The sequence below is a fragment of the Olleya sp. UBA1516 genome (genome assembly GCF_002323495.1).
Classification (GTDB): Bacteria; Bacteroidota; Bacteroidia; order Flavobacteriales; family Flavobacteriaceae; genus Olleya.
The window spans coordinates 115,343-220,947 of record NZ_DCQO01000012.1 but is presented as its reverse complement, the minus strand read 5'-3'; the positions used below and the strand labels follow the sequence as shown (position 1 = coordinate 220,947).

99 protein-coding genes and 1 riboswitch (1 of these 100 cut by a window edge) are annotated in these 105,605 nt (G+C 32.1%); of the genes, 33 read left to right on the top strand and 66 right to left on the bottom strand.

Annotated features, from left to right (window positions below; genetic code table 11):
* The 7 genes from B2989_RS08460 to B2989_RS08430 form a co-directional block, all read left to right on the top strand.
* Window positions 1-677: collagen-like triple helix repeat-containing protein (locus tag B2989_RS08460; protein WP_292947221.1), on the top strand; the 677-nt coding region annotated here is incomplete at its 5' end.
* Window positions 670-1,818 carry a gliding motility-associated C-terminal domain-containing protein gene (locus B2989_RS08455; RefSeq protein WP_292947218.1) on the top strand — a complete coding sequence of 383 codons (1,149 nt, stop codon included), beginning with the start codon at window positions 670-672 and terminating at the stop codon, window positions 1,816-1,818. The genes B2989_RS08460 and B2989_RS08455, both read left to right, overlap by 8 nt.
* A 203-nt stretch (window positions 1,819-2,021) precedes the next feature.
* A complete protein-coding gene (locus tag B2989_RS08450; protein ID WP_292947215.1) occupies window positions 2,022-2,495 on the top strand; it encodes a GNAT family N-acetyltransferase in 474 nt (157 codons plus the stop codon).
* Window positions 2,492-3,220 (top strand): M15 family metallopeptidase, encoded by a 729-nt coding sequence (locus B2989_RS08445; RefSeq protein ID WP_292947212.1) that lies wholly within the window; start codon window positions 2,492-2,494, stop codon window positions 3,218-3,220. The genes B2989_RS08450 and B2989_RS08445 overlap by 4 nt, the downstream gene beginning before the upstream one ends.
* A gap of 22 nt (window positions 3,221-3,242) precedes the next feature.
* On the top strand, window positions 3,243-4,010 hold the full coding sequence (locus tag B2989_RS08440; protein ID WP_145006400.1) for a M48 family metalloprotease: 768 nt from the start codon (window positions 3,243-3,245) through the stop codon (window positions 4,008-4,010).
* A gap of 80 nt (window positions 4,011-4,090) precedes the next feature.
* Window positions 4,091-5,608, top strand: a complete 1,518-nt coding sequence (gene gpmI, locus B2989_RS08435) for a 2,3-bisphosphoglycerate-independent phosphoglycerate mutase (RefSeq protein ID WP_292947209.1) — start codon at window positions 4,091-4,093, stop codon at window positions 5,606-5,608.
* A gap of 1,083 nt (window positions 5,609-6,691) precedes the next feature.
* Window positions 6,692-7,093 (top strand): BT0820 family HAD-type phosphatase, encoded by a 402-nt coding sequence (locus B2989_RS08430; protein ID WP_292947206.1) that lies wholly within the window; start codon window positions 6,692-6,694, stop codon window positions 7,091-7,093.
* On the opposite strand, the gene B2989_RS08425 is transcribed toward B2989_RS08430, so the two are convergent.
* Window positions 7,090-8,361, bottom strand: coding sequence for an acetyl-CoA hydrolase/transferase family protein (locus B2989_RS08425; protein ID WP_145006391.1), 1,272 nt, complete (start codon window positions 8,359-8,361; stop codon window positions 7,090-7,092). The two genes, B2989_RS08430 and B2989_RS08425, sit on opposite strands and share 4 nt — an antisense overlap.
* Window positions 8,362-8,483: 122 nt before the next feature.
* Between B2989_RS08425 and map the strand changes: the two genes are divergently transcribed.
* Genes map through B2989_RS08405 form a run of 4 tightly spaced genes read left to right on the top strand, consistent with a single transcriptional unit; the run spans window position 8,484 to window position 11,252 of the window.
* Window positions 8,484-9,302, top strand: a complete 819-nt coding sequence (map, locus tag B2989_RS08420) for a type I methionyl aminopeptidase (RefSeq protein WP_145006388.1) — start codon at window positions 8,484-8,486, stop codon at window positions 9,300-9,302.
* Window positions 9,303-9,308: 6 nt separating this feature from the next.
* Window positions 9,309-10,091, top strand: a complete 783-nt coding sequence (locus B2989_RS08415) for a DUF3050 domain-containing protein (RefSeq protein ID WP_292947198.1) — start codon at window positions 9,309-9,311, stop codon at window positions 10,089-10,091.
* 5 nt (window positions 10,092-10,096) lie between these two features.
* The gene (locus tag B2989_RS08410) at window positions 10,097-10,867 is read left to right on the top strand and encodes a class I SAM-dependent methyltransferase (protein WP_145006382.1); all 771 of its coding nucleotides are present in this window, start codon (window positions 10,097-10,099) and stop codon (window positions 10,865-10,867) included.
* 16 nt (window positions 10,868-10,883) lie between these two features.
* Window positions 10,884-11,252: a DUF423 domain-containing protein gene (locus tag B2989_RS08405; RefSeq protein ID WP_145006379.1), complete on the top strand. Its 369-nt coding sequence runs from the start codon at window positions 10,884-10,886 to the stop codon at window positions 11,250-11,252.
* A gap of 50 nt (window positions 11,253-11,302) precedes the next feature.
* On the opposite strand, the gene B2989_RS08400 is transcribed toward B2989_RS08405, so the two are convergent.
* From B2989_RS08400 to B2989_RS08330, 15 genes are all read right to left on the bottom strand, one after another.
* Window positions 11,303-11,659: a hypothetical protein gene (locus B2989_RS08400; RefSeq protein ID WP_292947193.1), complete on the bottom strand. Its 357-nt coding sequence runs from the start codon at window positions 11,657-11,659 to the stop codon at window positions 11,303-11,305.
* Between the two features lie 37 nt (window positions 11,660-11,696).
* Window positions 11,697-12,557 (bottom strand): hypothetical protein, encoded by an 861-nt coding sequence (locus B2989_RS08395; RefSeq protein ID WP_292947190.1) that lies wholly within the window; start codon window positions 12,555-12,557, stop codon window positions 11,697-11,699.
* 152 nt (window positions 12,558-12,709) lie between these two features.
* A complete protein-coding gene (locus B2989_RS08390) occupies window positions 12,710-14,788 on the bottom strand; it encodes a T9SS type A sorting domain-containing protein (protein ID WP_292947187.1) in 2,079 nt (692 codons plus the stop codon).
* 102 nt (window positions 14,789-14,890) lie between these two features.
* Entirely contained in the window at window positions 14,891-15,643 is a 753-nt protein-coding gene (locus tag B2989_RS08385) for a LytR/AlgR family response regulator transcription factor (RefSeq protein WP_292947184.1), read from the bottom strand.
* 10 nt (window positions 15,644-15,653) lie between these two features.
* Window positions 15,654-18,566, bottom strand: a complete 2,913-nt coding sequence (locus tag B2989_RS08380) for a sensor histidine kinase (protein ID WP_292947181.1) — start codon at window positions 18,564-18,566, stop codon at window positions 15,654-15,656.
* Between the two features lie 94 nt (window positions 18,567-18,660).
* Complete coding sequence (locus B2989_RS08375; protein ID WP_292947178.1) at window positions 18,661-19,644, bottom strand: FAD:protein FMN transferase; 984 nt, start codon at window positions 19,642-19,644, stop codon at window positions 18,661-18,663.
* Window positions 19,645-19,686: 42 nt separating this feature from the next.
* Complete coding sequence (locus B2989_RS08370) at window positions 19,687-20,061, bottom strand: Na(+)-translocating NADH-quinone reductase subunit F (protein ID WP_186439233.1); 375 nt, start codon at window positions 20,059-20,061, stop codon at window positions 19,687-19,689.
* A 53-nt stretch (window positions 20,062-20,114) separates the two neighbouring features.
* A complete protein-coding gene (locus B2989_RS08365) occupies window positions 20,115-20,987 on the bottom strand; it encodes a DUF4846 domain-containing protein (protein WP_292947170.1) in 873 nt (290 codons plus the stop codon).
* A gap of 64 nt (window positions 20,988-21,051) precedes the next feature.
* The gene (locus B2989_RS08360; protein ID WP_292947167.1) at window positions 21,052-23,922 is read right to left on the bottom strand and encodes a T9SS type A sorting domain-containing protein; all 2,871 of its coding nucleotides are present in this window, start codon (window positions 23,920-23,922) and stop codon (window positions 21,052-21,054) included.
* A 158-nt stretch (window positions 23,923-24,080) separates the two neighbouring features.
* Window positions 24,081-25,394 carry an NADH:ubiquinone reductase (Na(+)-transporting) subunit F gene (gene nqrF, locus B2989_RS08355; RefSeq protein WP_292947164.1) on the bottom strand — a complete coding sequence of 438 codons (1,314 nt, stop codon included), beginning with the start codon at window positions 25,392-25,394 and terminating at the stop codon, window positions 24,081-24,083.
* 1 nt (window position 25,395) lies between these two features.
* Entirely contained in the window at window positions 25,396-26,109 is a 714-nt protein-coding gene (gene nqrE, locus B2989_RS08350; RefSeq protein ID WP_292947161.1) for an NADH:ubiquinone reductase (Na(+)-transporting) subunit E, read from the bottom strand.
* A 7-nt stretch (window positions 26,110-26,116) separates the two neighbouring features.
* Entirely contained in the window at window positions 26,117-26,761 is a 645-nt protein-coding gene (locus B2989_RS08345) for an NADH:ubiquinone reductase (Na(+)-transporting) subunit D (RefSeq protein ID WP_292947158.1), read from the bottom strand.
* A gap of 2 nt (window positions 26,762-26,763) precedes the next feature.
* Window positions 26,764-27,558 carry a Na(+)-translocating NADH-quinone reductase subunit C gene (locus B2989_RS08340; protein ID WP_145006340.1) on the bottom strand — a complete coding sequence of 265 codons (795 nt, stop codon included), beginning with the start codon at window positions 27,556-27,558 and terminating at the stop codon, window positions 26,764-26,766.
* Window positions 27,559-27,560: 2 nt separating this feature from the next.
* A complete protein-coding gene (locus B2989_RS08335) occupies window positions 27,561-28,775 on the bottom strand; it encodes an NADH:ubiquinone reductase (Na(+)-transporting) subunit B (protein ID WP_292947154.1) in 1,215 nt (404 codons plus the stop codon).
* Window positions 28,775-30,130: a Na(+)-translocating NADH-quinone reductase subunit A gene (locus B2989_RS08330; protein WP_292947151.1), complete on the bottom strand. Its 1,356-nt coding sequence runs from the start codon at window positions 30,128-30,130 to the stop codon at window positions 28,775-28,777. The genes B2989_RS08335 and B2989_RS08330 overlap by 1 nt, the downstream gene beginning before the upstream one ends.
* 157 nt (window positions 30,131-30,287) lie before the next feature.
* Here B2989_RS08330 and B2989_RS08325 point away from each other — a divergent pair, with 157 nt between their 5' ends.
* From B2989_RS08325 to pruA, 3 genes are all read left to right on the top strand, one after another.
* A complete protein-coding gene (locus tag B2989_RS08325) occupies window positions 30,288-31,538 on the top strand; it encodes a type IX secretion system plug protein domain-containing protein (protein WP_292947148.1) in 1,251 nt (416 codons plus the stop codon).
* Window positions 31,539-31,626: 88 nt separating this feature from the next.
* Entirely contained in the window at window positions 31,627-32,013 is a 387-nt protein-coding gene (gene apaG / locus B2989_RS08320; RefSeq protein WP_145006328.1) for a Co2+/Mg2+ efflux protein ApaG, read from the top strand.
* Between the two features lie 143 nt (window positions 32,014-32,156).
* Complete coding sequence (gene pruA / locus B2989_RS08315) at window positions 32,157-33,785, top strand: L-glutamate gamma-semialdehyde dehydrogenase (protein WP_292947142.1); 1,629 nt, start codon at window positions 32,157-32,159, stop codon at window positions 33,783-33,785.
* 83 nt (window positions 33,786-33,868) lie between these two features.
* Here pruA and gldC read toward each other — a convergent pair whose 3' ends face one another.
* Together gldC and gldB are read right to left on the bottom strand one after the other, a co-directional pair.
* Entirely contained in the window at window positions 33,869-34,201 is a 333-nt protein-coding gene (gene gldC / locus B2989_RS08310) for a gliding motility protein GldC (RefSeq protein WP_090841916.1), read from the bottom strand.
* Complete coding sequence (gldB, locus tag B2989_RS08305) at window positions 34,201-35,163, bottom strand: gliding motility lipoprotein GldB (protein ID WP_292947133.1); 963 nt, start codon at window positions 35,161-35,163, stop codon at window positions 34,201-34,203. The genes gldC and gldB overlap by 1 nt, the downstream gene beginning before the upstream one ends.
* 91 nt (window positions 35,164-35,254) lie before the next feature.
* Between gldB and nadE the strand changes: the two genes are divergently transcribed.
* Window positions 35,255-36,043, top strand: coding sequence for an NAD(+) synthase (gene nadE / locus B2989_RS08300; RefSeq protein ID WP_292947130.1), 789 nt, complete (start codon window positions 35,255-35,257; stop codon window positions 36,041-36,043).
* Between the two features lie 102 nt (window positions 36,044-36,145).
* The gene (locus B2989_RS08295) at window positions 36,146-36,769 is read left to right on the top strand and encodes a response regulator (RefSeq protein ID WP_145006316.1); all 624 of its coding nucleotides are present in this window, start codon (window positions 36,146-36,148) and stop codon (window positions 36,767-36,769) included.
* On the opposite strand, the gene dnaG is transcribed toward B2989_RS08295, so the two are convergent.
* The 10 genes from dnaG to B2989_RS08245 form a co-directional block, all read right to left on the bottom strand.
* Complete coding sequence (gene dnaG, locus B2989_RS08290; RefSeq protein WP_292947125.1) at window positions 36,764-38,719, bottom strand: DNA primase; 1,956 nt, start codon at window positions 38,717-38,719, stop codon at window positions 36,764-36,766. The genes B2989_RS08295 and dnaG overlap by 6 nt on opposite strands.
* Window positions 38,720-38,959: 240 nt before the next feature.
* Window positions 38,960-39,295, bottom strand: a complete 336-nt coding sequence (locus B2989_RS08285) for a hypothetical protein (protein ID WP_145006310.1) — start codon at window positions 39,293-39,295, stop codon at window positions 38,960-38,962.
* 182 nt (window positions 39,296-39,477) lie between these two features.
* Window positions 39,478-39,801 (bottom strand): hypothetical protein, encoded by a 324-nt coding sequence (locus B2989_RS08280; RefSeq protein ID WP_145006307.1) that lies wholly within the window; start codon window positions 39,799-39,801, stop codon window positions 39,478-39,480.
* A gap of 13 nt (window positions 39,802-39,814) precedes the next feature.
* Window positions 39,815-40,789, bottom strand: coding sequence for a deoxyhypusine synthase family protein (locus tag B2989_RS08275; protein ID WP_099567961.1), 975 nt, complete (start codon window positions 40,787-40,789; stop codon window positions 39,815-39,817).
* A complete protein-coding gene (gene speB / locus B2989_RS08270; RefSeq protein WP_028284351.1) occupies window positions 40,779-41,717 on the bottom strand; it encodes an agmatinase in 939 nt (312 codons plus the stop codon). Before speB ends, B2989_RS08275 begins: the two co-directional genes overlap by 11 nt.
* Window positions 41,707-43,104: an arginine decarboxylase gene (locus B2989_RS08265; protein ID WP_292947118.1), complete on the bottom strand. Its 1,398-nt coding sequence runs from the start codon at window positions 43,102-43,104 to the stop codon at window positions 41,707-41,709. The genes speB and B2989_RS08265 overlap by 11 nt, the downstream gene beginning before the upstream one ends.
* A gap of 420 nt (window positions 43,105-43,524) precedes the next feature.
* Window positions 43,525-44,574, bottom strand: a complete 1,050-nt coding sequence (locus B2989_RS08260) for a hypothetical protein (protein ID WP_292947115.1) — start codon at window positions 44,572-44,574, stop codon at window positions 43,525-43,527.
* 31 nt (window positions 44,575-44,605) lie between these two features.
* Window positions 44,606-45,328, bottom strand: a complete 723-nt coding sequence (locus B2989_RS08255) for a hypothetical protein (RefSeq protein ID WP_292947112.1) — start codon at window positions 45,326-45,328, stop codon at window positions 44,606-44,608.
* The gene (locus B2989_RS08250) at window positions 45,315-45,875 is read right to left on the bottom strand and encodes an RNA polymerase sigma factor (RefSeq protein ID WP_292947109.1); all 561 of its coding nucleotides are present in this window, start codon (window positions 45,873-45,875) and stop codon (window positions 45,315-45,317) included. Before B2989_RS08250 ends, B2989_RS08255 begins: the two co-directional genes overlap by 14 nt.
* 80 nt (window positions 45,876-45,955) lie before the next feature.
* Window positions 45,956-46,933, bottom strand: coding sequence for a polyprenyl synthetase family protein (locus B2989_RS08245; protein WP_292947106.1), 978 nt, complete (start codon window positions 46,931-46,933; stop codon window positions 45,956-45,958).
* Window positions 46,934-47,079: 146 nt separating this feature from the next.
* Between B2989_RS08245 and B2989_RS08240 the strand changes: the two genes are divergently transcribed.
* Complete coding sequence (locus B2989_RS08240) at window positions 47,080-48,240, top strand: T9SS type A sorting domain-containing protein (protein WP_292947103.1); 1,161 nt, start codon at window positions 47,080-47,082, stop codon at window positions 48,238-48,240.
* Window positions 48,241-48,317: 77 nt separating this feature from the next.
* Here the strand turns inward: B2989_RS08240 and rlmN are convergent, their stop codons facing one another.
* The 8 genes from rlmN to rsgA form a co-directional block, all read right to left on the bottom strand.
* The gene (gene rlmN, locus B2989_RS08235; RefSeq protein ID WP_292947100.1) at window positions 48,318-49,358 is read right to left on the bottom strand and encodes a 23S rRNA (adenine(2503)-C(2))-methyltransferase RlmN; all 1,041 of its coding nucleotides are present in this window, start codon (window positions 49,356-49,358) and stop codon (window positions 48,318-48,320) included.
* Window positions 49,359-49,603: 245 nt separating this feature from the next.
* Entirely contained in the window at window positions 49,604-50,653 is a 1,050-nt protein-coding gene (gene queA / locus B2989_RS08230; RefSeq protein WP_292947097.1) for a tRNA preQ1(34) S-adenosylmethionine ribosyltransferase-isomerase QueA, read from the bottom strand.
* An 85-nt stretch (window positions 50,654-50,738) separates the two neighbouring features.
* Window positions 50,739-51,971 carry a 3-phosphoshikimate 1-carboxyvinyltransferase gene (locus tag B2989_RS08225; protein ID WP_292947095.1) on the bottom strand — a complete coding sequence of 411 codons (1,233 nt, stop codon included), beginning with the start codon at window positions 51,969-51,971 and terminating at the stop codon, window positions 50,739-50,741.
* A 36-nt stretch (window positions 51,972-52,007) separates the two neighbouring features.
* Window positions 52,008-52,334 (bottom strand): nucleotide pyrophosphohydrolase, encoded by a 327-nt coding sequence (locus tag B2989_RS08220; protein ID WP_028284341.1) that lies wholly within the window; start codon window positions 52,332-52,334, stop codon window positions 52,008-52,010.
* A gap of 124 nt (window positions 52,335-52,458) precedes the next feature.
* On the bottom strand, window positions 52,459-54,360 hold the full coding sequence (locus B2989_RS08215; protein WP_292947088.1) for a DUF3857 domain-containing protein: 1,902 nt from the start codon (window positions 54,358-54,360) through the stop codon (window positions 52,459-52,461).
* 85 nt (window positions 54,361-54,445) lie between these two features.
* Window positions 54,446-54,637, bottom strand: coding sequence for a hypothetical protein (locus B2989_RS08210; protein WP_292947085.1), 192 nt, complete (start codon window positions 54,635-54,637; stop codon window positions 54,446-54,448).
* Between the two features lies 1 nt (window position 54,638).
* On the bottom strand, window positions 54,639-55,091 hold the full coding sequence (gene dtd, locus B2989_RS08205; RefSeq protein ID WP_292947082.1) for a D-aminoacyl-tRNA deacylase: 453 nt from the start codon (window positions 55,089-55,091) through the stop codon (window positions 54,639-54,641).
* The gene (gene rsgA, locus B2989_RS08200) at window positions 55,092-56,042 is read right to left on the bottom strand and encodes a ribosome small subunit-dependent GTPase A (protein WP_292947079.1); all 951 of its coding nucleotides are present in this window, start codon (window positions 56,040-56,042) and stop codon (window positions 55,092-55,094) included.
* 112 nt (window positions 56,043-56,154) lie between these two features.
* Here rsgA and B2989_RS08195 point away from each other — a divergent pair, with 112 nt between their 5' ends.
* A complete protein-coding gene (locus B2989_RS08195) occupies window positions 56,155-56,634 on the top strand; it encodes a hypothetical protein (RefSeq protein WP_292947076.1) in 480 nt (159 codons plus the stop codon).
* A 54-nt stretch (window positions 56,635-56,688) separates the two neighbouring features.
* Here B2989_RS08195 and B2989_RS08190 read toward each other — a convergent pair whose 3' ends face one another.
* From B2989_RS08190 to B2989_RS08175, 4 genes are read right to left on the bottom strand one after another with little or no spacing between them, the layout of a single operon-like run.
* Complete coding sequence (locus tag B2989_RS08190) at window positions 56,689-57,771, bottom strand: bifunctional 3-deoxy-7-phosphoheptulonate synthase/chorismate mutase type II (protein WP_292947071.1); 1,083 nt, start codon at window positions 57,769-57,771, stop codon at window positions 56,689-56,691.
* 53 nt (window positions 57,772-57,824) lie between these two features.
* Entirely contained in the window at window positions 57,825-58,676 is an 852-nt protein-coding gene (locus B2989_RS08185) for a prephenate dehydrogenase (RefSeq protein ID WP_292947245.1), read from the bottom strand.
* Complete coding sequence (locus B2989_RS08180; protein ID WP_292947242.1) at window positions 58,676-59,818, bottom strand: pyridoxal phosphate-dependent aminotransferase; 1,143 nt, start codon at window positions 59,816-59,818, stop codon at window positions 58,676-58,678. The genes B2989_RS08185 and B2989_RS08180 overlap by 1 nt, the downstream gene beginning before the upstream one ends.
* Window positions 59,815-60,642, bottom strand: coding sequence for a prephenate dehydratase (locus B2989_RS08175; protein ID WP_292947068.1), 828 nt, complete (start codon window positions 60,640-60,642; stop codon window positions 59,815-59,817). Before B2989_RS08175 ends, B2989_RS08180 begins: the two co-directional genes overlap by 4 nt.
* Window positions 60,643-60,984: 342 nt before the next feature.
* Here B2989_RS08175 and gldA point away from each other — a divergent pair, with 342 nt between their 5' ends.
* A complete protein-coding gene (gene gldA / locus B2989_RS08170) occupies window positions 60,985-61,878 on the top strand; it encodes a gliding motility-associated ABC transporter ATP-binding subunit GldA (RefSeq protein WP_292947065.1) in 894 nt (297 codons plus the stop codon).
* On the opposite strand, the gene B2989_RS08165 is transcribed toward gldA, so the two are convergent.
* The 16 genes from B2989_RS08165 to B2989_RS08090 all read right to left on the bottom strand — a co-directional run bounded on the left by B2989_RS08165 (window position 61,879) and on the right by B2989_RS08090 (window position 79,880).
* Complete coding sequence (locus B2989_RS08165; RefSeq protein WP_292947062.1) at window positions 61,879-62,622, bottom strand: head GIN domain-containing protein; 744 nt, start codon at window positions 62,620-62,622, stop codon at window positions 61,879-61,881.
* Between the two features lies 1 nt (window position 62,623).
* Entirely contained in the window at window positions 62,624-63,715 is a 1,092-nt protein-coding gene (locus B2989_RS08160; protein WP_292947059.1) for an acyloxyacyl hydrolase, read from the bottom strand.
* Window positions 63,716-63,773: 58 nt separating this feature from the next.
* Window positions 63,774-64,652 carry a cysteine synthase CysM gene (cysM, locus tag B2989_RS08155; protein ID WP_292947056.1) on the bottom strand — a complete coding sequence of 293 codons (879 nt, stop codon included), beginning with the start codon at window positions 64,650-64,652 and terminating at the stop codon, window positions 63,774-63,776.
* A complete protein-coding gene (epsC, locus tag B2989_RS08150) occupies window positions 64,649-65,395 on the bottom strand; it encodes a serine O-acetyltransferase EpsC (protein WP_292947053.1) in 747 nt (248 codons plus the stop codon). The genes cysM and epsC overlap by 4 nt, the downstream gene beginning before the upstream one ends.
* A gap of 130 nt (window positions 65,396-65,525) precedes the next feature.
* Window positions 65,526-66,773, bottom strand: coding sequence for a sulfate adenylyltransferase subunit 1 (locus tag B2989_RS08145; RefSeq protein WP_292947050.1), 1,248 nt, complete (start codon window positions 66,771-66,773; stop codon window positions 65,526-65,528).
* A gap of 77 nt (window positions 66,774-66,850) precedes the next feature.
* Window positions 66,851-67,753 carry a sulfate adenylyltransferase subunit CysD gene (gene cysD, locus B2989_RS08140; RefSeq protein WP_292947047.1) on the bottom strand — a complete coding sequence of 301 codons (903 nt, stop codon included), beginning with the start codon at window positions 67,751-67,753 and terminating at the stop codon, window positions 66,851-66,853.
* 15 nt (window positions 67,754-67,768) lie between these two features.
* The gene (locus tag B2989_RS08135) at window positions 67,769-68,386 is read right to left on the bottom strand and encodes a phosphoadenosine phosphosulfate reductase family protein (RefSeq protein WP_292947044.1); all 618 of its coding nucleotides are present in this window, start codon (window positions 68,384-68,386) and stop codon (window positions 67,769-67,771) included.
* Window positions 68,383-68,637 (bottom strand): DUF2061 domain-containing protein, encoded by a 255-nt coding sequence (locus tag B2989_RS08130; protein WP_292947239.1) that lies wholly within the window; start codon window positions 68,635-68,637, stop codon window positions 68,383-68,385. Before B2989_RS08130 ends, B2989_RS08135 begins: the two co-directional genes overlap by 4 nt.
* A gap of 85 nt (window positions 68,638-68,722) precedes the next feature.
* Complete coding sequence (locus tag B2989_RS08125) at window positions 68,723-69,130, bottom strand: RrF2 family transcriptional regulator (RefSeq protein ID WP_292947041.1); 408 nt, start codon at window positions 69,128-69,130, stop codon at window positions 68,723-68,725.
* A gap of 26 nt (window positions 69,131-69,156) precedes the next feature.
* On the bottom strand, window positions 69,157-70,113 hold the full coding sequence (gene metF / locus B2989_RS08120) for a methylenetetrahydrofolate reductase [NAD(P)H] (RefSeq protein WP_292947038.1): 957 nt from the start codon (window positions 70,111-70,113) through the stop codon (window positions 69,157-69,159).
* Between the two features lie 153 nt (window positions 70,114-70,266).
* Complete coding sequence (metH, locus tag B2989_RS08115) at window positions 70,267-72,972, bottom strand: methionine synthase (RefSeq protein ID WP_292947035.1); 2,706 nt, start codon at window positions 72,970-72,972, stop codon at window positions 70,267-70,269.
* Window positions 72,972-73,973 (bottom strand): homocysteine S-methyltransferase family protein, encoded by a 1,002-nt coding sequence (locus tag B2989_RS08110; RefSeq protein ID WP_292947032.1) that lies wholly within the window; start codon window positions 73,971-73,973, stop codon window positions 72,972-72,974. Before B2989_RS08110 ends, metH begins: the two co-directional genes overlap by 1 nt.
* A complete protein-coding gene (locus B2989_RS08105; RefSeq protein WP_292947029.1) occupies window positions 73,970-74,986 on the bottom strand; it encodes an alpha/beta fold hydrolase in 1,017 nt (338 codons plus the stop codon). The genes B2989_RS08110 and B2989_RS08105 overlap by 4 nt, the downstream gene beginning before the upstream one ends.
* Window position 74,987: 1 nt before the next feature.
* A complete protein-coding gene (locus tag B2989_RS08100) occupies window positions 74,988-75,440 on the bottom strand; it encodes an OsmC family protein (RefSeq protein ID WP_292947027.1) in 453 nt (150 codons plus the stop codon).
* Window positions 75,441-75,533: 93 nt separating this feature from the next.
* A complete protein-coding gene (locus B2989_RS08095; RefSeq protein WP_292947024.1) occupies window positions 75,534-76,826 on the bottom strand; it encodes an O-acetylhomoserine aminocarboxypropyltransferase/cysteine synthase family protein in 1,293 nt (430 codons plus the stop codon).
* A 121-nt stretch (window positions 76,827-76,947) separates the two neighbouring features.
* A riboswitch (SAM riboswitch) is annotated at window positions 76,948-77,071 on the bottom strand.
* A 229-nt stretch (window positions 77,072-77,300) separates the two neighbouring features.
* Window positions 77,301-79,880, bottom strand: a complete 2,580-nt coding sequence (locus tag B2989_RS08090; protein ID WP_292947021.1) for a phosphoenolpyruvate carboxylase — start codon at window positions 79,878-79,880, stop codon at window positions 77,301-77,303.
* Between the two features lie 347 nt (window positions 79,881-80,227).
* Here B2989_RS08090 and metK point away from each other — a divergent pair, with 347 nt between their 5' ends.
* Entirely contained in the window at window positions 80,228-81,484 is a 1,257-nt protein-coding gene (gene metK, locus B2989_RS08085) for a methionine adenosyltransferase (RefSeq protein WP_292947018.1), read from the top strand.
* Between the two features lie 60 nt (window positions 81,485-81,544).
* On the opposite strand, the gene rsmG is transcribed toward metK, so the two are convergent.
* A complete protein-coding gene (gene rsmG, locus B2989_RS08080; RefSeq protein ID WP_145006193.1) occupies window positions 81,545-82,177 on the bottom strand; it encodes a 16S rRNA (guanine(527)-N(7))-methyltransferase RsmG in 633 nt (210 codons plus the stop codon).
* Window positions 82,178-82,311: 134 nt separating this feature from the next.
* On the opposite strand from rsmG, the gene B2989_RS08075 reads away from it, so the two are divergent.
* Together B2989_RS08075 and B2989_RS08070 are read left to right on the top strand one after the other, a co-directional pair.
* Complete coding sequence (locus B2989_RS08075) at window positions 82,312-83,406, top strand: fatty acid desaturase family protein (RefSeq protein WP_145006190.1); 1,095 nt, start codon at window positions 82,312-82,314, stop codon at window positions 83,404-83,406.
* A gap of 30 nt (window positions 83,407-83,436) precedes the next feature.
* Window positions 83,437-84,627: a pyridoxal phosphate-dependent aminotransferase gene (locus B2989_RS08070; RefSeq protein ID WP_292947012.1), complete on the top strand. Its 1,191-nt coding sequence runs from the start codon at window positions 83,437-83,439 to the stop codon at window positions 84,625-84,627.
* A gap of 56 nt (window positions 84,628-84,683) precedes the next feature.
* Here B2989_RS08070 and B2989_RS08065 read toward each other — a convergent pair whose 3' ends face one another.
* The 5 genes from B2989_RS08065 to trkA all read right to left on the bottom strand — a co-directional run bounded on the left by B2989_RS08065 (window position 84,684) and on the right by trkA (window position 88,611).
* A complete protein-coding gene (locus tag B2989_RS08065; RefSeq protein WP_292947009.1) occupies window positions 84,684-84,878 on the bottom strand; it encodes a hypothetical protein in 195 nt (64 codons plus the stop codon).
* Between the two features lie 88 nt (window positions 84,879-84,966).
* Window positions 84,967-85,233 (bottom strand): hypothetical protein, encoded by a 267-nt coding sequence (locus B2989_RS08060; protein WP_292947007.1) that lies wholly within the window; start codon window positions 85,231-85,233, stop codon window positions 84,967-84,969.
* A 182-nt stretch (window positions 85,234-85,415) separates the two neighbouring features.
* Window positions 85,416-85,664, bottom strand: coding sequence for a hypothetical protein (locus B2989_RS08055; protein ID WP_145006180.1), 249 nt, complete (start codon window positions 85,662-85,664; stop codon window positions 85,416-85,418).
* A gap of 92 nt (window positions 85,665-85,756) precedes the next feature.
* Window positions 85,757-87,262 carry a TrkH family potassium uptake protein gene (locus B2989_RS08050; RefSeq protein WP_145006177.1) on the bottom strand — a complete coding sequence of 502 codons (1,506 nt, stop codon included), beginning with the start codon at window positions 87,260-87,262 and terminating at the stop codon, window positions 85,757-85,759.
* Window positions 87,262-88,611, bottom strand: coding sequence for a Trk system potassium transporter TrkA (gene trkA, locus B2989_RS08045; RefSeq protein WP_145006175.1), 1,350 nt, complete (start codon window positions 88,609-88,611; stop codon window positions 87,262-87,264). The genes B2989_RS08050 and trkA overlap by 1 nt, the downstream gene beginning before the upstream one ends.
* A 119-nt stretch (window positions 88,612-88,730) precedes the next feature.
* Between trkA and ubiE the strand changes: the two genes are divergently transcribed.
* Together ubiE and B2989_RS08035 are read left to right on the top strand one after the other, a co-directional pair.
* Complete coding sequence (gene ubiE, locus B2989_RS08040; protein WP_145006172.1) at window positions 88,731-89,459, top strand: bifunctional demethylmenaquinone methyltransferase/2-methoxy-6-polyprenyl-1,4-benzoquinol methylase UbiE; 729 nt, start codon at window positions 88,731-88,733, stop codon at window positions 89,457-89,459.
* Window positions 89,459-90,184 carry a porin family protein gene (locus B2989_RS08035; protein WP_145006170.1) on the top strand — a complete coding sequence of 242 codons (726 nt, stop codon included), beginning with the start codon at window positions 89,459-89,461 and terminating at the stop codon, window positions 90,182-90,184. Before ubiE ends, B2989_RS08035 begins: the two co-directional genes overlap by 1 nt.
* A gap of 27 nt (window positions 90,185-90,211) precedes the next feature.
* On the opposite strand, the gene B2989_RS08030 is transcribed toward B2989_RS08035, so the two are convergent.
* Complete coding sequence (locus B2989_RS08030) at window positions 90,212-90,922, bottom strand: TrmH family RNA methyltransferase (protein ID WP_292946997.1); 711 nt, start codon at window positions 90,920-90,922, stop codon at window positions 90,212-90,214.
* 163 nt (window positions 90,923-91,085) lie between these two features.
* Between B2989_RS08030 and B2989_RS08025 the strand changes: the two genes are divergently transcribed.
* From B2989_RS08025 to accD, 3 genes are all read left to right on the top strand, one after another.
* Entirely contained in the window at window positions 91,086-93,623 is a 2,538-nt protein-coding gene (locus B2989_RS08025; RefSeq protein ID WP_348661232.1) for a BamA/TamA family outer membrane protein, read from the top strand.
* Window positions 93,624-93,737: 114 nt separating this feature from the next.
* The gene (gene fbaA / locus B2989_RS08020; RefSeq protein WP_292946994.1) at window positions 93,738-94,805 is read left to right on the top strand and encodes a class II fructose-bisphosphate aldolase; all 1,068 of its coding nucleotides are present in this window, start codon (window positions 93,738-93,740) and stop codon (window positions 94,803-94,805) included.
* A 320-nt stretch (window positions 94,806-95,125) separates the two neighbouring features.
* Complete coding sequence (gene accD / locus B2989_RS08015; RefSeq protein WP_145006161.1) at window positions 95,126-95,983, top strand: acetyl-CoA carboxylase, carboxyltransferase subunit beta; 858 nt, start codon at window positions 95,126-95,128, stop codon at window positions 95,981-95,983.
* A 47-nt stretch (window positions 95,984-96,030) separates the two neighbouring features.
* Here accD and def read toward each other — a convergent pair whose 3' ends face one another.
* Window positions 96,031-96,654, bottom strand: coding sequence for a peptide deformylase (gene def / locus B2989_RS08010; protein ID WP_292946989.1), 624 nt, complete (start codon window positions 96,652-96,654; stop codon window positions 96,031-96,033).
* 45 nt (window positions 96,655-96,699) lie between these two features.
* The gene (locus tag B2989_RS08005; protein ID WP_292946986.1) at window positions 96,700-97,800 is read right to left on the bottom strand and encodes a sensor histidine kinase; all 1,101 of its coding nucleotides are present in this window, start codon (window positions 97,798-97,800) and stop codon (window positions 96,700-96,702) included.
* Between the two features lie 158 nt (window positions 97,801-97,958).
* On the opposite strand from B2989_RS08005, the gene rpsO reads away from it, so the two are divergent.
* From rpsO to B2989_RS07975, 6 genes are all read left to right on the top strand, one after another.
* Entirely contained in the window at window positions 97,959-98,228 is a 270-nt protein-coding gene (gene rpsO, locus B2989_RS08000; RefSeq protein ID WP_145006839.1) for a 30S ribosomal protein S15, read from the top strand.
* A 170-nt stretch (window positions 98,229-98,398) separates the two neighbouring features.
* Window positions 98,399-100,651, top strand: a complete 2,253-nt coding sequence (locus B2989_RS07995) for a polyribonucleotide nucleotidyltransferase (protein ID WP_292946983.1) — start codon at window positions 98,399-98,401, stop codon at window positions 100,649-100,651.
* A gap of 194 nt (window positions 100,652-100,845) precedes the next feature.
* Window positions 100,846-102,270: a glycosyltransferase gene (locus tag B2989_RS07990; RefSeq protein ID WP_292946980.1), complete on the top strand. Its 1,425-nt coding sequence runs from the start codon at window positions 100,846-100,848 to the stop codon at window positions 102,268-102,270.
* A 282-nt stretch (window positions 102,271-102,552) separates the two neighbouring features.
* Window positions 102,553-103,359 (top strand): pyrroline-5-carboxylate reductase, encoded by an 807-nt coding sequence (proC, locus tag B2989_RS07985; RefSeq protein ID WP_292946977.1) that lies wholly within the window; start codon window positions 102,553-102,555, stop codon window positions 103,357-103,359.
* A gap of 2 nt (window positions 103,360-103,361) precedes the next feature.
* Window positions 103,362-104,141 carry a glutamate 5-kinase gene (gene proB, locus B2989_RS07980; protein WP_292946974.1) on the top strand — a complete coding sequence of 260 codons (780 nt, stop codon included), beginning with the start codon at window positions 103,362-103,364 and terminating at the stop codon, window positions 104,139-104,141.
* A gap of 16 nt (window positions 104,142-104,157) precedes the next feature.
* Entirely contained in the window at window positions 104,158-105,357 is a 1,200-nt protein-coding gene (locus B2989_RS07975) for a glutamate-5-semialdehyde dehydrogenase (protein WP_292946972.1), read from the top strand.
* A gap of 56 nt (window positions 105,358-105,413) precedes the next feature.
* Here B2989_RS07975 and B2989_RS07970 read toward each other — a convergent pair whose 3' ends face one another.
* A protein-coding gene (locus tag B2989_RS07970; protein WP_292946969.1) for a hypothetical protein crosses the window boundary here: on the bottom strand, window positions 105,414-105,605 show its final stretch. 471 nt of this gene lie beyond the right edge of the window; 192 of the gene's 663 nt are visible here — the last part of the coding sequence; the start codon falls outside the window, past its right edge — the gene reads right to left on this strand; the stop codon is at window positions 105,414-105,416.

Here is a 105,605-nt window from a genome sequence, read left to right as displayed (position 1 = left end):
ATCATATTACTGCTGATGAAGACACTGATGCAACTAATGAAATTCAAACGTTATCTATTAGTGGACAGGATGTCACTCTTAGTAATGGTGGAGGAACAATCAATATACCTGTAACATCAGGACCTCAAGGACCTCAAGGTGCTCCAGGAGTTGATGGTGCAGATGGTGCAACTGGTCCACAAGGTCCTCAGGGTATTCCAGGAACTGATGGTGCTGATGGAGCAACTGGTCCGCAAGGTCCTGTTGGTCCTTCAGGTACATATATTGGACATTTTATAATCTCTGCAACAGGAAATCAAACAATCACTGGTCTTCCTTTTCAACCTTCTCAAATTAGCTTTCAAGCATATCCTAATGTAGAAAGTGAAAATATAAATGCTGATAATGGCTTAGGAAATAACAATAATGGATTTAATAATTCTTTTGGATCTATGACAGGATATGTTAGAGGTACGACGCAACAAGTTATATATGTTGGAGGTAGCGGTTCTTCAATTAACGATATCTCTCGTTACGCTTCAAGTTCTCATTGTATTGGAATAAGGTACTCTAATAATAATGGAGATAATTTAGGACTAACTTCAGCTAGTTTTGTTTCTTTTAATCCTACTGGGTTTACTGTAAACGTAGATAATAGAACTGAAAACATACTTGTAATCTTCACAGCATATGAATAAGTTACATCACATTATAATAGTGTTAGCGATTTTATTTTCTCAAAATGGAAATGCACAAACTGCATTTCATAATTTTGGAAACGTTCAAATACACAACCAAGGACAAATTGGATTTCATACTAACCTAGAAAATGATGGCGCATTTAATGAAAACTTAGGAGTTGCTGGATTTTACAACGAAGACAATCCGTTAACCATTTCAGGAACTAGCATTCCAAGGTTTTTTGATATGGAAGTTGCGGTTGACAATCATTTATTTTTAGACATAAGTACGCAAGTAACAAATGGCTTAGACTATTTAATTGGAGACATCATTACACCACGTGAAACTCCAGAAGTTTCGCTTGAATACTTTGACAATGCCATTTACACACTGGAAGATGACCTAAGACATGTCGACGGTTATGCTACAGTAATTAGCACTGAAGCCTTCAACTTTCCTATAGGACAAGATGATAAACTTAGACCGTTAATTACTCCGTCTCAATTAGCACTAGAAAAATTTACTGCAGCTTATTTTAATGAAGACCCTAACTTCCCTTCTACTTTCAGCAACACCTTTGACACAAACAATTCTGAGGGAATTATAAATGCTGTTAGCACTGAAGAATTTTGGGACTTTAATGGACGTAAAGCAACTTTTATCACATTAACTTGGGACCAAGAAAGCCAAATAAACAACTTAGTTACGGATCTTATAAATTTAAGAGTTGTTGGTTGGAGTAAGGCTGAAAACAGATGGTTAGACCTTGGTAATTCCGCAACAAATGGAACCCTTAATAATGGTACTATAAATTCATTTGTTTTTACTCCTGAAGATTATGAAATTATAACTTTTGGAGCCTTAATTGGTAGCGATGGACTAACAGTCTACAATGGTATAAGTCCAAATAACGATGGATTAAATGAAAACTTTATAATAGAAGGTGTCGAGTTGTTTAAAAATAATCTACAAATTTTTAACCGTTGGGGAAGAATTGTGTACGAAACCGAAAATTACGACAATACCTTTAATGGCGTATCTAATAAAACTGTAGTTGGTAATCAAGGTGAAAAATTACCTGTCGGCACTTATTTTTACGTATTAAAACTTACCGATGACAACAAGAGTTATTCAGGATATATTTATATAACTTATTAAAATCTAGAAGTTTTTTATAATAAAACTAATACCCTTTGCCATAATGAATGTATGCAAAGGGTGTTTTTTTCCTAGTATTAGTTTATTTTTTTTATAATGCTTGAGATTTTAATTAATATAAAGCAAAAAACCATAGCAATAATTTAAGTCAAAATTAGTTAATTTTGACATGTGACTTTCACAAGACTAATAGACTTAAACAAATGCAACCTAATTTAAATCAGATTATAAATACCGATATAATTATAAAACAAATTTCTGGTAAAGCAACCATACCTATTAGACATGCTGTACTAAGACAAGGCAAACCTATTGAAGCCTGTTATATTCAGCAAGATGATTTAGAAAACACATATCATTTTGGATTGTATTACAAAAACAATTTAGTTGCTGTATGCACATTTGTTGCGGATCGCTCTACTCTATTTAATGATAAAACACAATATAGACTGCGCGCTATGGGTGTTTTAGAAAACTATCAAGGTATGCATTTTGGCAAAAAGCTACTAAATTATGGCGTTCAGTTTTTACAAACTAAGAAAATTGATAGACTATGGTTTAATGCCAGAATTAAAGCTTTAAACTTTTATAAAAACAATGGTTTTGAAACTATTGGAGAAATTTTTGACATCCCAGAAGTTGGACCACATTATGTCATGCACAAATCTATAAAATGAAAAAAAACACACTATTAAACTTTATAGTATTTATTGCAATTTCAATAGCTACACTACCACAACTTGCATTTAATCAATCTAGTATTTCTGAACAAGAATTAATAGGAAAAGGTAACCCTCAATTATTTGGAAATGGATATAATCTAAGAGAAGAAGCTCATGTAGCCTTTAAAAAAATGCAAGCTGCAGCTTTAAAAGATGGAATTAGTATGGGTACCGTTTCAAGTTACAGAAGTTTTGCGCATCAAAAACGCATCTGGGAACGAAAATTTAAAAGTAATAAAGCAAAAGGATTATCTAGTCATGATAATATCAAAAAAATAATAGAATACTCTACAATTCCTGGGACATCACGTCATCATTGGGGAACAGATATTGATATTTACCAAACCAATGTTAAGCAGCCAAACAATGTTTTATTGCCTAAAAACTATCATAACAATGGTCCATATTGTAAGCTAAAAGAATGGATGGATACTAACGCTTCAACTTATGGTTTTTATGTAGTATATACTGACAATGCTAATCGTAAAGGCTTCAAATACGAACCTTGGCACTTTAGCTACAAAGCACTTTCAACTCCATATTTAAAAGCTTACAAAAACTTAAATATCACTGAAATATTAAAAACTGAAGGATTATCCGGAATCGATTCATTTACAGCAGATTTCATCAATAAATACATCTCTCAAAATATTTTAGATATTAACCCAAAACTTTTGTAAATTGTAACGTTAACACATTGATATAATGAGAGGAAACTTAAAAGGACGACTATTAATTGGCTTATGTATTGCTGCTTTTTTCGGCTTTAAATATTGCAGTCAACAAGAAATAAATCCTTACACAGGAAAAAAACAAGCCATATCCATGACACCAGACCAAGAAATCCAAATGGGATTGCAAAGTCGTGACCAAATGGCTGCTCAACATGGTGGTTTATATGCCAATGAAAATTATCAAGCTTTAGTAGACAATGTTGGAAACAAACTAGTCAACAACAGTATTGCTAAGGACACACCTTATAAATATGAATTTCACTTACTAGCAGATCCAAATACTATTAATGCATTCGCATTACCAGGAGGACAAATATTTATCACATACGCCTTATTTTCTCAATTAGAAAACGAGGACCAATTAGCTGGCGTTTTAGGTCACGAAATTGGTCACGTATTAGGAAAACATAGCGCAGAACGTATTGCTAATTCTGAGCTTTGGCAAGGTCTATCAACTGCTGGATCTGTAGGTGCTGATGCTGGAGGATTTATACAACAGTACGGAATGACAAAATTACTAACCAATGGTCGTGATGATGAGTTAGAAAGCGATGATTTAGGTGTTCGTTTTATGTTGCGTGCAGGCTATAATCCAGAAGAAATGATAGATGTAATGGAAATTTTAAAACGTGCTGCAGGACCTAACAGACAACCAGAGATGCAAAGCACACATCCTGACCCAGACAACCGCATTGAACATATTAGAGCGTCTATTAAAAAGTATAGTCTTAACTAAAACGATATAGTAAATAAGACTTAAAGTCCTGCAATTGCAGGACTTTTGTTTTTATATTTGTATAAACAAAATCTAATAAAATGAACAAAAAAGTAATCTTAATGATTTTAGATGGTTGGGGTAAATCTCCTGACCCAAAAGTCTCTGCAATAGATAATGCTAACACACCTTTTATAGATAGTTTATATCACAATTACCCAAATGCACAATTACGCACAGACGGATTACATGTTGGCTTACCAGAAGGTCAAATGGGTAACAGCGAAGTTGGTCATATGAATTTAGGTGCAGGACGAATTGTATACCAAGATTTAGCAAAAATTAACTTAGCAATTGACAATAATACATTAGCACAAGAACACGTCTTAATTAACGCTTTTAATTACGCTAAAGCGGAAAATAAAAATGTTCATTTATTAGGATTATTAAGTGATGGCGGAGTTCACTCTCACATTAATCATTTAAAAGGACTTATTACTGCAGCAGAAGCTTCCGGTGTAAAAAACACTTATATTCATGCCTTTACAGATGGTCGTGATGTAGATCCAAAATCAGGAAAAGGGTTTGTTCAAGACATCGAAGATTTCACTCTAAACACTAATACAAAACTTGCTAGTTTAACAGGTCGTTACTATGCAATGGATCGTGATAATCGTTGGGAACGCATTAAATTAGCATACGATGCTTTAGTTAATGGTACAGGAGAAATATCAAATAACTTACCACAAAGTGTGCAGAACAATTATGATGCAGATATTACAGACGAATTTATAAAACCAATCATAAAATCAAATGCTGAAGGGCTTCCGTTAACTACCATTAAAGAAGACGATGTTGTTATCTTTTTTAATTTCAGAACAGATCGTGGACGCGAACTAACAGATGCGTTATATCAAAATGACCATCATGAGCAAAACATGCATAAATTGAAATTGTACTACGTGACAATGACAAATTATGGTGATGCTTTTACAGGAATTAATGTGGTGTTTGATAAAGATAATATTACTGAAACCTTAGGTGAAGTATTAGAAAAACACAATAAAACACAAATAAGAATTGCCGAAACAGAAAAATATCCTCACGTAACATTTTTCTTTTCTGGAGGACAAGAAACGCCTTTTAAAGGTGAAAGTCGCATCTTAAAAAATTCGCCTAAAGTTGCAACTTATGACTTAAAACCAGAAATGTCTGCGTTTGAGTTAACAGATGCTTTAGTCCCAGAATTAGAAAAAGAAACTACGGATTTTGTTTGCTTAAATTTTGCAAATGGTGATATGGTAGGTCATACAGGCTCTATGTCTGCTGCAATACAAGCTTGTGAGGTTGTGGACAAATGTGTAGAAAAAGTAGTGACTACTGCGTTAGCACATGGCTACACAACGTTACTAATAGCAGATCATGGTAATTGCGAAACAATGATTAATCCTGATGGATCACCAAATACAGCTCATACCACTAATCCAGTGCCACTTATTTTAATTGATAAAGATTTAAAAACAATTAAAGATGGTGTTTTAGGTGATATGGCTCCAACCATTTTAAAATTAATGGGTGTAGAACAACCAAAAGCAATGACTTGTCATAGTTTAGTATAGCACTAATTCAATATTAAATATCAATAAACGTTCTATTATAATCGATAGGACGTTTTTTTTGTTTCAAAAATTAAAACTAAATCAAACATTTATAATGTTTTAGTATTACTTAACTCCTCTTTCTTTTTATTTCTTTTAAAGAGAAATAAAAATTCATTCTCCTCTTAAAATAAGAGGAGAGCTAAAAAACAACCTTATTATAAAACAACTTTATTATACTCATACCTAAGTTAGAGTGCTTTTTGAAGCACGAAAAAAGTGTATCGAGAACTCCGTTTTAAACTCATTATTTATTTAAGACAGCTTAATTAACAACTAAATTTCTAAATCCAAAATTCACAAAACAATCCAATCCTATTTATTTTCATTTGTTTTAAAGTGAAATAATAACATTCTGCTATCAAAACAAGAGGAGAGCTAAAAAACAACCCAATTTATAACACACCTTATTCTACTCATACCTCAGTTAGAGTGCTTTTTGAAGCACGAAAAAAGTGTATCGAGAACTACGTTTTAAACTCATTATTTATTTAAGACAGCTTAATTAACAAATAAATTTCTAAATCCAAAATTCACAAAACAATCCAATCTTATTTATTTTCATTTGTTTTAAAGTGAAATAATAACATTCTCCTATCAAAACAAGAGGAGATCTAAAAACAACCCAATTTATAATACACCTTATTTTGCTCATACGTCAGTTCGAGTGCTTTTTGAGGTACGAAAAAAGTATATCGATAACTCCGTTTTAAACTCATTATTTATTTAAGACAGCTTACTTAACAACTAATTTTCTAAATCTAAAATTGATAAAACAACCCAATCCTATTTATCTTCATTTGTTTAAAGTGAAATAATAACATTCTCCTTTCAAAACAAGAGGAGAGCTAAAAACAACCCAATTTATAACACACCTTATTTTACTCATACGTCAGTTCGAGTGCTTTTTGAGGCACGAAAAAAGTATATCGAGAACTCCGTTTTAATTAATTTTGAGTTTCATTCTAATTGAAGTACCACTATTAAGATTACCCTTTACATTATCAATAATTATTGTATTTTTGGATTCAATTTTTATATTAAATGAAGCTTTCCAAAGGACTTATAATTGCAGTAGATTTTGACGGAACCATAGTAGAAGACGCATATCCAGGTATTGGACAAGAACGTCTTTTTGCTTTTGAAACCTTAAAACGTCTGCAAGCTGATGGCCATCGCTTAATTTTATGGACTTACAGACACGGAAAAAAACTTGACGAAGCTGTTGCTTATTGCGAAGAAAATGAAATCACGTTTTATGCTGTTAACCAAAGTTTTCCTGAAGAAACCTTTAACAATGAAGTAAGTAGAAAAATCCACGCAGACCTATTTATAGACGACCGTAATATTGGTGGTATATTAGGTTGGGGAGAAATCTATCAGATGTTAACTAACGACACTCCCCAAATACCTAAACCAAAGAAAAAAAGTTGGTTTAAATTTTAATACTTTATTAAATCAAAATATTGCCTATCAATCAGTTCTCTATGATCTGGATGTGCAATATTAACTAATGCTTTGACACGTTCTTTTATGGTTTTTCCATATAAATTAGCAACACCATATTCTGTAACTACATAATGCACATGCGATCGTGTTGTAACTACGCCTGCTCCAGGTTTTAATGTAGGGACAATTCTGCTAATTCCATTTTTAGTAACCGATGGTAGTGCTATAATTGCTTTTCCGCCATCACTTAAAGATGCACCTCTAATAAAGTCCATTTGCCCTCCTACTCCAGAATACATATGTGCACCAATACTATCTGCACAAACTTGACCTGTAACATCAACTTCAATTGCACTATTAATAGCTACCATTTTAGGATTTTGTTTAATAATGGACACATCATTAGTATAGTTTGATGCTCTCATTTCTACAAAAGGATTATCGTCAACATAATCATACAAACGTTGTGATCCAACTAAAAAGGTAGATAAAGCACGACCTCTATTAATAGCTTTGTAGTTTCCGTTTATTACATTTTTTAAAATTAAGTCAATTACACCATCCGAAAACATTTCGGTATGCAACCCTAAATCTTTATGGTTTGTTAATCTAGTCAACACAGCATTTGGTATAGATCCTATTCCCATTTGTAAAGTGCTTCTGTCTTCGATTAAATTAGCCACATAATCACCTATAGTATTTTCTATAGCATTTGGTAACACCATGTCATGTCCAGGTAAAGGTTGATGACTTTCAACAAACGTATCAATTTCTGACACATGTATAATTCCTGCTCCATGTGTTCTTGGCATAAATTTATTTACTTGAGCAATAACTGTTGTTGCATTATCAATTGCTGCTAAAGTAGCTTCAACAGAAACACCTAAAGAGCAATACCCATGTTTGTCTGGTACAGATACGTGTATAAAAGCCACATCCAAATTAATAATGTTTCTTTTAAACAAAACAGGTAATTCACTTAAAAAAACAGGCGTATAAGATCCATTTCCTGCTCTTAAGGTATGTCTCACATTTTTTCCTATAAAAAAAGAATTAACATGAAAACTGTCTTTTAATTCTGGGTTAGCGTAAGGTGCTTCTCCTTCGGTATGTAAGTGACAAACCTCTACATGCCTTAACTCTTCATGCCTTTTAGTCATCGCCTGAATTAACGACTGAGGTGCAGCAGCTGCAGCCTGAATATAAACACGATCATTAGATTTTATAACTTTTACAGCGTCTTCTGCTGTGACTGATGTAAACATAATTTTAAAATTTAGAGTACAAAAATAATACATCAAAATACTTTAAAACCTGCTAAATGTCATGTCTTCAAAATAAAATAAGCAGTTTATTTTAAGTATATTTGCACATATTTTTTTTAACCATGATTATAGTAAAAACAAAAGAAGAAATAGAATTAATGCGCGCAGCTGCATTAGTTGTTTCTAAAACATTAGGTGAAGTTGCTAAAGCAGTAAAACCAGGTGTTACCACTTTACAATTAGATAAAATTGCTGAAGAGCACATCAGAGATTTAGGTGCTGTTCCAGGATTTTTAGGATTATATGATTTTCCTAACACCTTATGTATGAGTCCAAACTCTCAAGTGGTGCATGGTATTCCTAATAATACGCCTTTAGAAAATGGAGACATTATATCTATAGATTGTGGTTCAATTTTAAATGGTTACTATGGTGATCACGCCTATACTTTTGCTGTAGGTGACATTGATCCTGAAACCGAAAAATTACTACAAGTGACTAAAGAGTCTTTATACGTTGGTATTAAAGAATTAAAAGTTGGCAATCGCGTTGGAGATGTTGGTTATGCCATTCAAAAATATTGCGAAGATCATGGCTATGGCGTTGTACGTGAATTGGTAGGTCATGGTTTAGGAACTAAAATGCATGAAGATCCAGAAATGCCAAACTACGGTAAACGTGGTCGTGGTAAAAAATTTATAGAAGGTATGGTTGTGGCTATTGAGCCTATGATTAACCTTGGCACGCAACGTATTAAACAACATAGAGATGGTTGGACAATTACCACATTAGATGGTAAACCAAGTGCACATTTTGAGCATGATGTTGCTATCGTAGATGGTAAACCTGAGTTGTTATCAACCTTTGCCTATATTTATGATGCTTTAGGTATTGTTAGTAACGAAGAAGATGAATTTAGACAAAACCCTTTAGTTCTATAATTTAAAATGATGTCCATTAGTTATTTAGAAGATCAGCTTCAGCCTTTAAGACAAGCATTAAATACCCACAAATTATATTCTGTTTTATCAAACATTGAGGATATTAAGGTGTTTATGGAACAACATGTGTTTGCTGTTTGGGATTTTATGTCGTTATTAAAAGCGCTTCAAAATCAATTAACTACAACAACTTTACCTTGGATTCCTGTTGCAAATCCATCCATTGCTAGATTTATAAATGAAATAGTTTTAGGTGAAGAAAGTGATATAAATGAGTTAGGCCAAGCAAAAAGCCACTTTGAAATGTATCTAGAAGCGATGCAACAAGTTGGAGCAAACACTACTCAAATTGATTATTTAATGGCGCAATTACAAAGTGGGTTTTCAATTGACGAAGCTTTAAAAACAGTGCAGTTCAATCCTGAAACTTTAGCGTTTGTAAAGTTTACATTTGAAATAATTAAAACAAATCAAGCACATAAAATAGCTGCAGCGTTTACTTTTGGTCGTGAAGATGTTATACCTGACATGTTTTTTCAGATTATAAATCAATCTAAAGCCGATCAAAATAGCTTTAACAAACTAACCTATTATTTAAATCGTCATATCGAGTTAGATGGTGATGAGCATGGTCCTTTATCTTTAAAAATGATTGAAGAACTTTGTGCTAATGATGCCAATAAATGGGACGATGTTTTAGACGTTTCTAAACAAGCATTAAACTATCGTATTAAGTTATGGGATGGTATTTACAACTTAATAACAGCACACGTAGCAGTTGAAGCTTAAGTCCTTTGAAAAAACTATTTAAACTTATATTAAATCTAATACCTAGACCTTTACTAATAAGGCTTAGCTACGTAGTACGTCCTATTCTAGCTTTTTTTTTAAAAGGAGATACGTTTACAGACCCAATTGATGGCAAAAGCTTTAAAAGCTTTTTACCATATGGTTATGGTACACAACGCAATAATGTCTTGTCTCCTTCTACTCTAAGTTTAGAGCGTCATAGGTTATTATGGTTATACTTACAAAACGAAACCGATTTTTTTACAAATCAAAAAAAGGTACTACATTTTGCACCAGAGCAATGTTTTTTAAAACGTTTTAGAGCCTTAGACAATATTGATTATACAACAACAGATTTATTATCTCCAATTGCAGATGTTAAAGCAGACATTTGTAATCTTCCGTTTGAGGATAACAGTTATGACATTATTTTATGCAACCATGTGCTAGAACATATTCCGGATGACACTAAGGCTATGCAAGAGTTATATCGTGTTATGAAACCTGGTGGTTATGGCATATTTCAAATTCCGCAGGATTTGACTAGACAAACTACTTTTGAAGACAACACCATTACTGATAAAAAAGAACGTGCTGAAATTTTTGGCCAATACGACCATGTACGTGTCTATGGGTACGACTACTTTAATAAACTTAGAGACATTGGTTTTATGGTGAATGAAGTAGATTATACTGGCAAACTTTCCGCGAAAGCGATAGAAAAATACTGCTTAGCAAAAGGCGAAATTATTCCTGTCGTTTATAAAAAACAATAATCTAACATTATAAATTATGACTTCACAAATATTAATTGCAACAGGTGCTGTATTTGGTATGCTATCTGTTATTTTTGGAGCATTTGGAGCACATGCTTTAAAAAAGATTTTAACCACTGATCAATTACATAGTTTTGAAGTTGGCGTTAAATACCAAATGTATCACGCTATTGTTTTATTAGCTATTGGCTATGGTCAAGGACCAATGACTGCTGCTATTTATTGGTGTTTTGTTATTGGAATACTACTGTTTTCGTTTAGTATTTACGGTTTAATTTTATCTGATGCTAAAGGTAAAAAATTAAAATTTTTAGGTCCTATTACACCTATTGGTGGTTTACTTTTAGTGACAGGTTGGTTGTTATTGATAGTTAATATATTTTAAAACAAAAAAGGCTACTTAGATGTAGCCTTTTTTGTTTTAGTCTTCTTTAATTACGATATCAAATTAACAACAATCTGCTGCTCAGTAACACCTCCAAAACCGTCGGAAGCCACAACTACAATAGTATCCTCTCCTCCTACAAATAAATTATAGTCTATAACATAAGTCAACGCAGTTAAGTTATCGGATAACAAATCTCCATTTAAAAAAATTGCATAAACGACGTCCTGATTATCGGGATCTACAGATGCAGTCCAATTAAAAGTTATACCATCTGCTGTAGCGACACCTTCTGTTAAGGTAAAAGCACTTGGATTATTATTTACTTGTGCTTGATCGTCGTCTGCATTACAATTAAATAGCAATACAGTCAAACATAATAACATTAGGGTTTTAAAGTTTTTCATAATTAGTTAAATTTTTAGATTATTAGTGACGTCTTTATTAATGATAAGAACTGTCACACGATTCTGCTGTTTTAGGACAACTTGCTTTATGCTGATCTCTTAATTTCCAAACTCTGAGTGTTTTTTGACCTTCAGGACTTTGCCAGTAGGCATCGTTTTTAGTCTTAATGTACTCCGCATATTTTTTACCTTCAGCTTTTACAATCTCTAAATCTGCTTCTTCTTTAGCAGTTGTTGTGTGAGCTGCTTGTTTTGCTTTCATTGCCACTAAATAATCGGTAATCATTTTTTTATTATCCTGAGACATCAATGCTTTATACTCTGGTGCTTTGGTATAATCTACTTCGGACTTTGTGTTTAAAGCAACGTCTTTTACTTTACTTAAAAATTTGCCAAACTTTTTCTTCTTTTTCTTTTTTGCTGGTTCTTCTCCTTCTGGTGTTGTACCTTTTAATACATAAACACGACTAATTTCTCCAAATTCTGTTTTACTTTTAAAATCTTTAATAAAAAACACGTAGTTGCCTATTGCCACATAACCTTCATAATACCCATTATGAAAAGCAATAGAGGTAAATGGGTAGTTAATTAAATCTATATAGGTTTGTTTAGTCATGTCCTGCCAATACTTGACAGATTGCTCTCCATCTTCTGAAACAGATAAGATTTCTATACCACAAGGGATATTTTCGTGTCTTCTTATTTTTATCTGTACTTCTTCTGGTTGTCTTCCTGGATTAAGATGTGCGTAAAGCTTGCCTTTATTATCTTTTCTAATAGCTCCATATTCTAAATAGGTAATACTATCTCCATGTTGTTCTAAATTTTCGAAAATTGTGTTTTGAGCAAATGTACTTGTGGTTACTAATGCAATAAAAAATAAAATAATGTACTTCATAATATATTTGTTTCTGGTTTGATACAAATATGGAGCGATTATAGTAATCCATTTTCTGCTTTTTTGTGAATGGTAAGGTTTTATTAATGAATAGCAACAAAAAAAAGGAAAGCCAAATTGACTTTCCTTTTTTTAAAAATTAATAGATAGCTTTATTCTTTAATAAATCGCTTTACATGTTTATTTCCGTTAACATCCATAATCTTAATTAGATAGACACCGTTTGAAAGATTAGAAACATCTACAGTTTTAGAGTTGGTTTTAATAACTTGTTTTCCTAATAATGAATAGACAGATATATTAGCAATAGCTGATGCTGTTTTTATATTTAAGGTAGATTTTGTTGGGTTTGGGTATAGTGATATTGAGCTAGATTGAATTTGAAAATCCTCTATGTTTAATGTAAAATTAGTACACTCTGAATCTAACTGATAAAATTCGGTAATTGAATTTTTAAAAGAATTACTTTGACTAAATGAAGGATCATCAACAAAAACACAAGTCAGATTAGGCGATCCAATAGTTTCTATATATAAATTATTGGCCACATTGGTTCCTGTTCTTAAATCAATATTTGCTAGAGAATTACCACTAACGTAAATATAATTTACATCCAAATTTGAAGAAAAATCTAGATTACCTAAGTTATGTACATATTGGGCTTCAAAATATTGCAAGTTAGTAATAGTTGATACATCAATATTTGTTAACCCTGTAAAACTTACTACAATGGAAGTCGCTAATTTTAATCCATCGATATTTAAAGTCAGTAATGGATTATTACTAATGTATATATTGGTTAAGTATTTATGCGCTCTCAGGTCCATGTTAGAGATATTATTATTATCTAAATCTAAACTAGTTATATATGCAAAAGCTTGTAAACCTTCTATGCTTTGGATCCCGTTAACCCCTAAGTAAGCACCTCCTGTAAAACTTTTAGCTTCAGACACTTGTATTTCGGAATCACCATTACTATTTACAGCTATATTATTTAATAAACTGGTCTTAAGTGACGTATCTGGAATATTAACAATTGCTGTATCACAATCAAGAGAAAAAATTGTGTATGTATTAACATTGGTCCAATTTGCCTGACTGTAACTGACATTATCAACTTCTACACAGTATAATGCGTAGTTGTTTGACACATTAAAATTAGCATTACTAATAGCATTATTATTTGTGTTTTTAATATTTAAACTTACTAAATTATTGTTTTGAGCCTGTAAACTTGTTAATGCAATATTGGATGATAAGTCTAAAGATTCTAAATTATTATTACTAATATCTAAACTAGTAATATTTACAAATGCCTCGATACCTTGACTGTTACTTATATCTAAATTAGATACATTAATAGCTCCTGTATAATTTATGGCTTCAGCAGTTTGTATATCATTATCTCCATTAGTGTTGATGGCTGGATTAGATACCAAATTTGATTTTAAATTAGCATCTGGAATATCTACTACCAATCCATTATTATACAACGCATTTACTTCGGCAGCTGTAATTTTACGTTCAAAGTAATAAATATCATCCATTACTCCGTCGTATCTATTATTACCAGTTGTACCACCTGTTAAAGCATTATATAAATCGCCACTATTTAACATTCCAACTTCCTGAACACCATTAAAAGGCACAGTCGTTAAAACAAAGTCAAGTTGTAGGACATTATCAATGTACAATTGCTTGATATATTGTTGATCAACACCATCATTTTCCTTTCCGACAATAGCTACAATATGGTGCCAATTATTATCTAAAACGTTACTAGCTATATATTGGTTGTCTGGAAAACTACCACAAGAAAATCCATAGGAACAAAAATACCCAGTCCTATAAAATATAGAATTACCTGTTAGTCCTAAAATCCAACCATTTTCTTGAATATTATCGTATTGATGAAATAAAATACCATCTGTAGTCGATTTGATCCAAAAACTTAAAGATAGTTGATTACCAGAATATCCAGAACGATTGGGCATTACACCCATGTTATAATGTCCATTATTTAAGTCGACAGCGGAATTTGAATTACCAAAACGGTCATCTACAAATGTTGGAGTCCCATAACCTGTATTAACAACTAAGTCATAATTACTACCTGCTTGATTTGTTATATCACCATTTGTAAAGGAATAGTGCTTAGTTGCATCTGACGGGAATTGCGCAAAAGCATAACCACTAACTAGAAGCAATACATAAAGTAATTTTATTCTCATAATATATTTAATTTTAAAATTATGGAACAAAAATGCTAAACTATAGACTTTAATTTTTCAACTTTTTAGTGAATGGTAAGTATTTGTAAATGAATGGTTATTTTAAAATACACGATTAATAATATCCATAAATTCATCTTTACGGTCTCGTGCAATTGGAATGCTTTTATTATTACTCATTATAACTTGAAGGCCATCTTTTTTAGTAATTTCCGTCATGTACTTAAGATTAATTAAATACGATCTATGCGGTTTATAAAACAACGGTTTATTACTTAATTGCTCTGTGAAATGTTTTAGCGTTTTACAAATTAATTCTGTTTTACCATTTTGCAAAAACACTTTAGTGTAGACTCCATCTGCTTCAAAAAACAAGATATCTTCATGCGAAACAAACCTTATACCTTTAGGGACTTCTAATGCTATTTTATTTAATGCTAGTTGTTGAAAATTACGTTCTAGATTAAGTAATTTTTCTTTTATAAAATTTTCTTCTAAACTATCAGACGCTTTATTTATAGCTGTTTTTAATTCGTCTATATCAATTGGTTTTAGCAAATAATCTACAGCAGACAATTTAAATGCATCAATCGCATAATGTCCATAAGCGGTTGTGAAAATAATTTGAAAATTTATCGTATCATTTTTAAAAAATTCTAAAATTTGAAGCCCAGAATGGTTAGGCATTTCTATATCTAAAAACACAACGTCTGGTTGTTCTGCTTTAATTATTGCTACACCTTCCAATAAATTTTCTGCATCAAAAACGGTTAGAATTTTTGGACACTCCTCTTCTATCAAGGTTTTTAAAATACGTCTAGCTCTTTTTTCGTCGTCTATAATTATCGCTTTCATTGTCTAATTTTTAATCTATTACTTGTATTTTAATTACCACTTTTGTACCGCAAACGTCTTGTTTTTCATTAATAACATCTTTAATAGTTAATGTAATTGCTTTATTATGACTGCGATTTAGTAGCTCTATCCTTTTTTGATTAGCAGAGGTTGCAAAAGACTTGTAATTATCCTGACGTTGATTTTTTATAATTGCGGATGCTTTACGTCCAATACCATTGTCTATAATTTCGCATATTAGACTTTGATTAATAGTATCCTGCTTAAAATTAAGCACCAATTTTTTATTGTTTTTTTTATGAAGCAAACCATGTTTTAAAGCATTTTCAACATAAGGCTGAATAAATAATGTTGGGACAAAAGTGTTTTCTAAATCTAGATCTGGATGGAAATTAATTTCAAATTTAAAATCGTCATCAAAGCGATCTTTTTCAAGTTCTAGATAAAGTTTTAGCGTTTTAATTTCTTCATTTAATGAAATTTCATTGGCTTGACTATGTTCCAAATAGGTCCTAATAAGTCTAGAAAACTTAACTAAATATTGACGCGCTAATTTACTTTCGTTTAAAATAATATAATCTTGGATAGAGTTTAATGCATTAAATATAAAATGAGGATTCATTTGTGATCTCAAATTTTCTAATTGCGAAAACACCAATTGTTGATTGATCTTTGCTTTTTCTAAGGCTTGAAGTTGTACACTGTTTAATCGTTTTGTTTTTTGGGAATAGTACCACCAAACCAATCCAACAGAAGTTAGTAAAAACAACAGATAAAACCACCAAGTTTTATAAAAAGGTAAGCGGACTGTTAAGGCAATGCTTATTGGGTTTGTGTAATTACTTTGGGATGTGTTTTTTGCTTTTACATTAAATTTATATTGTCCTGCTGGTAAAGTATTAAATTTAACAAAGTTTAATCCGTTTTCTAAAGCTATCCAATTATTATCATAACCTTCTAACTGATATTCAAAATCCACAAATTGATTGGTTTGAAATCCATTGACATTAAATCCAAATCTAATTTCGCTTTCTGTTTGCTTTAAGGTATATGACGTCTTAATTATGGTATCTTTTTCTTGAATGGATACATTAGTAAAATAAGGTTGAGAAGTACTTCTAACAGTATTTATTTTATTACTATTAAATTTATACAAACCTGTATTTGAACTAAAAAAGACTTGATCTCCTACGACTTCAATAGCATTAATATTGTACGAGTCTATACCATCTTGCTTATTAATAGTACTTAACGTTTGTGTTTTATAATTATAGCTTTGCAAGCCTTTATCTGTAGCTATCCAAATTACATTTTTATCTGCTACTAGAACATTAATTAAGTTTGATGCTAGTCCGTTTTTTATATTTATTGTTTTTATTAAACTATCATTTTTAAACCCTAATAATCCTTTTCCATCTGCAGCAACCCAAACCGTATCGTCATGGCTTATCGCGATTTTTAAGGCATAAACAGGACTGTTATTATGGGTTATTTTTTTAAACGTTTTGGTCTGTAAATCTACCCAACCTAAGCCATCTACAAAACTACAATACGCTTTGTTTTTTGCTTTATTTAATACAGACCCATAGCTTCTTAATGTTCTAAGATTATAAATGGTGTCTTTATTTTTATTATAAATAGAAAGTGAATGTGGAAGACTAACTAAATATTGATTATGATCCAACACATCAATTGATTTTGTTACTATCAGGTTGCTACTTTGACTTTGTTTGTTGTCTAAATTATAAATTTTTGAATCCGTAGTCGCCACCATTAATAAGTCCTTTGCAAAAGGATTATAGCAAATATTATATATTTTGTTATTAAAGCTTTCTGGTAATTTTTTAAGTTTATTATTTTTTAGATTGTAACTAAATACCTCATTTGAGTTAGTGGCTATATACAGTAAATTGTCATTAACTTCCTCAATAGCTTGTACACCTATATTATTGGGTAAATTTATTTTATTTAGTTGTTTATTTGGCAAAACAAATACACCATTATTAAGTGTAGATAACCAATAATTATTGTCCTTATCGATAACAAGATCTGTGATATATTCATTTTTAAAAAGCTGTTTTTTTACTACTAAACCTCCACTATCCAATTGACATATAAAAACGCCTTTATTTGTTAAAACCCATAAGTTATTATTGTTGTTATAAGAATGAATTACAATTACATTTTGAAGTTGTTTTGGGATGTCAACTTCGTTTATACCACCATCTAATAATTGATACAAACTAGTTTTACTAGTTGTTTGTAATTGGTTGAAATAATATATTTGGTCATTCCATTTAAAAAATTTACTTATAACTCGTTTATTAAATGCTGCAATTGGTGAATTATTTAAAGTTTTAGCATCTTGAAAATCCACTGTTGAAGAAAAACATATAATACTGTTTTTATTATAATAAAACCCTTTTGGATTATGGTTGAGATCTCCCATATAAGACCTTGTGGCACTATCTAATATAGCAGTGATACTTTTTGTGTTAATATCTACAGTTACTATTCTGGATGGCTCATAAATTATTAAATGATTATCGTAGATATTAAAATCTACTAACGTTTTAATATGGCTATAATCCTCAAAAAGCTTTAACTGATCATCCTGGACATAAAAAAATTGACCTGATAAGTTATTACACCAAAGTCGTCCTTTATTGTCTAATTTTAAACCAAAAAGCGAACGTCCTCTTTTATCGGGATTAGTAAATAATTTATAGTTTCTGCCATCATACCTATACAAACCTTTATCTGCTGCTAACCAAATAAAGCCTTTATTATCCTCTAATAAATCATAAAATTCTATATCAGGTAAACCATCTTTTTCAGTAAGATGTATGGACACAGGTTGTTGTGCTAAACTTATTTGATAAGCGAGTAAGACTAAAAATAATATAAAATAGCGATGGATCAATTAGTTATGCTTTTCTCAAAGCTACAAAATTGACTGCTATTAAATTATAAATTATTAGCGAATGGTATAAAAACCTATTTAAATGGTAATAAGATTAATTAACTGGAAAATTATTAAATGCTTTAGACTCCAATTCTCCTTTATCGTTTTCAAAAATTAAGAACGCTTTTAACTCAGGATGTTTTGCCATAAAGTAATCTACTTTTTCCATTCCCATTGCCTGAAAAGCAGTAGCATAACCATCTGCCATCATACAGGTTTTAGCTATAACAGAGACACTTAAAATATTGGTTTTAGATGGATAACCTGTTTTAGTATTAATAATGTGTGCGTATTTGTTTCCGTTTTCGTCAATTTTAAATTTACGATATGTCCCAGAAGTTGCCATAGCTTGGTCTTTTAAAACTAATGTTTTATTGTAGCTTTGAGAGCCATCATAATTTGGGTTTTCAATGCCAACAGTCCAACCTTTAGCTTTGCTAACATTAATACCTTTTGCTCTTAACTCTCCACCAATATCTACGATATAGTTTTTAATATTTTTAGATTCTAAAAAATCTGCAATTACATCTACTCCATACCCTTTAGCTATCGCGTTAAAATCTATAAAAGAGGCTTCTGGTTTTTTTATTTTACGATCAACTAATCCAACTCTGTTTAAGCCCACAAAACGCATTAAACTATCAATTTTAACACTATCTAAAGTCATTATGTTTTTTTCTGAACCAAAATTCCAAGCATTAACAATCCTTCCAATGGTTGGATCTAAAACACCTTCGGTTTCGCGATAAATTTGCTTTGATGCTTTAAAAACGGTTGTAAAATGATTATCTACTTCAACTTCTTCATTTCGGTTTAACCGTGAAATATCAGAGTTATCTTGATAATTAGACATGGATTTATTAATAATTGCAAACAGACTATCAAACTGTTTATTATAACTTGTACCATCTAAATCAAAATACTGTATACTATAACTTGTCCCAAAAACAGGACCAGATACTTTAAGTAATTGTGGTTCTTTTTTACAAGAAAAAACAATAAATAGGACAGAAAATAAAAGCGTGTATTTTTTCATATAGGCTATGCTGTAAGTTTAAAAGACTACTAATTTTAGGTCTTAATTTAAGTTGGTTTCAATTAATTGAATCCCATTATACTCGATTAAATATTCTTGATTTAAATAAACAGGCAAGTCTTCTCCTTTTGGGTTACCCAATCCAACGCCAGCATATAATATTTTAGAATTATTATCTGTAGCGTGCTTTTTAAATGACTCCATCCAAATAACGTCGTAATTATTAGCATTATCAGGTAATAGCACAGCGCGAACAACTACAAAAAAGTATTGTTTATTTTTATCCATAACTACAAATTGCGGATTACTTTTAAGTTGACTATTAATTGCTATAAACTCAAAACCACGTTTCTCTAGGTCTTTACCTACATGATTCATGGCTAGATTATGTAATTCTTGTTTTGATAGTGCTTTCATATTACAAAAATAAAGTTTATTTCGCTTTCGCGGAAAAAAAGCCGACTAACAAATTACTTAAATCTTGCAAATTTAGAGTTATAGAAAGTAAAGTTAGACACTGGAATTATGGCATCCAATTTTAAGTCATACCAAGGAGACATTGAAGCATCCTCAAGATTTTTTACTAAATGAACACTTTGTGCAGGCGTGTTACCTTGAAATAATAAAAACAAGCTTTCACCTTTATCGTTAACAACTTGATCTGCTAACATTACAATATGACCTGGACTACCACCTAAAATAAGCATGTCGCCTATTTTTAAATCTTCTACTTTGATTACTGGCTCTAACTCGTTAAAAAGTGATAAGGTGCCAGAATACGTATATATTAAATTTAAATAGTTATAAAAATTAGCTTTGCTAGTGTTTGCTGTTGCTGTCTTACTAAAAGTGACTTTATTACCATTTATTTTAGGTCTAAATCCTTTAGCATAATCTGACCAAGAACAGTAATGACCTGAGGTGAAATTAAACCCTATTTGGTCTTTTTTATTGGTTTCCCAAAGGTATTCACTTCTTATCCTAATTAAAGCATCTGCACATTGTTGTAATCCATTTTTAGGTACACTAATATCTAATATGCCTTCATGTCCTTTTTGCCAATAATAAACAGAATTATCATAATTAATAATTTTACTGTCATAAGGTTTTAAAGCATAATTCCTGAGATAATCCTGAAAGCTTCCAATCGGATAATCAACTCTTTTATATCCTTTTGGAGGATTTACCCTAGACGCAATAGTTAAACTATCCTTGTTAATACTTGATTGTATTACACTTTTAGATAACTTATTTACAAATAGCTTAACAGGTTTTGGGTTAAGCCTGTAGACTAAAAGTAACAAGGTTATAAATATAAAAAGAGTAAGAATTATTTTTTTCATACTATGTATAAACGAAAAAGCCCAATACTTTCGTATTGGGCTTTTATCTAAAATTATCTTAAAATTACTTTACAATAATCTTTTTAAATACAGATTTATTACCTGCTTCAACTTTAAGAATATAAATTCCTGTTGCTTTAGCATTTAAATTTATTGTCTTATTAAATAAAGACCCTGTATTAGTATACTTGTCCTTTAATATTTGACGTCCTCTAATGTCATATACTGTAAGTGTTACATCCTCACCTGTACTTATTGATAATGTAACCTCTCCCGAAGTTGGGTTTGGATATACGCTAAATTGATCAAAAGCAAACTCTGCAGTAGATAAACTAGCTTGAGGTACACCAAAATAGAATGTTCCATCAATTCCTGTTGTAAATGTACCAGATACAATAAATTCTGATCCAAAAACTGTTACTGCTGCTGGTACAACTTCTACTTCTGTACCATGCTCTCTAATAATACTTAAAGATGATGCTGTTTGTCCTGTAGCAGCTTCCCATCCAGCTATTTCTGCACTAGTAAAGTAAAACTCGATTACTGCATCAGTACTTGTTACAGCATTTGTTGGTGTAATAGTAAACGTTTTATCTGCAAAAAAGTTTGGTGTAGTATTACCATTATAACTTTGTGCACTATTACCAGCTCTAGATACAAATACATCTAAACAACCAAAATCTTCAATTCCATTATTAGTAATATCTAACATTAAATCAGAACTTACAGCATCACTAGATGTTACTGTTCCTGAAGTTGATAAGCTTAACTGATCTAAAGTTGCAGAATTCTCTACTGTTTGGATAGAAGTCCCTGTGGTAGCATCTACACTTAATGTATCAAATAATAATAAACCATCACCAGGAGTGTTATGGTGTCTGATTACAATTTGTCCTGTTGTACCTGCATAAGGTGTTAAATCATGTGTTCTAATCTCTGTTCCTGTAGCTGGAACTATTCTGTCATTTTCTAATACAAACTCCTCTAAATCAGCATATGCTGTTGGAGTACTTATAGTAGTATAATACACAGAATAATGTTCTTGATAGACACCACTTGTATTGTAAGATCCAACAACATACGATACAGCAACATCAGTTGCACTAGCTGGAATAGTAAATGCTGCAGACACTAAATATTGGTCTGGAGTATATCCACCAGTTCCTGTATTTAAAAGTGTTCCATTAGACTCAGAAAGAGCAGTATCTCCAACAATATCTCCAAAACCATCTAAGCCACCAACACCTGCATACCATGCGTTACCATCTCCATCTCTATCATATACTGATAAACCAGTACCATCATCAAAATTATTAGTATACACATTAACAGTAGTTGTTAATGCTGCTGCTGCATCATCATTTAAAATTGTTAATTGATGATTCGCTGCAGAAGCCAATGTACTTCCTGTAGTAGTAACGTTTAAATTAAGTATAACTGTTTCATCAGCTTCTACAAAACTATCATTATAAACTCTTAAAGTAATTACATTACTTCCTGTTGCAGTAGTTGCTCCTGTTGCAAAAACAACCGAGTTGTTTACTAATTCAAAATCTTCGCCTTCAACTGCTGTACCTGTTGCAACTAGTGTAGCAGTAGCTGTAGCATCACCACCTTCAGATATATTTAAATCAAAATTATAATCTACAAAATCACAATCGCTACCTTCTAATGCTGACGTTGGTGCTGTTGTAGTAAAACTAATAGTTGGTTGAGAAGGATTACATACGTTAGATGCATTTAACTCCATACGTCTAGGACTAGACTGCATGACAGCAACAATTCTATCTTTTTGATTTTGTGTAAAAGTATCCATACACGCATCTGGCGTATAATCCATATAGTTTTGTACTTGGTCATTTCCTAAACCATCACTAACACAATTATCCACTGTTACGCAAGAGTAATTTGGTTGATTAGAATCTGGTGTATCTGCACAAAAATCTCCTGCTGAACTACCACCAACACAGTTGGAATTATCTCCCCAAATATGACGTAAACCTAACCAGTGTCCAACTTCATGTGTCATTGTTCTACCTAAATTATACGTTGGGTTAAGCATAAATGTACCATCATCTTCAGCTAATGTACCCATTGAGTCAAAAGCTGCAACTACACCATCTGTATTAGCTGCTCCTCCACTTGTATTCAATCCGATTAAACCAGAATTACTAGGAAACTGTGCGTATCCTAACAAACCTCCTAAACCAGGATTAACATTATCATCCAAAGCATTTCCACCTGGACGTATAGTCCACATATTTAAATACATTGTTGGATCCCACTGTGTATTTGTTTTCATAGTTTCCACATCAGATCTAATTTCCCAATCTCCAGTATTAGATGGCGTTTGGTTATTACTATATGGTGTTATTACGTGTCTAACAACTCCTGTTGTTGGATTACCACTTTCATCTTGTTGCGCAATACAAAAATTTATCTCAACATCAACAGCTGCTCCAGTACTATTTACACCTCCTGGTGTACCTGCTAATCTTCTATAATCCTCATTCATTACCTGAATTTGAGATAACGCTTGTGCATCTGTAATATTTTCTCCTGTACCCAAAGCATCACCATCGTGAACAACGTGGATAATTACAGGTATATTATATACTACTTGCTGACTTCTACCACTTGCTCTGTCTGCTTGAATTTGAGACAACTTTGGCGCTAACCATTCTTCAAATTGAGCATCATTTGCTCTATTTGGATATTTTTGTTGAAGTAAAAGTTCGTTTTCATCAGTTAAACATTTAGCATAACCAGTGACTTCGATAGACTGTTTAGTAGCTTCTGTTAATTCAAAAGGACCTCCATTAATTTGAAGGTTTGAATTTAAACTAGAATTACTACTTTGAATTTGCGCTACTGCGGAAACACTAGCACTCAAAAATAAAAAGGAAAATAAACCTTTAAGTGTAATTTTATTCATATTGATGTTTTAATAAACGTTAAAATGTTACTTTTTGCCGAATTTACGGAACATAATAAAAAAAATACGAAACTTTAACACACTATTTTGGTATACCAAAAAAAAGCCAGAACTGTTAAGTTCTGGCTTTAAAATATAATAATTAGAAGTTGAGCATTTTAGCCTCCAAAATCATCAAATCTGATGTTTTCATCATCGATACCAAAATCTTCTCCCATTTTTTGTACTGCTTGATTCATTAATGGTGGTCCACAGAAATATAACTCTATATCTTCCGGAGCATCATGCTTAGATAAATATTGATCAATCACAACTTGGTGAATAAATCCAACAAACCCATCACCTGACTCATCATTAATATCTGATTTCAATTTCCAATTATCAGCTTCCGTTGGGTCTGATAATGCAATAAAGAACTTAAAGTTCGGGAAATCTTTTTCTAAAGCTCTAAAATAGTGAATGTAGAATAATTCTGCTTTAGAACGTCCACCATACCAATACGTTACTTTACGACCAGTTTTGATAGTTCTAAATAACTCATATAAATGAGAACGCATTGGAGCCATACCTGCACCTCCACCAACATAAAGCATTTCTGCTTCAGACTCGTTGATAAAGAATTCACCGTAAGGTCCCGAAATTGTTACTTTATCTCCAACTTTTTGGTTAAAGATATAAGACGATGCTACTCCTGGATTTACATCCATCCAGCCACCTTTAGCACGATCAAAAGGAGGTGTTGCAACACGTACATTAAGCATAATTTTTCTTCCTTCGGCAGGGTAAGAAGCCATAGAGTAAGCTCTTTCAACTAACTCGTCATTTTTCATCACTAATGGTCTTAAACCAAATTTATCCCAATCTGCTTCAAACTTATCTGGCTCTCCTGGGTGATCCTCTGGATGTGCAGTAATATCCATTTCTGAATAATTAACTGTACAATTTGGAATTTCAATTTGAATATATCCACCTGCTTTGTAGTTCATATCCTCAGGGATCTCCACTACAAACTCTTTAATAAAAGTCGCTACGTTGTAGTTAGATACAACAGTTGCTTCCCATTTTTTAATCCCGAATACTTCTTCTGGAATGGTAATTTCCATGTCTTGTTTAACCTTTACTTGACAAGATAAACGTGCACCATGTGCAAGTTCTTTTCTTGAGAAGTGAGGTGTTTCTGTAGGCAAAGCTTCACCTCCACCAGATAATACGTGACATTCACATTGGATACAAGTTCCACCACCACCACAAGCTGATGGCAAGAAAATTTTATTGTTTCCTAATGTTGATAGTAAAGTACCTCCTGAAGATACTTCTATTTCGCGTTCGCCATTTATTAAAATCTTTACTGGACCAGATGGCGATAATTTTTGTTTAACAAACAACAGTAAGCTTACTAATACTAATGTAATTAATAAAAATGCTGCTACGGTTGCTAATACTGTCCCTAATGTTCCTGCTGCTAAAATCATGTTACTCTACTATTTTAGTATTGTTAGCTAATTCTTTTGACTCAACAGTTTTAGTCTCTACTTTAACTGTCTTTTCTTTTTTAGGTGCTTCTTCATCTCCTCCAGTCAACATACCTCCAAAACTCAAGAAACCAATTCCCATTAATCCTGTAATGATAAATGTGATTCCTAATCCTCTTAATGGTGCAGGTACATTACTGTATCTGATCTTTTCTCTAATTGCTGCAATTGCAAGAATAGCTAAAAACCATCCAATACCTGAAGATATACCATAATTAAATGCTAATCCTAAAGTTTCAATTTCTCTTGACTGCATAAATAATGATCCTCCTAATATCGCACAGTTTACTGCAATAAGTGGTAAGAAAATACCTAAAGAGTTATATAATGATGGCGAAAACTTTTCTACCACTATCTCTACTAATTGTACCATTGTTGCAATGGTAGCGATAAACATAATAAATGATAAGAAACTTAAATCATAATCAGCATATTCTGATCCTAACCAAGATAAAGCTCCTGGTTGCAAAATATATTGATCCAGTAACCAGTTTAATGGTACTGTAATAGCTAATACAAATATTACTGCTGCACCTAAACCTACAGCTGTTGCTACTTTTTTAGATACTGCTAGGTAAGAGCACATTCCTAAGAATACAGCAAATACCATGTTGTCTATAAAAATCGACTTGAAAAATAATTCTAAATGTTCCATAATATTTTTAGTCTTCGATTAATGCTTTATTTCTACTACGTTGTACCCAAATGATAAGTCCAACAATTATTAATGCCATAGGAGGCATTAACATAAATCCGTTGTTTTCGTATCCTATAGAATATACTCCTGTTTTTTCGATTGGATCTCCTAAGACTGGTATTCCGAAAAGTGTACCAGACCCTAAAAGTTCTCTAAAAAAACCAACAATCATTAAGATTACTGCATAACCTAAAGAGTTTCCAATTCCGTCAAGGAAAGACCTCCAAGGTTTGTTAGCTAAAGCAAAAGCTTCAAAACGTCCCATAATAATACAGTTAGTAATAATTAACCCAATAAATACTGAAAGAGTCTTACTTAGCTCGTAAGCAAACGCTTTTAACACTTGATCTACAATAATTACTAATGAAGCAACTACAATAAGTTGTACAATAATTCGGATTTTAGAAGGTATGATGTTTCTCATTAAAGAGATAACGACGTTACCTATTCCTAATACAAACATTACAGCAATACCCATTACCAACGACGCTTTTAACTCTGCGGTAATAGCTAAAGCAGAACAAATACCTAATACTTGAATAGTAATAGGGTTATTATCCGCTAAAGGATCTGTTATTAACTTTGCGTCTTTTTTTGAAAGTAGTCCCATAATTAATTGCTAGCTAGTTTTTTTAAGTTCTCGAAATACGGTTGGTATAACTTTAAATCTTTTTTAATCATTGCTGTTACACCATCTCCTGTGATAGTTGCTCCTGCTAATGCATCAACTTCGTAATCGTCTTTAATTTCGTTTTTAGGATCATTATTACCTTTTGCAACTGTAATACCTTTAAAGACACCTGCGTCAGTTAGTAATTTTTCGCCATAAAAATCATCCATAAAGTAACGTTGCTTAATATTAGCTCCTAAACCTGGTGTTTCTCCTTTGTGATCAAAAAATGTACCTTGAACAACCATGTTTTCATCTAAAGCAACATAACCCCAAATAGCATCCCAAAGTCCTTTACCTCTTATTGGTGCGATGTAAAATGTTTTACCATCTTTTTCCCCTATAAATAAAGGTAAACGTCTTGTTCCTCCGTTTTTAGCTTTTGCTTGTTCCTTTTTAACATCAATTAAATAGGCTTGTTTATCTTCTTTAGCAACTCCGTTTTCTATAACTAGTTGCTTTGTGATATATTTTGCGAATTCTACTGATACTTTTGGTGATTTTTTACCAGAACCATTATCTACTAATTCTTTTGAAACAAAAGTTATATCTCCTGTCCCTTCATTACCATTTACACCCATTGCATACAGAATATTCTGTTGCTTTTCCATACGTTCTTGCTCTACAATTGTTGGTTTTAAAGTAGATGCTGTAAACGCTAATAATGATCCTACAACTAGTACCATTACAATTGCAAATATTAAGGTGTATGAATTTTTATCTGTGTTCATTGCCATGATTATGCTGTTTTAACTTTTAAACGTTTCATTCTGCGTTTTACGTTTCCTTGTATTACGTAATGGTCAATAGTTGGTGCAAAGACATTCATTAATAGAATGGCTAAAAACACACCTTCTGGATACGCTGGATTAAATACACGAATCATTATTGAAATGAAACCAATTAAAAATCCATAAATCCATTTACCTTTATTTGTTTGAGATGCTGTTACTGGATCCGTTGCCATGTAAACAGCACCAAATAAAATACTACCAATAATTAAATGTTGCCAAAATGGTACATTCATTAATCCGTAAAATTTGCTAGATTCTCCAATCCACTCAGCAGAAACAACTCCGTTAAATATTAATCCCATTGTTAAAGCTCCTATTAAAGTAGAGACAATAATTCTCCAACTTCCAACCTTAGTAAAGATTAAAAATAGAGCTCCAATGATGATTAATAACTTAGAGGTTTCTCCAACTGATCCTGGAATAAATCCAAAAAACATATCCATATAATCAATACCTGCTAAACTACTATTTTGTGCATAAGCACCAAGTAATGTTTCTCCTGATATTGCATCTGCAGTACCTGCACGCTCAACCGCTTCATGTACCCAAACTTTATCTCCTGACATCCATGTTGGATATGCAAAAAACAAGAAAGCACGAATGGTTAATGCTGGGTTTAGGATGTTCATCCCTGTTCCTCCAAAAACTTCTTTACCTATTACTACACCAAAAATTACTGCTACAGATAACATCCATAATGGAATATCAACTGGCACTATTAATGGCACTAACATACCTGTTACTAAGTAACCTTCTTCTACTTCATGACCTTTAATTACTGCAAAAATAAATTCTACAATAAGACCAACTCCATAAGATACAATTACCAATGGTAATACTGTCCAAGCTCCAACTACAAAGTTATCCCAAGTGATAAAATTTGCAAATAGCGACGCTTCTCTAGTTATACCTGCTGCTGCATCAATAGCTGCATAATGTTGGTAACCTGCATTAAAAATACCAAATATTAAACATGGTATTAATGCCATGATTACAATATTCATTGTACGTTTTAAATCATCTGCTGCCTTAATGTGCGTTCCACCATGAGTGGTTTCATTTGGCAAGTATAAAAAAGTATGAATTGCGTTAAACGCAGGAGCCATCTTGGTCCCTTTATACTTTTCTTTTAAATTATGTAAATTACTTTTTAAGCCCATTATCCTATTTCTTTAAGCATTAAGTCTAAACCTTCTCTAATTATCTTTTGGTGTGGTTGTTTTGACACACATACAAATTCTGTTAAAGCAAAATCTTCTGGTGCTACTTCATACATACCTAAAGCTTCCATTTCGTCCAAATCTTTGTACATACAAGCTTTTAAAATTTGCATTGGAAAGATGTCTAAAGGAAATACTTCTTCGTAATTACCTGTAATAACAAAAGCTCTATGCTCTCCGTTAGTATTAGTATTTAAGTCAAACTTTTTATTTGGTGTTAACCATGAAAAAGTTAAAGCTCTAGAAGTAGAAACTTTATTAAAAACTGGCTTGTTCCATCCAAAAAACTCATAATCATCACCTTCAGGGATTACAGAAATTGTATTACTATAATAATCTAAATTCCCATCTGGTTTAACTTGTTTTCCAGTTAATACATTTCCAGAAATGATACGATCGTTACCGTTTTTATCCACACCATTGTCATAAACCATAGTTGCGATTTCGCTTCCTAATTTAGTTTTGAAATAACGTGGTTTTTTAACTGAAGAACCTACTAAAGCAACAATACGCTCTGCATTAAAGCGTCCTGTTAACAATAATTCTCCAATAATAACAAGGTCCTGAGCATTAACTGTCCAAACAACCTCACCTTTATTAACTGGATCTATTTTGTTAATCTGGGTTCCAACATTTCCTGATGGATGCGGACCAGACACCTTGTGCAAAGTTATATCTGAAAGTCCTGCTAATGGCGAATTACCATTTTTTGCAACACTTACATGTACTTTACCATTAGTTAATTTGCTTAAAGCAGTAACAGCAGCTTGCAGCTCAGCCTCCTTCCCTTGTAGGACGTAATCTAAATCTGCGACTAAAGGTGCACTTGCATAAGCTGATATAAATATAGCTTTAGGCATGTTTGCAGGATTTGCAATAACATCATATGGACGTTGTTTTACAAAAGCCCAACATCCTGACTCTAATAAACGTGATTTAATAGCTTCAGCATTAGCTGAATTTAAATCTAGCTTACCATAATCCTGAAACGCTTGCTCCTTGTCTGCTTGAATTTTTACTGAAAGTATTTTTCTTTTTTCACCACGAGCTACCTCAATAATCTGTCCTGAAACAGGAGATACAAATTTTACAGCTTCATTAGACTTATCGTAAAAAACAGGTTGTCCTGCCTTTACTTTATCGCCTTCTTTAGCCATTAATTTTGGTGTAACTTGATGAAAATCTTCAGGTCTAATTGAATAATAATTGCTAACAATAGCGTTTTCGGTAACCTTTTCGGCTGCTCCGACTAATTTAATATCCAGACCTTTTTTAATCTTAATGTCGTTTGACATATTATAAATCTATTGGTTAATAGTTATACTGATTGTGATTTTTATAGGCTTAAAAATCCGTGCAAATTTAATAATAAATAGATAATTAATTGACTATTTAAAAAAAAACTTTTAGGCATAGATTTTGTTTATCTTTGTTATATAAAACTGCTCACAAATGCTTAACAACATTAAACATATTTTTTTAACTTTTTTAATCACTACTATTAGCTTTGCTCAAGTTAAAGAAATAATACCGCCTGATTATGTAAAGTCAATCTATTTTAATGGAGGAACATCAGAAAGTCAATTACCAATCATTCAACTTGGTCAACCTTTACTTTTAGAATTTGACGTATTAAATGGTAATGAAGATGATTATTATTACGAGATTAAGCACTATAATTTTGATTGGACGCCTTCCATATTAGTTGAGTCAGAATATTTAGATGGTTTTGATGAACAACGTATTAGAGAATACGAAAACTCTTTTAACACTTTACAAACTTTTTCTCATTATAAAGTTAGCATTCCAAACCAATTTACAAAAAGCATTAAACTTACCGGAAACTATATTATCACTATTTATGATGATTATGATGATATTATTTTTAGCCGAAAATTTATGGTATACCAACAACAAGCTAATGTTGGCCTACAAATTAGACGCTCTCGTGACGTTTCAACAATCGAACAAAAACAATCTGTAGACATCACAATAAGCTCGGGTCAATTACAATTTGTAAATCCTACCGAGACTGTAAAAACAGTAATAATTCAAAATAACAATTTAAAAACCGCTATTACGGATTTAAAACCTCAATACATTTTAGGTAACGAGTTAAGCTACAGATACAATGAATCCTCTAGCTTTTTTGGAGGCAATGAGTTTTTAAGTTTTGAAAACAAAGAAATACGAGCAGCAAATAATGGTGTACAATATATTAGCTTAGAAGATCTATATCAAACCTATTTATACACCAACACCTCTCGCGCTGACCTAGAATACACCTACAATCCAGATATAAATGGAAACTTTTTTATAACAGCCTTAAACTCGGACAAACCAGAAACTGAAGCAGATTATGCTTGGGTACATTTTGCTTTACAATATCCAACTATTGAAGAAGGTCAATCCATTCATGTTTATGGAAATTTTAATAATTATGATATTGAACCACAAACTAAACTTAAACATTTTGAAGAAGAAGGTGTTTACAGTATTGCTATAAAATTAAAGCAAGGTTTTTATAATTATAAATATGCAATTGTCGACAAAAATGGCAACATAGACGAACATACTATTGGAGGTAGCTTTTGGCAAACAGAGAACAACTATAAAGTTTTAGTGTATTACAAAGAATTAGGAGCTAGATATGACAAAATAATTGGTTTAGGCGAAGCTAATTCGGTTGGGATTACCAATTAACACTCATTAAAAGTAAGTTTTATCCCATTATATCGACCAAATAAATATATAATTTTCTTATTTTTACAATAAGCAACTACATACTAACATGGTACAACAAGTTACAAAAGGGATAAAAATATCCGTAGACACTAAATTTGAAGGCACGTTTTATAAAAACTATAAAATTAACTTTGCTTTTGGATATGACGTAACCATTGAAAACCAAAGTAAGGATGTTGTCCAGCTTAATGCTAGACATTGGACTATTTTGGATGCACTTAATAATATTGAGATTGTAGCAGGAGAAGGCGTAATTGGACAAAAACCAGTTTTACAACCTGGTGAGAGTCACACCTACTCTTCTGGTTGTTTACTTACCTCTCCATTTGGAGCCATGAAAGGTTTTTACAGTATGATAAATTACTCAACAGCTAAAAACTTTGAAGTTATTATTCCTACTTTTAAATTAAGCGCTCCATTTGCACTTAACTAAAACTACATACTCTGATTCTTTCTATATAAAAGAACCATTCTTCCTTTAACTACAAATATTTTACGGTTTTACTAACCGTAATAACCCAACAAAAAATTGTAACTTTGTAGTATTATTTTTAAACTAAAAACACAACACTTATCATGGGAAAAGGATTTTTCAATGTACCAATTGCGGTGAATGAACCTGTAAAAAGTTACGCTCCTGGCTCTCCAGAAAGAGCAGCAGTTTTAGACGCTTATAAAACAATGTTTAACAGCAAAATTGATGTACCTATGTACATTAATGGACAAGATGTTACAACAGAAAAAACACATACAATGTCTCCTCCACATGACCATAAACATGTTGTTGGAACACACGCCATTGCGGAAAAAAAACATATTGACCAAGCAATATCAACTGCTTTAGAAGCTAGAACAGCTTGGGCAGACACACCTTGGGAACATAGAGCTGGTATCTTTTTAAAAGCAGCCGAATTAATCGCAGGCCCTTACAGAGCAAAGATTAATGCTGCTACAATGATAGCACAATCAAAAACTGTACACCAAGCAGAAATCGATGCAGCTTGTGAGCTGATTGACTTTTTACGTTTTAACGTACAGTACATGACAGAGATTTATCATGACCAACCAGAAAGCACAAGTGATGCCTGGAACCGTCTAGAATACAGACCTCTTGAAGGCTTTGTATATGCTGTCACACCTTTTAACTTTACTGCAATTGCTGGAAACTTACCTGCTTGTATGGCATTAATGGGTAACGTTGTTGTATGGAAGCCAAGTGATTCTCAAATATATTCTGCTAAAGTAATCATGGATGTATTTAAAGAAGCAGGTGTACCTGCAGGTGTAATTAACGTTGTATTTGGTGACCCAGTCATGATTACAGATACCGTTTTAGCTAGTCCAGATTTCTCTGGTTTACACTTTACAGGTTCTACTTATGTATTTAAAGAGTTATGGAAACAAATAGGTAACAACATACACAACTATAAAACGTATCCTAAAATTGTTGGAGAAACAGGAGGAAAAGATTTTATAGTTGCACACAAAACTGCACATCCTAAACAAGTAGCTACTGCAATTGTAAGAGGTGCTTTTGAGTTTCAAGGACAAAAATGTAGTGCAGCCTCTAGAGCTTATGTTTCGAAAAGTATTTGGAACGAGGTTAAAGGTTATGTAATTGAAGATGTTAACTCATTTAAAATGGGATCTCCAGAAGATTTAAGCAACTTTGTTACTGCTGTAATCCATGAAGGATCTTTTGATAAGTTAGCTAAATATATAGATCAAGCTAAAGCAGATAGTAATGTAGAAATTATTGTTGGAGGAAACCACGACAAAACTAAAGGTTACTTTATCGAGCCTACAGTTATTGTTACTGAAGACCCTAACTATACTACAATGCGTGAAGAGTTATTTGGTCCAGTAATGACAATTTATGTTTATGATGATGATAAATTTACTGAAACATTAACATTAGTTGATCAAACAAGCGAGTATGCTTTAACTGGAGCAATTTTAGCACAAGACAGATACGCAGTTGTACAAGCAACTAAAGCATTACAAAACTGTGCTGGAAATTTCTATATTAATGACAAACCAACAGGTGCTGTTGTTGGACAACAACCATTTGGAGGTGCAAGAGCATCTGGAACAAATGATAAAGCTGGTAGCGCTTTAAACTTATTACGTTGGGTATCTCCAAGAATGATTAAAGAAACTTTTGTAACTCCTGTAGATTACAGATATCCTTTTTTAGGAGAATAGTACTTTAAGTATACTATCACACATAAAAAAACGCGAACCAAATGGTTCGCGTTTTTTGTTCTATTCACTTTAGTAAAATAAATTTACTTTTTAAGCTCTAATTTTTCTGCAAAGTAATCACAAAAATCTTTCATTGTAGCAGTCATTTTTTCGTCCTGAGTTGCTCTATTAAAAGTATCACTCATAGCTACTAATGTTTGATGAAAAAACACTTTCATTTCATCCACTGGCATATCCTTTGTCCATAAGTCAATTCTTAAAGATTCCTGCGCTACATTATCCCAAACGGATAGCATCATTGCTTTAGCTTCAGCATTTTTAATACCTCCATCTTGTGCTGTCCAATTTAATTTTTCAGGCACTCTGTTTTCGTCTAACTCAACTTTTAAAGTTATTTCTGATGTTATTTTAGCCATTACTGTCTTGGTTTATATTTAGATTTATTAAATACGATTTGTGCTGGAGTATTAAGCAACTCTGTTAATGTAACAGAGTTATTATCCATGTAGGCTTTTACAATTTGCCAGCCAACAAATTGCCCTACTTTACCTGGAGACTCATTATCTATTTCTGCTAAATAAAATTTTGAGAAAGGTGCTGGATTGATAAAACGATTAGGTAATTTAGAGTCTGTGCTGTACAACAACTCTTTGTCAATAAAGTATTGCCAAATTTGCTCTTGATTGGCATATACCCAATCTAATTGCAATTGTGTGTATCCTATTTTTTGAGCATCAGTTTTAAATGGTATAATCTTATCTTTTATATACAAAAGCTTCCCTGAATAGATCATCTCTTCTAACAAGTTTGTACGTTTAGAGTTTAACACCATCTTCTCTGCATAAGCATTTGCCAAGTCTACGACTATCTGATCCGCAGTCATGTTAGCAGAAATATAAGTTTGTAAGCCTTGATAGAAAAAATGATCTGATCCTAAAAAAGTATCTAACTCTAAAATAGCAATAGTATCTGTTACAATTACCTTGTTGCGGTAATCAACATCAGAGGTCGATGTGATAACTCTAGGTGTCTTAAAATTTGGGAAATAATACTTTAAGTGTTTAAACAATTGCTTAATTTCCTGCGTTTCTGTTTTTAAGTCTGGAAATATTTTAATAGTCTCTTCGCTTAATTGATTTTGCAAAGTATCATTCATTTTTTGTATCCAAAATTGGTCGTCAAACTGTTTAGGAAACATAAATGGATAAGCCATTTTTAATTGCGGTAAATCTTCTGGCTTAGCTTCCGCGAAAGCGATATCAAAACGCTCTACAGCAAGATTTATATCAATCATAGCTATTTTGACTGCTTCTTTATTATCATCTTGACAAGAAAACAATGTAAAAAACAATGATATTATTAAAATGAATACTCTCATAAAACTTAAGGTCTCTTAATTTTTATTACTAAAGGGATTACTTTATTTTTGTTAGGCAAAGGTACTATACTTTGCTTTAAATTCTTTGATTATGCAAACAGAAAAAGTTGTAAAACATATTGTAGATTGGTTAAAAACATATGCTAATAACGCAAAAGTAAATGGTTTTGTTGTTGGTATTTCTGGCGGAATTGACAGTGCTGTAACCTCTACCCTTTGTGCAGAAACTGGTTTAAAGGTACTTTGTGTAGAAATGCCTATCCATCAGGCTGCCAGTCACGTCTCTAGAGGTCAAGAACATATTGAGCAATTAAAAAAACGTTATCCCAATGTGGAAGGGATTATATCTGACCTAACACCTGTTTTTGAAGAATTTAAAACAGAAGTGACCCTAGAAGGTAAAAAAGAAGTGGTGGATATGGCTCTTGCCAATACACGTGCAAGATTACGTATGACGACATTATATTATCATGCTGGTTTACTAGGTTTATTAGTTGCTGGTACTGGTAATAAAGTAGAAGATTTTGGTGTTGGGTTTTACACAAAGTATGGTGATGGTGGAGTAGATTTAAGTCCTATTGCAGATTTAATGAAAAGTGAAGTGTATAAGTTAGGTGAATTTTTAAATGTTCCAGAATCCATAATTAAAGCTGCACCTAGTGATGGTTTATTTGGAGATGCACGAAGTGACGAAGACCAAATTGGTGCATCTTACCCAGAATTAGAATGGGCTATGAAAATGAAAGATGAAGGGAAAACTATATCTGACTTTGAAGGAAGAGAATTAGAAGTCTTTAAAATATTTAAACGATACAATACCAACAACTTACACAAAATGGTTGCAATTCCTGTCTGTAATATCCCTAAAGATTTAATCTAATAGTCCTTAATCCTATAATTTTATATACCTTTACGACGCTATTATTATTTCTATAACTCAAGTCTTTTTTTAATTAAAAAGGCCCTAAAAAACTAATTGACCATGGTTAAACTAATGGTTGCGGATAATCATCCTATAGTAACTAAAGGATTAGAATTGGTATTTGCTAACTCTAGAGACATAAAATTTGTCGCATCGGTTGCAGATGGCGAAGCTATTTTTGACGCACTAAAACAGTACACAACAGACATCTTAATTTGCGAAATTGACTTACCTAAACTAAATGGTATAAGTGTATTACGTCGCATTAAAAAAGAAAACCCAGAAGTAAAAGTTATTATTTACAGCGCACAGCAAGAAGAAGTTTATGCTGTAAGTGCTATTAAGGCTGGAGCAGATGGCTATGTTAACAAATCCACTGACTTACTAACTTTAAAAGATGCTATAATGAAAGTGTATTTGGGCGGACTTTACATAAGCCCAAATTTATCTAGAAAAATTGCATTGGATAAAAACAGTGGAAAAAGTAATTACTACAAAAAACTATCTACAAGAGAGGTTGAAGTTTTAAAGCTTTTATCTAACGGTAGACGTAACAAAGAAATTGCTGAGGAATTACAGATTAATGAAAAAACGGTTAGTACCTATCGTGCTAGGCTAATGAAAAAGCTTAATGTAACTAACTTAATTGATTTAGTAAACCAAGCAAAAAGTTTAGATCTATAAAGCTCTATTTAGCTTTCTTGACAACAACATTTTTAAACCTGAGTAATCCTTGACTTCTTCAAGGATTTCTCGGTTTATAGTGTTTTTATCTTCTAATGTTTCTTTTTGAAACTGTAATACTTTTTGATCAATTAAAAAGCAACGTAAAGTCAAAATTGTCTCGCTAACTAATTGCGCAACAGAGTCTATTTTTGTTTTTGGAAAAATATTATTACGATGCCAGTCGGATAACGCATAACGCTCATCCTCCATTAAAATAGATGTGATTTCTGAGGCTAAAACAGGATCTATTGTGTTAATAATGCTTTCTATTTTAAATTCTGGATTTTGATTTAAAGCTTCAATTATTGCAAAATAAATATCTTTAAACTGTGGGTTTAAAAATTCCATTTCGTCTTCTTGTAAGTCTAAGTATATTTTTTCAAACACTTTAGCTTCTTGAACAACTGGTTCTAACTCCAACTGACCATTGTCTGCTTCTTTTAAAACTAAGTCCTCAAAATCTTCTTTTCTGTTTCCGTAAAGTAGTAGTATCTCAATAATTTTTCGCTCTAAGGTATATTGCACATCAACCTTTTTAACTGCTGGTTGACTTTTAATAACTTCAAAAGCTTGCGGATTTTGAGGTTGTTTTGCTGCTTCATTTTGCTCTTTATTAGTCATTTGAGCTAGAGTAGAAAACAAAACTTCTTCACTTATATCCATTATCCTTGCACACTCTTGGATGTAAATTTCTGTTTTAATTCTATCCGGAATTTTAGCAATACTATTTACAATATCTCTAATGGTTTCGGCCTTTTTAATTGGATCGTTTTTAGCACTTTCATATAAAACCGAAGCTTTAAACTGGATAAAATCCTTAGCATTTTGATCTAAATAGGCTGTTAGCTCCTCTAATGTATTTGATTTTGCAAAGCTATCTGGATCCTCTCCTTCTGGAAACGTACAAACCTTAACATTCATCCCTTGCTCTAGGATTAAATCTATACCTCTTAAAGAGGCTCTCATACCTGCAGCATCACCATCAAATAAAACAGTAATGTTTTTTGTTAAACGGTTAATTAATCTAATTTGGTCACTAGTTAAGGCTGTACCAGAACTAGAAACTACATTTTTAATTCCTGTTTGATGAAATTGGATTACATCTGTATAACCTTCTACTAAATAACAATTATCCTCCTTTGCAATGGATTGTTTAGCATGATAAATACCATATAAGACTTTACTTTTATGATACAAGTCGCTTTCTGGACTGTTTAAATATTTAGCAGCTTTTTTATCATTTGTTAAAATACGACCACCAAATCCTAAAACACGACCACTCATACTTTGTATAGGAAACAAAACACGTCCTTTAAAACGGTCAAACTGCTTAGTCTCCTTAACTATAGTTAGTCCTGTAGCTTCTAAAAACTCTAAATTATATCCTTTTTTTAAGGCTGCATCTGTAAAGGCACTCCATTGATCTAAACTGTAACCAAGTTCAAACTTTTTAATAGTTTCTGTTGTAAAGCCTCGCTCCTTAAAATAACTTAATCCTATTGCTTTACCTTGATCTGTATTATGTAGTGTGTTTTGAAAATAACTGCTAGCAAACTCACTAACTAAATATAAGCTTTCACGTTTATCTTGCGCTTGTTTTTGCTCGTTAGATTGCTCAGTTTCTTCTATTTCAATATTATACTTTTTAGCTAAATATTTAATAGCTTCTGGATAAGTAAAATGTTCATGCTCCATTAAAAAAGCAACGACGTTTCCTCCTTTTCCACTTGAAAAATCTTTCCAGATTTGCTTAACTGGCGACACCACAAAACTTGGAGAACGTTCTTCTGAAAAAGGACTTAATCCTTTAAAATTACTTCCTGCTTTTTTCAGCTGAACAAAATCACCAATAACCTCTTCCAGTCTGGCTGTTTCATATACTTGGTCTATGGTAGATTTTGTAATCAAGATTAAATTTTATTGAATTTTTAGAATGTAAAAGTAATACAAAATAAGACGTTTTTCAATTCAGAAACTTTTAAGTTTTGACGTTTTTAGAATTAAATAAGTTTGAAACTGCGTTAATAATACTAATTTTTTAAACCTTTAAACCTAAATAGCATTGGGAAGCATATAATTAGTTTTAAGGCAAAAAAAAACCGGAATATGTTCCGGTTTTTCATTTTATTTTAAGTAAAACAACTATTTCTAGTCATTAACGCTTAACTTAGTTATAGTTAAATACTCAACTTCTTCGTCATCACCTTCATCATTTACAATCATTTCTTTTTCTTTCTCGTAAGTGATAGTAAAGCTTGTTCCAATTAACTCATCAGAATCAAGATCAAAGTTTTCAAAAACATCTTCTGAAAGATAGTTAAATTCCATTTTTTCTGTCTTATCACCTTTAGTGATTGTAAATACGTAATTAGTATCCTCTACACCATCATAAACTCCAGATACTACTTGATTTTTTGAAATTGTAAAAGAACTTAAAGTTAGGCTTAAAAAAGCAATTGTTAAAACTAAAATTTTTGTTTTCATTTTAATACTATATTAAAGTTGATATTGTGTTAATGGGTTTCGGATTTTAGCCACCTCAAGTCCGAATCTGCTTTTAGTATTGTTTTCCTTAAAAACAATAACACGTGGTTTTACTTTAAATACGTTTAGTACTATCTGTTTAGATTATGAAACTATTTTTTTAGTTTAAATTTTATTTTTTTTTAAAAATCGTGATCTTGCTCTTCACTTTCTTCTAATTGAGGGTCTTGTACTGCTTCTGGATCATCATCTTCAAAATCCTCGTAGTCATCCTCATCGTAGTTTTCCATTGTTTTTACCAATTTAGTACTAACCTTAACTAGATATTTAGTATCTTCTGTAGTTACTTCTACAGCTTCAATTAACTCGTTTTTAGCGTTTCTAAATTCGATAATATGATCTTCATCGTATCCTTCTGGATATTTATCCACTAACAGCTTTAAAATTTCTGGTGTTAGCTTTTTAAAATCAACAATGACGCGTTTTAAATTGTCTGGCTTTTTCATTTTTTTATAGCAATTATAATCCTAATATATATGCAAAGATAAGTGGTGCAACAATTGTTGCGTCACTTTCAACAATAAATTTTGGTGTATCAATATCTAATTTACCCCAAGTAATTTTCTCGTTTGGAACTGCTCCAGAATACGATCCATAACTTGTAGTTGAGTCGCTAATTTGACAAAAATAACTCCAAAAAGGTGTCTCTGTACGCTCCATATCTTGGTATAACATTGGCACCACGCATATTGGAAAATCTCCTGCAATACCTCCACCTATTTGGAAAAATCCGATTCCTTTTTGAGAGTTGTCTGTGTACCAGTCTGCAAGAAAGGTCATGTACTCAATCCCAGATTTCATTGTGCTTGCTTTAAGTTCTCCTTTTAATACATAACTAGCAAAAATATTACCCATTGTACTGTCTTCCCAACCTGGACATACTATTGGTAAGTTTTTTTCTGCTGCAGCATACATCCAAGAGTCTTTTAAATCAATCTCATAATACTCCTCTAAAACGCCTGATAATAGCATTTTGTACATATATTCATGCGGTAAATAACGCTCGCCTTTTGCTTCTGCATCTTTCCATATTTTTTCTATATGGTGTTGTAAGCGTCTAAATGCTTCGTGTTCTGGAATACAAGTATCTGTAACACGGTTAAGTCCTTTTTCTAACAAGTCCCATTCTTCTTGAGGTGTTAAATCACGATAATTAGGTACACGCTTGTAATGTGAATGTGCAACTAAATTCATTATATCTTCTTCAAGATTTGCTCCTGTACAAGAAATAATATGCACTTTATCTTGTCTAATCATTTCTGCAAAACTTTTACCAAGTTCAGCAGTACTCATAGCTCCTGCTAATGACACTAACATTTTAGCTCCATTATCCAATTGCGTTTCATACCCTTTTGCTGCATCAACTAAAGCTGCTGCATTAAAGTGTAAATAATGGTGTTGAATAAATTGTGATATTGGTCCTTTAGTACTCATCGTCTTCGTTAAATTTTGAACTATTATTTTTTTGTTTGTTACTGTCGTAAGTATTGTCATACTCGTCCTCTACACCTTGATCCATAAACTTATAGCTTAGCATTTTATAGTATAATTTTGCTGCTAAAAAGTCTGATGATTTGTCAACTGTGTTTGGACATAACTCTACTATATCAAAACCTACCACATTTTTTTCTTCAAATACTTGTTTTAAAAACTCTAAGGTCTCATACCATAATAAACCACCTGGTTCTGGAGTACCTGTACTTGGCATAATTGATGGGTCAAACGCGTCTAAATCTATGGTAATAAACACATTGTCAGTCATTTGATCAATTGCACTATCCATCCATGTATCATCAACAGCCATCTCGTGTGCGAAGTATGTTTTTTCTTCGTCCATAACTGTTTTTTCAATAGCATCCATAGATCTAATTCCAACTTGAATTAAATTAGTGGTTTGACTAGCTTCATAAACAGCACAAGCGTGATTACATTTAGAGCCTTCATACTCTTTACGTAAATCTGCGTGTGCATCTAATTGTAACACAGTTAAACTAGGAAACATCTCGTTAAAGGCACGAATAGTACCTATAGATACTGAGTGTTCTCCTCCAAAAATGGTTACAAATTTATTTTTTTTAATATACTTTTTTGTTGCTTGATGTACTGCCTCAACCATAGCTTCTGGGGAGCTATTTTCTGAAACAGGATCTGCTAAAAAGACACCTTGTTGATAAACTTCGGTATCGGTTTCGATATCATAAAGTTCCATATTCTCTGAAGCATTTAAAAAAGCTTCTGGGCCTTTATCTGCTCCTTTTTGCCATGTACTTGTCCCATCATAAGGAACAGGAATTAAGACAATTTTTGCTTGTTCTAATTTTGCTAATTCTTCTGGAATACCAGCATAAGTTTTACTTTGCATAGCCTAAAATTTTAAGTAAGTCTTCACTTTTTTGTTGTTCTGAAAATAATGTTTTGGTGATGTTACCATCTTCGTCTTTGTCTATTAAAATATGTTTTGGTGACGGAATCAAACAATGTTGTAATCCTCCAAAACCACCTATAGTTTCTTGATAGGCTCCTGTATTAAAAAAGCCTATATATAATGGTTTGTCTTTATTGTATTTTGGTAAATAGATGGCATTCATGTGCTGCTCACTATTGTAATAATCGTCACTATCACATGTTAAACCACCTAATAAAACACGCTCATAAGAGTCATTCCAGCGGTTTATGGCTAACATTATAAAACGTTTATTTATAGCCCAAGTATCTGGTAATGTTGTAATAAAAGAAGAGTTAATCATGTTCCACTTTTCACGATCGTTTTGTTGCTTTTGGTATAATATCTCGTAAATTGCGCCTCCACTTTCTCCTACTGTAAAACTTCCAAACTCTGTAAATATGTTTGGTACATCTACTTCTTCGTCTTCACAAGTTTGTTGAATTTGATTAATAATTTCATCAATCATATACTCGTAATCAAAATCAAACGCTAACGAGTTTTTAATTGGAAAACCTCCTCCAATATTTAAACTATCTAAACTTGGACAAATCTTTTTTAAGCTTGTGTACACTTTTAAACACTTTAATAATTCATTCCAATAATAGGCATTATCTCTAATCCCTGTATTGATAAAAAAGTGAAGCATTTTAAGCTCAATCTTAGGATTGTCTTTTATTTGATTTTTGAAAAAAGGTACAATGTTTTTATATCCAATACCTAATCTAGAAGTGTAAAACTCAAATTTAGGTTCTTCTTCAGATGCTATTCTAATACCAACTTTAAAGTTACCTTCGATTTGTTCTGACAACAATTCTATCTCTTCATAATTATCAATAATCGGAATACAGTTTTCCTGACCACCATTAATTAATCTAGCAATATTTGTAACGTATTGGTCACGTTTAAAACCGTTACTTATTACAAATGTTTTATTAGTTATTTTACCTTCTTTTTTTAAATTTTCAACAATGTCAATATCAAAAGCCGAAGAGGTCTCTATATGTATATCATTTTTTAAAGCTTCATTTAAAACATGTTTAAAGTGGGAGCTTTTTGTACAATAACAATAGTTATAATTCCCTTTATAATCATGCTTTTTAATAGCATCACTAAACCATGATTTAGCGCGCTGTATGTTATTAGAGATTTGTGGTAGGTACGTAAATTTTAATGGTGCACCATACTCTTCTACTAACTCCATTAAATTGATGTCGTGAAATTGTAGGGTTTTTTCCTCTAGTTTAAATTCTGGTTGAGGAAAATCAAAGGTTTGACTTATTAAGTCTATGTATTTTGTATTCATTATTTTGTTTAGAAATTACTTTAAAGATAAAACATAATATTTTTATTATGCTGTTATGTCAAAATAATTCTATCAAATCTGAATTTTTAGCTCACAAGTAGGCATGAAGCCAAACTGATGCTGGCTAGCAAATATTGTAGTGAAAGCGGAAGTTAGCTTTAAAATTCGGTCACTTAATCTGTAAGCTGCTTTTGAATATGACTTCCTAATTTCCAAAAGCCCGAACATAGAAACAGAGTTCAAGGTGTTCAGCTAATATGATGCAAATGAAATACTTTTTTTTTAATTAAAAACTTTTTTTTGAAAAAAATAATATTTTTTTAAAGATTTGATAACATCAGTATTTACAACCCTTTTAACGCTAAAAAGCGTCTTTTTTAACAATAAAAAAAGACGCTTTTTAAAATAAATACTGTTTGTTTAATCTAAATCTACTCTAATACCTAAAGATAAGTTGTTTTGATCCACTATTTGGTTTTTAAATATTGGTGCCAAATCATATTTAGCATACAAACTTAAATCCCCAAAACCTACATAGGCACTTACACCATAGGTAAATGTATTTGTATTATAGCCTCTTCTAATGGTTTCTTCTACACGCTCTCCATCGGATTTGTAATTTAGCTTTTGCACTGCTTTTCCATTAACACCAACGTATCCACCTAAACCTATTTTAAATTTATCGTAATTATTATAACGGACTCTGCCATCTTCGTACACTTTTTTATCCCAAGGTCCAAATTCAAAATGCACAGGAACAACAAGACTGGTTGTTCTAAACTTAGCACGTTTTAAATCGCCATCAAAACGTTGTAATGTGGTTTGATTACCTTCTTGCACAAAGTACATATCGTTTTTTATATCTAGTTTATTCCATTGTACTGAAAGCCCATATTTTAATCTTAAAAAGTTAGACTCTTTAAAGACTCGCGTATTCCATAGCCAACCTAATTCTACAAAGCCAGAACCACCTAATTTATATGGCGAGTCACTTAAGCTAACACCATCAATAATTGCGTTATTAAAACCCATTGCAAATAGTAATTGATTACCTGTGCGTATGTCTTGTTTTGGAGGTGTACGATTTGCTGTAACTCCGATTAACTCTTTATCTGATGCTCCAATTTTAATAGAAAAAACATTAACGTTTTCATCATCATCTTGCAGCTGCTTGTTGCGATCTAAAAACTCTAATCTATTAACAGCAATTGCGACTCTGTTTTCAATATTTAAAGCTCTTTTTTCTGCGACTTCTTTTTTCAAGCTTTCTGCTTCATCAAAAGTAATCTCATCCGCTTCCAATCTATCGTTAATTGCGTCAATTTCAACTTTTAAAGCATCACGCTCTCCTGCAATAATCGCTTTTTTTAAGGTTTCAATTTTAGGAATTGTGTCATTTACTTGTGCGCTAATTTGGCTGACAGTAAATAAAATAATTAGATAAACTAAATGTTTAGTAATGGTTTGCATAATTGTTCGTTTTTTTTAATGATTAATTGATTTAAAAATCACGCTCTGCCACTGTTGTTTTTAATGTTTCGTAGCCTGATTTTACAGCATGAAACAGACGATTTTTTAGAGATTTTTCAGATTTCATCTCTACATCTTCCAACAATGAGTTAGCGTCAATTTTTTCTGGTTTATAAGTAGTGTAGTTGTTTTGCACATCTGAGTATGCTTCTTTTAATAATAGGTCAGCTTCAGATGTTATTGCTGTCGTTTGACTGGTATTATCAATAGGTTTTTGTGAATTATTAGCAGATGCTATAGTTAATTTATCTTGCAATTTAGTATTGTCATTTACAACCAAAACAGTATTAGATTTATCTGCTTCTACACTTTGTACTGTTGTTTTGTTTTTATTTGTTACCGCTTTATGTTTTGGTTTAACATTTACCTTATCAACGACTACTTCTGGACTTGTTATTGTTTTAGTCACTTTATTTTGCTTGTTAATTTGATTGATTTTACTTGGTAACAGTATTTCATTTTTAACCTCCTCAACAACTACATTAATTGGATCAGGATTGTCATTAAAAATAAAAATTGCCATAAATACACCTAGAAAAGTAGCTGCAATACTAAACCACCAAAACGGGAATTTTCGTTTATTTTTTTGATTATCTAATTGCGTATCTAGTTGGCTCCAAGCTATTTTGCTTGGTGCAATTGTGCGACGCTCTAGCGTGTCTTTTAATTGCTTTTCAAATTTATTTGGTGCCATATTCTTTAATATTTAATATCTTAATATTGTCCTGCAGCATTTTTCTTGCTTTAAATAATTGAGATTTTGACGTCCCAACGCTTATGTTTAAAAGTGTTGCAATCTCAGCATGTTTATAACCTTCAATTGCGTACATTATAAAAACCATTTTATAACCCTCTGGCAAATTGTCTATTAATTCTTGAAGTTGTGCCACATCATATTGTTGCGATGCTTCATCTTGAATCTCGATGTGTTGATAATCTTCATCTACAAACTGAACCGTCTTTTTTTGTCTTAAAAAAGAGATAGCCTCTCTAACCATTATACGTCTAATCCAACCTTCAAAACTGCCTTCATGTTTAAAGGTTTTTAAATTAGTAAACACTTTTAAAAAACCATTTAACATGACCTCTTCTGCATGTTGCATATCCTTTATATAGTAACGACATACACTTAACATTTTAGGTGCATGCAACTCAAACAATACGTGTTGGGCTTCACGATTATTCTGAGCAGCTTTTTTAATTAGCTTAACTTCGTTATTAAATAAGGTAACGACTTTCACAAATAGTGTTGTTTAGTTTGGTCTTCTATTTATAAAGACGCAAAAGCTTTTAAGAAGGTTGCCTGAAGTATGAAAAAAAATTATTTTTTTCTTTCTATGACATAATTCACCATTAACTCAAGCGAGTCTTTATATTCTGATTTAGGAAAACTACTTAGCAGTAATAATGCCTCTTCCTGAAATGCTTTCATTTTTGAAACAGCATAGTCCAATCCTCCATTGTCTTTTACAAATCGGATGACTTGATTAACCCGTTTTCTATCAGTGTTGTGATTTTTAACCGAATTGATTAACCACTTTTTGTCCTTTTTAGAACAATTGTTTAATACGTAAATTAAAGGTAAGGTCATTTTTTGTTCTTTGATATCAATACCAGTTGGTTTACCGATGCTTTGGGTACCATAATCAAACAAGTCATCTTTAATCTGAAATGCCATACCTATCAACTCTCCAAACTTACGCATACTTTCTACCTCAACAGAATTAGGTTTTACTGAAGCTGCTCCAAGACTACAACAAGCAGCAATAAGTGTTGCTGTTTTTTGTCTAATAATTTCATAATAAACAGCTTCTGTTATATCTAGTTTTCTAGCTTTTTCTATTTGAAGTAATTCACCTTCACTCATCTCTCTTACAGCAATAGAAATGATTTTTAAAAGATCAAAATCATTATTATCTATTGATAGTAATAATCCTTTTGATAATAAAAAGTCACCAATTAAAACTGCTATTTTATTTTTCCATAGTGCATTTATAGAGAAAAAACCACGACGCTTATTACTATCATCCACGACATCATCATGCACTAATGTTGCTGTATGAATCAACTCTATCACAGATGCACCTCTATATGTCCTTTCACTAACCTCACCATTAGACACCATTTTTGCAACTAGAAACACAAACATTGGACGCATTTGTTTTCCTTTACGATTGACGATGTAATAGGTAATCCTATTTAACAGAGCAACTTTAGAAGACATGGCAAGCCTAAATTTTTGCTCAAAAAGATCCATCTCAAAAGCAATAGGCTGTTTTATTTGTTCTGTTATTTTCAAAATAATGGTGTAACTTTTAGTAATATCAAAAATACGAATAATCTAATGGATTGAAATGTTAATAATTCGCAATTTTTATATTGGCACTCAAGTCAACAATTATTTTTTACTATATTTAAAGTCGTTAATATTTATATCCTAAAAACATGAAAAAAATTACATTTTTATTTTTATTTCTTACTGCTTCAATTGCATTCGGTCAAGTTTTGATTGATGAAGATTTTAATGCAGGTTTAAGCACACCTGCTGGATGGTCTAACACTGACCTTGCTAATGGTGGTGTTTGGTCTTTTAATAATACCGGAGAAGCTCCTGGATTTGGACCAGGCAACGTTGTTTTATATGAGGAAGGTTTCTCTGGAAGTTATCCAATTTTTGACAGTGATGCTCTGGGTAATGATGGTGAGGCTGAAGACACTTATTTAGAAAGCCCAACTTTTGATGCTTCTGCATTAACAGATGTACAATTAACATTTAATCATGTTATTCGTGCAGAATTTGGTGGTAACGGTTTTGTTGAAGTATTTGATGGTACAGCTTGGGTACAAGTGGTATTATTTAACAGTACAAACAATACTAGTGGAGCCAACGAACTTGATTTTGGTTTTAAATCTTATGATGTATCTACAATATTAGCTGGTGTCAGCAATGCAAAAGTTAGATTTAGATGGGTTGGAGATTATTCTTATTTTTGGGCTTTTGATAACGTAAAGGTTTTTGCTTGTACAGAAACTGCTGCACCAATTGCTGCAACAACACCTACTCCTACCAATGGTGCTACAAATATCCCTGTAGACATTACAGGAGCAACACCTTTAATTACTCCGTTTAATTGGACTGCTGGACCATCTGCAACCGTTTTTAACTTGTCTTTGGGTACAGATCCTGCAGGAACAAATATTGGTACTATACCAGGAGCTACTAATGGAAACGGAATAACTTTCAACTGGGCTTATGACACTACATACTATTGGTCTGTAGAGTCTTTTAATTGCTTTGGGTCTACTGCTAGTGCTGTTTGGTCATTTACAACTGAGACTGATCCTGCTTTATCTACTGATGAGTTTACATTAGATAATAATTTTAGCGTTTATCCTAATCCTGCTAGTGATGTTATAACTATTAAAACAAACTTAGCTATTGAATCTGTTGAAGTATACAACCAATTAGGACAACTGGTAATTAACAGAAAAGGTACAGATATTCTAGAAAACTCAATTAATATAGCCTCTTTAAATAATGGTATTTACTTAATAACAATTAATACTCAAGACAAAAAGCAAACGCTTAAATTTGTTAAAGAATAACCTTGTTATAGTTATAAAAAAAAGCGACTTTCAATTGATTTGAAAGTCGCTTTTTTATGTTTAAACTATTTTTTAAACTATTCTTTGTTTGCTAATTGCCCACATGCTGCGTCAATATCCTTACCTCTACTACGTCTAATAGTTACGGTTATGTTATTTTCTTCTAAAACGCTTTGATACATATCTATTGCTTGTGATCTTGCTTGCTGGAATTGACCATCATCAATAGGATTGTATTCTATAATATTGACTTTGCTTGGTGCAAATTTGCAAAACTGCACTAATGCATCAACATCTTTGCGTTTGTCGTTAATCCCTTCCCAAACCACATACTCATAGGTGATGCGATTTTTTGTTTTCTCATACCAATAGACTAATGCTTCTCTTAAATCTGCTAACGGAAATGTTGCATTAAAAGGCATTATGGATGTTCTGACCTCATCAATTGCTGAGTGTAGTGATACTGCTAATTTAAACTTAACCTCATCGTCTGCCATTTTTTTAATCATTTTTGGCACTCCTGATGTGGACACCACAATACGCTTTGGCGACATGCCTAATCCTTCTGGTGATGTTATTTTATCTATTGCTTTAAGTACGTTATTGTAGTTCATTAATGGTTCTCCCATTCCCATAAATACAATGTTACTTAATGGCCTGTCAAAGTATAATCTACTTTCTCTGTCAATTGCTACTACTTGATCGTAAATCTCGTCTGGATTTAGATTACGCATACGTTTTAATCGTGCTGTTGCACAAAATTTACAGTCCAAACTACAGCCTACTTGACTTGATACACAGGCTGTGGTCCTGGTTTTTGTAGGTATTAAAACCGACTCGACTATTAAGTCATCGTGTAATCGTACTGCATTTTTTACTGTACCATCACTACTACGCTGCATAACGTCTACTTTGATATGGTTTATAACAAAGTTATCTTCTAGCATTTGACGCGTGTCTTTGGACAGGTTGGTCATATCCTCAAAGGTGTGTGCACCTTTGCTCCATAGCCACTCGTATACTTGATTTCCTCTAAAGGCTTTATCGCCTTCTTTTTGGAAAAAGTCCCTAAGTTGGTCTTTGCTTAATGCGCGTATGTCTTTTTTCTTGATTTCCATTGGATTGCAAAAATAGTGAATCGTTTATTGATTTACGAATTACGATTGACGATTTACTGTAGATTATTTTAAAACTGGTCTTTGGGTTGTGCATTAGCGATGGAGACATTTGTTGAAGCTCTTGCTTTTGCCTTAAAGCAAATGCAAAGCGACTGTCGAGAGCGCGACCCTTGGGTAATGCCATAAAAAAAACCTCTTTTACTAATTAAAGCGAAAAGAGGTTTTAGTAATTTATATTGATAGGATTAGATGATTAACATCGCGTCTCCATAACTGTAAAATTTGTACTTTTCTTTTACTGCTTCTTCGTATGCTTTTTTCATGAAGTCGTGTCCTGCAAATGCTGACACCATCATTAAAAGTGTTGATTTTGGCGTGTGAAAGTTAGTAATCATTGCGTTTGCGATGCTAAAGTCGTATGGTGGAAAGATAAATTTATTGGTCCATCCTTCTACTTCGTTTAGTGTTCCGCTTGATGATACTGAGCTTTCTATTGCACGCATTGCTGTTGTACCTACTGCGCAAATGCGACGTTTTTCTTTTTTAGCGTTATTAATAACCTCTACTGCTTTAGCTTCAATTTTAAGCTCTTCGCTATCCATTTTGTGTTTAGATAAATCTTCTACTTCTACTGGATTAAAAGTCCCTAAACCAACGTGTAAAGTTACTTCTGCAAAGTCTACACCTTTGATTTCTAAACGCTTTAATAAGTGCTTAGAAAAGTGAAGTCCTGCTGTTGGAGCTGCTACTGCACCTTCTTCTTTTGCGTAGATGGTTTGGTAACGGTCTTCGTCTTCTGGCTCTACTTCTCTTTTAATATATTTTGGTAAAGGTGTTTCTCCTAACTCTTGTAGTTTGATTCTAAACTCTTGGTATGATCCATCGTATAAAAAACGTAATGTACGTCCTCTAGATGTTGTGTTGTCAATAACCTCTGCTACTAACGTCTCGTCATCACCAAAATAAAGTTTGTTACCAATACGTATTTTACGTGCTGGATCTACTAATACGTCCCAAAGACGTTGTTCTTGGTTAAGCTCGCGTAATAAAAACACTTCGATTCTTGCTCCTGTTTTTTCTTTGTTACCAAATAAACGTGCAGGAAATACTTTGGTGTTGTTAAGAATCATCACATCTTTCTCGTCAAAATACTCGATTAAGTCTTTAAACATTTTGTGTTCGATGGTTTGCTCTTTTCGGTTTAATACCATCAAACGAGACTCGTCTCTGTTTTCTGCAGGATATTCTGCTAATAGCTCTTCAGGTAATTCAAAATTGAAGTGTGATAATTTCATTTATTAATTAGTTGTTAAGTTAACAAGATTGCAAATATACAATCTGGAGATAGGCGTTGTCAAGTAAATGACCAATTATTATTTATTAAACACTAAAAATGAAGCCTAAAGCAGCCAAATCGTCCCAAAACGTTGGGTAAGATTTAGAGACTACTTTTGAGTCTTCTATAATTATTGGCACTTTTAAGGCTAATGGTGCAAATGCCATAGCCATCCTGTGATCGTTATAGGTTGCTATTGTAACATTTTGATGTCTATTAGTCGCTTTTTTTAATGTTAAGCTATTGTCTGTAATAGTTACTTGGCCTCCTAGTTTTTCAATTTCGGTTTTTAAGGCGACTAAGCGGTCAGTTTCTTTAATTTTTAGTGTATGTAATCCTGTTAAATGACAGTCTAACCCTAGTCCAAAAGCTGTAACCGAAATAGTTTGTGCTATGTCTGGTGCATTTTTTAAATCGAAATTAATTATCGTATCTGATGATGTAGCTTCGGTTTTTTGAAGGACAACTGTATTATTTTTAAAGGTTGTGGTCACACCAAATGCGTTATAAATTGTCGCTAAAGCGGAATCTCCTTGCAGGCTATTTTGCTTATATGATGATAACGAAATTGTTGTACCTATTGCAGACATTGCTACTATACTATAAAAATAGGATGCTGATGACCAATCACTTTCTACGGTTAATTGTTGCGTTTTATTAGCTAGTTGCTGTTGTGGGTAAATGGTAATTACATTATCCTGAAACTTTGTTTTTGTACCGATTTCTTCCAATAAGCTTAACGTCATTTTAATATATGGTACAGATGTGATATCGCCTTCAAGGGTTAATTCTAATCCGTTTTCTAATTTTGAAGCCACTAATAAAAGTGCTGATATATACTGACTACTTACATTAGCTTTAAGCGTAACTTTATTTTTAGTTAACTTTTTACCTGTAATTAATAATGGTGGAAACCCTTGGTTTTCTTTATAAGTAATCTGAGCTCCTAATTGATTTAAGGCATCAACCAAAATAGCAATAGGACGTTCTTTCATACGCTTAGATCCTGTAAGCTCTATTGTTCTGCCTTCTTGTGTTGAAAAATATGCTGTTAAAAATCGCATCGCTGTTCCAGCGTGATGTATGTCTATAACAGTGTCTTTTGACGCTAAAGCTTTAGCCATTAATACCGAATCGTCACTGTTTGAAATATTATTTATTTTAATTTCGGGATATAAAGCTTGCAACAATAACAGTCTATTAGATTCGCTTTTTGACCCAGTAATTTGGATAGCGTTTGTTTTATGTATTGTTGATTGGTGTAAATGTAAATTCATATGTAAAGGATTTCTGTAATAACAGAAATTAGTACTTTATTTTAATTTTTGATTGTTGTGATGTCTGTCGTGATCACGCTTAGTTTTAAGGTCTAACTTTTTATCAAAAGCTTCCTGAAGATCTATTCCTGTTTGGTTTGCCAAACACAATACTACAAACATAACATCTGCCAGCTCTTCTCCTAAATCTTTATTTTTATCAGATTCTTTTTCGCTTTGTTCACCATAGCGTCTAGCTATAATACGTGCAACTTCACCAACCTCTTCTGTTAATTGAGCCATATTGGTAAGCTCGTTAAAATAACGAACACCATGATTTTTAATCCAATTATCTACCTCTAGCTGTGCATTTTTAATGTCCATTTTTAAACTGTTTTAGGTACTGTTTTTTCAATTTATAAATTTACTACTATTTGAATAGTGTAACTAGTTTGTTTTACTAAATATGTATAACGAAATACGTTTTTATAATTACTGGTTTTGTGCTTTAAATAGTTTGTAATACTATTTTTGAAGCATCGTGCTTAGCTACTTCAGCTCTAAACAATCTATAGGCTTTATAGTCTTCTTTACTGAAATCTCCTTTATTTATTATTAACGTTCTGTTGTACACTAAGGTGTTTTTATTAGTTTTTGTAATAGAAAATTGATATGATCCAAACTTGTTTTTTATAGTAACATCCTCTTGTAGCGCTTCTATTTTTAAATTTTCAGGCAATATTATTGTGTATTGATCAGTATCTATAAACCCTCTATTAATTTTAAACGGTAATTTACGATTAGCATATTTTGGAGGTATATTTTTTGATTTATTAAATAAATTGGGTTCAAACAATAATCTGTTACCTACTTTTTTAGCATAGTTTTTGGCATTTAAAGCAATTTGCTCTTCAAACTCAATATTATCTTTGTTGTTATTAAATAACAAATTAGTTATTTGAATATTATTAATACCATCAAAATAATCTTTATAATCTAGTATATTTTCTTTTTCGGTTTGTGCTTCTAACCTTCTATATTTAGAATATTGCGTGCCTTTAGATTTAATGTTTATTTCAGCAATAATACTTCCGCTATTATCTAAATTAACCGTCGCATGAGTCACTTGAGAATTGTCATTGGTTTCATAGGCTTTGGTATGTACTATTTGACCTCCTGTTGGTGTAACTATAAGCACATCTCTGTCATCCGTAAAATTAGCATTATAACCAAACGGAACGGTTTGATCTGTACACTCTAAAGTAATATAACTATTATTATCTGGAATGGATAAAATAGCATGATTACCTTGTAAGGATGAGAAAGAAGTATCTATATCTCTTATATCTGAGTCACCATAAACAATGGTGTAATAGGACTGCACACCAACAACATCTAACAATGCCTTAGTGTAATTGGACAATCCTTTGCAATCTCCATAACCCAACCTATCTACGTCACTTGCCAACATAGGCTTCCAGCCTCCAATACCTATTTGAACACTAATATAGCGTGTTTTGTTTTGCATATAATTGTATACAATTTTGGCTTTTTCTAAAGGCGTTTTTGCGTCTGCGGTAAGATTTAAAATTTCTAATTTTACTGTTTCTGGTAACTCTTGGGTTCCTGCAATTAACTTATCATTAATCCATTTTCCAAACTCACTCCAATCTGTATTTTCGCCTTCTACACTTTCCATACTAAACTGTTTTAGTGCAAATTTAACATAGGGAACTGTTTCTGTAAACGATGGACTATAAGCCTCATAGTTTATAGCTGGAATGTTTTTAGCTTCATAGTAGAATTCAGACTTTTTTTCAATTTTAAAACTATCCAAGTTTGTTTCTTTGTAGCTTAATTGTATCTCAGAATTATTAATGATTTTTACCGATGATTGTTCTGTACTTAAGTGATAGCCTTCTATTGGATACCATTGTGGTAAAAATGCAGTATTTGTTGATACTGTTTCTAAGTTAAAAACAATAGTATATGGATAAGCGCTTGGTGTATAATCTATACGTTTGGCTCTATTATCATTAAAAATTGAAATACCATCTGCTACACTTACATCCAAAAAATCTCTTTTTTTGTACTTTTTAACCTCTTTTCCAAAAGCATCATATATTACAGCCTCTAGTGTTTTTATGGATTTAGAATCGTCATAATACACATAAGCACCTTCGTGTTTTTGACCATATTTATTAAGGACAGTAACAGCACGTTTCTGGTTTGTAATTAGCTTATCCTTAGCGTCAATAGTTATTTCGGTATGACTAGATCTAATAATTGCATTGGCATTTTTTTTTAAATCCGAATCAATTAGAAGTGCTTGATATGTATCCTGAGCAAAAGTATTTATGGAGACAAAAAGTATCAAAAAAACACTTTTAAATAGTGTAGTTGTAGACATTTAAAATAATTAAACTCTAATATATAAAATTTGTAGAAAATGTAAAACAATGACTTGAATAAATCCTGTAATTACGCTTACTTTATTACTTAGTTTTTGTTTTAAAAATTAGTGGTCTAACTAAAGTTTCAAATAAACCCATAGCCACTCCAAAAAAGATAGACATATTAATTAATTGATTATTTGTATAATCAGATGTTACAAAATAATTAATTAGATATCCTAAAACACCATAAAACAATGCTGCTACAAAAAATGTGATTACCTTTTTTTTCATGCTACTCTTTATTTTTAGAATCTATAATGATAGTTACTGGACCATCATTTAGCAACTCCACTTTCATGTCTGCGCCAAACTGACCTGTTTGTACAGGTTTATCTAAAACAGATTGTAATTGCTTTACAAAAGCTTCATACAAAGGGATTGCAATATCAGGTTTTGCTGCCTTGATATAACTTGGTCTATTTCCTTTTTTGGTACTTGCATGTAGTGTAAATTGGCTTACAACCAACGCCTCGCCATTTATGTCTATTAATGATTTATTCATGACTTGATTGTCATCATTAAATATGCGACAATTAGCAATTTTGTTGACTAACCAATCAATATCATCTTGCGTATCTTGCTCTACAATCCCAAGTAAAATTAGTAGTCCACTGTTAATATTAGCTACCAAATCACCTTCAATAGTTACGCTTGCTTTACTAACTCTTTGAATGACTACTTTCATTTATTCTTGATTCCAGATATCGGTTCTGTAATGTTCCTCGTCTCCTTCTACAATTTGCACATAACTTTTATATCGTGATGCTGCGATTTCATCTTTTTCTAAAGCTTCTTTAACAGCACATTTAGGTTCTTCGATATGTAAACAGTTATTAAACTTACAATCTTGTTTTAAGGCAAAAAATTCTGGAAAATAATCTCCAATTTCTTCTTTTTCCATATCTACTACACCAAACCCTTTAATTCCTGGTGTATCTATAATTTTAGCATCAAAACTTAAGTCAAACATCTCTGCAAAAGTTGTAGTATGTTGACCTTGCATGTGTTGCATGGATATGGCTTTAGTTTTTAGGTCTAAAGCTGGCTCTATGGCATTGACCAATGTTGATTTTCCAACACCAGAATGACCAGTAAACATACTTACCTTCCCTTCCATTAAGCCTTTAACTTGCTCTAGATTTTTTCCGGTCGTAGCCGAAATACCTATACATTCATAACCAATTTGACGATAAACATGAGCTAAGTACCTTACCTCATCTAAAGTCTCTTGATCGTAAGTATCAATTTTATTAAATAATAAAACTGCTTTAATATCATAAGCCTCTGCTGTTACTAAAAACCGATCTATAAAACTCGTAAATGTTGGTGGATTATCAATAGTAACTAATAAAAACACTTGGTCAATATTTGACGCAATAATGTGTGTTTGTTTGGATAGATTTACGGATTTACGGACAATATAGTTTTGCCTGTCATGAATGGTGTTAATTACACCTGTTTCTTGATCAGATTTTGTATCTAATTCAAAGTCCACAAAGTCTCCAACAGCAATTGGATTTGTGCTTTTAATTCCTTTAAGTCTAAACTTACCCTTAATTCTACACTCGTAAGTTTGACCTAATTGGGTCTTTACTGTGTACCAGCTACCTGTGGATTTGTATACGCGTCCTGTCATTATTACAAATATGAAAATTATTATGGTCTATTCCAACAAAAATCAGTACCAAATAGCATCCTTTGTCGGTTTAAAATTTTTATTAACTTCGTGTCTTAACATAAATTATATCATGAAAAAAAACTATTTATTTATCGCATTAGCCATTGTTGGCTTTATTTCTTTCTCATTTATTACTAAATCTGACAAAAGTGGTCAGGTAGAGTATAAGGTTGTGACTGTTGTAGAATCTATTGTACCTAATGGTTTAGGTCGTTCTAGAATGATATCTGCAAATGAAACTAAAGATTACAAAGAATTTACAACTGTGCGCTCTGATGATAAAGATTCTGATGAAAAAAACAAATCTAAAAGAAATGAAATCAGAGTTAAAAATTATGACGAAACTAAGTTATTAAACTTTTATAATTTAGGTGGAATTAGATTTCAAAATATAGCTGCTAACGATGCTGTTATGACATCAAAAGTTAATGACATGGTAGCACAAGGATGGGAATTAGCCTTCATAAACACTGGTGTTGAAAGTGAAGGTGGAAAAGGAGATGGTAAAGGTATATTTATTACACGATACACTTTTAAAAGAAATCTTTAAAAACAAATATTAAAAAAGCCTCTTAAATTTAAGAGGCTTTTTTTATTTTAAAAATTATCCTTTTATAATTTTTTCTTGATGATTAATAGACTCTTGGTGAATAGCTTTAAACATTTTTAAAATAAACTCTTCACTTAAACCTTTAGACTCACCTTCTAAAACCATTTTTCCTAAAATCTCATTCCAACGTTTGCTTTGTAAAACCGCAACGTTTTTCTGTTTTTTAAGACCTCCAATTCCGTCAGCAATTTTCATACGCTTACCTAAAGCTTCGATAATTTGATTATCTACAACGTCTATTTGTGCTCTTAGGTTAGTTAACTCTTGATTGTATTCTGCTTCAGGATCAGACTCTTTTCTAATCTTTAAATCTACCATCATTTGAATTAATGATGTAGGTGTAACTTGCTGTGCAGCATCACTCCATGCGTTATCAGGATCTGTATGCGTTTCAATCATTAATCCATCAAAATTTAAATCTAATGCAGTTTGAGAGACATCAAAAACCATATCACGTTTTCCAGTAATATGCGACGGATCGTTTATTAATGGTAAATCAGGAAATCTGTTTTGAAACTCAATAGCAATTTGCCATTCTGGAATGTTTCTATATTTAGTTTTCTCGTAAGTAGAAAATCCTCTATGGATTGCGCCTAAGTTTTTAATACCTGCAGTATATAATCTTTCAATACCACCTAACCATAACGCTAAATCTGGATTTACTGGATTTTTAACCAACACAATTTTATCTGTTCCGGCTAATGCATCTGCTAATTCTTGCATGATAAATGGACTAACTGTAGATCGTGCACCAATCCAAAGTAAATCAACATCATTTTCGATAGCCAATTTTACGTGTGCAGCATTAGCAACTTCAGTACAGGTTTTCATGCCTGTTTCTTCTTTTACTTTTTTAAGCCAATTTAAACCTAAAGCACCAACACCTTCAAACATTCCTGGTCTTGTACGCGGTTTCCATATACCTGCTCTAAAATAGCTAACATCAGTATCTTTTAGCTCGTGTGCTATTTTTAATACTTGCTCTTCTGTCTCTGCACTACATGGTCCAGCGATTACTAATGGATGATCTAACTTCATGTCATCCAACCAGTTTCTCATTTCTTTTTTATTTTCCATAATCTTCTAATCTAAAGCCTCAAAATTATTTAGAATTTTAGAGGTATTACTATTTATTGTATTCCGTTTAATATTTGTTTTATGTAATTAGTGTCTTTCATTTCGTTAAAAATACCTTCAAAGTCATCATTTTCTATCAGTTTTTTAAACTGTGTTAAATTAGCAATGTAATCTTCTAATGTTTCGACTACATTAGTTTTATTCTGTTTAAAAATTGGTGTCCACATGGCTGGACTACTTTTGGCTAATCTTACAGTACTTTCAAATCCTGAACCTGCCATATCAAAAATATCACGCTCATTCTTTTCTTTTTCAATAACCGTTTTACCTAGCATAAACGCACTAATGTGTGATAAATGTGATACGTAGGCAATGTGTTTATCATGTGATTCGGGATTCATGTAACGCATGCGCATCCCAATGTCTGTAAATAAACTAACCGCTTTTTCTTGTAATTTAAAAGCTGTTTTTTCTACTTCGCAAATGATATTTGTTTTTTGATTAAACAGATTTCTGATTGCTGCTTTTGGTCCAGAAAACTCCGTTCCTGCAATAGGATGCATTGCTAAAAAATTGCGTCGTCTTTTATGATTTTCTACAACTTTACATATATCTGACTTAGTCGAACCAACATCTGCAACTAACGTAAAATCTGATATTTTATCTAGTACTTGAGGCAAAACAATTACTGAAGCATCCACAGGAATAGCTAACACGACTAAATCTGCCTTATCTAAATCCTCCAAAACTGCTTTATGGTCTATAACACCAAGCTCTAAAGCTTGATTTAAGTGGTCTTCAGAATTATCTATACCGTAAACTGTAACTTCTGGACGTTTATTTTTTATATCCAAAGCCAAGCTACCACCAATTAATCCTACACCAATTATGTATATATTTTGTATCATACTCTTGCTATTGCTTCTTCTATTTGGTCAGTCGTTGCACATAACGAAAATCTTACATATCCTTCGCCTTGTGTTCCAAAAACCGTTCCTGGCGTTATAAATAGGCTTTTATCGTGTAACAATGTATCTATAAATGTTTCTGATTTATAACCTTCTGGTGATTTTGCCCAAACAAATAAACCTGAGGCATTTTTATCATACGTACAGTTTAATTTATCGGCCAATTGCCATACTAATTTACGACGTGTTGTATACACTTTGTTTAAATTATCAAACCAATCCTGCGGACTATTTAATGCTGTTATTGCGCCTTTTTGAATGCCATAAAACATACCAGAATCCATATTGCTTTTTACTTTTAAAATTGCATTAATATGGTCTTGACTTCCTAACACCATACCTACTCTCCAACCAGCCATATTAAATGTTTTGCTAAGTGAGTTTAACTCTAAACACACCTCTTTTGCGCCTTTAATGTTTAAAATACTTAACGGATTATCGTTTAAAATAAAGCTATAAGGGTTGTCGTTTATTAGCAATATATCATGCTTTTTAGCAAAATCTACTAACTTTTTTAAATCTGCTTTTTTAGCCTTTGCTCCTGTTGGCATATGTGGATAACTGATCCACATTAGTTTAACTTTAGTTAAATCTAAAGCTTCAATCTCGTCTAAATTAGGTAGCCAATTATTGCTTTCATCTAAATTATAAGCGATAGGATTAGCTTGCACTAATTTAGTCACAGCTGCATATGTAGGATAGCCTGGATTAGGGATCAAGACACTATCACCTTCATTTAAAAAAGCCATAGAGATATGCATAATCCCTTCTTTACTTCCCATTAATGGTAATACTTCTGTTTCTGGATTAATCTGTGTTTGATATTGTTTTTTATAAAATTCTGAAATAGCTTGTCTAAACTCAGGTAAGCCTTGATAGCTTTGATATTTATGTGCATTAACATCTAATAAACCTGCTGTTAACGCTGCAACAACTTGGCTTGATGGTTGTAAATCTGGACTTCCAATTCCTAAATTAATTATAGGTTTTCCTGCTGCTTTTAAAGCATTGACTTCCTTTAATTTTTTAGAAAAGTAGTATTCCTCTACACTATGTAATCTGTTAGCTACTTTCATTATTTTTTTGCATTTTTATATTGACCAATAACTTTAAAATGGGTGGCCATAATATCCATTATAGATTTTGCTTTTTTGAAATCTTGATAATCTTGAAAGGTTACATCCACAAAAAAGGCATATTTCCAAGGAGTTTCAATAATTGGCAAAGACTGTATTTTTGTTAAGTTTAATTTGCAATCACTCATGACATTTAAAATGGTTGCTAAACTTCCTCTTTTATGGTCTAATTCAAATTTGATAGACGCTTTATTAATTTCCGCTTCAGCGATCTCAGAATTATCTTGTTTTACAATAACAAAACGGGTTTCGTTATGCTTAATAGTCTGGATGCTTTTTGCTAAAATATCTAGCTCAAATATCTGCGCAGCTAAAGTACTTGCAATAGCTCCTGTATTTTTTAATTGTTTATTATGAATACGTTCCGCAACCTCTGCAGTGTCCTTATCTTCTATAAGTTTGATATGTGGATATTGCTTAAAAAAGGCTTTACATTGCAACAAAGCCATAGGATGAGAATATACTTCTGTAATATCCTCAATCTTTTGATTTGGCAAAGCCATTAAGTTGTGTTGAATATCTAAATAATACTCTCCTACTACGTGTAAATTATTAGTATCTATTAGCGCATAATTAGGTATAATGGAGCCTGCAATTGAGTTTTCAATAGCCATTATTGCTGCATCTGTCTGTTTATTAAGGACACTTTCCACTGTTTGGTCAAAAGACATAAACGGAACAATACTAACATTAGTCTGAAAATAATTTTGAGACACAATGTGATGAAATGATCCTTTAATACCTTGTATAGCTACTGATTTTATCAATTTAGTATTCTTTTTAATTGAGTTATCCTATTTGTTTTGTGTAATCCTGACTTATTAAAACAAAAAAAGTCTCGATATATATCGAGACTTTTTTAAAAAATATATGTTGCTAAATTACATATACAGCGTCTCGTTCCTTTTGTTAAAAAAGAAATAATACCAGCTAAAATATGTATTGTTTATTGTGCTCATGTTTGTAATAATATTGCTAAAGTAACTAATAAAATGATATAACAAAACACTAAGCACCTATTTTTGTGGTTTTTAGTAAAGATTTAAAGATTTACTAATAATCTATGGTTTAAATTACAGAATGTCTATTTTTGAGTAAAGATTATAACCATGTCAATTAAAGTAGAAAACATAACTAAGGTTTATGGCTCGCAGAAGGCTTTAAACAATATTTCTTTTGAAATTAATCGTCCCGAAATTGTCGGTTTTTTAGGTCCTAATGGCGCAGGAAAATCTACAATGATGAAAATCTTAACAACCTACATCAATCCTACATCAGGCGATGCAGAAGTTAATGGACATCATATTTTAACTGACACAAAAAATGTACAAAAAAGTGTTGGCTATTTACCTGAACACAACCCTTTGTATTTAGAACAATATGTAAGAGAATATTTAAGCTTTAACGCTAATGTTTATAATGTTGACAAATCGCGTATTGAAGAAGTTATTACGCTTACTGGATTAACACCTGAGGCACATAAAACTATTGGACAACTATCCAAAGGTTACAGGCAACGTGTTGGTTTAGCAAACGCCTTGTTACATAATCCTGAGGTTTTAATCTTAGACGAACCTACGACAGGCTTAGATCCTAATCAATTAATTGACATTAGAAATCTAATTAAAAATTTAGGAAAAGATAAAACTGTATTTTTATCTACACACATTATGCAGGAAGTTGAAGCCATGTGCGATCGTGTTATTATTATTAATAAAGGTGAAATTGTTGCCAACAAAAAGCTAAAAGAATTGCGCGATGGACAGCAACAAATTGTTATTGTGGAATTTGATTATAGAATTGAAGAGGCTTTTTTATTAAAATTACCTAATGCAAAACATGTTAAAAACATCCACGATTTTACTTACGAAATCACGTTTGGAACGTCAGAAGATATGCGTAGTCATGTCTTTGATTTTGCCCATGATAACGAATTAAAGATTTTACAACTTAATCAAAAAAATGCAAGTTTAGAAAGTCTATTTAGAGAACTAACAAGTTAGTTACTCAAAAATTACTTGTCCATCAAATTGTTGCGAAATTGTAACTGTTGGTGGTGTATTAACAGCGATAACATCTCCTGTACTAACCAAACTAGCTATTAAGCTAATTTGCGGATTTACTATGATATCATTTGTACCACGATGATAAATGGTTACATTTTGAGCTATTAAATAGCGTCCTTCAAAACGACCATTACCAGACGCATGATTAACTCTTAAATTCTCTGTTGTACCAGAGATTATATTTGTAGTTATATTATTAATTACCACTACTAAATCTGTACAATTAACTTCCATATTAAAAACACCTACATTGTAATAATCTCCAGAATCATCTTCAGAATACAACTTTAAGTCTGGAAAATTTAAAACACCTATACTATGCACGTCTAAATTACTACTATTTCTAACTTCTGTCACGTTAGGTGTGGTAACATATATTTTAGTAATCCCATAATCCCTTGTTAAATTACAACCGTTATTGTCCTTTAAAATCAATCGTCCATTTTCTACATAGATATCAACATCGTTTGCTAAGTTTTCTCCAGTTTCTAAAACTACTTTTTGCGTCAGACCTTGTTCTATAAATAATTCGATATTTTCATATACCGTAATCTTGGTAAACCCATCTACAGCAATTTCTTGTTGTACGATATCTCCCGAATTTTGAAAACAATCTGGTGCGTTTTCAGAATCACAACTAAATAGAACTATTACTGAAAGTATGTATATTATTTTTTTCATCTTATAATCTTATTCCTATTCCTAATTCTACTGCTTCTGCTTTGGCACCATGAGATTTAAGAGTTAAAGCTCCATAAATTTTATCTCCAAAATAGCGTTTTAAACCTACTCTATTATAAACACGACCTTCAAAATCAAATGGGTAATACACATAGTAACCTAGTTGTGTAATTAATGATGTTTTACTAATAAATAACTCATGACCTACAAAAACACCAACACGTTTATAATCTTCGTCTCCAGAGACATTATCTAAAGGAAAGGCAACTGATTTATATCTAATATGTGTTTTTAAAAAATTAGAGAAAAAGACATCTGTACCTAATTGTATGGCACTTTTTTTATTTAAACGCTTATCTGCATATGCAGAAACAATGTAAAAAACGTATTGTCCAGAATCTATAATATCACTTTCGTTAACACCTGTTCTGAAAGCAAAATTATACTTTACTTTTTCTGTAAATGCCTCGTCAATATGCTTGATATATTCTGGTGAATTATTTAAATCCAAAAGATAATTAACTCCTAAATTTAATGTAATACTATTTATAGAGCTGTTTGGTGCTTTAATGTTAGCGTTTGAATAATGGATTAAAGATAAACCCGTTTGTAATCCAAATCCTTGAAAAATATTTTCTTTTTTATAATTAAGCATCACATAAGTACTGCTTAGCAAGCGCGTACCAAATGCATTATTACGGTAATTATCAACCTTATCATACGGATTTGAATTGTATGCTAAGCCTTGACCTATTCTGAATACTAAGTTTCGTTTTAAAAAGTAAAAATTATAATGCGCATAGACACCAAGGTTGTTACCTAACGTTTCATTTTTAAAATCCTGATAAATAATTGACGCTCCATAATCTGGATAATTATATCTGCTTTCCCAAGCATTTTGACCAAATGTCTTTTTATTGTAACTTAAAATAAAACCAGTTGGGTGTCCTTTTATTAAATGTGAAATATCACTGTTATGCTCTGTTATATTTCCATAGAAAAAATTAGCATCTAAGGTAAACGGATTTTTTTCTTGTTGTGCTGTAGCTAAAAAGACACAACATAAAAATAAACAACTAAAATAAGACTTCATTAACAGTGTAATTAGGTCGCAAAAGTAATTAAATTATAAACAGCGTTAACGCATATTACTAATCAAATAAGGCAGAAGACAAATAACGGTCACCTCTGTCGCAAATAATTGCAACGACAACGCCTTGATCTAAAGTTTCGATTAATTTTAAAGCGGTTGCTACAGATCCACCACTACTCATACCTGCTAAGATACCTTCTTCCTTTGCTAATCTTTTAGTCATTGCTGTTGCTTCTTCTTGACTAACTTCGATAACTTGATCAACTTTAGATGGATTAAAAATACTTGGTACGTAGTCTGTAGACCATTTACGGATGCCTGGTATACTAGATCCATCGGCTGGTTGCGCACCTATTATTTGAATGTCTTTATTTTGTTCTTTTAAAAATGTTGAAGTTCCCATAATGGTTCCTGTAGTACCCATTGCAGATACAAAGTGCGTCACTTCTCCTTTTGTATCTTTCCAAATTTCTGGACCTGTGGTTTTATAATGCGCTTTCCAATTGTCGTTATTTTCAAATTGATTTAGCAATAAATAACCTTTTTCATCTCTCATTTTAAAAGCAACATCTCTTGAGCCTTCAATACCACGTTGGGCATCTGTTAAAACAACCTCTGCTCCATAAGCACGCATTGTTTTGACACGCTCGATAGTGGAGTTTTCTGGCATTACTAAAGAAATATTAATCCCAAATAAACTGGCTACATAAGCCAAAGCTATACCAGTGTTACCACTTGTAGCTTCTACTATATGTCCTCCTTTTTTTATGTCGCCACGTTTTACAGCTTCAGCAATCATATTATAAGCAGGTCTATCTTTTACACTTCCGCCTGGATTATCACCTTCTAGTTTTAAAAGCAACTTAACGTTAGGTTTTGATACTAAATTAGTGGCTTCTACTAATGGTGTGTTACCTATTTGTTTTAAAATACTCATTTGCTGTACTTATTGGTGATTTTAATATCTGATTTGTAAGTGACTAAAGATTGTTCTGGAATAGATTTAGTAATCCATACATTAGCTCCAATTACAGAACCTTCTCCAATAATAACGTCACCTCCTAATATAGTGGCATTGGCATAAATGGTAACATTATCCTTAATTGTTGGATGTCTTTTGGTGTTTTCTAAAGCTTTTTCGACTTTAATACCACCAAGAGTTACTCCTTGATAAATAATGACATTGTTATGTATAATTGCTGTTTCTCCAATAACAACTCCTGTAGCGTGATCTATAAAAAATGAGTCTCCAATAGTAGCACCAGGATGTATATCTGCACCTGTTATACCATGCGCATATTCCGATATCATACGTGGTAAAACAGGCACATCTAATTGCCATAAAATATGACTTAATCTATACATTGCTATAGCGTAAAATCCAGGGTAAGCTAAATAAACTTCTTTAACACTTTTTGCTGCAGGATCATTATTATAAGCCGCTTCTGCATCCAATTGTAATTTTGGCTTTAAAGCTTTAACTCCTGTTTTAAACTGATCCCATTTTGTATTACAAACTCCGCAATCTAATGCCTGAGAAACATAAAAAAAGGCATCTTTAATATTTTTAAAAAGCTGTTCCTGTTGGTCAGAAGTCTCTAACGCACAATAAAACAACTCTTTTGCTAAGTCTTCTACCTTCTCTTTAAACCTAAATGGAATTTGTAACGTCTCCTGCATAACCTATTTATATTTGAGGCTATAAAGTTACTTCTAATTTTAGACTATTTAGCGTATTTGTAATAGGAGTTTAATTATTTAAAATAATAGCAATTACTTAGATAATACCATTGCATTTGTTTAATAATTACTATTGTATAAATCCTGCACCTACCGTATTATTAGATTTACTATCTATAATAATAAAAGAACCATTTGTCCTATGGTCTTTAAATGCATCATAAAATATAGGCTTATTTAATTTAAAAGTCACTGATGCAATATCATTCATGTTTAACACCTGTGCAGACTGATCAATCCCAGAATAATCAGGATTTATTTTATGATGAATGGTATCCACTTTTGCTAATACTTTGTTAACACCATGTTGTATAACATACTTATTACCTGAGGCTAAATTTTGAGAATCCATCCAAGAAATGGTGGCTGTAAATTGTTTATCAATAACAGGTAAATCGTTAGCTTTAACAATCATGTCTCCTCTACTAATATTTACATCATCATCTAAAGTAATTAATACCGACGAGCGTCTTGATGCAGTTTGTACTTTTTGATTATAAAAATGAATCTCTTTAATTTTGGATTTAGTCTGAGAAGGAAGAATAACAACCTCATCTCCAACACTTAATTCACCTCCATAAACCTTACCAGCATAACCTCTAAAATCGTGAAATTCTTCGGTTTTAGGACGAATAACATATTGCACAGGAAACCTAGGTGTTCCTGAATTTAATACATCTTTTTGATTAATATTTTCCAAATGTTCCAATAATGTTTCACCAGTATACCAAGGTGTATTTTCTGATTTATTAACAACATTATCACCTTTTAAAGCACTTACTGGAATAAATTTAATGTTTTGGTCTTGATAGTCTCGTTTGCTCATCAAAACTTCAAATTCAGATTTTATCTCATTATATCTCTCTTCAGAAAAATCAACTAGATCCATCTTATTTATAGCTACAATTACGGTCTTAATTCGTAATAAATTATTAATAAAAAAATGACGATTAGTTTGCTCAATCACTCCTTTTCTTGCATCGATCAAGACAATAGCTGCTTGAGACGTTGACGCACCAGTTACCATATTTCTAGTATACTCAACATGACCTGGAGTATCTGCAATGATGTAACTTTTGTTAACTGTAGAAAAATAAATATGTGCAACATCAATAGTGATTCCCTGTTCTCTCTCGGCAACTAAACCATCTGTAGCCAAAGAAAAATCTAAATAATCATAACCTAGTTGTTGACTTTTATTTTTTATAGCTTCTAATTTGTCTGAAGTAAGTGATTTTGTATCGTACAATAATCTTCCAATTAATGTGCTTTTTCCATCATCAACGCTACCTGCTGTTGCTATTTTTAATACGTCCATATTATATGTTTGACTTCAAAATGAAGTTTTTATTATTAAATTAAATATTACTTTTTAAAGGAAAGAAAAGGGTATCTCTAAAAGTACCCTTGTTGTTTTCGTTTCTCCATTGCAGCTTCAGAACGCTTATCATCTATTCTGGCACCTCGCTCTGATATTGAAGAATCACGAATCTCTTGTACTACACTAGATATATCTGAAGCTTCGGATAAGACAGCTGCTGTGCAACTCATATCTCCAACGGTTCTAAAACGAACAATTCTTTCAATCACTTCTTCATCTTCATCTCTATACACAACATCATCGTCAGCAGACCATATTAATCCATCTCTTAAAAAAGTAGCTCTTGTATGTGCAAAATAAATAGAAGGAATTTCAATTTTTTCTTTCTCTATATAAGACCAAACATCTAATTCCGTCCAATTAGAAATAGGAAATACACGTACATTTTGTCCCAATTCAATTTGTCCATTTAGCATGTCAAATAATTCTGGACGTTGATTTTTTTCATCCCATTGCCCAAAATCATCTCTTACTGAAAAGATACGTTCTTTTGCTCTTGCTTTTTCCTCATCACGTCTGGCTCCTCCAATACACGCATCAAATTTAAACTCTTCAATAGCGTCTAAAAGTGTTGTTGTCTGTAATTGGTTTCGGCTTGCGTATCGTCCAGATTCTTCTTTAACTTTTCCTTGATCAATAGAGTCTTGAACATTTCTCACTATTAATTCTAAACCTAATTCTTTGACCAAACGGTCTCTAAAGGCTATAGTTTCAGGAAAATTATGACCTGTGTCTATATGCATTAATGGAAACGGAATTTTAGCAGGATAGAATGCCTTTTGAGCTAATCTTACTAATGTTATAGAATCTTTTCCTCCAGAAAACAGTAAAACTGGTTTTTCAAATTGTGCTGCCACTTCTCTAAAAATATAAATAGCTTCGTTTTCTAACGGATTTATTTGTGAGGTATTTTTCATTATTTTATTTATCATTTATGCGTGTAAACCGCATTCTCTATTACCTAAAACTTTAGTTGGATCAAAGTATTTAAACTCGTTTGGTAGTTGATGTTTTTCAAGATATGCATCAAGGCTTTCATCTGTAAAATTATAAAAAGGACTAACTTTAATTACGCCATTTTTATCCACAGATACAACATCAATACTATCTCTAAAAGCGGTTTGACCTTTACGCAAATTGGTAAACCAAACATCTGGTTTATGCTCTAAAAATGCTCTAGTAAATGGCTCTAGCTTAACTTGTTCTGTAAATAGTTTATGATTAGGATCATTGACATCAGGAATACCTAAAACGACATCACGATGTGCAACAGTCTGTTTTGGCACATAAAGTTTTACGTTTAAATTTAGGGTATTAATAACCGACTCGGCATGTTTATAGGTATTAGGCGTATTATATCCTGTGTCGCACCAAATTACCTTTATATCCTTTTTTTGATTGGATACTAAATGTAATATTGCAGCTTCATAAGGTCTAAAATTAGTAGTAACCAAAGGATTTTTGGCAATACTAATAGCCCAATTGACAATCTCCTGTGGTGTTTTATTTTTTAATTTTTGGTTAATACTATCTATATCTATTTGTATCATTTTCCTAATTTAATTTTGTTCCAAGCACGTTCATGAAAAAAGTAAAGTAACATTTTAGAAAAAAACTCTATAAAACCAATACTTAAAGCCATTTGTAAAGTGCCAGTAATAAAATAGGTAATTACTAAAGTATCTAACGTACCAATAACTCTCCAACTTATTGTTTTAAGGATGCTTCTATTAATGTTCTCTTCGGATGACTTAGCTTCCTTCTTTTTGTTTTCTACTTTAAAAAACGCATCTAAAATCATATCTAAATTCAATTACTCTTTAATTCCTATCGGAATAGTAGATTAAATGCAAATGTATAGCTTGCAGCTTGTTTGCACAAATAAATTAAATAAAATCTGCTAAAGTCTTGTTGTTAAAAATTTTAAGAGAACTATCTCTAACCTCTTCCATTAAGGTGTGAACAGCGCAAATGGTTTCATCTGGACAATCACTACATGCTTCGTAAAAATTTAAACTTACACAAGGCACCATTGCAATAGGTCCTTCTAAAATACGCATGACATCTGCCATGCTAACATTTTTAGGTTCCTTTAAAAGGTAATAACCACCTGCTTTTCCTTTTTTAGAACCTAAAATCCCGTTTTTTTTTAATGTAAGTAGGATTGTCTCTAAAAATTTTTGAGAAATATTTTCAGCTGAAGATATTGTACTAATTTGCACAGGACAACGTTGGTCCTTTTTAGCTAAGTGTACTAAAGCCTTAATTCCGTATTTTGTTTTCTTAGAAAGCATATTACAAAAGTAAGCGTTTTTTGTTATTAAAAAACAGCTTCGGCAATTGCTTTAATATTATCACTTTTTCCCATCGAGTAGTAATGTAACATTGGTATGCCTGCATTTTTAAGCTCTAAAGATTGCTGGATACACCACTCAATACCAACTTGTCTAACCTCAACATTAGTTTTACATTTAATAATACTTTTAATTAAAGCTTCTGGCAAATCCACATGAAAACGATGCGGAATAACATTTAACTGCTTTAAAGTTGATATTGGTTTTAAACCAGGAATAATAGGTACAGTAATGCCTTCGCTTCTGCATTTATTTACAAACTGAAAATACTTTTGATTATCAAAAAACATTTGTGTCACCACATATTCAGCACCATTTTTAATCTTCTTTTTTAAAAAATGAATATCACTTTCTAGACTTGGTGCTTCCATATGTTTTTCTGGGTACGCACCAACACCAACACAAAAATCCGTCGCACTACAATTAAGCAGTTGATCATCCAAATAATTAGCTTCATTTAAAGCTGTTATTTGTTTTACCAAATCACTAGCATACGCATGACCTTCTTTTTCTGGCGTAAAATAGGTTTCGGTTTTAACCGCATCTCCACGTAAAGCCATAACATTATCAATATTTAAAAAGTCCAAATCAATTAAAAAATTCTCTGTATCCTCTTTAGTAAAACCACCACATAAAATATGCGGAATGGCATCCACGTTATATTTATTTTGGATTGCAGCACAAATACCAACGGTTCCAGGACGCTTTTTAACCACCTGTTTTTTAAGCAAACCATCACCTAAATCTTTATACACATATTCCTCACGATGGTACGTAACATCAATAAAAGGTGGATTAAATGCCATTAATGGATCAATATTATCAAAAATAGATTGGATATGTTGTCCTTTTAAAGGCGGTAAAATCTCGAACGAAAATTGCGTTTTCCCTTCACCTCTAATTATGTGTTCTGTTACTTTCATGTATTACCTAAAATTATATCTCAGTTACTTTTATGGCGTTACCACAAGGGTCGCGCTTTCCGTTATATCTTTTTACTTGTTCTCGTCACAATACTCCTAACGTCGTATCACTCGAACTGACGTAAAAAGGATGCCACATCAATCGCTAACGCACTAGTCTGCTAAATTTGGGTTTAGCCATTTGGTAGCTTCTTCTATGCTAATATTTTTTCGTTTTGAATAATCCAATAATTGATCTTTCGTGATTTTTCCTAAGCCAAAATACTTAGCCTCAGCATTACCAAAATAATAGCCACTTACACTTGCTGCAGGCCACATAGCAAGACTTTCGGTAAGTTTTACACCAATGTTTTCTTCTACATTTAATAGCTTCCAAATGGTTTGCTTTTCTAAATGATCTGGACACGCAGGATAACCAGGAGCTGGACGAATGCCTTTATAACTTTCCTTAATTAATTCTTGGTTAGTTAAACTTTCATCTTGTGCATAAGCCCAATGTTTTGTTCTTACTTCTTTATGAAGATATTCTGCAAAAGCTTCAGCCAATCTATCTGCTAACGCTTTAATCATTATCGAATTATAATCATCATTATCAGCTTCAAACTGCTCTGCTAACTCTGCTGTACCAAAACCAGTAGACACGCAAAAAGCACCAATATAATCTTGTATTCCTGTTTCTTTTGGAGCAATAAAATCTGCTAAGGCGTGATTTGGCACACCTTCTCTTTTCTTTAATTGTTGACGTAAGGTTATAAATTTAATTTTATCTTCACTTGTAAGACCTCTCGACTGCGCTCGAGGTGACAAACTTACCTCAACGTCATCATCATTTATGGTATTAGCAGGAAACAACCCAAAGATGGCTTTAGCTTTTAATAGTTTTTCATCAAAAATTCTTTTTAATAATTCTTGAGCGTCAATAAACAAATCTGTTGCTTGACTTCCAACAACATTATCTGTTAAAATATCTGGATACTTGCCATGTAAATCCCAACTTCTAAAAAAAGGAGACCAATCTATATACGTTTCTAATTTTGTAATATCAAAATCATCAATTATTTGAATTCCTAATTGTTTTGGTTTTACAATTTTAGAGGTTTGCCAATCTATTTTATACTTTCTATTTCTAGCCTCTTCAATGCTTATGTAATCTTTTTGTTTGGTTCTGTTTAAAAATTTTTCTCTAAACACATCATATTCTTCCCTAATCTGCTCTTTATAAACAACATTGTTTTTATTTAATAATTCGCCAACAACAGTTACAGCTCTTGATGCATCATTAATATGTACCACAGCATCTTTGTAATGAGGTGCAATTTTAACCGAAGTATGTGCTTTAGACGTCGTTGCTCCTCCAATAATTAATGGTATATCTAAGTTTTGTTTTTCCATTTCTTTGGACACATAAACCATTTCGTCTAAGGATGGTGTGATTAAACCACTTAAACCAATAATATCTACCTGCTCTTTAATAGCAGTATCAATTATTTTTTCTGGCGGAACCATAACACCTAAATCTATAATCTGGTAATTATTACAACCTAAAACTACACTCACAATATTTTTACCAATATCATGCACATCTCCTTTTACAGTTGCCATCAAAATTTTTCCAGCAAAGGCTTGTTTTCCATCTTTTTCAGCTTCAATAAATGGTTGTAAATAAGCGACTGCTTTTTTCATGACTCTAGCCGATTTTACTACTTGTGGCAAAAACATTTTTCCGCTTCCAAATAAATCTCCAACCACACTCATACCTTGCATTAAGTGACCTTCAATAACCTCAATGGGTCTTGAAACAGATTGTCTTGCTTCTTCAACATCTTCAATTATATATGTATCAATCCCTTTTACTAAAGCATGTGTGATTTTGCTTTGCAACTCGGTATTTCTCCATTCCTGAACCGTTTCTGTAGTTTCTTTTTTATTGCCTTTTACGGTTTCGGCAAACTCCAATAAACGCTCAGTAGCATCCTCACGTCTATCAAACAAAACATCTTCAACACATTGCAGTAACTCTTTATCAATTTCATCATAAATCTCCAACATCGTTGGGTTTACAATACCTAAATTCATTCCGTTTTTTATGGCGTGAAACAAAAATGAAGCATGCATAGCCTCACGCACAGTATTGTTTCCTCTAAAAGAAAAGGACACATTACTTACACCACCAGACACATTAGCAAATGGTAAATTTTGTCTAATCCACTTTGTAGCATTAAAAAAGTCTAATGCATTTTTACGATGTTCTTCCATTCCTGTAGCAACAGGAAAAATATTGGGATCAAAAATGATGTCTTGTGCAGGAAAATTGACAATATCAACCAATATTTTATAAGAACGTTCACAAATTTCAATACGACGTTTATACGTATCTGCTTGACCATTTTCATCAAAAGCCATTACAATTACAGCAGCTCCATAACGTTTTACTAGTTTAGCTTGACGTATAAACTCGGTTTCTCCTTCTTTTAAACTTATAGAATTTACAACAGATTTACCTTGAACCACCTTTAAACCAGCCTCAATAATTTCCCATTTAGAGCTATCAATCATTATAGGGATTCTGGAAATATCTGGCTCTGAAGCAATTAGATTTAAAAAGGTAGTCATCGCATAAACACCATCCAACATACCTTCGTCCATGTTGACATCTAAAATTTGTGCACCACCTTCTACCTGATCTCTTGCTACAACTAAAGCTTCGGTATATTGTTCTTCTTTTATTAAACGTAAAAACTTTCTAGAACCTGTAACATTGGTACGCTCTCCTACGTTTATAAAATTACTTTCTGGTGTTACAATTAAGGGTTCTAAACCAGAAAGTGTTAAATATTTTTGACAGTCACAGTCATCCATTATGCTAATTGTTTTATTTGTCTTGGTTTATAGCTTTTTATAACCTGAGCAATTGCTTTAATATGTTCTGGATTTGTCCCACAGCAACCACCAATAATATTAATTAAATCGTCTTTTAAATATTCTTCAATTAAGTTTTTCATTTCTTCTGGAGTTTGATCATATTCTCCAAAAGCATTTGGTAATCCAGCATTTGGATGTGCAGACGTGTAAAAATCTGTTTGATTTGATAGACGTTTTAAATAAGGTTGTAATTGCTTTGCACCTAAAGCACAGTTAAAGCCAACACTTAATAAAGGCACGTGAGAAATTGAAGCTAAAAAAGCCTCAACTGTTTGACCAGACAGTGTACGACCAGAAGCATCTGTAATGGTCCCAGATACCATAATTGGAATGTCTATATTTTGTTCTTCTTTTACTTCTTCAATTGCAAATAATGCTGCTTTTGCATTTAAAGTGTCAAAAATAGTTTCGACTAACAATAAGTCTACTCCTCCATCAATTAAGGCTTCTACTTGTTGCTTGTAGGCAATACGCAACTCATCAAAAGTTACAGCTCTAAATTCTGGTCTGTTAACATCAGGACTTAGGCTTGCTGTACGATTTGTTGGACCAATACTTCCTGCTACAAAACGAGGTTTTTCTGGGTTTTTATTAGTGAATTCCGTAGCAACATGTTTAGCAATTTTAGCCGATTCAAAATTAAGTTCATATACTAAATCTTCCATATTATAGTCTGCCATAGCGATGGTTGTACCAGAAAATGTATTAGTTTCAACTATATCTGCTCCAGCTTCAAAATACTTACGATGTACGTCTGCAATAGCATTGGGTTGGGTTAATGACAGTAAATCGTTATTTCCTTTTAAAGATGTTGGATAGTCTTTAAAACGGTCGCCTCTAAAATCCTCTTCAGTAAAATTATAGCGTTGTAACATTGTACCCATTGCACCATCAAGTACTAGAATTCGTTTTTTAATGACTTCTGTAATACTACTCATACACACTTTTTTAATACAGTTTCAAATTTGTTTGTTGACACTTCTTTACTTTTAAAAATTGGGTTTAATAATCTAGACAACTGTTCAAATTCTATTAAAAAAGCATCATGACCATGCAGTGATTTAATCTCGCCAATAGTTACATTTTGCTTGACTGATTTTAAATCAATATAAGTTTCCCAGTTTTCATCAGCCTTAAAAAACAAATCGCTATTAATTGTTATAATATGTACGTGACCTTTAATGACTGAAGCCACGTCTTTAAAAGGTAATCGTCCTTTTGTTATATCAATAGTCTTTAGAATTTGATTCATTAATTTATAAGCTGACAAATGAAATCTACTATCCAACTGGTCTCCATGATAACTTAACCAACTTTGGACTTTAAATAAAGATTGTGAATTTTTACCACGAGAAAACTTTTTTGTCAAAGATTCTGGCGTACGATATAAAGTCATAGCGTGCATTCTGGCATCTTTTAAAGGCTGATTTGAATTGTTTAAGATTGCGTCCTGAATATGGCAATTTGCGGTAATCCAATCCGTCACTTTCCAATCTGTAGCAATTGGTATTACATGTTGTGCTAAGTTTGGTTTTAAAACAGCTAACTCCCAAGCTATTCCTCCTCCAACGGAACCTCCAATGATGGCATACAATTTATTAATTAATAAATGTTGAAGTCCTAAAGCAAAAATTTCGGCTATGTTTCTAGCTGTAAATTCCTGGTAATTATATATCAGATTTTCTTCTAGATTATCATAACCATTACCTGGAATATTAAAAGCTAAAATGGTATAATGTAAGGTATCAATACATTTATTATCACCTATTAAATCATTCCACCATCCTTGGTCTCCAACCACATTAGAATTACCAGTAAGCGCATGATTAACCAATATAATTGGTGCTGTATGTAATGGTCTGCCAAATAATTGGTAAGACAACTTAATATCTGATGTCTTACCATTATTGTTAACAAACTCAGGGATATTTATATATTTTAAATTCTCCATTTTACTTTAAACTATATTCTTTTTCAACAGCTATTTTTATTGGCGTTTTATTGGACAAATTGTCTCTTACAGGACAACGTGCCTCAACAATCTCTAACCATTTTGCAAGTGTTTCTATACTTGCATCTGTTTTAGGGATTAGGTTTAGTTCTATTGTTTTAAAACCAGCACGCTCGTCTTGCGAGATTCCTAAGAATTTATTTGGATTGATTTGTCCTGAAACTTCGATATCAAGTTTTTCTATTTTAAAACCAAGCTCTTTTGCTACTAGGTGTCCAACTACATTTACGCAACCTGCAAAACCTGCTAAAATATACTCGACAGGATTTGGACCTTGATCTGTTCCATTTAACGTGTCTGGTTCATCAACCACTAATTTAAACTGTCTAGCTTGTCCTATAAATTGAGTAGCAGAAGTACTGTTTCCTGTTACTGTAAATTTTAAATCACTCATATTTTATTGCATTAGAAATAACCATCACACTTTAAAATGGCAACTAAAAAGTGTGACGTTATTTCGGGTTAAATAATTAAAATTAAATTAGGCTTATGCTAAAACGGTTTTGTTTACAACAGTAAAAGCCTCTTTTAAATCTGCTTTTAAATCGTCTATATTTTCTATTCCAACAGACAATCTGATTAAGTCTTTTGTAACTCCTGTGGCTTGTTGCGCTTCATCACTTAGTTGTTGATGCGTTGTACTTGCAGGATGAATAATTAGTGATTTAGTGTCACCAATATTAGCCAATAGTGAAAATAACTTAGTCGTATCTGCTATTTTTTTAGCCGATTCAAAACCACCTTCAACTCCAAATGTCACCACACCACTTTGTCCATTAGGTAAATATTTTTTAGCTAACGTATTGTATTTACTAGTTTGCAATCCTGGATAATTTACCCAAGTTACTTCTGGCTGTTCTTGCAACCATTTAGCTAATTGTAAAGCATTTTGAGAGTGTTTTAAAATTCTTAATTCTAAGGTTTCTAATCCTTGAATAATCTGAAATGCATTAAAAGGACTTAAAGCGCCACCATAATCACGTAAACCTTCAATTCTTACCTTTGCAATAAATGCTGCTGGTCCAATAACATCACTATAGACTAAACCATGGTATCCAGCAGAAGGCTCTGTAAATTCTGGAAACTTACCATTAGTCCAGTCAAAAGTTCCTGCATCTATAATGATACCACCTAAAGAAGTTCCATTACCTGTAATATATTTTGTAAGCGAATGGATGACTATATTTGCACCATATTCAATTGGATTTAACAAGTAAGGTGTTGCAACTGTATTATCCACAATTAATGGCACTTTATGGGCTTTTGCATGTTTAGAAATAGCCTCTAAATCCAAAACATCCAATTTTGGATTACCTAAAGACTCTACAAATACAGCTCTTGTATTTTCTTGAGCTGCTTTACTAAAATTTTCTGGATCAGAAGGATCTACAAATGTGGTTGTAATACCATGTCGTGGTAGGGTTACGCTTAATAGATTATACGTACCACCATACAAACTACTAGAAGCCACAATATGGTCTCCTGCTTTTAATAAGGTTAATAATGTTGTAGAAATGGCAGCTGTTCCGGAAGCAGTTGCTACTGCTGCAATACCACCTTCTAGAGCTGCAATACGTTGTTCTAAAACATCATTTGTTGGATTATTTAAACGTGTATAAATAAATCCAGGGACAGACAGATTAAAGCGTCCTGCTGCGTCATCCGAATCGTCAAAAACGTATGAAGTAGTTTGATAAATAGGAACTGCTCTTGTCCCTCCTGTTTTAGCAGTGTCATGTCCTGCGTGTAATGCTTGTGTTGCAAATTTTTGAGTACTCATTTTTCTAATTTTTGAGTTAATAAATAAATTAAACCAAAAGTCAAATAAGCTTCGTTTGAAGCATACTTAATAGAAAAATGTTAAAAAGAAAAATACTAACCACAGATGAGTAATTAGTTTTTAGTTATCTATCCAATGTATCGATTAATGAATCGAAAATTAAGTAGAATTTAGCACCTTCTTAGTAAGTCTAAGGGTTGCTAAGGCTTCAATGGGTCTAATCCCTCCACCTTTCTTGATAACATTTCAGTAAGTTTTTGAACTTTGTGAGTACAAATATTGCAAAATAAATATTTTAGAAACAAACAAAACGGAATAATTTTCTAAAAAATTAACTTTTTATTAATTAAACAGAAAATAATTCATATAATATTAATTTATACAGATTAATATTCTGTTATATTTAAAAATAGCAAGTTCAAAAAAATTTTAAACTTGCTATTTAAAGCTATAGTAAATGTTAGTTGGTTATAATTAAGCCGAATTACGACTCGCATTTATATTACCAAATAACGATCGTGTTACTAATTTTTCATAAACAGCAATCAAATCGGTGTCTTTTACATCTGCTTTTTCTAATTCCTGAATTTGTTTTAAAGCATATTGTTGTATTGTTAATAGTGGCAATACAATAGATTCTCTAACCCTAATTGAGGCTTTACCTGATGGCTCTTCTTCCATTAAATCTGTATAACCTGTTAATTTTAAAATCAATCGTTTTGTTGTTAAATACTCGGTATGTATAACATTCCAAAAGGCACCATATTCTGGATCATCACTCATGTATTTAGTCAAATCAAAAAACGATTTTGATAAGGACATCATACTGTTTTCAATTAATGTTCTAAAAAAGCTAGAGGTTTTAAATAAGTTTTGCGCTTTTTCAAATTCGCCAGCATCTTCGTAATGTTTTAAAGCAGTACCAACACCAAAAAATCCTGGTACATTTTGTTTTAATTGACTCCAAGACCCTACAAAAGGAATGGCTCTTAAATCTTCAAACACTAAACCTTCTGCTTTACCACGTTTGGAAGGTCTGCTTCCAATATTAGTTTTTGCGTAATATTTAAGTGTACTCATATGCTCTAAATATGAGATAAATTTTGGATGATTTTTAAAATCTACATACGCTTGATAACTTAGCTTAGCTAGATTATCCATAACCGCTCTATTTTCTGGAACCATGCGTAAATCCGTATCACTTAAACTATTATATATACCAGAACTTATTAATTGCTCTAAGTTATATTGTGAAGAATCTAAAGTACCAAAATTAGAACTTATAGTTTGTCCTTGGATAGTTAATTGCACTTCTTTATCCTCTATAGTTGGTCCTAAGGACGCATAAAAATTGTGTGTTTTACCACCACCTCTTGCTGGTGGTCCACCACGACCATCAAAAAATATGACAGTTACATCATATTTTCTAGAGATAGCTGTTAAACGTTCTTTTGCTTTATAAATAGCCCAATTAGCCATTAAATAACCTCCATCTTTAGTTCCGTCACTAAAGCCTAACATTATAGTTTGCTTATTTCCTCTAGATTTTAAGTGTTTAGCATAAGCAGGATTTGTATATAAATCCTCCATTACTATATGTGCATTTTCTAAATCTGTTATAGTTTCAAAAAGAGGTCCAATATCAACCGTAAGTTTATCATTAAATGCTACAACTTTAAGCATTGCAAATAACTGCATAACATTTAAAGTGGTTTGATTATTACTAATAATATAACGGTTTGCAGCCAACTCTCCATTAGTTTCCTGAATAGATTTTAAAGCCTTAATAGTATTTAATGCTTTTAGCGTTTCTTCATCTTTAATTAAAGACAAATCCACTGTACCTTTTACTTCAGACAAAACCTTAACTTGTTCTGCTTCTGAAAGACTATGATAATTACTCGGAATATCCTTGCTTCCGTTAGCAATCATACTATCCACCATTGTTGTAAAAATTGAATGATGCACTCTACTATCTTGACGTATATCTAAGCTTGAAAAATGAAAACCAAATAAATGAATTTTGTTAAGTAAACTAGTTACTTCGGTAACGTAAAGCGATTGATGCTGATCAATTATAATTTGTCTGATGGCTTTTAATTCTGAAACAAATTCGTTTAAAGTTAAACTTGATTCTTCATGAAGCACTTTTTTATATAACTGTGTTTCTATATGTGATATACGCGCTTCAACACCTTGAAAGGTTAATTTACGTTTTAACTTTCGGACATCTTTATGGTAATTTTTAATAATAGTTTCGTGTAACCTTTCTGCGACTTTAACTGTAATTTCTGGTGTAACAAATGGGTTTCCATCTCTGTCTCCTCCTGGCCAAAAACCAATGTTAATAATATCGTTATCTATATGTTTCCCGTCAAAAATATTTTGTTGGATATAGTCATATATTTTTCCGAAGGATTCATAAAACACATTTTCTAGATACCAGATTAAGCTAACCGCTTCATCGTAAGGTGTTGGTTTTTCATGTTTAAAAAATGGTGTTTTTCCTAATTGCGCTAACAAATCATTTATATGTAGTAAGTCGTTTTCTCTAACTGCTTCTGTCAAGTCTGTAATAATTCCTAAAACAGCACCAGGATAAAATTGTGTTGGATGTGCTGTTAGCACAATTCTAACTTTAAATTCTTCTAAATACTGACGTAACTTATCTAGCTTTCCTTCTGCAGCAGCACTTTCTTTTAAACTTCTAAGCGTACCAATTCCGTCCATATTATTAACAATCGGGAAAGCAGCATCCTCTATCGCATCAAATAAAACGACTTGTCTTTCTATATATTGAATAAACCTAAACAACAAATCTATCTTGGATTTGTCTGAACGTCTAGCTTGATATTTTTTAAAAAACGTATCTACAATAACGGTTGGATTATGCCCATCTTCAAACCCATTTTTGCATGTTTCATGAAACAATGGTAATAAAACACCTGTTTTAGTAATTGTATCAAAAGGAAGGGTCATAAAAATACCATTGTATATTTGATATTTAGACAATACATTTTGATTGAAACGCGTTAACTTAGGCTGTAAAGGCATAATTTTTATTTTTAGATAAGTTATAAAGTTAATGAACAATAGGTGACTTTGATAAAATGATTGAAATTTTTAGGAATTATTAACTAATAGCACTGCTTTATATGAATTACATAATTAAATCTTCATATTTTGATTTTTACTAAATGTAATTATGATTGGCAATTCCATCAATTAACTATTTTTAACGGTATGTTTTGATAAAAACTACTTTATTTTCTTACTTTTGCTGCTCAATAAATTAGAGGACGGATTTGACTGATTGCAACCTCATTAAAAAATGCTAAAGGCAGTGTAAACTTCCTTAGACGCTTTCGTCAAATCTATTATATACATTTTAAAAAACAAATATGGCGTATTTATTTACATCAGAGAGTGTGTCTGAAGGACACCCAGACAAAGTAGCAGATCAAATTAGTGATGCTTTAATAGATAATTTTTTAGCATTTGACAAAGACAGTAAGGTTGCTTGCGAAACTTTAGTAACAACAGGACAAGTTGTTTTAGCTGGAGAGGTTAAATCTAACACGTATTTAGACGTACAACAAATAGCAAGAGACACCATTAATAAGATTGGATATACTAAAAGTGAGTATATGTTTGATGGTAATTCTTGTGGTGTTTTTAGTGCAATACATGAGCAATCGGACGATATTAATCGTGGTGTTGACAGAGCTAGTAAGGAAGAGCAAGGTGCTGGTGACCAAGGTATGATGTTTGGTTATGCAACGCGCGAAACTGAAAACTACATGCCTTTAGCTTTAGATTTATCTCATAAAATCTTAATTGAATTAGCTGAGTTACGTCGCGAAAGCAAAGACATTACTTATTTAAGACCTGACTCTAAAAGTCAAGTTACTATTGAGTATAGTGATGATAATGTACCACAACGTATTGATGCAATTGTAGTATCAACTCAACATGACGATTTTGATGCTAACGATGAGGTTATGTTATCTAAAATCAGAAAAGACATTGTCGAGATATTAATACCTAGAGTCGTTGCTAAATTACCAGAAGCGACACAAGCATTATTTAATGACGACATCAAATACCACATTAATCCAACAGGAAAATTTGTTATTGGAGGACCTCATGGTGATACAGGATTAACAGGTCGTAAGATTATTGTTGATACTTACGGAGGAAAAGGAGCCCATGGTGGTGGTGCTTTTTCTGGAAAAGATCCAAGTAAAGTTGATAGAAGTGCTGCTTATGCAACAAGACATATTGCTAAAAATTTAGTTGCAGCAGGCGTTGCTGACGAAATTTTAGTACAAGTATCATACGCAATTGGTGTTGTTGAGCCAATGGGAATTTTTGTAGACACATACGGAACTTGTCCATTTAATATGACTGATGGAGAAATTGCACAAAAAATATCGAAGATATTTGACATGCGTCCATCTGCTATTGAAGATCGTTTAAAATTACGTAATCCAATGTATAGCGAAACAGCTGCTTATGGACATATGGGAAGACAAAATGAAACCGTGTCTAAAACATTTTCTAGACCAAATGGAGGAGACATTACCTTAGATGTTGAATTATTTACTTGGGAAAAATTAGACTACGTAGACAAAGTAAAAGCTGAGTTTGGATTATAACATCCAACTTATTTATATAAAAAAAAGCCTCTCAAATTATTTGAGAGGCTTTTTTATTTATTAGTTGGCTTTCCATTTTATTGGCAAATGCACAATTTTTTTAGTGTCAAAAAAGTCTTCTTCAAAATAATCTGATATATTATAAATAGTAGTGGTTTTATAATCCTGAAGCTCTTCCGTTAAGTCACCACCTTTAAGGTAAATTATTCCATTTTTAAGTTCGTTTTGCTGTGTTTTTGAAACTTTTCCTTTTATCCAATGTACAAACGTTGGCATTGCTGCAACAGCACGACTGATAATAAAGTCATAAGTTTCTTTAATTTCTTCTACACGACTATGGGTTACTTTAACGTTTTGCAACTCTAAACCTGCAACAACCTCTCTAACTACATTTAGTTTTTTGTTAATACTATCTACTAAATGAAATTCGCATTCAGGAAACAAAATAGCCAAAGGAATACCAGGAAAACCTCCTCCTGTCCCAACATCCATCATCGAGCTTCCATCTTTAAAATTAATAATTTTAGCAATTGCTAAAGAGTGTAGTACATGACGTAAATACAACTCGTCAATATCCTTTCTAGACACCACATTTATTTTCAAGTTCCAGTCTTGATACAAAGCTTCAAGCTTAGTAAATTGTTCTATTTGTAAAGGTGTTAAATCAGGAAAATACTTTAAAATCAGCTCCATAAACGTTTATAATTTTCGACAAAAATATGCATTTTAACACTAAAAAGGGAGCTTCTGTTTTGCTTAATTAATTATCTTTGTAATAAATATTATTTGACGGATTTTTCCGTTATAGTAAAAAGAATACAATTACAATGACAAAACAAACAGTAACGTTCTCTCGAACAGACTCTGCAAAATTTTTTAAAACACTTAATAAACGTGTCAACAATTATTTTAAAGAAAACAATATTAAAAAAACAGGAAATTGGAAGTTATACTTTAAAGCTATAGTAATGTTTACATTATTATTGGGTCCATTAGTACTTATATTAACCGTTGATCTACCAACTTGGCTACAAATTATATCTGTTATGGTTATAGGTGTAGGTATGGCTGGAGTAGGTATGAATGTAATGCACGATGCTAATCATGGGTCGTTCTCAAGCAAAAAATGGGTTAACCGTTTAATGGGTAGTAGCATCCATATTTTAGCTGGTAATGACTACAATTGGAAAGTACAACACAACGTATTACATCACACGTATACTAATATTGAAGGTCATGATGAAGATATTGACGCAGGAAGAATCATACGTTTTTCCAAGCACTCTAAATGGTTAAAGATCCACCAATATCAAAAATATTATGCGTTTTTACTGTACGGTTTACTAACTGTAAATTGGGCAATTACAACAGATTTTAAGCAAACTTATATTTACTTAAAAAGAAAATTATCTTATGGTGATTTCCCTAAACCTGCAACACAATGGACCAAATTAATCATTGGAAAAATATTGTATTACACGATTTGGGTAGTATTACCATTATCTTTAGGATATGCTTGGTGGCAAGTTTTAATTGGCTTTTTAATCATGCATTACACAGCAGGAATTATATTAAGTGTTGTGTTTCAATTAGCACACGTAATGCCTAATACAGACATGCCTTTACCAGACGAAAATGGTAACATGAAAAATACTTGGGCTATTCACCAGTTATTTACTACTTCTAACTTTTCGCCTAAAAATTGGTTAGTAGAGTTTTATACAGGTGGATTAAACAGACAAGTAGAGCATCATTTATTTGCACATATTAGCCATGTACACTACAAAAACATTGCTAATATAGTAAAAGAAACTGCTCATGAATTTAGCTTACCATACAACGAATATAACTCTATTTGGAAAGCTATTGGAGAACACTACCAACAACTAAAAATGTTAGGTCAAAAGCCTAACATGGCATAATTAATTTTTGCACAATATAACAACACACACATGAGCCAACCACTTTCTGATCGTATTTTAAACATGTCCACTTCTGCCACTTTAGCTATGGCAGCAAAAACTAGAGAGCTTAAAGCTGAAGGTAAAGACATTATTGGATTAAGCTTAGGTGAGCCAGACTTTAATACACCAGATTTTATTAAAGATGCTGCTATCCAAGCCATTAATGACAATTACAATTCATACTCTCCAGTAGATGGTTATGTAGAATTAAAAGAAGCGGTTATTACTAAATTTAAGCGTGATAACAACTTAACATACACCTTACCACAAATTGTAGTATCTACAGGAGCTAAACAAAGTTTAGCAAATATAGCTGCAGTTATGTTAAACAAAGGTGACGAGGTTATTTTACCATGTCCTTATTGGGTAAGCTACTCTGACATTGTTAAGTTAAGTGAAGGTGTACCTGTAGAAGTACAAACAAGTATTGACACAGATTTTAAAATGACTGCTGCACAATTAGAAGCTGCTATTACACCAAAAACTAAAATGTTATGGTTTAGTAGTCCTTGTAACCCAAGCGGATCATTATATAGTCAAACAGAATTAGAAGCTTTAGCTGAAGTTTTAAAAAAACATCCAAATATATACGTTGTTTCTGATGAAATATACGAACATATTAATTACACTGGAAAACCACACGCAAGTATGGCTTCTGTTGATGGCATGTTTAACAATACTATTACGGTAAACGGAGTCTCTAAAGCATTTGCAATGACTGGATGGCGTATTGGTTACATTGGTGCTCCAGATTGGATCGCACGTGCTTGTAACAAAATGCAAGGTCAAGTGACTAGTGGAGCTAATTGTATTGCACAACAAGCTGTAATTACAGCTTTAAACGCAGATCCAAGTGTTGTAAAGTTTATGATTGACGAGTTTAAAGTACGTCGTGATTTAGTTTTAGATCTACTTGGTAACATCGAAGGTTTTAATACAAATACACCAGAAGGCGCTTTTTATGTTTTTCCAGATATTTCTTATTTTTTCGGAAAAACATTAAGAGGAAAAACAATACATAACGCAACAGATTTTTCGTTATATTTATTAGAAGAAGCTTTAGTAGCAACAGTTACTGGAGAAGCTTTTGGAAATCCAAATTGCATTAGATTAAGTTATGCAGCTTCACAAAAAGAGATCACTGAAGCTATAAAGCGTATTAAAGAAGCGGTTAGTTAATTAACCCACTACATATTACTTATAAAAAAAGCTTCACAATTGTGAAGCTTTTTTTATTAAATACTTTTTCTTTTTGTCAAAATAAAATAGATCCATTTAAACTTATAGTAAACACCTAAACCTATAAAAAGAAACACTAAATAGTATAACCATTTATAATCTGTGTCAGATTGGTATCCATAATATTGTTTTAATAAAAATAACACTGATGCTAATGCGTAAAATACTAACGCAAATACTAAGTTTTTCATAAAGGGAAAATTTAATAACTAAATAAAAAAAGCAAGGTTTAATTAGACATGAGTTTAAATCTAAAAAAATAAACTAACATTACTTTATTTACACTAAATATATAAAAATAGATAACATAACAGCCAAAGTTATAATAAGTAATACTATTTGTTTGACACGTCTCAACTTATGCTCTTTCTTAAGCTTATTGCGTAACAACGCTATATCTTTATCTGATGCTTTTGGTAAATTGTATTTTGTTTTTTCTTTAGAATTACTAACAAAACTAAAAGATTTCTCTTTTCGTTTTGCTAACATATTTCTATTACTTTTTAATGATTGGTTGGCAGCCATCATTGATCCTTCTCCACCCATAAAATCTATAATTTAGACTGAATATTTTCAGAAATTAAACATTGAAATCTTTTTTAGCAAACCATTATACATTAGTTGCTATCAAAATTATTATATAAAAAAAGCTGCTTTATATATATGTAGCAGCTTTTTATAAAATGTTACATTCCTGATTAAAGAAAATAACGATAGACTAATAGAAATTAAATAATAGCGAGAATTATCATGACTACAAACAATAACAGTTTAAGTGATGTAGCAACTGTACAACAGCTTTTATTATAAGACCAACTTTTTAGACGTTGCTTACTGCTAAATAAAGATTTAGACGAAATGTTTTTAAAATTACTTATTACAATAGACTTGTAATTAGAATTTAAAATCCCAGAATAATTATTTAATGTAGTTACTGAGTCCGTTTGTAAAGACTGTGTGTTAATTGATAATGCCATGATTGATTGATGTATTGGTTATATAATAAAGACGAAGTAGACTTTAAAATGTTACAGTACAACCCAAAAAAACAACAAGACTATTTAGAAAACTATCTATTTCTCCAGAAAAAAGGCGTCAACAAAATCAATACAGTAAACAACTCTAAACGACCAATTAACATTAAAAAACTACACCACCATTTACCAACAGCTGGTAGTGCTGCATAATTATTTACTGGTCCAAATTGACCTAAAGCAGGACCAACGTTTCCTAAGCTTGAGGCTGCAATACCAATAGAGGATTCAAAATTAATACCCATCATAGAAAAACCTAAGGCACCAATTATAAAAGCAATCATGTATAAAATAAAAAAGCCTAGAATATTAAATACAATATCTCCTGATATAGCTCTTTTATTATATCGTACTGGTAAAATAGCATTAGGATGCAAAGTACGTTTAAACTCTAAAAATCCATTTTTAATTAATACTAAATGACGCACTACTTTTACACCTCCTGCTGTACTTCCTGCAGAGCCACCTAAAAACATTAGCCCAAAGAAAAATACCACCAAAAATGGTGTCCACAATGTATAGTCTGCTGTTACAAAACCTGTAGTAGTAATTACAGATAGTACTTGGAACAAAGCGTGTCTAAAAGCACTTTCGGCTTTACCCCAAACCATTGGATGGTCTATAGAAGATATCGTTAAATCTGCTCTAAAATAAATAATTAACGCAGCAATTATTGTAAATATAGCTACAAATTTAAAGTACAGTTTAAACTCTTCATCATGTATCACTTTTTGAACTTTTCCTTTAAAAGCAAAATAACTTAGTACAAAGTTAGAACCTGCTAAAAACATAAAAGCGATAATAATATATTGTATAACTGGTTGATTATTCCAGTAAGCAACACTTGCATTTTTAGTAGAAAAACCACCAGTAGACAACGTACACATGGAGTGATTTATGGCATCAAAAAAGCTCATTCCTGCCACTTGAAGCAAAATAGTTTCTGCTGCTGTATAACCAAAATAGATTAACCACAAACGCTTTGCAGTATCTGTAATTCTAGGATGTAATTTATCTGCACTAGGTCCAGGTGCTTCAGCTGCAAATAACTGCATACCTCCAATTCCCAGTAATGGTAATATGGCAACTGCTAAAACAATAATACCCATACCACCAATCCAATGGGTTAAACTTCTCCAAAACAAAACCCCTTTAGGTACAATTTCTATATCATTTAAAATGGATGCTCCAGTGGTTGTAAAACCAGACATGGTTTCAAAAAAAGCGTTTGTAAAGTTAGGAATTGCTCCTGTGGCTAAATACGGAACTGCACCTGATAAGGACATAACAATCCACCCAAAAGCTACAACAATGTAACCTTCACGCTTATTCATTTCTTTATTATGGTTACGATGATTAATCATCCCTAAAAGCCCAAAAATCAAAATCCCTAAACCTGAAGACACCAATTGTAAAGTCACACCATCCTGATAAATTAAACTTACCAAAGCGGACAGCAAAATAAAACCACCATTAAAGACTAATAGTAGACCAAAAAAATAAAATATAATCTTGTAGTTAAGCCTTAAGCGTTTTCCCATTATAAAAATAGTTTTTCAACTTCCTTAATTGATCGTGGTAAACAACATACCACAATATAATCGCCTTCTTTTATTCTAAAACTACCTAATGCGATCAATCCTTTACCGTTTCTGATAACACCACCAACAATTGCAGATCTAGGAAACTCGACATCTTTAATTAACTTATTGCAAATTTTTGAAGTAGGCTTAACCTTAAACTCTAACAACTCGGCATTCATGTTGTTAAGTTTAGTCATTGCAATAACTTCACCTTTACGTATGTATCTAAAAATGTTATTGGCAGCTAAAAGTTTTTTATTAATTAGCGTATCAATACCAATAGATTGGGATAACTCAAAGTAATCCATGTTTTCTACTAAGGCAATTGTCTTTTTAACACCCTTAGATTTAGCAACAAGGCAGGACATGATATTAGTCTCAGAATTACCAGTTACAGATATAAAAGCATCCATTTCGCTAATATTTTCTTCTTCTAACAATTCAACATTACGACCATCTCCATTAATAACTAAAACTTTAGGTAAGTCGTCCGCTAAATCAAAAGCTATATCTTTATTATTCTCTATTAATTTTACATTAAACCCGCTTAAAGACAAATCTCTAGAGGTTTTAAAACCAATTTTACTACCACCTAAAATCATGACATCCTTAACAGGTGTATTTGTTTTACCTGTCATTTTACACAACTCATCACCTCCTCCTGCACAAGTAATAAATACTGCATTATCACCTTCTCTAAACTCGGTATCACCTCTAGGTATAATAGTATATTGCGTACCAAAACGTTGTATTGCAATTGGCACAAAATGTATTTCCGAAAATGATTCGGCAGCCTCTTTTACTGTTTTACCAACAAAACCTGCTGTTCTGGTCAAACTTAAACTAACCATTGTTAGTGCACCACCTTCAAACTCATAACTATCCTTAAAGGCAGATTGATTTAAAAGCAACTCAATTTCTGCAGCAGCTAAACTTTCTGGCGAAATCAGCTCGTCAATACCAAATCGGGTAAAACCAACCTCATCTTTATGTTTAATAAACTCTGTATTAGAAATTCTAGCAATCGTACGTTTAGCACCTAATTGCTTTGCTAATACACAGACTGTAATATTTGTAGTTTCGGATGCTGTTACGCCAATTAATAAATCGGCACGATCTATTTTAGCTTCTTTTAAAATAGCAATGGATGTTGCATCACCTTTTAAGACTTTAATATCCAAATGGTTATCTGCATAAGACAAACTGTCTCTATCTGTATCAATAAGTGTAATTTCTTGAGACTCGTAAGACAATAATTTTGCTAAATGAAATCCAACTTCACCAGCTCCAGCAATAATTATTTTCATAGTTTCTTTAATAAACGGAGTGCAAAGATAATTAATTTAAAGATTTAAGGGTCAATTATTTATTCTTTTGAAGTTTTACAGACTATTATATATGCATTATCTTTGTAAAAAAATTGATTTTGACAAAAGTAAATCCATACAAAGATAGCGACTTAGGAAAGAAAGAACAGGTAACTAAAATGTTTGATACCATTTCTGGTGAATATGATGGTTTAAACCGAGTAATTTCTTTTGGAATAGATATTAAATGGCGAAAAAAAGTAGTTGACATTGTTAAAGCTACTAATCCAGATAATGTTTTAGATATTGCCACAGGAACTGGTGATTTAGCTATTAACCTTGCTGAAACTAGCGCAAAAAAAATTATTGGTTTAGACATTAGTAGTGGTATGCTAGAAGTTGGAAAGCTTAAAATAAAAGCTAAAAAACTAGATCAAAAAATTGATATGGTTATTGGTGATTCCGAAAACATGCCTTTTGACGACAATACCTTTGATGCCATTACTGTTGCTTTTGGAGTGCGTAACTTTGAAACTTTAGAAAATGGTCTAAAAGACATTTTACGTGTTTTAAAACCAGGTGGTATTTTTGTTATTTTAGAAACTTCTGTACCAACTAAGTTTCCGTTTAAACAAGGGTATCAATTCCATTCTAAAGTTATTTTACCTACCGTCGGAAAATTATTTTCTAAGGACAAAACAGCTTACAAATATTTAAGCGAAAGCGCTAATGCGTTTCCATATGGAGAGGCTTTAAACAATATTTTACGTAAAATTGGGTTTAGTAATGTTACAGACATGCCTCAGACATTTGGTGTTGCTACAATTTACAAAGCATTTAAAAAATAATGAATACAAAACATATATCAACCTTACTGATTGCTCTATTTTTAGCCACAGCTTCTCAAGCGCAGCTTTTCACTAAAGAAAAAGTAAAAAACCTAGAAACTGTAGATAAAGCAACATTAAGTTGGGGTTATTATTTAGGATTTAATAACTTAGATTTTAAATTTGACTACAATAATAATCTTGGCGATATACAAACAGAACGCACGATTGGTTTTAATGTAGGTTTGTTAGGTAACGTACGTATTAACGATTATTTTGATGTCCGTTTTGAACCAGGTTTGGTAATCTCGCAACGTAACCTGATGTATCCAGAAAACTATTTTGACGGTTTTGACGAAGAGATTACAGACTCGGATTTACTACGTGAGGTAAAGTCAACCTATGTATACTTTCCGCTATTACTTAAAATGTCGACTAAACGCATTAATAACTTCAAACCATTTGTTTTAGCAGGTGTATCCACTGCTATTAACTTGTCCAGTAACGAGAAAAACCCAGACGACAACTCGGCTGGAGATTTTAGAATGGTAAAAAATATGCAGTTTTTTGAGCTTGGTTTTGGTATAGATTTTTACTTAGACCGCTTTAAGTTTACACCTTCCATTAGAGGTGTTTTTGCAATGCAAGACGAGCTAGTTAGAGACAAAGATATTAACAGTCCTTGGACAGGTAATATTAGTCAAATGCAAACACGTGGTATTTTTATCAATTTTACTGTTCAATAAAAACTTAAGTTATTTAGCTTTAAAAAATTAACGCCTAAACTCACTTAACAAAATAGCTCCAGCAGTGGCTACATTTAAACTTTCTGTTGCTTGAAGATCTCCAAATCTTGGAATACTAATTTTATCTGTTACGCTAGCTTCAATTATTGAAGATATTCCGTTGGCTTCATTTCCTAAAACTAAAACCCCATTTTTTGGCAACTCTGTTTGGTACACATTTTTACCATCCATAAAGGCTCCAAACACAGGCACATCGACTTCTTTTAAATAAATGCTTAAGTCGGTATAAACAATATTTACTCTAGTCAAAGATCCCATAGTTGCCTGCACTACTTTTGGATTATAACAATCCACAGTTTTAAGACTACATACTAATTGTTTGATTCCAAACCAATCACACAAACGTATAATGGTACCTAAATTACCAGGATCGCGTATATCATCCAACGCCAATATCAGACCTTGGTTTATTATAGTGTCAGTTTCTGGAATTTTAAAAATAGCTAAGGCTGTATTAGGCGTAGTTAAACAGCTAATTTTTTTTAAATCAGCTTCGGACACGATGCTTTCGTTTTCTACATTAAAGGTCTCTGTTGTAAATAAATCCACAAGTTTAAAAGTAGAGTTTAAAAACTCTTTGATGACTTTTCCGCCTTCAGCAATAAATAAACCTTCTTGTTGTCTATATTTTTTTTGCTTTAAACGCGTTATATTTTTAATTTGATTTTTAGAAAGCACGCTTTTAATATTTTTTTATAAAGAAAAAGAAAAAAAAGGAGTTCGCATTTGTGTGTTTCTATTTATTTAAAATTTATTTGTTCAATAAATAGTGTATTTTTGAATATGATGTATATACAGTACATCAAATCAGTAATAAACACCCTTATTATTTAGTATTCTTTTGAAAAAAATTCAATTTAAAATAATAGTTTTAATAGCAATTACCATGTTGTTTAATGCTTGTGACTCCGTTAAACGAGTAGCTCAAAACCAGCATCTATTAACTAAAAACACGATAACTATTAATGGAGAAAGTGTAACAAATGATACAATATCTAGTTTGTTTTACCAAAAACCAAACTCTAGATTACCTATACCATTTACAACAATACCATTAAAGCTTTATATATATAATAGTGCTAGACCAAATATTGATTCTGTTTTAAATGCAAGATTTTATAGCAATCCAAAAAAGATGGCACGTAAATCTAAATTACTGTCAAGAAAACAATTGGATAAATATTTAGACTCTAAAAAAAGTTTTAACAGTTGGTTAAAACGTACTGGAGAGGCACCTGTTATTATTGACACAGCATTAACTAATAAATCCTTAGTAAGGATAGAAAACTATTACAAAACTAACGGTTGGTTTAATGCCACAGCAGACTATAAAATTAATAAAGGTGACGACAAAAAAGCGACAATTGATTATACTATCCAAACAAAAAACGCTTATAAGTTTGACACAGTTGCTTCCAATATTAAATCTCCCGTAGTCGAAAAAATCTACAACCAGTTTAAAGACCAATCACTAATTAAATCTGGGTCACAATACCGTATTAACAACGTTTATAATGAAGCAGACCGTATTGTAGAACTAATGCGTGATAATGGTGTTTATCACTTTAGTCAAGATTATATAGAGTTTGAAGGCGATACCATTTTTGGTACCAACAAAATGAATATTGAAACCATTATTGAAAACCGATTAATTAGAGAAGAAGACGTTTCTAGACGAGAGCCTTTTAAAATTTTCAAGGTAAAGGATGTCAATATTTATACCAATAGCTCATTTAAAAACAGAAACCAATCTACAAACGACACCACTTATTACGATGGTTATAATATCTATAGTATTGGTAAATTAAAGTACAAACCAAGAGCATTAACAAACTCGGTATTTATAACACCAAACACTGTTTTTAAAGACAAAAACAGACCGTTAACATCAAGAAAAATAAGTGATTTACGCACGTTTAAATATCCAAACATTACTTATGTAGAAAATCCAGACACGACGTTAACCGCTAATATATTTTTAACACCTTTAAAAAAGTTTGAGTTAGAGTTTAGCGCAGAAGCACTACAAAGTAACATACAAACCATTGGTTTTTCTATTAATCCAAGCTTATTAATTAGAAACGTTTTTAATGCTGCCGAGACTTTGGAAATTTCTGGATTCACATCCATTGGTTCCTCCAAGGATGCTAGCAATATAAAAGATCAGTTTTTTGATATTAACGAGATTGGAGCCAACCTAAAACTTACCATTCCAAGATTATTCTCTCCTTTTAATACAGAGAAAATCATACCTAAGTACATGTTTCCTAGCACAAGCCTTACAGTAGCAACATCTAGTCAAACTAACATAGGTTTAGACAAGCAAACCTTTACAGGATCATTTAATTACAGATGGTATCCCAATAATACTATAACTAGCAAATTAGATTTATTTAATATCCAATTTGTAAAAAACCTTAATACTGCTAACTATTTTAATGTCTATGATAATTCATTTGATTCTTTAAATGAAATTGCACAAACCTCAGGATTTATTAATTCTAGCCAAAATTTAGGCATACCTACTCAAGCCAATAACTTTTTAGATCAAGTAGCAAGTGGATCCTACAACACCATACTATCCAATGACGATATAGATACCGTAAATGCTATAAATGAAAGAAAACAAAGACTAACAGAAGACAACCTTATTTTTGCAACTAGTTTCAGTTTTACTAAAGACAGAAGAGACAACTTAGGTGATGAGGATTTTTCAATATTTAAATCACGTTTAGAATTAGCAGGAAATTTCTTTTCACTAACCTCTAAAGTTTTAGGATTACAAAAAAATGTAAACGGAAAATACGAAATGTTTAATGTTGCTTATTCGCAATATGCTAAAGTAGAATTAGACTATATCAAACATTGGAGTTTAGGGTACAAAAACGTACTAGCTTTTCGTACCTTTTTTGGAATAGCAATACCTTATGGCAACTCTACAAACATACCGTTTTCTAAAAGTTTTTTTGCTGGTGGAGCTAATGATAACAGAGCTTGGTCAGCCTATAACTTAGGACCTGGTAGCTTAGAAACCTCAAACGAGTTTAATGAGGCCAACCTAAAAATAGCCATAAGTGCAGAACAACGATTTAACTTATTTGGACCACTTAATGGAGCCATTTTTGTTGACACAGGAAACATCTGGAATGTCTTTGACGACATAGACCAAGATGAGGCAACACTATCAGGCTTTGACTCGCTTAAAGATATTGCAGTAGGTTCTGGTTTTGGACTTAGATATGACTTTAACTTTTTTGTACTTCGTGGTGACATAGGCTTTAAAACCTACGATCCATCCTATCCAATAGGCAACAGATGGTTTAATGATTACAATTTTGCAAACGCAGTTTATAACATCGGAATCAACTATCCTTTCTAGTATAAATTAGCACTTAAGCTAAAACGTTTGCGTGGTTTTATAGTTATTTAGACTTAAAATTTAGCAATTTTCATTACTTTTGAAGCTATACAAATTCAACTAAAAAAAATTAAAATGGCTCATAATATCAAACCAGGAGTTGCTACTGGAAAAGAAGTTCAAGAAATTTTTAAACTTGCTAAAGACAAAGGATTTGCTCTTCCAGCAGTAAACGTAATAGGATCAGACACTATTAATGGTGTGTTAGAAACTGCAGCAGCATTAAACGCTCCAGTAATCATACAATTCTCAAATGGAGGTGCACAATTTAACGCAGGAAAAGGCTTAAGTAACGAAAATCAAAAGGCAGCAATTGCAGGATCTATAGCAGGTGCAAAACACGTCCACTTAATGGCAGAAGCCTATGGTGTACCTGTAATTTTACATACAGACCACTGTGCAAAAAAACTATTACCTTGGATAGACGGTTTATTAGATGCTAGTGAGCAACACTTTAAAGAAACTGGAAAATCATTATACAGCTCGCACATGATTGATTTAAGTGAAGAACCACTTGAAGAAAACATAGAAATCTGTAAACAATACCTTGCCAGAATGAGCAAAATGGGTATGACCTTAGAAATCGAGTTAGGTATTACTGGAGGAGAAGAAGATGGTGTAGACAATAGTGATGTAGACGAGTCTAAGTTATACACACAACCAGAAGAAGTAGCCTATGCCTATGAAGAGCTTAGCAAAGTAAGTGACCAGTTTACAATCGCAGCAGCTTTTGGAAACGTACATGGTGTATACAAACCAGGAAACGTAAAATTAACACCAAAAATCTTAAAAAACTCTCAAGAGTTTTTATCAAAAAAACACAACTTACCACACAACCATATTGACTTTGTATTTCATGGTGGATCAGGATCTACTCTAGAAGAAATCAGAGAAGCTATAGGTTACGGAGTTATAAAAATGAATATTGACACAGACATGCAATACGCATTCATGTCAGGAGTAAGAGATTACATGGCAGAAAAATCAGACTACCTACAATCACAAATAGGTAATCCAGATGGACCAGAATCTCCAAACAAAAAATATTACGACCCACGCGTTTGGTTACGCAAAGGAGAAGTAACGTTTGTAGAGCGTCTTAAAAAAGCATTCGAAGACTTAAACAACGTTAACACACTATAAAATAATTTTGGCGTTACCCAAGGGTCGGGCTTTCCGTTATATCTTTTTTGAAAAAAGACAAAAAAGGATGCCACTACAATCCCTAACGCAACCAACATAATTACATAAAATAAAATTCCGTTTAAACTGATTAACCTCAGCACTAAACGGAATTTTTTTATCCCCAAAAAGCAATAAAAAAACAGATAGAGACATCAATTTTTGAGATTGATTAATAAAAAATGTAATTTTGTACGCTTGTATAAAGCAAACTAAAACTAAAATTAGAATAGATTACTAGAAAACATCTACTAATCTTAATCCCAAAATAGTAAATCAATATGGCTTGGTTTAAAAGAAAAGAAAAAGGAATAACAACCGAAACTGCAGAGAAAAAAGACATTCCAAAAGGATTGTGGTACAAATCTCCAACAGGAAAAATAGTAGACTCTAAAGAGCTAGAAAAAAACTTTTACGTAAGCCCAGAAGATGGTTACCACGTAAGGATAGGAAGCAAAGAGTATTTTGAAATACTATTTGATGACAATAAATTTAAGGAGTTAGACGCAAATCTAACCTCGAAAGACCCATTAAAATTTGAGGATACAAAAAAATATCCAGACCGTTTAAAAGCTGCCGAAGCTAAAACAAACCTTAAAGACGCTGTACGTTGTGCAGTTGGTAAGTCTAAAGGTCAGGATTTAGTAATCGCATGTATGGACTTTGCTTTTATTGGAGGATCAATGGGTAGTGTTGTAGGAGAAAAAATAGCTCGTGCTGCAGAGTATTCTTTAAAACACAATGTACCATTAATGGTCATCTCTAAATCAGGAGGAGCACGTATGATGGAAGCAGCATTATCTTTAATGCAATTAGCAAAAACATCGGCAAGACTTGGACAACTAGCAGATGCAGGTATACCATACATATCGTTAGCAACAGACCCAACAACAGGTGGTACAACAGCATCATTTGCTATGTTAGGTGATATTAACATCTCAGAGCCTGGTGCATTAATTGGATTTGCAGGACCACGTGTTGTGCGTGATACAACAGGACAAGAGTTACCAGAAGGTTTCCAAACCTCAGAGTTTTTGTTAGAACATGGTTTTCTAGATTTTATTACACAACGTAAAGATTTAAAAAACAGAGTCAACCAATATATAGACTTAATTACAAATAAGCCATTAAGAGCTTAATTGATAAACCATAGAAAAAGCCTTACTTATTTAGTAAGGCTTTTTTATTATTTAGCATCTTTAATGTCTTTATTCAAATGATCCAAAAACAAAATACCATTTAAGTGATCTATCTCATGCTGAAAAATTACGGATGTAAAATCTGCAACATCTTCCGTTACATGCTCGGCATTCAATGTGTCATATTCAATTGTAATAACTTTAGATCGTGTATTTAAGGTTTCAGCACGATTAGGAATCGATAAGCAACCTTCTCTCCTAGTCTGCTTTTCTTCAGAATAATTAATAATTTTCGGGTTAAGATAAACCTCAAAAGGTGCATCATCTTTATCAAAACGCTGTACCCAAATAATATTTTTTAATATTCCAACTTGTGGTGCTGCAATACCAACACCTAAGGACATACTATCTCTAACGGTTGCAAACAAACGATTAGTAAAATGTTTTAAAGTTATATCATTTGGATCTGGTTTAACATATCCACTTTGTTGTCTTAATAAAATGGAATCATTAGTATTATTAATCTTAAATACACGCATGGGTTGATCAGACTCTAAAGCAGTTATTAATGCGACTTGATTTTTAGTAAAATTACCAGGCTTTAAATCCTTTTGATTAGCACAACTTACTAATACAAAAACAATAAATAACACATTTATGATGGGTCTCATTACTGTTGTAGTTTTAAATAATAATAATAATAATAACACATTGGATTAAGCTGTTTTAAAATAAACTAAAAATTGACTTCCAATATTAACTTGACTTTTAAATTCTATCTTACCTCCTATGGATTCCACTTGACTTTTTGTAATAAATAAACCTAAACCTCTTGCGTTTTTATTGTTATGAAATGTTTGATACAACGAAAACATTTTATCACCATACTTATTCATATCCAAACCTAAACCATTGTCTTTAACACTCAAAACAATAAAGTCGTCTTGAACACAAGTGCTTAATACTACTTCAGATTGTTTGTTAGCATCTCTATACTTTATGGCATTGGTCAACAAATTAAGGATTATACTATCCAAATACGCTTCAACAGCAACCACCTTAACATTGTCGGTAACTAAATTTTTAATCTGGCAAGCATTATTTTTAGCCAATGCATTAACACTATATATTGCATTGGTAATGTATTTACCAAGATGTAACGGTTTTAAATCTTCGTTTTCAAACCAAGTAGACTCTGCAATACTTTTTAAATGTTTTACCGTTTCATTTAAATTGGTAATCGCTTCATTTAAGTAAATAAAACTTTCATTTGTTTTAATTTCGGGCACTTCATTTTTTGTAAATTTGGCCAAAGTCTTTAAATTTCCAGCATGTGTACTTAAATTATGAGAAATTATCCTAGAAAAATTTAATAACCTTTCATTTTGTTCTTTAATAACTTCTGTAAAAACCTCTTTTTCACTCTCAACCTTTTTTAAATCGGTCACGTCCTGTATTTGAGATATAAAATACTTTGGTGCTCCCTTTTCATTTTTAACTAAAGACACAGATAATTGTGCCCAAATAATACTCCCATTTTTAGCAAAGTATCTTTTTGGCAAAGTATAACTATTAATCACACCACTTTTTAACTTGTCAAGCCTATCCAAATCAATATCTAAATCTTCCTTATGGGTAATATCCTGAAACGTTAAGTCTAACAGGTCTGCTTCAGTATAGCCAAAAAGGTCACAAATACTTTTATTAACTTTTATCCATTTACCATCCAATCCTACAATTGCAATACCATGATAAGCATGATTAAAAACATCAGGCAAAAAATTGGATTTCAGATCTTCTAGGCTCTCTTTGTACATGGCAATATAATATTGACCTAAAAATAGTTCATACTGTATTTTTAAAAAAATTTTAGAAGAATTTGTTTTAAAAATTACGAAATCATTAAAAATAACTATATTTGCGGCTCGAAAGATAAACTTTCGTGTACATAACAATCATTTATAATAATATTAGAATGTATTTAGATCAAAAAGAAAAAGAAGAAATTTTTACTAAACACGGTAAAAATGCAAAGGACACAGGTACTGCAGAAGGGCAAATAGCTTTATTTACTTACCGTATCAACCACTTAACTGAGCACTTAAAGAAAAATCGTAAAGATTATAACACTGAGCGTTCTTTAGTAAAACTAGTAGGAAAAAGAAGAAGCTTACTAGATTACTTAACTAAGAAAGATATCTTAAGATATCGTGCAATTATTAAAGAATTAGGATTAAGAAAATAATCATAATATAAAACCACGCTTTTTAGCGTGGTTTTTTGATACCAAACAACTCGATTTGAACGAGTATAATAATCAAAATTGAAGAAGCTAATTACAGTTTTTCATTGGTCAATCACAACTACTACTACCACAACACAACGACCATTGTTTAATTAGAATTAAAAAAATTTATGATTCCACAAGTTTTTAAAGAGGTTATTGACCTTGGAGACGGTAGAACTATTTCTATCGAAACCGGAAAATTAGCAAAACAGGCACATGGATCTGTTGTTGTACAGTCAGGAAACTGTATGTTGTTATGTACATTAGTATCTAACTACAAACAAAGTGACGTTGACTTTTTACCGTTAACAGTAGATTACCGCGAAAAATTTGCTGCTGCTGGACGTTATCCAGGAGGTTTCTTTAAAAGAGAAGCAAGACCTAGTGATGGAGAAGTATTAACTATGCGTCTTGTTGACCGTGTTTTACGTCCATTATTTCCAAAAGATTATCATGCAGAAACACAAGTGATGATCCAATTAATGTCTCATGACGACAACGTTATGCCAGACGCTATGGCTGGATTAGCTGCATCTGCTGCTATCCAACTATCTGACGTACCATTTGAAACGCCTATCTCTGAAGCTAGAGTTGGACGTATTAATGGTGAGTTTATTATCAACCCAACACGTGCGCAGTTAGAAGAGTCTGATCTAGATATGATGATTGGTGCTTCTGCTGACTCTGTAATGATGGTTGAAGGTGAAATGTTAGAAATTTCTGAAGAAGAAATGGCTGAAGCAATTAAATTTGCACATGAAGCTATTAAAGTACAATGTGCTGCTCAAGTAAGATTAGCAGAAGCTTTTGGTAAAAAAGAAACACGTGAGTACGATGCAGAACGTTCTGATGACGATTTAGCAAAAAAGATTTACGACTTAGCATACGATAAAGTGTACGCTGTCGCTAAAGCTGGATCTTCTAAAAAAGAAAGAAGCAATGCTTTTTCTGAAATTAAAGAAGAAATCAAAGCAACATTTACTGAAGAAGAATTAGCAGATTATGGAGATTTAGTCTCTAAATATTATGCTAAAGCAGAAAAAGCTGCTATTAGAAATTTAACTTTAGATGAAGGATTACGTCTTGATGGTCGTAAGACTGACGAGATTAGACCAATCTGGTGTGAGGTAAACTATTTACCATCTACACATGGATCGTCTATCTTTACACGTGGAGAAACGCAAGCATTAGCTACAGTTACTTTAGGTACATCTAGAGAAGCAAATCAAATAGATATGGCCTCTTTTGAAGGAGAAGAGCGTTTTTATTTACATTACAATTTCCCTCCTTTTTCAACAGGAGAAGCTAGACCTTTAAGAGGAACTTCTAGACGTGAAGTTGGTCATGGTAATTTAGCACAACGTGCATTAAAAAACATGGTACCAGCAGACTGTCCTTATACAGTACGTGTTGTGTCTGAAGTATTAGAATCTAACGGATCATCATCTATGGCAACTGTATGTGCAGGAACTATGGCACTTATGGACGCTGGAGTTAAGCTTAAAAAACCAGTTTCTGGTATTGCAATGGGATTAATCTCTGACCAAGAAACAGGAAAATACGCTGTATTATCTGATATTTTAGGAGACGAGGATCACTTAGGTGATATGGACTTTAAAGTTACAGGTACTGCAGATGGTATTACTGCATGTCAAATGGATATTAAAGTAAAAGGTTTATCATATGAGATTTTAGTAAATGCACTAAAACAAGCTCGTGATGGACGTTTACATATCTTAGGTAAACTTACAGATACAATTGCTACACCAAATGAAGAAGTTAAGGAACATGCACCTACAATGGTGACAAGACGTGTACCGAACGCATTTATTGGTGCTTTAATTGGACCTGGAGGAAAAGTTATCCAAGAAATGCAAAAAGAAACTGAAACAACTATCGTAATAAACGAAGATCCTGTTACAGAAGAAGGTATTGTTGAAATTTTAGGTGTTGGTAAAAAAGGTATTGATGCTGTTATGGCAAAAATTGATGCTATATTATTTAAACCTGAAGTTGGTAAAGTATACCAAGTAAAAGTTATCAAAATGTTAGATTTTGGTGCTGTTGTTGAGTATATGGATGCACCAGGAAACGAAGTGTTATTACACGTAAGTGAATTAGCATGGGAACGTACTGAAAATGTTACTGATGTAGTAAACATGGGAGACGTTTTTGACGTTAAATATTTTGGTCTTGACCCAAGAACACGCAAAGAAAAAGTATCTAGAAAAGCAATCTTACCAAAACCAGAAGGTTATGTAGCTAGACCACCAAGAGAAAATAATGATCGTGGTGGACGTGATAACAGAGGTAGAGATAATCGTGGACGTGACAACAAACGTGACGACAGAAAACCTAGAGAAGATAAAAAAGAAGATTAATTCTTTTTAAACTTTAATAAAAAAAGCCCAAATAGATTTATTTCTATTTGGGCTTTTTTACGTTTTTAACTTAATCCTAAATTTTAACTATTTGACCAGTAAAAAAGTTTTCTTAAATAAATACTAAAAAACATCTAAACTAAATTTTGATGCGTAAATCTAATATTACACTAATTTAAAGACAAACAATTTTTATGGCTACAAAAACTACCAACACAATTAAAACTGTATCAAATAGAAAAAAAATAGTAAATAAAATCAACGGGTTTTTTCATAGTAAAGGCATCACTGGAAGTCCACAAAATAGATTAGTGTTAATTAGCACCTTTTTACTTATTATTTTAGGTGTCTATTTCTTTTATATATTCCATAACGATTTTGACGCATTTAATACGTCACAAATGAGCACTAAAATTGGGCTTACTTTTATATACGTGGCAACTACTTTATTTGCATACAAAGTTTTATTCTTTTTATACACAGCCTATAATTATTTTAAGTACAAACCAGTTGCATCTGTGACTGACCAAGAATTACCAACCTGTACTATTATAGTACCAGCTTATAATGAAGGTAAACAAGTTTGGGATACGCTTATGAGCTTGGATAAAAGCGACTACCCAAAAGATAAATTACAACTATTAGCAATAGATGATGGTAGCTTAGACGACACTTGGGATTGGATGGTTGATGCTAAAAAACAATTAGGAGACCGTTTAGAAATATATAAACAACCTAAAAACAAAGGTAAACGCCATGCTTTGTATCGTGGTTTTAACCTTGGTAAAGGAGATATTTTTGTAACCGTAGATAGCGACTCCATTGTTACTAAAGATACTTTAAGAAATTTAGTTAGTCCATTTGTAGGTAATGAAAAATGTGGAGCTGTAGCTGGAAACATTAGGGTGCTAAATAACAAATCAGAGATGCTTCCTAAAATGCTTGACGTAAGTTTTGTAATGAGTTTTGAATTTGTACGCTCTGCAGAAAGCAATTTAAACTCTGTTTTATGTACTCCAGGAGCATTAGCTGCATATAAAAGAACTGCTGTTTTTGAAGTCTTACCAGAATGGATTAATCAAACTTTTATGGGACAACCTTCAGATATTGGAGAAGACAGAGCTATGACTAATATGATTTTAAAACAAGGTGATCATGTTTTATTTCAAAGTAATGCTATTGCCTATACCAATGTACCTGAAGAGTATTTAGGACTATACAAAATGTTTATACGTTGGGGAAGAAGTAATGTTAGAGAAAATTTAGAAATGGCTAAATATGTATTCACTAACTTTAGAGAAGGAAATAAATTAGGAACTAGATTATTATTTTTTAGTCAATTTTCTAAACTAATAATGAGTTATCCTTTAATAATATTCATGTTGTTTTTTGTTATGGTACATCCATTGTTATTTTTTGGGTCTACTCTAGTAAGTATCTTAATATTATCGACGTTTTCTTTATTATTTTTTACTAAAAAATATAAAACTTATCAAGGGTTTTGGGCATACTCATATAGTATTTTATACACCTTTGGATTGTTTTGGATTACACCTTACGCAATTGCAACAGCAAATAGAAGAGGCTGGCTAACAAGAGGGTTAGTCGAAAAAAAATAGTTTTTTTTATATAAACACCCCTATTTTAAACGGGTTAATTGTTTCAGATTGGTACAAACATCAAAATTTGTCACCGACAGACTGTCACAATTAACCCGTTTCTTAATTTTATCAATTTAGATATTGCCACCTATTTACTTCTTAAATTTTCAATATCACAATTATCAATACAAATCTTTATAAAAATCTAAATTCTTTAAATCAAAATTTCGTTTTGGCACTGTCGCACAGTAATTGTGGCTATTATGATACTGACAGTTAATTTATTAATTAAAACAAATTATGAAAGTATTAGTAATAGGAGCCGGAAACATGGGTTTAACTTATTCTGAAGGAATGATAAATTCTTCATTATTAAATAAACACAAATTAAGAATTTTTGATACCGATCCTAAAAAAATTGAAACCTTAAGACAACAACCTAAATTTAATGTTTACACGTCCTTAACAGATTGCTTACCACAGGCAGACATTATTTTTTTAGCAGTAAAACCCTACCACTGTGACGATCTATTTACAGAAATGAAGCGCATGGTAAATAAAGAGCAAATTTTTGTATCTCTTATGGCAGGAGTTACTATAAACTCCATTCAAAAAGGCTTAGGTATAAAAAAAGTGATCAGAACCATGCCTAATCTACCAGCTAAGGTTGGTAAAGGTGTGACCTCGTACACTGGTGACGCATCTGTTTCTAAAGTAGAGCTTTTAATGATAAGACATTTATTAGATACCACAGGAACATCGATTGAAGTTAGTAGCGAAAACTTTATAGATGCTTCAACCGGAATTTCCGGAAGTGGTCCAGCTTATGTGTTTTATTTTATGCAGTCCATGTTAGAAGCTGCTTTAAAAATGGGCTTTTCGGATTATGACTCTAAAGTTTTAGTAAGTAACACCTTTGAAGGTGCTATAGAATTATTTAGTCAAAACGATATATCTCCAGAAAAATGGATTGACAAAGTAGCCTCTAAAGGAGGGACTACTCAAGCTGCAATTAATAGTATGGAAGATAATAATGTAAAACAACTTATCCAAGATGCTGCTTACGCTGCGTTTGATAGAGCTGTTGAATTAGGAAAAGAAAAATAATAATGGAAGATAATATAAAGCGCGTAGTAGTTAAAGTAGGTACCAACGTGCTAACAAATAAAGACAACAGAATATTAGGACCTGTATTAAGAGAACTAGTTAGGCAAATTGCAGTATTGTACGAACGTGGTATTAAGGTCGTATTAGTTTCTTCTGGATCTGCAATTGCCGGAAAAGAAATTTTAGGAAACACGCAAATTGAAGACTCGTCAATACGACGCCAAGTTTACTCATCTGTTGGCCAACCCAGAATGATGAGACATTATTATAGCATTTTTCATGATTACGGTATGCGTTGCGCTCAAGTTTTAGCCACAAAACGTGATTTTGACTTAGGAAAATACAGAGAGAATATGATTAACTGTTACGAAGGTTTGTTGTCTGAGGGCATTACACCTATTGCAAATGAAGATGATGCTGTATCCTTAACCATGTCTATGTTTACTGATAATGACGAGCTGGCTAGCTTGGTTGCAGAATTAATTGATGCAGATAGATTAATTATTTTGTCAGATACTGATGGATTATATACAGGTCATCCTGACCATAAAGACTCGGTTAAATTACATGAAGTTAAAACTAACCAGAATGTAGAAAAATACGTGTGTGCTTCTGGTAAAAAAGAAGGAGAAGGTCGTGGTGGAATGGCTTCAAAATTAAAAATAGCAAAAGTCACAGCACGTAAAAACATACCAACATATATTGCTAATGGTAAACGCGAAAATGTAATGGTAGATATTATAGATAATAAACAAATTGGTACAAAGTTTATTTGTGCCTAACTAAAAATTTAAATTAATGAAACTATTAAATACAGATATAAAAAATAATGTTCTAAAATCAATGATACAGATTTTAGACCATGAAAGAGAACATATTATTGCTGCCAATAAAAAAGACTTAGACGCTTTTAACAAAGACGATCAAGCATTGTTTGACCGCCTGATTGTAAACAATAAAAAGGTAAATGAAATGATTGAGGCTGTTAAAGCAGTATTAAGTCAAGATGATCCTGTTGGTCAAGAGCTATCAAATTTAACGCTTAAAAATCAACTTAATGTTGTTAACACAACTGCTCCTTTTGGTACAATATTAATTATTTACGAATCTAGACCAGATGTCACCATTGAAGCTGCAGTGTTAGCTTTTAAAGCCAACAACAAAATTTTATTAAAAGGTGGTAAAGAAGCGTTAAACAGTAACCTTATTTTAGAAAAATGTTGGCATCAAGCGTTAGAAGACAACGGACTATCTAAAGATTGGATTAAACTTTTACATTTAAAAAGAGAAGAAACACAAGCCTTTTTAAAAAACCCAACAGAACCATTGGATTTAATAGTCCCGAGAGGTGGAGAGCGTTTAATTAATTTTGTAAAAACACATGCTACCTGTGCTGTATTAGTTAGTGGTAGAGGTAACAACTTTTTATATGTTTCAGAACAAGCCGATTGGAGTAAAGCGGTTGGTGTAATTGTAAATGCAAAAACAGATAAAATTTCTGGTTGCAATGCTTTAGACAAGGTATTAATTAATAAAAACATCCCAGAATACCAATTAAAACTTAAAATGCTACAACAAAAGCTGGAGCAACATAATGTCACTATACTATCTGATAATAGCGTTGCTAAACTTTTAGATTCTACTGAAAAAATAACAGAAGATGCAATTTGGAAAGAAGAGTTTTTAGCCTTAAAGCTACTTATAGGTGAAGTTAGCACATTAGACGAAGCTATAGATATGATTAATACACACTCTGGTAAACATTCTGCTGCTATTATAACCGAAAACACTACTGAAGCACTACATTTTATGAATCATATTGATAGTGCTGCTGTATACCACAATGCCTCTACTAGATTTACAGATGGAGGACAAATGGGAGTTGGTGCAGAGTTAGCCATAAGCACAGACAAATTACACCACAGAGGACCTTTGGGACTAAAACAATTAGTAACAAATAAATACTATGTATTTGGTGATGGCCAAGTTAGAGTTTAAAAAAACTATTTAAAAAATCCGATGATACATTCATCGGATTTTTTTATAATGTCAAACTAAAAACTGTATAATATTTTAGGTGTTATATACACAGATCCCACATTTTCCTGAACTGCACCTTCAATTTTATAAGGTGCATAATTTAAACCTAGACCAAAGGTTAACTCTTCATTATTTCTAAATTTTTTGACGTAATCTAAAGTTGGCGAAATTAAAAATGCAGTAATAACTTCGTACTTTTCTTCTGT

Bases quoted from the DNA above. Each gene is read 5' to 3' on its own strand.
- B2989_RS08395 (WP_292947190.1), bottom strand. From the start codon at position 12,557: ATGAAGTACATTATTTTATTTTTTATTGCATTAGTAACCACAAGTACA.
- proB (WP_292946974.1), top strand. From the start codon at position 103,362: ATGGAAGATAATATAAAGCGCGTAGTAGTTAAAGTAGGTACCAACGTG.
- gldC (WP_090841916.1), bottom strand. From the start codon at position 34,201: ATGGCTAAAATAACATCAGAAATAACTTTAAAAGTTGAGTTAGACGAA.
- B2989_RS08070 (WP_292947012.1), top strand. From the start codon at position 83,437: ATGAGCCAACCACTTTCTGATCGTATTTTAAACATGTCCACTTCTGCC.
- B2989_RS08405 (WP_145006379.1), top strand. From the start codon at position 10,884: ATGACTTCACAAATATTAATTGCAACAGGTGCTGTATTTGGTATGCTA.
- B2989_RS08325 (WP_292947148.1), top strand. From the start codon at position 30,288: ATGCTTAACAACATTAAACATATTTTTTTAACTTTTTTAATCACTACT.
- B2989_RS08135 (WP_292947044.1), bottom strand. From the start codon at position 68,386: ATGATACAAATAGATATAGATAGTATTAACCAAAAATTAAAAAATAAA.
- B2989_RS08210 (WP_292947085.1), bottom strand. From the start codon at position 54,637: ATGAAAAAAAAGGTAATCACATTTTTTGTAGCAGCATTGTTTTATGGT.
- B2989_RS08240 (WP_292947103.1), top strand. From the start codon at position 47,080: ATGAAAAAAATTACATTTTTATTTTTATTTCTTACTGCTTCAATTGCA.
- B2989_RS08370 (WP_186439233.1), bottom strand. From the start codon at position 20,061: ATGAAAGCACTATCAAAACAAGAATTACATAATCTAGCCATGAATCAT.
- B2989_RS08375 (WP_292947178.1), bottom strand. From the start codon at position 19,644: ATGAAAAAATACACGCTTTTATTTTCTGTCCTATTTATTGTTTTTTCT.
- nqrF (WP_292947164.1), bottom strand. From the start codon at position 25,394: ATGATTTTAGCAGCAGGAACATTAGGGACAGTATTAGCAACCGTAGCA.
- B2989_RS08050 (WP_145006177.1), bottom strand. From the start codon at position 87,262: ATGGGAAAACGCTTAAGGCTTAACTACAAGATTATATTTTATTTTTTT.
- trkA (WP_145006175.1), bottom strand. From the start codon at position 88,611: ATGAAAATAATTATTGCTGGAGCTGGTGAAGTTGGATTTCATTTAGCA.
- B2989_RS08255 (WP_292947112.1), bottom strand. From the start codon at position 45,328: ATGGCACCAAATAAATTTGAAAAGCAATTAAAAGACACGCTAGAGCGT.
- B2989_RS08430 (WP_292947206.1), top strand. From the start codon at position 6,692: ATGAAGCTTTCCAAAGGACTTATAATTGCAGTAGATTTTGACGGAACC.
- gldA (WP_292947065.1), top strand. From the start codon at position 60,985: ATGTCAATTAAAGTAGAAAACATAACTAAGGTTTATGGCTCGCAGAAG.
- rpsO (WP_145006839.1), top strand. From the start codon at position 97,959: ATGTATTTAGATCAAAAAGAAAAAGAAGAAATTTTTACTAAACACGGT.
- B2989_RS08065 (WP_292947009.1), bottom strand. From the start codon at position 84,878: ATGAAAAACTTAGTATTTGCGTTAGTATTTTACGCATTAGCATCAGTG.
- B2989_RS08415 (WP_292947198.1), top strand. From the start codon at position 9,309: ATGATGTCCATTAGTTATTTAGAAGATCAGCTTCAGCCTTTAAGACAA.
- B2989_RS08455 (WP_292947218.1), top strand. From the start codon at position 670: ATGAATAAGTTACATCACATTATAATAGTGTTAGCGATTTTATTTTCT.
- map (WP_145006388.1), top strand. From the start codon at position 8,484: ATGATTATAGTAAAAACAAAAGAAGAAATAGAATTAATGCGCGCAGCT.
- B2989_RS07995 (WP_292946983.1), top strand. From the start codon at position 98,399: ATGATTCCACAAGTTTTTAAAGAGGTTATTGACCTTGGAGACGGTAGA.
- B2989_RS08260 (WP_292947115.1), bottom strand. From the start codon at position 44,574: ATGCAAACCATTACTAAACATTTAGTTTATCTAATTATTTTATTTACT.
- B2989_RS08105 (WP_292947029.1), bottom strand. From the start codon at position 74,986: ATGGAGAATTTAAAATATATAAATATCCCTGAGTTTGTTAACAATAAT.
- B2989_RS08280 (WP_145006307.1), bottom strand. From the start codon at position 39,801: ATGAAAAAGCCAGACAATTTAAAACGCGTCATTGTTGATTTTAAAAAG.
- metK (WP_292947018.1), top strand. From the start codon at position 80,228: ATGGCGTATTTATTTACATCAGAGAGTGTGTCTGAAGGACACCCAGAC.
- metF (WP_292947038.1), bottom strand. From the start codon at position 70,113: ATGAAAGTAACAGAACACATAATTAGAGGTGAAGGGAAAACGCAATTT.
- B2989_RS08400 (WP_292947193.1), bottom strand. From the start codon at position 11,659: ATGAAAAACTTTAAAACCCTAATGTTATTATGTTTGACTGTATTGCTA.
- cysM (WP_292947056.1), bottom strand. From the start codon at position 64,652: ATGAGTATTTTAAAACAAATAGGTAACACACCATTAGTAGAAGCCACT.
- B2989_RS08425 (WP_145006391.1), bottom strand. From the start codon at position 8,361: ATGTTTACATCAGTCACAGCAGAAGACGCTGTAAAAGTTATAAAATCT.
- rsmG (WP_145006193.1), bottom strand. From the start codon at position 82,177: ATGGAGCTGATTTTAAAGTATTTTCCTGATTTAACACCTTTACAAATA.
- dtd (WP_292947082.1), bottom strand. From the start codon at position 55,091: ATGAAAGTAGTCATTCAAAGAGTTAGTAAAGCAAGCGTAACTATTGAA.
- rlmN (WP_292947100.1), bottom strand. From the start codon at position 49,358: ATGGAAATCAAGAAAAAAGACATACGCGCATTAAGCAAAGACCAACTT.
- B2989_RS08275 (WP_099567961.1), bottom strand. From the start codon at position 40,789: ATGAGTACTAAAGGACCAATATCACAATTTATTCAACACCATTATTTA.
- pruA (WP_292947142.1), top strand. From the start codon at position 32,157: ATGGGAAAAGGATTTTTCAATGTACCAATTGCGGTGAATGAACCTGTA.
- epsC (WP_292947053.1), bottom strand. From the start codon at position 65,395: ATGCAGGAGACGTTACAAATTCCATTTAGGTTTAAAGAGAAGGTAGAA.
- accD (WP_145006161.1), top strand. From the start codon at position 95,126: ATGGCTTGGTTTAAAAGAAAAGAAAAAGGAATAACAACCGAAACTGCA.
- speB (WP_028284351.1), bottom strand. From the start codon at position 41,717: ATGCAAAGTAAAACTTATGCTGGTATTCCAGAAGAATTAGCAAAATTA.
- B2989_RS08095 (WP_292947024.1), bottom strand. From the start codon at position 76,826: ATGAGTACTCAAAAATTTGCAACACAAGCATTACACGCAGGACATGAC.
- B2989_RS08125 (WP_292947041.1), bottom strand. From the start codon at position 69,130: ATGCTTTCTAAGAAAACAAAATACGGAATTAAGGCTTTAGTACACTTA.
- B2989_RS08335 (WP_292947154.1), bottom strand. From the start codon at position 28,775: ATGGGCTTAAAAAGTAATTTACATAATTTAAAAGAAAAGTATAAAGGG.
- B2989_RS08130 (WP_292947239.1), bottom strand. From the start codon at position 68,637: ATGATTTTAGATGCGTTTTTTAAAGTAGAAAACAAAAAGAAGGAAGCT.
- B2989_RS08225 (WP_292947095.1), bottom strand. From the start codon at position 51,971: ATGAATTTACATTTACACCAATCAACAATACATAAAACAAACGCTATC.
- B2989_RS07990 (WP_292946980.1), top strand. From the start codon at position 100,846: ATGGCTACAAAAACTACCAACACAATTAAAACTGTATCAAATAGAAAA.
- metH (WP_292947035.1), bottom strand. From the start codon at position 72,972: ATGGATGACTGTGACTGTCAAAAATATTTAACACTTTCTGGTTTAGAA.
- B2989_RS08295 (WP_145006316.1), top strand. From the start codon at position 36,146: ATGGTTAAACTAATGGTTGCGGATAATCATCCTATAGTAACTAAAGGA.
- rsgA (WP_292947079.1), bottom strand. From the start codon at position 56,042: ATGACAGGACGCGTATACAAATCCACAGGTAGCTGGTACACAGTAAAG.
- B2989_RS08360 (WP_292947167.1), bottom strand. From the start codon at position 23,922: ATGAATAAAATTACACTTAAAGGTTTATTTTCCTTTTTATTTTTGAGT.
- B2989_RS08385 (WP_292947184.1), bottom strand. From the start codon at position 15,643: ATGAAAGCGATAATTATAGACGACGAAAAAAGAGCTAGACGTATTTTA.
- B2989_RS08345 (WP_292947158.1), bottom strand. From the start codon at position 26,761: ATGGGACTACTTTCAAAAAAAGACGCAAAGTTAATAACAGATCCTTTA.
- proC (WP_292946977.1), top strand. From the start codon at position 102,553: ATGAAAGTATTAGTAATAGGAGCCGGAAACATGGGTTTAACTTATTCT.
- B2989_RS08390 (WP_292947187.1), bottom strand. From the start codon at position 14,788: ATGAGAATAAAATTACTTTATGTATTGCTTCTAGTTAGTGGTTATGCT.
- B2989_RS08265 (WP_292947118.1), bottom strand. From the start codon at position 43,104: ATGAATACAAAATACATAGACTTAATAAGTCAAACCTTTGATTTTCCT.
- B2989_RS08165 (WP_292947062.1), bottom strand. From the start codon at position 62,622: ATGAAAAAAATAATATACATACTTTCAGTAATAGTTCTATTTAGTTGT.
- B2989_RS08075 (WP_145006190.1), top strand. From the start codon at position 82,312: ATGACAAAACAAACAGTAACGTTCTCTCGAACAGACTCTGCAAAATTT.
- B2989_RS08445 (WP_292947212.1), top strand. From the start codon at position 2,492: ATGAAAAAAAACACACTATTAAACTTTATAGTATTTATTGCAATTTCA.
- B2989_RS08110 (WP_292947032.1), bottom strand. From the start codon at position 73,973: ATGAGTAGTATTACAGAAGTCATTAAAAAACGAATTCTAGTACTTGAT.
- queA (WP_292947097.1), bottom strand. From the start codon at position 50,653: ATGAAATTATCACACTTCAATTTTGAATTACCTGAAGAGCTATTAGCA.
- B2989_RS08190 (WP_292947071.1), bottom strand. From the start codon at position 57,771: ATGGAAAATAAAAAAGAAATGAGAAACTGGTTGGATGACATGAAGTTA.
- B2989_RS08145 (WP_292947050.1), bottom strand. From the start codon at position 66,773: ATGGACGTATTAAAAATAGCAACAGCAGGTAGCGTTGATGATGGAAAA.
- gpmI (WP_292947209.1), top strand. From the start codon at position 4,091: ATGAACAAAAAAGTAATCTTAATGATTTTAGATGGTTGGGGTAAATCT.
- nadE (WP_292947130.1), top strand. From the start codon at position 35,255: ATGCAAACAGAAAAAGTTGTAAAACATATTGTAGATTGGTTAAAAACA.
- B2989_RS08340 (WP_145006340.1), bottom strand. From the start codon at position 27,558: ATGGCAATGAACACAGATAAAAATTCATACACCTTAATATTTGCAATT.
- B2989_RS08195 (WP_292947076.1), top strand. From the start codon at position 56,155: ATGAAAAAAAACTATTTATTTATCGCATTAGCCATTGTTGGCTTTATT.
- B2989_RS08215 (WP_292947088.1), bottom strand. From the start codon at position 54,360: ATGTCTACAACTACACTATTTAAAAGTGTTTTTTTGATACTTTTTGTC.
- B2989_RS08450 (WP_292947215.1), top strand. From the start codon at position 2,022: ATGCAACCTAATTTAAATCAGATTATAAATACCGATATAATTATAAAA.
- gldB (WP_292947133.1), bottom strand. From the start codon at position 35,163: ATGAGAGTATTCATTTTAATAATATCATTGTTTTTTACATTGTTTTCT.
- nqrE (WP_292947161.1), bottom strand. From the start codon at position 26,109: ATGGAACATTTAGAATTATTTTTCAAGTCGATTTTTATAGACAACATG.
- B2989_RS08060 (WP_292947007.1), bottom strand. From the start codon at position 85,233: ATGGGTGGAGAAGGATCAATGATGGCTGCCAACCAATCATTAAAAAGT.
- B2989_RS08160 (WP_292947059.1), bottom strand. From the start codon at position 63,715: ATGAAGTCTTATTTTAGTTGTTTATTTTTATGTTGTGTCTTTTTAGCT.
- def (WP_292946989.1), bottom strand. From the start codon at position 96,654: ATGAGACCCATCATAAATGTGTTATTTATTGTTTTTGTATTAGTAAGT.
- fbaA (WP_292946994.1), top strand. From the start codon at position 93,738: ATGGCTCATAATATCAAACCAGGAGTTGCTACTGGAAAAGAAGTTCAA.
- B2989_RS08220 (WP_028284341.1), bottom strand. From the start codon at position 52,334: ATGGACATTAAAAATGCACAGCTAGAGGTAGATAATTGGATTAAAAAT.
- B2989_RS08100 (WP_292947027.1), bottom strand. From the start codon at position 75,440: ATGAGTGATTTAAAATTTACAGTAACAGGAAACAGTACTTCTGCTACT.
- cysD (WP_292947047.1), bottom strand. From the start codon at position 67,753: ATGAAAAATACCTCACAAATAAATCCGTTAGAAAACGAAGCTATTTAT.
- B2989_RS08365 (WP_292947170.1), bottom strand. From the start codon at position 20,987: ATGAAAAAAATAATTCTTACTCTTTTTATATTTATAACCTTGTTACTT.
- B2989_RS08285 (WP_145006310.1), bottom strand. From the start codon at position 39,295: ATGAAAACAAAAATTTTAGTTTTAACAATTGCTTTTTTAAGCCTAACT.
- B2989_RS08055 (WP_145006180.1), bottom strand. From the start codon at position 85,664: ATGGCATTATCAATTAACACACAGTCTTTACAAACGGACTCAGTAACT.
- B2989_RS08035 (WP_145006170.1), top strand. From the start codon at position 89,459: ATGAATACAAAACATATATCAACCTTACTGATTGCTCTATTTTTAGCC.
- B2989_RS08090 (WP_292947021.1), bottom strand. From the start codon at position 79,880: ATGCCTTTACAGCCTAAGTTAACGCGTTTCAATCAAAATGTATTGTCT.
- B2989_RS08330 (WP_292947151.1), bottom strand. From the start codon at position 30,130: ATGTCAAACGACATTAAGATTAAAAAAGGTCTGGATATTAAATTAGTC.
- B2989_RS07975 (WP_292946972.1), top strand. From the start codon at position 104,158: ATGAAACTATTAAATACAGATATAAAAAATAATGTTCTAAAATCAATG.
- apaG (WP_145006328.1), top strand. From the start codon at position 31,627: ATGGTACAACAAGTTACAAAAGGGATAAAAATATCCGTAGACACTAAA.
- B2989_RS08005 (WP_292946986.1), bottom strand. From the start codon at position 97,800: ATGTACAAAGAGAGCCTAGAAGATCTGAAATCCAATTTTTTGCCTGAT.